Origin of the sequence: Burkholderia thailandensis E264, assembly GCF_000012365.1 — a bacterium.
GTDB classification, from domain to species: domain Bacteria; phylum Pseudomonadota; class Gammaproteobacteria; order Burkholderiales; family Burkholderiaceae; genus Burkholderia; species Burkholderia thailandensis.
The window spans coordinates 2,809,995-2,914,771 of sequence record NC_007650.1; the positions used below are offsets into that span (position 1 = coordinate 2,809,995).

Annotated in this window: 80 protein-coding genes and 3 pseudogenes (1 of these 83 only partly in view); 27 read left to right on the forward strand and 56 right to left on the reverse strand. The window is 68.9% G+C overall.

Features of this window, described 5'->3' with window-relative positions:
- From BTH_RS11765 to BTH_RS11795, 7 genes are all read right to left on the reverse strand, one after another.
- Positions 1 to 95: the start of an NAD(P)-dependent oxidoreductase gene (locus BTH_RS11765; protein WP_009894339.1), read on the reverse strand. Its footprint begins 805 nt before the window's first position; the window shows 95 of its 900 coding nt (coding positions 1-95); its start codon is at positions 93 to 95; its stop codon lies off the left edge, out of view.
- A gap of 118 nt (positions 96 to 213) precedes the next feature.
- Positions 214 to 1,563: an LLM class flavin-dependent oxidoreductase gene (locus tag BTH_RS11770; protein WP_009894341.1), complete on the reverse strand. Its 1,350-nt coding sequence runs from the start codon at positions 1,561 to 1,563 to the stop codon at positions 214 to 216.
- 262 nt (positions 1,564 to 1,825) lie between these two features.
- Positions 1,826 to 2,641 carry a 4'-phosphopantetheinyl transferase family protein gene (locus tag BTH_RS11775; protein ID WP_009894343.1) on the reverse strand — a complete coding sequence of 272 codons (816 nt, stop codon included), beginning with the start codon at positions 2,639 to 2,641 and terminating at the stop codon, positions 1,826 to 1,828.
- Positions 2,642 to 2,766: 125 nt separating this feature from the next.
- Positions 2,767 to 4,020, reverse strand: a complete 1,254-nt coding sequence (locus tag BTH_RS11780; protein ID WP_025370015.1) for an MFS transporter — start codon at positions 4,018 to 4,020, stop codon at positions 2,767 to 2,769.
- 363 nt (positions 4,021 to 4,383) lie between these two features.
- A complete protein-coding gene (locus tag BTH_RS11785; protein ID WP_009894345.1) occupies positions 4,384 to 5,064 on the reverse strand; it encodes a flavin reductase family protein in 681 nt (226 codons plus the stop codon).
- Entirely contained in the window at positions 5,064 to 5,339 is a 276-nt protein-coding gene (locus BTH_RS11790) for a hypothetical protein (RefSeq protein WP_165981730.1), read from the reverse strand. Before BTH_RS11790 ends, BTH_RS11785 begins: the two co-directional genes overlap by 1 nt.
- A 433-nt stretch (positions 5,340 to 5,772) precedes the next feature.
- The gene (locus tag BTH_RS11795; RefSeq protein ID WP_009894347.1) at positions 5,773 to 6,924 is read right to left on the reverse strand and encodes an autoinducer binding domain-containing protein; all 1,152 of its coding nucleotides are present in this window, start codon (positions 6,922 to 6,924) and stop codon (positions 5,773 to 5,775) included.
- 179 nt (positions 6,925 to 7,103) lie between these two features.
- On the opposite strand from BTH_RS11795, the gene BTH_RS35650 reads away from it, so the two are divergent.
- Positions 7,104 to 7,499 carry a hypothetical protein gene (locus BTH_RS35650; protein ID WP_009908194.1) on the forward strand — a complete coding sequence of 132 codons (396 nt, stop codon included), beginning with the start codon at positions 7,104 to 7,106 and terminating at the stop codon, positions 7,497 to 7,499.
- An 81-nt stretch (positions 7,500 to 7,580) separates the two neighbouring features.
- Here the strand turns inward: BTH_RS35650 and lpdA are convergent, their stop codons facing one another.
- From lpdA to BTH_RS11815, 4 genes are read right to left on the reverse strand one after another with little or no spacing between them, the layout of a single operon-like run.
- The gene (lpdA, locus tag BTH_RS11800; RefSeq protein ID WP_009894349.1) at positions 7,581 to 8,981 is read right to left on the reverse strand and encodes a dihydrolipoyl dehydrogenase; all 1,401 of its coding nucleotides are present in this window, start codon (positions 8,979 to 8,981) and stop codon (positions 7,581 to 7,583) included.
- Between the two features lie 4 nt (positions 8,982 to 8,985).
- On the reverse strand, positions 8,986 to 10,437 hold the full coding sequence (locus tag BTH_RS11805; protein WP_009894350.1) for a dihydrolipoamide acetyltransferase family protein: 1,452 nt from the start codon (positions 10,435 to 10,437) through the stop codon (positions 8,986 to 8,988).
- A 1-nt stretch (position 10,438) separates the two neighbouring features.
- Positions 10,439 to 11,482, reverse strand: coding sequence for an alpha-ketoacid dehydrogenase subunit beta (locus BTH_RS11810; RefSeq protein ID WP_009894351.1), 1,044 nt, complete (start codon positions 11,480 to 11,482; stop codon positions 10,439 to 10,441).
- 5 nt (positions 11,483 to 11,487) lie between these two features.
- Positions 11,488 to 12,720 carry a 3-methyl-2-oxobutanoate dehydrogenase (2-methylpropanoyl-transferring) subunit alpha gene (locus tag BTH_RS11815; protein ID WP_009901586.1) on the reverse strand — a complete coding sequence of 411 codons (1,233 nt, stop codon included), beginning with the start codon at positions 12,718 to 12,720 and terminating at the stop codon, positions 11,488 to 11,490.
- Positions 12,721 to 13,358: 638 nt separating this feature from the next.
- Between BTH_RS11815 and BTH_RS11825 the strand changes: the two genes are divergently transcribed.
- Together BTH_RS11825 and BTH_RS11830 are read left to right on the forward strand one after the other, a co-directional pair.
- Positions 13,359 to 14,486 carry a DUF6670 family protein gene (locus tag BTH_RS11825; RefSeq protein ID WP_009894354.1) on the forward strand — a complete coding sequence of 376 codons (1,128 nt, stop codon included), beginning with the start codon at positions 13,359 to 13,361 and terminating at the stop codon, positions 14,484 to 14,486.
- 450 nt (positions 14,487 to 14,936) lie between these two features.
- Complete coding sequence (locus BTH_RS11830; RefSeq protein ID WP_009894360.1) at positions 14,937 to 15,377, forward strand: SRPBCC family protein; 441 nt, start codon at positions 14,937 to 14,939, stop codon at positions 15,375 to 15,377.
- A 250-nt stretch (positions 15,378 to 15,627) separates the two neighbouring features.
- Here the strand turns inward: BTH_RS11830 and BTH_RS11835 are convergent, their stop codons facing one another.
- On the reverse strand, positions 15,628 to 16,743 hold the full coding sequence (locus tag BTH_RS11835) for an SRPBCC family protein (protein ID WP_009894361.1): 1,116 nt from the start codon (positions 16,741 to 16,743) through the stop codon (positions 15,628 to 15,630).
- 303 nt (positions 16,744 to 17,046) lie between these two features.
- Between BTH_RS11835 and BTH_RS11840 the strand changes: the two genes are divergently transcribed.
- Both BTH_RS11840 and BTH_RS11850 read left to right on the forward strand, forming a co-directional pair.
- A complete protein-coding gene (locus BTH_RS11840) occupies positions 17,047 to 17,982 on the forward strand; it encodes a LysR family transcriptional regulator BsrA (protein WP_009901598.1) in 936 nt (311 codons plus the stop codon).
- 862 nt (positions 17,983 to 18,844) lie between these two features.
- Complete coding sequence (locus BTH_RS11850) at positions 18,845 to 20,503, forward strand: GMC oxidoreductase (RefSeq protein ID WP_009894364.1); 1,659 nt, start codon at positions 18,845 to 18,847, stop codon at positions 20,501 to 20,503.
- Positions 20,504 to 20,716: 213 nt separating this feature from the next.
- On the opposite strand, the gene BTH_RS11855 is transcribed toward BTH_RS11850, so the two are convergent.
- The 3 genes from BTH_RS11855 to BTH_RS34460 all read right to left on the reverse strand — a co-directional run bounded on the left by BTH_RS11855 (position 20,717) and on the right by BTH_RS34460 (position 24,085).
- Positions 20,717 to 22,990: an FAD-dependent oxidoreductase gene (locus BTH_RS11855; protein ID WP_009894365.1), complete on the reverse strand. Its 2,274-nt coding sequence runs from the start codon at positions 22,988 to 22,990 to the stop codon at positions 20,717 to 20,719.
- A 51-nt stretch (positions 22,991 to 23,041) separates the two neighbouring features.
- Positions 23,042 to 23,437 (reverse strand): TraR/DksA family transcriptional regulator, encoded by a 396-nt coding sequence (locus BTH_RS11860; RefSeq protein WP_009894367.1) that lies wholly within the window; start codon positions 23,435 to 23,437, stop codon positions 23,042 to 23,044.
- A 498-nt stretch (positions 23,438 to 23,935) separates the two neighbouring features.
- Positions 23,936 to 24,085: a hypothetical protein gene (locus BTH_RS34460; RefSeq protein WP_009894369.1), complete on the reverse strand. Its 150-nt coding sequence runs from the start codon at positions 24,083 to 24,085 to the stop codon at positions 23,936 to 23,938.
- Between the two features lie 294 nt (positions 24,086 to 24,379).
- On the opposite strand from BTH_RS34460, the gene phaZ reads away from it, so the two are divergent.
- The 5 genes from phaZ to BTH_RS11890 all read left to right on the forward strand — a co-directional run bounded on the left by phaZ (position 24,380) and on the right by BTH_RS11890 (position 32,591).
- Positions 24,380 to 25,651 (forward strand): polyhydroxyalkanoate depolymerase, encoded by a 1,272-nt coding sequence (gene phaZ, locus BTH_RS11870; RefSeq protein ID WP_009894372.1) that lies wholly within the window; start codon positions 24,380 to 24,382, stop codon positions 25,649 to 25,651.
- Positions 25,652 to 25,705: 54 nt separating this feature from the next.
- The gene (locus BTH_RS11875) at positions 25,706 to 27,553 is read left to right on the forward strand and encodes a ribonucleotide reductase (RefSeq protein ID WP_009908202.1); all 1,848 of its coding nucleotides are present in this window, start codon (positions 25,706 to 25,708) and stop codon (positions 27,551 to 27,553) included.
- Positions 27,554 to 27,623: 70 nt separating this feature from the next.
- Positions 27,624 to 29,432: a bifunctional aminoglycoside phosphotransferase/ATP-binding protein gene (locus tag BTH_RS11880; RefSeq protein ID WP_025370019.1), complete on the forward strand. Its 1,809-nt coding sequence runs from the start codon at positions 27,624 to 27,626 to the stop codon at positions 29,430 to 29,432.
- A gap of 313 nt (positions 29,433 to 29,745) precedes the next feature.
- Entirely contained in the window at positions 29,746 to 30,777 is a 1,032-nt protein-coding gene (locus BTH_RS11885) for an Acg family FMN-binding oxidoreductase (RefSeq protein ID WP_009894379.1), read from the forward strand.
- On the forward strand, positions 30,774 to 32,591 hold the full coding sequence (locus BTH_RS11890) for a SulP family inorganic anion transporter (protein ID WP_009894381.1): 1,818 nt from the start codon (positions 30,774 to 30,776) through the stop codon (positions 32,589 to 32,591). Before BTH_RS11885 ends, BTH_RS11890 begins: the two co-directional genes overlap by 4 nt.
- A gap of 31 nt (positions 32,592 to 32,622) precedes the next feature.
- Here BTH_RS11890 and BTH_RS11895 read toward each other — a convergent pair whose 3' ends face one another.
- Positions 32,623 to 33,072 carry a CBS domain-containing protein gene (locus BTH_RS11895; RefSeq protein ID WP_009894382.1) on the reverse strand — a complete coding sequence of 150 codons (450 nt, stop codon included), beginning with the start codon at positions 33,070 to 33,072 and terminating at the stop codon, positions 32,623 to 32,625.
- A gap of 324 nt (positions 33,073 to 33,396) precedes the next feature.
- On the opposite strand from BTH_RS11895, the gene BTH_RS11900 reads away from it, so the two are divergent.
- A complete protein-coding gene (locus BTH_RS11900; protein ID WP_009894384.1) occupies positions 33,397 to 34,050 on the forward strand; it encodes a nitroreductase family protein in 654 nt (217 codons plus the stop codon).
- A 478-nt stretch (positions 34,051 to 34,528) separates the two neighbouring features.
- On the opposite strand, the gene BTH_RS11915 is transcribed toward BTH_RS11900, so the two are convergent.
- Positions 34,529 to 34,963: an Hsp20/alpha crystallin family protein gene (locus BTH_RS11915; RefSeq protein WP_009894387.1), complete on the reverse strand. Its 435-nt coding sequence runs from the start codon at positions 34,961 to 34,963 to the stop codon at positions 34,529 to 34,531.
- A gap of 297 nt (positions 34,964 to 35,260) precedes the next feature.
- Between BTH_RS11915 and BTH_RS33530 the strand changes: the two are divergent.
- The 3 genes and pseudogenes from BTH_RS33530 to BTH_RS11935 all read left to right on the forward strand — a co-directional run.
- A pseudogene (locus tag BTH_RS33530) lies at positions 35,261 to 35,386 on the forward strand (DMSO reductase); the annotation flags it as partial.
- 777 nt (positions 35,387 to 36,163) lie between these two features.
- Entirely contained in the window at positions 36,164 to 37,096 is a 933-nt protein-coding gene (locus tag BTH_RS11925; protein WP_009894392.1) for a polysaccharide deacetylase family protein, read from the forward strand.
- A gap of 313 nt (positions 37,097 to 37,409) precedes the next feature.
- The gene (locus BTH_RS11935; protein WP_009894396.1) at positions 37,410 to 38,795 is read left to right on the forward strand and encodes a putative glycoside hydrolase; all 1,386 of its coding nucleotides are present in this window, start codon (positions 37,410 to 37,412) and stop codon (positions 38,793 to 38,795) included.
- 21 nt (positions 38,796 to 38,816) lie between these two features.
- Here BTH_RS11935 and BTH_RS11940 read toward each other — a convergent pair whose 3' ends face one another.
- The 7 genes and pseudogenes from BTH_RS11940 to BTH_RS11965 all read right to left on the reverse strand — a co-directional run bounded on the left by BTH_RS11940 (position 38,817) and on the right by BTH_RS11965 (position 44,754).
- On the reverse strand, positions 38,817 to 41,339 hold the full coding sequence (locus BTH_RS11940) for a penicillin-binding protein 1A (RefSeq protein ID WP_025370024.1): 2,523 nt from the start codon (positions 41,337 to 41,339) through the stop codon (positions 38,817 to 38,819).
- 258 nt (positions 41,340 to 41,597) lie between these two features.
- Positions 41,598 to 42,032, reverse strand: a pseudogene (locus BTH_RS11945) (thioredoxin family protein); the annotation flags it as partial.
- Positions 42,033 to 42,174: 142 nt separating this feature from the next.
- Entirely contained in the window at positions 42,175 to 42,876 is a 702-nt protein-coding gene (locus BTH_RS34465) for an immunity 52 family protein (protein WP_009894402.1), read from the reverse strand.
- A gap of 2 nt (positions 42,877 to 42,878) precedes the next feature.
- Positions 42,879 to 43,472 carry a restriction endonuclease fold toxin 5 domain-containing protein gene (locus tag BTH_RS30750; RefSeq protein WP_223297149.1) on the reverse strand — a complete coding sequence of 198 codons (594 nt, stop codon included), beginning with the start codon at positions 43,470 to 43,472 and terminating at the stop codon, positions 42,879 to 42,881.
- Positions 43,357 to 43,830: a hypothetical protein gene (locus BTH_RS11955; protein WP_009894404.1), complete on the reverse strand. Its 474-nt coding sequence runs from the start codon at positions 43,828 to 43,830 to the stop codon at positions 43,357 to 43,359. Before BTH_RS11955 ends, BTH_RS30750 begins: the two co-directional genes overlap by 116 nt.
- Positions 43,823 to 44,329: a DUF4123 domain-containing protein gene (locus tag BTH_RS11960; RefSeq protein WP_025404210.1), complete on the reverse strand. Its 507-nt coding sequence runs from the start codon at positions 44,327 to 44,329 to the stop codon at positions 43,823 to 43,825. Before BTH_RS11960 ends, BTH_RS11955 begins: the two co-directional genes overlap by 8 nt.
- Positions 44,329 to 44,754 (reverse strand): PAAR domain-containing protein, encoded by a 426-nt coding sequence (locus tag BTH_RS11965; RefSeq protein ID WP_009894408.1) that lies wholly within the window; start codon positions 44,752 to 44,754, stop codon positions 44,329 to 44,331. The genes BTH_RS11960 and BTH_RS11965 overlap by 1 nt, the downstream gene beginning before the upstream one ends.
- 376 nt (positions 44,755 to 45,130) lie before the next feature.
- Between BTH_RS11965 and BTH_RS11970 the strand changes: the two genes are divergently transcribed.
- The gene (locus tag BTH_RS11970) at positions 45,131 to 45,397 is read left to right on the forward strand and encodes a hypothetical protein (protein WP_009894409.1); all 267 of its coding nucleotides are present in this window, start codon (positions 45,131 to 45,133) and stop codon (positions 45,395 to 45,397) included.
- 33 nt (positions 45,398 to 45,430) lie between these two features.
- Here BTH_RS11970 and BTH_RS11975 read toward each other — a convergent pair whose 3' ends face one another.
- Positions 45,431 to 46,996, reverse strand: a complete 1,566-nt coding sequence (locus BTH_RS11975; protein WP_009894415.1) for an amidase — start codon at positions 46,994 to 46,996, stop codon at positions 45,431 to 45,433.
- A 487-nt stretch (positions 46,997 to 47,483) separates the two neighbouring features.
- Between BTH_RS11975 and BTH_RS35130 the strand changes: the two genes are divergently transcribed.
- The gene (locus BTH_RS35130; protein ID WP_009894416.1) at positions 47,484 to 47,807 is read left to right on the forward strand and encodes a hypothetical protein; all 324 of its coding nucleotides are present in this window, start codon (positions 47,484 to 47,486) and stop codon (positions 47,805 to 47,807) included.
- A gap of 40 nt (positions 47,808 to 47,847) precedes the next feature.
- Here the strand turns inward: BTH_RS35130 and BTH_RS11985 are convergent.
- Positions 47,848 to 48,132 (reverse strand): annotated as a pseudogene (locus tag BTH_RS11985) (efflux RND transporter permease subunit); the annotation flags it as partial.
- Between the two features lie 233 nt (positions 48,133 to 48,365).
- On the opposite strand from BTH_RS11985, the gene BTH_RS11990 reads away from it, so the two are divergent.
- A complete protein-coding gene (locus BTH_RS11990) occupies positions 48,366 to 49,766 on the forward strand; it encodes a cache domain-containing protein (protein WP_009894419.1) in 1,401 nt (466 codons plus the stop codon).
- Positions 49,763 to 50,410 carry a response regulator gene (locus tag BTH_RS11995; protein WP_009894420.1) on the forward strand — a complete coding sequence of 216 codons (648 nt, stop codon included), beginning with the start codon at positions 49,763 to 49,765 and terminating at the stop codon, positions 50,408 to 50,410. Before BTH_RS11990 ends, BTH_RS11995 begins: the two co-directional genes overlap by 4 nt.
- Before the next feature lie 137 nt (positions 50,411 to 50,547).
- Here the strand turns inward: BTH_RS11995 and BTH_RS12000 are convergent, their stop codons facing one another.
- From BTH_RS12000 to BTH_RS12065, 14 genes are all read right to left on the reverse strand, one after another.
- Positions 50,548 to 51,144 carry an MlaC/ttg2D family ABC transporter substrate-binding protein gene (locus BTH_RS12000; protein ID WP_009894421.1) on the reverse strand — a complete coding sequence of 199 codons (597 nt, stop codon included), beginning with the start codon at positions 51,142 to 51,144 and terminating at the stop codon, positions 50,548 to 50,550.
- Between the two features lie 290 nt (positions 51,145 to 51,434).
- Positions 51,435 to 52,175 carry a TenA family transcriptional regulator gene (locus tag BTH_RS12005; protein ID WP_009894422.1) on the reverse strand — a complete coding sequence of 247 codons (741 nt, stop codon included), beginning with the start codon at positions 52,173 to 52,175 and terminating at the stop codon, positions 51,435 to 51,437.
- Positions 52,176 to 52,207: 32 nt separating this feature from the next.
- Complete coding sequence (locus BTH_RS12010) at positions 52,208 to 54,826, reverse strand: putative bifunctional diguanylate cyclase/phosphodiesterase (protein WP_009894424.1); 2,619 nt, start codon at positions 54,824 to 54,826, stop codon at positions 52,208 to 52,210.
- Positions 54,827 to 54,965: 139 nt separating this feature from the next.
- Positions 54,966 to 56,069, reverse strand: a complete 1,104-nt coding sequence (locus BTH_RS12015) for a triacylglycerol lipase (protein ID WP_009894426.1) — start codon at positions 56,067 to 56,069, stop codon at positions 54,966 to 54,968.
- An 87-nt stretch (positions 56,070 to 56,156) separates the two neighbouring features.
- A complete protein-coding gene (locus BTH_RS12020; RefSeq protein ID WP_009894427.1) occupies positions 56,157 to 56,921 on the reverse strand; it encodes a 4'-phosphopantetheinyl transferase family protein in 765 nt (254 codons plus the stop codon).
- 71 nt (positions 56,922 to 56,992) lie between these two features.
- On the reverse strand, positions 56,993 to 57,391 hold the full coding sequence (locus BTH_RS12025) for a DUF4345 domain-containing protein (protein WP_009894428.1): 399 nt from the start codon (positions 57,389 to 57,391) through the stop codon (positions 56,993 to 56,995).
- Between the two features lie 38 nt (positions 57,392 to 57,429).
- The gene (locus BTH_RS12030) at positions 57,430 to 58,728 is read right to left on the reverse strand and encodes a hypothetical protein (protein WP_011401603.1); all 1,299 of its coding nucleotides are present in this window, start codon (positions 58,726 to 58,728) and stop codon (positions 57,430 to 57,432) included.
- The gene (locus BTH_RS12035; protein ID WP_009894432.1) at positions 58,725 to 59,507 is read right to left on the reverse strand and encodes an outer membrane lipoprotein-sorting protein; all 783 of its coding nucleotides are present in this window, start codon (positions 59,505 to 59,507) and stop codon (positions 58,725 to 58,727) included. The genes BTH_RS12030 and BTH_RS12035 overlap by 4 nt, the downstream gene beginning before the upstream one ends.
- A gap of 56 nt (positions 59,508 to 59,563) precedes the next feature.
- The gene (locus BTH_RS12040) at positions 59,564 to 60,997 is read right to left on the reverse strand and encodes an ABC transporter permease (RefSeq protein WP_009894434.1); all 1,434 of its coding nucleotides are present in this window, start codon (positions 60,995 to 60,997) and stop codon (positions 59,564 to 59,566) included.
- Positions 60,997 to 61,698, reverse strand: coding sequence for an ABC transporter ATP-binding protein (locus BTH_RS12045; RefSeq protein ID WP_009894436.1), 702 nt, complete (start codon positions 61,696 to 61,698; stop codon positions 60,997 to 60,999). Before BTH_RS12045 ends, BTH_RS12040 begins: the two co-directional genes overlap by 1 nt.
- Positions 61,698 to 63,146, reverse strand: a complete 1,449-nt coding sequence (locus BTH_RS12050; protein WP_009894438.1) for a flavin-containing monooxygenase — start codon at positions 63,144 to 63,146, stop codon at positions 61,698 to 61,700. The genes BTH_RS12045 and BTH_RS12050 overlap by 1 nt, the downstream gene beginning before the upstream one ends.
- Before the next feature lie 32 nt (positions 63,147 to 63,178).
- On the reverse strand, positions 63,179 to 67,321 hold the full coding sequence (locus tag BTH_RS12055; RefSeq protein ID WP_009894439.1) for a cytochrome P450: 4,143 nt from the start codon (positions 67,319 to 67,321) through the stop codon (positions 63,179 to 63,181).
- Entirely contained in the window at positions 67,318 to 73,731 is a 6,414-nt protein-coding gene (locus BTH_RS12060) for an SDR family oxidoreductase (protein ID WP_011401604.1), read from the reverse strand. Before BTH_RS12060 ends, BTH_RS12055 begins: the two co-directional genes overlap by 4 nt.
- Before the next feature lie 101 nt (positions 73,732 to 73,832).
- A complete protein-coding gene (locus tag BTH_RS12065; protein ID WP_161654621.1) occupies positions 73,833 to 75,452 on the reverse strand; it encodes an acyltransferase domain-containing protein in 1,620 nt (539 codons plus the stop codon).
- A 582-nt stretch (positions 75,453 to 76,034) separates the two neighbouring features.
- On the opposite strand from BTH_RS12065, the gene BTH_RS12070 reads away from it, so the two are divergent.
- Entirely contained in the window at positions 76,035 to 78,668 is a 2,634-nt protein-coding gene (locus BTH_RS12070) for an MMPL family transporter (protein WP_009894444.1), read from the forward strand.
- 1 nt (position 78,669) lies between these two features.
- Positions 78,670 to 79,635 (forward strand): MlaA family lipoprotein, encoded by a 966-nt coding sequence (locus BTH_RS12075; RefSeq protein ID WP_009894446.1) that lies wholly within the window; start codon positions 78,670 to 78,672, stop codon positions 79,633 to 79,635.
- Between the two features lie 124 nt (positions 79,636 to 79,759).
- On the opposite strand, the gene BTH_RS12080 is transcribed toward BTH_RS12075, so the two are convergent.
- The 6 genes from BTH_RS12080 to glnH form a co-directional block, all read right to left on the reverse strand.
- Positions 79,760 to 80,323 carry a carboxymuconolactone decarboxylase family protein gene (locus tag BTH_RS12080; RefSeq protein WP_009894448.1) on the reverse strand — a complete coding sequence of 188 codons (564 nt, stop codon included), beginning with the start codon at positions 80,321 to 80,323 and terminating at the stop codon, positions 79,760 to 79,762.
- A 36-nt stretch (positions 80,324 to 80,359) separates the two neighbouring features.
- Positions 80,360 to 81,706 carry an aspartate aminotransferase family protein gene (locus tag BTH_RS12085; protein WP_009894451.1) on the reverse strand — a complete coding sequence of 449 codons (1,347 nt, stop codon included), beginning with the start codon at positions 81,704 to 81,706 and terminating at the stop codon, positions 80,360 to 80,362.
- A complete protein-coding gene (locus BTH_RS12090; RefSeq protein ID WP_009894453.1) occupies positions 81,703 to 82,773 on the reverse strand; it encodes a C45 family autoproteolytic acyltransferase/hydolase in 1,071 nt (356 codons plus the stop codon). The genes BTH_RS12085 and BTH_RS12090 overlap by 4 nt, the downstream gene beginning before the upstream one ends.
- A 12-nt stretch (positions 82,774 to 82,785) precedes the next feature.
- Positions 82,786 to 83,514 carry a glutamine ABC transporter ATP-binding protein GlnQ gene (gene glnQ / locus BTH_RS12095; RefSeq protein WP_009894455.1) on the reverse strand — a complete coding sequence of 243 codons (729 nt, stop codon included), beginning with the start codon at positions 83,512 to 83,514 and terminating at the stop codon, positions 82,786 to 82,788.
- The gene (glnP, locus tag BTH_RS12100) at positions 83,511 to 84,167 is read right to left on the reverse strand and encodes a glutamine ABC transporter permease GlnP (protein ID WP_009894457.1); all 657 of its coding nucleotides are present in this window, start codon (positions 84,165 to 84,167) and stop codon (positions 83,511 to 83,513) included. Before glnP ends, glnQ begins: the two co-directional genes overlap by 4 nt.
- Before the next feature lie 64 nt (positions 84,168 to 84,231).
- Positions 84,232 to 84,993: a glutamine ABC transporter substrate-binding protein GlnH gene (glnH, locus tag BTH_RS12105; protein ID WP_009894458.1), complete on the reverse strand. Its 762-nt coding sequence runs from the start codon at positions 84,991 to 84,993 to the stop codon at positions 84,232 to 84,234.
- Here glnH and BTH_RS34475 point away from each other — a divergent pair.
- A complete protein-coding gene (locus BTH_RS34475; protein WP_165981735.1) occupies positions 84,992 to 85,357 on the forward strand; it encodes a hypothetical protein in 366 nt (121 codons plus the stop codon). The two genes, glnH and BTH_RS34475, sit on opposite strands and share 2 nt — an antisense overlap.
- Positions 85,358 to 85,434: 77 nt before the next feature.
- Here the strand turns inward: BTH_RS34475 and BTH_RS12115 are convergent, their stop codons facing one another.
- From BTH_RS12115 to hpnD, 4 genes are read right to left on the reverse strand one after another with little or no spacing between them, the layout of a single operon-like run.
- Positions 85,435 to 86,142 (reverse strand): phosphorylase, encoded by a 708-nt coding sequence (locus tag BTH_RS12115; protein WP_011401607.1) that lies wholly within the window; start codon positions 86,140 to 86,142, stop codon positions 85,435 to 85,437.
- A gap of 6 nt (positions 86,143 to 86,148) precedes the next feature.
- Positions 86,149 to 88,140 carry a squalene--hopene cyclase gene (shc, locus tag BTH_RS12120; RefSeq protein WP_009894463.1) on the reverse strand — a complete coding sequence of 664 codons (1,992 nt, stop codon included), beginning with the start codon at positions 88,138 to 88,140 and terminating at the stop codon, positions 86,149 to 86,151.
- Between the two features lie 11 nt (positions 88,141 to 88,151).
- The gene (locus BTH_RS35660; RefSeq protein ID WP_009894465.1) at positions 88,152 to 88,484 is read right to left on the reverse strand and encodes a hypothetical protein; all 333 of its coding nucleotides are present in this window, start codon (positions 88,482 to 88,484) and stop codon (positions 88,152 to 88,154) included.
- A gap of 4 nt (positions 88,485 to 88,488) precedes the next feature.
- Positions 88,489 to 89,337, reverse strand: coding sequence for a presqualene diphosphate synthase HpnD (gene hpnD / locus BTH_RS12130; RefSeq protein WP_019255161.1), 849 nt, complete (start codon positions 89,335 to 89,337; stop codon positions 88,489 to 88,491).
- Between the two features lie 536 nt (positions 89,338 to 89,873).
- On the opposite strand from hpnD, the gene BTH_RS12135 reads away from it, so the two are divergent.
- Entirely contained in the window at positions 89,874 to 90,779 is a 906-nt protein-coding gene (locus tag BTH_RS12135; protein WP_009894469.1) for an alpha/beta fold hydrolase, read from the forward strand.
- 45 nt (positions 90,780 to 90,824) lie between these two features.
- Here the strand turns inward: BTH_RS12135 and BTH_RS12140 are convergent, their stop codons facing one another.
- The 3 genes from BTH_RS12140 to BTH_RS12150 are packed head-to-tail and all read right to left on the reverse strand — an operon-like array spanning position 90,825 to position 92,741.
- Positions 90,825 to 91,760 (reverse strand): sensor domain-containing diguanylate cyclase, encoded by a 936-nt coding sequence (locus tag BTH_RS12140; protein ID WP_009894471.1) that lies wholly within the window; start codon positions 91,758 to 91,760, stop codon positions 90,825 to 90,827.
- Positions 91,757 to 92,380, reverse strand: coding sequence for a chemotaxis protein CheC (locus BTH_RS12145; protein ID WP_009894473.1), 624 nt, complete (start codon positions 92,378 to 92,380; stop codon positions 91,757 to 91,759). The genes BTH_RS12140 and BTH_RS12145 overlap by 4 nt, the downstream gene beginning before the upstream one ends.
- Complete coding sequence (locus tag BTH_RS12150; RefSeq protein ID WP_009894474.1) at positions 92,373 to 92,741, reverse strand: response regulator; 369 nt, start codon at positions 92,739 to 92,741, stop codon at positions 92,373 to 92,375. Before BTH_RS12150 ends, BTH_RS12145 begins: the two co-directional genes overlap by 8 nt.
- A 505-nt stretch (positions 92,742 to 93,246) precedes the next feature.
- Between BTH_RS12150 and BTH_RS12155 the strand changes: the two genes are divergently transcribed.
- Positions 93,247 to 95,514: a hybrid sensor histidine kinase/response regulator gene (locus tag BTH_RS12155; protein WP_009908240.1), complete on the forward strand. Its 2,268-nt coding sequence runs from the start codon at positions 93,247 to 93,249 to the stop codon at positions 95,512 to 95,514.
- A gap of 129 nt (positions 95,515 to 95,643) precedes the next feature.
- On the opposite strand, the gene BTH_RS12160 is transcribed toward BTH_RS12155, so the two are convergent.
- Positions 95,644 to 96,201 (reverse strand): NADPH-dependent FMN reductase, encoded by a 558-nt coding sequence (locus BTH_RS12160; RefSeq protein ID WP_009901851.1) that lies wholly within the window; start codon positions 96,199 to 96,201, stop codon positions 95,644 to 95,646.
- A 364-nt stretch (positions 96,202 to 96,565) separates the two neighbouring features.
- On the opposite strand from BTH_RS12160, the gene BTH_RS12165 reads away from it, so the two are divergent.
- Positions 96,566 to 97,171 (forward strand): RNA polymerase factor sigma-70, encoded by a 606-nt coding sequence (locus BTH_RS12165; RefSeq protein WP_009908241.1) that lies wholly within the window; start codon positions 96,566 to 96,568, stop codon positions 97,169 to 97,171.
- The gene (locus BTH_RS12170) at positions 97,152 to 97,349 is read left to right on the forward strand and encodes a zf-HC2 domain-containing protein (RefSeq protein ID WP_009894477.1); all 198 of its coding nucleotides are present in this window, start codon (positions 97,152 to 97,154) and stop codon (positions 97,347 to 97,349) included. Before BTH_RS12165 ends, BTH_RS12170 begins: the two co-directional genes overlap by 20 nt.
- 294 nt (positions 97,350 to 97,643) lie before the next feature.
- On the opposite strand, the gene arsC is transcribed toward BTH_RS12170, so the two are convergent.
- Entirely contained in the window at positions 97,644 to 98,000 is a 357-nt protein-coding gene (gene arsC / locus BTH_RS12175) for an arsenate reductase (glutaredoxin) (protein WP_009894478.1), read from the reverse strand.
- Between the two features lie 518 nt (positions 98,001 to 98,518).
- Here arsC and parA point away from each other — a divergent pair.
- The gene (gene parA / locus BTH_RS12180) at positions 98,519 to 99,181 is read left to right on the forward strand and encodes a ParA family partition ATPase (RefSeq protein ID WP_009894479.1); all 663 of its coding nucleotides are present in this window, start codon (positions 98,519 to 98,521) and stop codon (positions 99,179 to 99,181) included.
- A gap of 24 nt (positions 99,182 to 99,205) precedes the next feature.
- The gene (locus BTH_RS12185) at positions 99,206 to 100,273 is read left to right on the forward strand and encodes a ParB/RepB/Spo0J family partition protein (RefSeq protein WP_009894481.1); all 1,068 of its coding nucleotides are present in this window, start codon (positions 99,206 to 99,208) and stop codon (positions 100,271 to 100,273) included.
- A 93-nt stretch (positions 100,274 to 100,366) separates the two neighbouring features.
- On the opposite strand, the gene BTH_RS12190 is transcribed toward BTH_RS12185, so the two are convergent.
- Positions 100,367 to 101,746, reverse strand: a complete 1,380-nt coding sequence (locus BTH_RS12190) for a replication initiation protein (RefSeq protein WP_009894483.1) — start codon at positions 101,744 to 101,746, stop codon at positions 100,367 to 100,369.
- Between the last annotated feature and the right edge of the window lie 3,031 nt (positions 101,747 to 104,777).

Sequence of the window (104,777 nt, forward strand, 5' to 3'; positions counted from 1 at the left end):
ACGACGAGCTCGGTTCCGGCTCGCGCGAGATTGAGCGCCATCGGCTGCCCCATCACGCCGATGCCGACGAAGCCTACTTTCATGATCGCCTCCATGAGTTCGCCGCCGCCCGCGGGCGGCGGCGCATCGACAGGTTGCGGGCGATCGGAGCGCTACAGTCGGCCGCGCGCCCGGCTTGGCGTGGCATGCGGGCCGCGCCGGCGGCCAGTTTAGCTAAATTGCCGCAACCTGTGCGTCGTGCGCGTAGCGACTCTCCTTGTAAGGCAACCCGAGATGGTCGCGCAGCGTCGCGCCGCGCCGCACCGGATCGAAGTAGCCGCGCGCGGTCAGCACGGGCAGCACGCGGTCGACGAAATCGTCGAGCCCGAAGCCCGTCACCGGCAGGCCGAGCATGAAGCCGTCGGCCGCGCCCTCGTCGACCCACCGGATCATCTCGTCCGCGACCCTGGCCGGCGTGCCGATGAACGCCTCCGACGTGCCGATGTTCGAGCGCCGCGTCGACACTTCGTACGCGACCTCGCGCAGCGTCAGCTTGCGCTCGCGCGCGAGACGCTTGATGTTGTCGGTCGTCGACTGGAAGCCGTCGTTGCCGAGATCGCCGATGTCGGGGAACGGGCCGTCGAGCGGATACACGCTGAAGTCGTGCTGCTGGAAGAAGTGACTGAGATACGCAAGCGCCTCGCGCGGCGACAGCAGGTCGCGCACCTGCCGATACTTGCCGTCCGCGTCTTCCTGCGTCTCGCCGACGATCGGGCCGATGCCCGGAAACACCTTCACGTGATCGGGATCGCGGCCGGCGGCGGCCGCCGCCGCCTTCACGCGGCGATAGAACACGCGCGCTTCGTCGAACGTGCTGCCGTTCGAGAACACCGCGTCCGCGCAGCGGCCCGCGAAAGCGATTCCGTCATCCGACGAGCCGGCCTGGAAGATCACCGGCTGCCCTTGCGGCGAGCGCCGGATGTTCAACGGCCCCTCGACCGAGAAGAAGCGCCCGCGATGATCGAGACGATGCAGCTTGTCCGGATCGAAGAATTGGCCCGTCGCGCGATCGCGAACGAGCGCGTCGTCGTCCCAGCTGTCCCACAGGCCCTGGACGACGTCGAGATGCTCCTCGGCGATCGCGTAGCGCTGCGCGTGGTCCGGATGCGGGCGGCCGTAGTTCTTGCCCGTGCCCTCGATCGACGACGTCACGACATTCCAGCCCGCGCGCCCGCCACTGATCAGGTCGAGCGACGCGAACTGCCGCGCGACGTTGTACGGCTCGCTGTACGACGACGACATCGTGCCGACGAGACCGATCTTCGACGTGAGCGCCGCGAGCGCGGACAGCAGCGAGATCGGCTCGAAGCGGTTCAGGAAGTGCGGCGCCGATTTCGGCGTCACGTACGCCGAATCCGCGATGAACGCGAAGGCGATGCCGGCGTTTTCCGCGCGGCGCGCGCGATCGACGTAGAAATCGAAGTTGATGCTCGCGTCCGGGGGCACGCTCGGGTGTTTCCATGCGTTCATGTTCGCACCCGCCCCTTGAATCAGGACGCCGAAATGGATGTGTTTTCTGGTCATGGGAAGGCTCTATCGAAACGTTCAAACAGCGCGCGCGAACGCGGCGGCGGAACACGCCGCTCGGGCCGCGCGCCCAGGAAGGCCGCGCGCCACGTCGCGGCCTCGCGGCGCCGCCGCGCGACGAACCCGGACTTCGTCGCGCGGCGGCGCCTGTCTCGAACGGCGGGCGGACGTCGCCCATCAGTTCGCGATACTAAATAAATTCCATCGACCGAGCCATGCGCGGCTCGGTCGTTCTGCTTTCGGTGCGCGCGCTGCGCGCTCAGTTCGGCGTGGCGGCGTGGCGCGCGTTCGCGGCCGGATCTGGCACGATCTCGCGCATGCGGATCTCGAACGGGCGCGCCGCCGCGTGCGCGTCGCGAATCCCGAGCGCCATCTGATGCTCGGCGCCGACGTCGAGCAACGCGAATTGCCAGTGGCTCGAGTCGTCGTCGACGTGTGGATCGAATGCGATGCGAACGGGCTGCGCGGGCAGCGCGAACGAGAACTCGCCGAGATCGATCGACAGCCCGACGCCGAGCGCCTTGATGTACGCCTCCTTCAGCGTCCACAGCTCGAAAAAGCGCGTGCGCCGCGCGTCGGGCGGCAGCGCGAAGAACGCCGCGCGCTCGCTCGCCGAGAAATGCGACGCGGCGATGCCGTCGAGATCGTTGCTGCGCGCGCGCTCCTCGACGTCGATGCCCGCATCGGCCGTTCGCGTGACGACGCACGCGACGATGCTGCGTGCGTTCGACAGATTGAAGCGCAGCGGCGGCCGCGCATCGCCCGCGTCGATTTCCGGCCGGCCATGCGCGTTCGCACGGAACCGCCATTGCGCGGGCGCGACGCCGTCGACGTACGCGGACAGCACGGTGCGGCACAACGCGCGCGTCACGAGGTACTCGAGCTTGAGGTGATCGAATGCGAAGCGTCCGAGGCGTTCGCGCTCTTCGGCGCTCAGCAGCGCGCGATAGCGCTCGCGCAACGCGGGCGTGTCGCACGCGGCGGTGCGCGCGTACCACACGTGCGCGTCGCGATCGCCAAGCGGCAGCGCGAGGGATGCGTTCATCGTCGGGAAGGTCGTCGAGGCGTTCGTCATTCCGGTTGTCGTATCGTGCGCGAGCAGTTCGCGCGGGTAATCAGGCCCATGTCCACGCCGGCGGTCGCAATTGCAATCGCAATCGCGTTCGCGACGCCGCACCCGCGCCGGATCGGCGCGCCGCGTCACGCGCGCGCGACCGCCGCGCCGCCGTGCGCGGGCGCGTCGTTGATCGGGAAATGCAGCAGCGCCGCGAACAGCCCGGCGAGCGCCGTCGCGCCCCAGATCAGCGAGTAAGATCCCGTCGCGTCGAACACGTAGCCGCCGAGCCACGAGCCGAGAAACGAGCCGATCTGATGGCTCAGGAAACACACGCCGAACAGCGTGCCCAGATGGCGCGTGCCGAACACCTTCGCGACGAGCCCGCTCGTGAGCGGCACGGTGCCGAGCCACGTAAGCCCCATGATCGCCGCGAAGGCGACGACCGACGCATCCGACTTCGGCCCGAGGAAGAACAGCGCGATCGCCGCGCCGCGAATCAGGTACAGCCAGCCGAGCACGTGATGCTGCCGGTAGCGGCCGCCGAGCCAGCCGCACGCCCAGCTGCCCGCCATGTTGAACAGGCCGATCAGCGCGAGCGCGGTCGCGCCGAGTCCGACCGGCATATGGCACAGCAGCAGGTAGTTCGGCAAATGCGTGGCGATGAACGCGAGCTGGAATCCGCACGTGAAGAAGCCGATGGTCAGCAGGCAATAGCCGCGATGCCGCATCGCGCGCGACAGCGCCTCCTTCAGCGACACGGCCGCCGTCTCGTGCACGGCCGCGTGGCTGCCGCGCGTGTTCCGGTCGAGCAGCACGCCGAGCGGCGCGATCGCGATCAGGCAGCCGGCGAGCACGAACAGCGACACCATCGTGCCCGAATGCGACGTGAACCACTGCGCGACCGGCACGAGCGCGACCTGGCCGAGCGAGCCGCCCGCGCTCGCGATGCCCATCGCCATGCTGCGCTTGTCCGGCGGCGCGCCGCGGCCCACCGCGGTCAGCACCACGCCGAAGCTCGTGCAACTGATCCCGATGCCGACGAGCACGCCCATCCCGAGCACGAGCATCGCACCGGACGGCACGACTGCGGCGATCGCGAGGCCGAGCGCGAACACAACCGCGCCGAGCGCGACGAGCGGCCCGGAGCCGTAGCGATCCGCGGCCGCGCCCGCGAACGGCTGCGCGACGCCCCAGACGAGGTTGTGCAGTGCGATCGCGAACGCGATCGTCGTCACGGGCAAGCCGTGGTCGAACGAGAACGGCCCGATGAAAAGTCCGAAGGTTTGCCGCACGCCCATCGCCGCGCTCATCACGAGCGCGCCGGCGATCACGGCGATCATCATCGGGTTGAACAAACGTGGGGATCCGTCGCGTCGATGCGTTTCGGGTGCAAACATGTCCGCTCCTGTTATGGCGGCCATCCGCGGCGCGAGCGCGGCGCGGACGAGCGCGATTCGTTTTAGTCGATACGGCGTCGCATCCTCGATCGCACGGCGCACGCGGGCGTGCGGGCGTGCGCCATCGCGAACGCAATGGCGCGTCGCGCGGCAAGCGGCATGCCGCCGGCCCTCGGATTCGCGCGACGATTTCGCTTGGCGCTCGCACGGCACGCGAGCGTCTGAGCGATCGAAGACTTTGCAGCGCAACAATCCGGCGCGTGTCGGCGCGCCGCGCTGCGGCCAAGGAACCATCAGATGATTCGCTTTGCAGTCTATATGAGCGTTTCGCATTTGTGCAGGAATTCCGTCGGCCGCGCGGCGTCATTGCGCATCGTGCGCGCACGGGGTCAGGGCGCGCGCCGCGCACGGCGCGCCGTCCTGCCACAGCAGCGGCGCGACGGGCCCGGCAACCGACACCGACTCGATCCGCCCGATCACGATCGTATGGCTGCCGTAGCTGAAATCGCCGTCGACCGCGCACCACAGCGTCGCCTGCGCGCCGGCGAGCGTCGGCACGCCGTGCGCATCGCGCCAATCGCCGTGCGCGAAGCGCGCGTCGTGATCGAGCTTGCCGCTGAACGGCCCGATCAGATCGAGCTGGCGTTCGTGCAGCAGGTTCAGCGAGAAGCGGCGCGCGCGCATCAGCGGCGCATGCAGCGTCGCCGCGCGATTGATGCACACGAGGATCGCGGGCGGCTCGGTGCTGAGCGCGCTCACCGCGGTCGCCGCCATCCCGTAGCGCGCGGATGCGTCGCGCGTCGCGACGATCGACACCGTCGACGTCAGCCGGCGCATCGCGGCCTTGAAATGCTGCGCGAGCGCGTCCGCCGCGGGCGATGCCGCGCGGTTCGATGCCGATGCCGATGCGTGTGCGTTCGGCGTCGATGCGCGAAGCTCGGCGCGCGGGGCGTCGCGCCGCTCCCGCTCGGGCGTCGGCCGCTCGAATGCGGCGTGGGCGTCGCTTGCGGCGCGCGCTGCGCGCTCGGTCCAGGGGCTCGCCATTATGTCTCCTCCTTCTGATATCGGGCGGTCGTTGCGAAATGGTCGTCGAACGGCGGGGCGTCGAACAATGCGAATTCGGATGCGCCGTGGCGCGCGGCGATGCCGCCGATCAGGAACCAGCCGCCGCCGATGTACAACGGCCCGGCCGACGCGATGCGCGCGTCGACCGAATAGCCCGCGCGGCCCGCTTCCGCCGCCGCGCTCGACAGCGCGCGCCGTCCCGCGCCGCGCGCCGCGCGCGCCAACCGCCGCGCCCATCCGATGCCTATCGCCATCTGCTCGAATCCTCGCTGCGAAGCGTCGTCGCGCGAGGGTGCGCGGCCGCCGCGACTCAGCGGCGTCGCGCGGCGGCGCAGGCGAACGACGGATCGCGCATCCATGCGCCGATGCGCGCGATCGTTCGCCGACGACTACCGGCCCCTCGTCGTCCGATTGCCTCTCGTTCGTCTCTGCTCGTTTCGGTTTCTCGGCGTCCGGCGCGGTTCATGCCCGCATCGGACGCGCTTCGTCATGCATTCAACTTGAATCGTGAATCGATGGATGCAGCGGCAAACCCGACAGCGCATCCGCACGAAGCACCGCGTGCGTGTGCGGCGTATCGTCCGGCGACGCCTCGCGCGTGACGGCCGATGCATGCGATACAGGCTAACGGAAAACGCCTGCGTAATGACTTAGATCGTTTACGGCATATGCCGCGCGCGCTTGCATTCATTTCGAGATATAGCCTTCGGCAAGCAAGCCCAGGCGCCTCGCCTTCGTCGCGCTGCTCTTGATGTGCTTGCTGTCCATCTTGCGGTTGATCGCGGTGAAGAGCTGATAGACGGCGCGCTCGTCGAGCTGCAATTCCTCGGCGACGTGGCGCGCGCCGCCGCCGCGCGCGACGAGCCGCAGCGCGAGCACGTCCTGCGCGGCAAGCGAGAACTCCTGCGCGAGCTCGCGACGCCGCCGCACGACGCGCCATTCGAGCATCTCGTTCGCGAGCCCGCGCAGCACGCGCCGGTTGCGCCACAGCGCATCCTCGCCATGCGGCGACGGCTGCGGCGTCGCGACGTGCAGCAGGCCGAACGTCGACACGTCGCGGCGATGCGCGGGAAAGAACACGTTGCTGCCGAGCCCCTGCATTCGCGCGTAGTGGTTCAGCCAGTGATCGGGCCGCAATCCGGCGAGCGCCGAACCGCGCAACGGTTGCGTGTTGTCGCGCGCGTGCGCGACGGCCGGATCGTTCAGATGCCAGTGCTGATGCACGTAGCGCTGCGCCCATGCGGGCGCGCCGCCGATCAGCAGATCGTGCGTCGTGAACTCGCCCGCGTCCTCGTCGACGACGAACCAGTGATAGAAGCATTGCGTCGCGCCGCACGACATGCAGATCCGCCGCATCAGCGCGAGCAGCGCGCCGTCGTGCTCGCATTCGACTGCGAATTCCGGCTGCGCGCATGGCGCAATCGACGCGGCCGATGCGGCATGCGCGGCGGCCGCGCGCTCCGTTGTGCTGCCTGCGCCGGACACATCGTTCGCGGCGTACGCGTGGCGTGCATCGTGCGCTGCAAGCGCGCCGAGCAGGTTCGCATCGTCCGCGGCGCGATGCACGTCGAGCAACGCACGGTAGTCGATCCCGAGCTGCGCGGCATAAGGGTCGTGCTCGACGAACGCCGCGACGGCCGCCGGGTCGCGCAGGCCGACGCGCTGCGTCGACACCGGCCCGCCGGGGCTCTTGCAGCGCCGCTCGAGCACGAAGCCGCGCAACGCGTCGCCCTGCACGCCGAGCGAGATGCGCTTGCCGTCGACGATGCCGACGCGCGTGCGCGCGAGATCGGAAGAAGAGGAAGGTTCGAAAGGAATAGAGGTGGATTGTCGAGCCATGACGCCGATCCAATGGTTGGGGTGGGAAGGCGATGGCGGTTCGGCCCGACAGCCGCAAAGCGCACGACGACCGGGCGGCTCACGGCGACAGGTCAAATTGCGAACGGTGACGTGAACGCGTCGTGCGGAGTCGGGAAAGAAAAGAGTTGCTCCTGCATCACGGCTACCGGCGGCCATCGGTGGTGATCAGTCGCGCGGCAGCGGCGCTGCCGCCGTCAAGCGGAGTCGAGCAAAGGGAAAAGGAAGGGCACGCCCGCGCGATGCGCGGGCGAGTCGGACGCCGGCGTGCCCGGCGGGCCTCGTTATCTGGGCTGGAACCGGTACGCCGGCACGGCGCACCGAAGGCGAAAACGCGCGCGACGCGCGCGGCAGAGGCTGCGTTCGCTCAAGCGGCGCGCCGCCGGCGCGAGGCGCAAAGCCGCGCACCGGCGGCGCGCGCCGGAATGGCGAACGAAACGCGTCGGCCGGCGCAGCCCGCGACGCGCGAACGCGTCCGGCACGTCGCCGTACCGCTTAGTTTTCGTCGTAATGGATGTTGGAGATCGCCATTCGCCCTCGCTCGCCTCTGTGCCTGATGGCCGGGATCGCGACGCGTCCCGGCGTCGTTGATGTCGGACGCGATCCGCGCTGTGCGCGCGTGATCGCGAATGCGTGCTTCAGATGTGCAACGCGTGGCCGAGCGCGCGGAGCGCGGCTTCCATCACCGCTTCTCCGAGCGTCGGGTGCGCATGAATCGTACCACCGACGTCCTCGAGGCGCGCGCCCATTTCGAGCGATTGCGAGAACGCGGCCGCGAGCTCGGACACGCCGACGCCCACCGCCTGCCAGCCGACGATCAGGTGATCGTCGCGGCGCGCGACGACGCGTACGAAGCCGTCCGCGCCTTCGAGCGTCAACGCGCGGCCGTTCGCGGCGAACGGAAACGACGCGCTCAGGCATTCTCCGAACGCGCGCTCGGCTTCGTCGGGCGCGAGCCCGGCCGACACGACCTCGGGATCGGTGAAGCAGATCGCGGCGATCGCGGCGGGCACGAAATGGCGCTTCTTGCCGGCCACGATCTCGGCGACCATCTCGCCTTGCGCCATCGCGCGATGCGCGAGCATCGGCTCGCCCGTCAGATCGCCGATCGCCCATACGTTGCGCATCGACGTGCGGCACGCGTCGTCGATTTTCAGCGCGGCGCCCGCGCGGTCGAGCTGCAGCGTCTCGAGCCCCCAGCCCTGCGTGCGCGGACGGCGGCCGACCGTCACGAGCACCTGGTCGGCGGCGAGTTCGGTCTGCTCGTGCCTGTCGTCCCGCACGCGCACCGCATCGCCGCGCGCGTTCAGCCCGAGCACCTCGTGGCCGAGATGCACGCGCACGCCGAGGCGCTTGAGCGAAGCGGCAACGGGCTTCGTCAGCTCCGCGTCGTAGATCGGCAGGATGCGCTCGCGCGCCTCGACGACGGTCACGTCGACGCCGAGCTTGCGGTACGCGATGCCGAGCTCGAGCCCGATGTAGCCGGCCCCGACGACGACGAGCCGCTTGGGCAGCACGCGCGGCGACAGTGCCTCGGTCGACGAAATCACATTGCCGCCGAACGGCATCGCCGGCAGCTCGACGGGCTCGGAGCCCGCGGCAAGCAGCAGATGCTCGCATTCGATCCGCATGCGCGCGCCGTCGCCCATGTCGACCTCGACGGTCTTGCCGTCGACGACGCGCGCGTCGCCGTGCACGACCTCGACGCCGTTCTTCTTGAGCAGCGCGCCGACGCCGCCCGTCAGCTTCTTCACGATGCCGTCCTTCCACGCCACCGTGCGCGCGATGTCGATCGCGGGCGCCTCGGTGCGGATGCCGAGCGGCGAATCGCCGGCGAAGCCGCGCACCTTGTCGAATTCACCCGCCGCGTGAATCAGCGCCTTCGACGGAATGCAGCCGATGTTCAGGCACGTGCCGCCCAGTCTGTCGCGCTCGACGAGAATCGTGCGCACGCCGAGCTGCCCCGCGCGAATCGCGGCGACATAGCCGCCCGGCCCGCCGCCGATCACGAGCAGGGTTGTTGTCTTGGTGTCGCTCATCGAATCATTCCACGAAAAGAAGGGCGGGTTGCTCGAGCAGCGCGCGCACGGCCTGGATGAACTCGGCCGCGTCCATGCCGTCGATCACGCGATGATCGAACGACGAAGACAGGTTCATCAACTTGCGCGCGACGACCGCGCCCGCGCGGAACATCGGCCGCTCGACGATCCGGTTCACGCCGACGATGCCGACCTCCGGCGAATTGATGACGGGCGTCGACGCGATGCCGCCGAGCGCGCCCAGGCTCGTGATCGTGATCGTCGAGCCCGACAGCTCGTCGCGCTCCGCGCGGCCCGCGCGCACCGCGTCCGCGAGCCGCGCGATCTCGGCGGCGATCGCCCACGGATCGCGCGCCTCCGCGTGGCGCACGACGGGCACCATCAGGCCGGCCTTGCTCTGCGTCGCGACGCCGAGATGCACCGCGCCGTGACGCGTGACGACGCCGGCTTCGTCGTCGTAGCGCGCGTTGATCTGCGGAAAGTCGCGCAGCGCGATCACCATCGCGCGCGCGAGGAACGGCAGCACCGTCAGGCGGCCGCGCATGTCGCCGTACTTGCGGTTCAGCTCGGCGCGCAGCGCTTCGAGTTCGGTGACATCGATCTCCTCGACGTAGCTGAAATGCGGAATGCGGCGCTTCGCGTCCTGCATCCGCTGCGCGATCTTGCGGCGCAGGCCGATCACGGGCACCGCCTCCTCGTCGTGGCGCTCGACGTACGCGGCGTGGCCGCCGCGCGCGCGCGGCTCGGCCGCGCCGCGGCCTTGCAGGTACGCGTCGAGATCCTCGTGCAGAATCCGGCCCGCCTCGCCCGTGCCGTGCACGTAGCGCAACTCGACGCCGAGATCCCATGCGCGCTTGCGCACCGCGGGCGATGCGAGCGGACGCTCGCCCGGCCGCCGCGCGGGCGGCGGCGATGCGCTCTCGCGCGCGGCCGGCCGCGCGTCGGCGAACGCGCCGCGCGATGCGTTTCGCGCTTCGCGCTCGTCGCTGTGTTCGCGATCCGCGCGATCGTGATCGCGCTCGTCTTTCGCGTTCGGCGCGTCGCTCGATGCGGCGCGCGGCGCGTCGAAATCGCGCTCGCCGCGCACGGATGCCGCGCCCGCATGCGCATGCGCGGCGTCGGCGATGCGCTCCCGCGCCGCGGCCTCGCCGCGCGCGTCGCCGTTCGCCGCCGCGCCGGCGAGCGCGCCATCGCCGCCCTTGTGATTGCCGTCGCCTTCGACTTCGAGCCGCACGAGCTCGCTGCCCACCGCGAGCACGTCGCCCTCCTTGCCGCCCAACGCGACGACGACGCCCGTGACGGGCGACGGAATCTCGACCGACGCCTTGTCGGTCATCACGTCGGCGATCGCCTGGTCTTCCTTCACGCGATCGCCGATCTTCACGTGCCACAGCCCGAGCTCGACCTCCGCGATCCCTTCGCCGATATCCGGCATCTTGATGACGTGGATGCCCATGTCAATTCTCCATCGCGCGCCGCAGCGCGTCGCCGACCCGGTTCGGGCCCGGGAAATACGCCCATTCCTGCGCATGCGGATACGGCGTGTCCCAGCCGGTCACGCGCTCGACGGGCGCTTCGAGCCAATGGAAGCAGTGCTCCTGCACGAGCGCGACGAGTTCCGCGCCGAAGCCGCAGGTGCGCGTCGCCTCGTGCACGACGACGCAGCGCCCCGTCTTGCGCACCGATTCGACGATCGTGTCGAGATCGAGCGGCCACAGGCTGCGCAGGTCGATCACCTCGGCGTCGATGCCGGTTTCCTCGGCGGCCGCGAGCGACACGTGCACGGTCGTCCCATACGTGAGCACCGTCACCTCGCCGCCGGCGCGCACGATCGCCGCCGAATCGAGCGGCACCGTGTAGTAGCCGTCGGGCACGCGGCTCGCCGGATGCTTGCTCCAAGGCGTCACCGGCCGCTCGTGATGGCCGTCGAACGGGCCGTTGTAGAGCCGCTTCGGCTCGAGGAAGATCACCGGATCGTCGCTCTCGATCGCCGAGATCAGCAGCCCCTTCGCGTCGTACGGATTCGACGGCATCACGGTGCGCAGCCCGCACACCTGCGTGAACATCGCCTCGGGGCTCTGGCTGTGCGTCTGGCCGCCGTAGATGCCGCCGCCGCACGGCATGCGGATCGTCAGCGGCGCGATGAACTCGGCCGCCGACCGGTAGCGCAGCCGCGCGGCCTCCGACACGATCTGGTCGGACGCCGGATAGAAATAATCGGCGAACTGGATCTCGCAGACGGGGCGCAGCCCGTACGCGCCCATGCCGACCGCCGCGCCGACGATGCCGCCTTCGTTGATCGGCGCGTCGAACACGCGCGACTTGCCGTACTTGTTCTGCAGTCCTTCCGTGCAGCGGAACACGCCGCCGAAATAGCCGACGTCCTGCCCGAACACCACCACGTTGTCGTCGCGCTCGAGCATCACGTCCATCGCCGAGCGCAAAGCCTGGATCATGGTCATCGGCGAATTCGCCGGACCTTCTTTGCCTGCTGTCGTCATCGCTGTCAAACCCCGAGCTGTTGGCGCTGCCGGCGCAGGTGCGCGGGCATCTCCTTGTAGACGTCCTCGAAAATGCTCGCGACGTTCGGCACGCGCTCGTCGGCAAGCGTGCCGTAGCGCTCCGCTTCCTTCTGCGCGGCGAGCACCTCGGCCTCGAACGCGGCCTTCGTATCCTCGTGCTCCTGCTCGGACCACACGCCGATGTCGATCATGTGGCGCTTCAGGCGCTCGAGCGGATCGCCGAGCGGGAAGTGCGTCCAGTCGTCGCCGGGGCGGTACTTGGTCGGATCGTCTGACGTCGAGTGCGGGCCCGCGCGATACGTGACCCATTCGATCAGCGTCGGCCCGAGGTTGCGGCGCGCGCGTTCGGCCGCCCAGCGGGACGCGGCGTAGACCGCGAGGAAATCGTTGCCGTCCACGCGCAGCGAAGCGATGCCGCAGCCGACGCCGCGCCCGGCGAAGGTCGCGCCCTCGCCGCCCGCGATCGCCTGGAACGTCGAGATCGCCCACTGGTTGTTGACCACGTTCAGGATCACGGGCGCGCGGTACACGTGTGCGAACGTGAGCGCGGTATGGAAATCGGCTTCGGCCGTCGCGCCGTCGCCGATCCACGCGGAAGCGATGCGCGTGTCGCCCTTGATCGCCGAGGCCATCGCCCAGCCGACCGCCTGGATGAACTGCGTCGCGAGATTGCCCGAGATCGAGAAGAAACCCGCTTCGCGCGTCGAATACATCACCGGCAGCTGGCGGCCCTTCAGCGGATCGCGCTCGTTCGACATCAGTTGGCACATCATGTCGACGAGCGGATAGTCGCGCACCATCAGGATTCCCTGCTGCCGATACGTCGGAAAGCACATGTCGCCGCGCTCGAGCGCGAGCGTGTGCGCGACCGCGATCGCTTCCTCGCCGAGGCACTGCATGTAGAACGAGATCTTCTTCTGGCGCTGCGCGATCTGCATGCGCGCGTCGAAGATGCGCGTCTTCAGCATCGCGCGGATGCCTTTGCGCAAGATGTCGGGGTCGATGTCGGGCGCCCAGGGCCCGACGGCGCGTCCGTGCTCGTCGAGCACGCGCACGAGGCCATAGGCCAAGTCGCTCGTGTCGGCGGGGGCGACGTCGATGGGGGGTTTGCGCACCTTGCCGGCTGGCGACAGGCGCAGGTAAGAAAAATCGGTCTTGCATCCCGGACGCCCTGTAGGCTCCGGCACATGCAATCGCAATGGCCCGTACTGGCTCATTCAATTGTCTCCACGTTTGATTTTGTCGCACGCTTCGTCGCAGAGCGTAACAAAGTTATCGCGCGTGGTGAAAGCTTCTTCGGACTCGGAGTCGCCCCGATTTTCAAACGGTCGCCGGAATGTTATGACACCGCTTAGCACGCTCGTTCGCACGGCGTCGATCGCGCGCGCCGCATGCTGCGGATGCGACAGCGCGCGGCATGTTGCCGTGCATGCGGCGCGCGCGTTCGCCGAGTTCGTTTTTGTGCGGCGCGCAAGCGCGTTCGCGCGTTCGGCCCCGTCCGGCGTTCGCGTATCGCGCGGCCGGCACGCGCCGCGCGCGATTCCCCCACTCGCGTGACGACTTATGCGCGTGCGTGCGCGCGCCGATGCGGAGAACGGCCGCGCATCGCGATCCGAATATCGCTTATCACCATCATCAATTTCCGCGGTTTCGCGTTTCGTCCTAGACTCCCCAAAACGCGACATCGATCGATGTGAATATCGACGAGCCGGCGCGCACCCGCCTCGACCGTTCTCGCATCGCCCGCGCGGCCTGCGCGGGCGCGCGAGATCCGCTCATTCACGACAGGGAAACCGCCCGCGCGCGACATCGCCCGGATTCCCAATCATCGCCACGCCGCCGCCTGCTTTCGCCCATGAACTCGCCCCCCGCCCCGGACAACGCCCCGCCCGCCGCCGCCACGCGCACGAGCCCGCTGATGTCGGCGCTCGCGCGCATCGTCGTCACCGCGCTGCTGCCGAGAATCGATCGCGCGGCCGAGGCGTCGACGCGCCCGTTCGTCACGCCCGACATGCTCGTGCCACACGTGCGCGACAAGCGCCACGGGCTCACGCATTACGGCATCTTCTTTCCGGAACTGCCGCAACCGCATCGATACTGCAACGTGATGACGCTGCTCGGCGCAACGGGCAGCGTCGCGTTCGACAACGACTACCTGGTCGACGGCGATCCGCGCGACGTCGCGACGGTGCTGTCGTCGACGGCCGCCGACGGCGCGCATCACTATCGCGCGTACTCGATCGCGCGCGACTGCGCGGTGCGGCGTGCGAGCACGGTCGTCGCGTTCGGCGACGACCTGACGATCGCGGGCGCGTACCCGCGCTACACGGTGCGGGCCGATTACGCACACTTCGGCCTCGACGTCGGGATCGACTGCACCGATATCGCGTCGTGGTTCGTCCGCAACGTCGCATACGACCATCTGAGCCTGCTCGCGACGTGCTCGGGCACGATCCGCCACGATGGCCGCACGATGCCGCTCGATACGCTATGCACGTTCGAATACGCGCGGACGACGACGCCGCAAGCGTGGTTTGCAAAGCCGATCGGCGAGCGCTGGAAACTGCCGCTCGATTTCTTCACGTATCAGATCGTGAACCTCGGCGATGGCATCCAGTTGCTGCTGACCGAAGTGCGCGTGCTCGGCGAGAATGCGTTCAGGGGCATCCATCTGCGCGCGCTCGACGGCACGGCCGAGATTCACGAGCGCGGCGTCGCGTTCGCCGTCGACGAATACCGGCCGGAGCCCGCGAGCGCGCCGGACGGCCGGCGCATGCGGCTGCCGCACCGGCTGTCGTGGGCCGCGCGCGACGGCGCGGGCCGGCCGTGGCTCGAACTGCGCGCCACGATCGACTGCCCCTGGCGCTTCGGCCACGGGCGCGGCTATGTCTCGAGCTATCGCTTCGACGGCTTCGTCAAGGGCCGCGCGTGCAGCGGCCGGGGGTACATCGAGTACGTCGATTGCGACGCGTCGCAGCGCTGACGCCTCGCTTCTCGCCGGTTCCGTCGCACGCCGCCAGCATCTCGAGCGCGCTCGCCGGCGCGTTCGGCCGATGGGTGCGCGATGCTCGGCCCGGCGGCGGCGTCGCGAACTGAGCGCCGGCCGAGTACCGCGTGAACGCCGCCTTTGCGAACCGCCGCCGCGAATCGCCGCGCGCACGCGATTTGCGCCGTTCCGGCCCCGGCTTTCGCGCGGCGCAGCCATTCGACCGCACCAACGCCGAAGCCCGCGCGGACGCTGTCTGCGCCGTTCGCGCTGCATCCGCACGGCATTCGTCCCGATTGACGATGACATTGATCAATGTCATCGTCATCACGTGTGCGACGAAACCCGCTGCCGTGGCGCACCGCAGCATCAGCCGGCGTGCAATCGAGCGACGCACCGCTCGATTGCACGCCGGCCGCCCCTCAACCCTCGAAACGCGACCTTCATATGAAACAGCAACGCATAGAAATCGCAGAAGAGTTCGACGCCCCGGTTCAGCAGGTCTTCCGCTTCTTCAGCGAGCACGAGAATCTCAAGTCGATCTTCTCGCCCGCGAGAATCCGCCGGATCAGCGACGGCGAGCCCGCGCGCAATGGCGTCGGCTCGGCGCGCGAGATGCGCGTGCCGGGCGCGCCGCCGTTCGTCGAGACGGTGACTGCTTATCAGGAAAACGAACGCATCGAATACCGGATCACGCGCGGCAGCCCGCTGCGCGACCATCTCGGCGTGATGCGCTTCGTTCCGATCGACGAGCGCCGCACGTATTTCCATTACGTGATCACGTTCGAGGGCAAGGTGCCGTTCGTCGCGCCGATCGTTCGGCACGTGCTGGAGGGCAGCATTCGCCGCGGGATCGGGAAAGTGGCGACGCGGCGGCTCTGGGCGTGAGCGCGCACGAAGCGACGACAGGCCCGGTGCGCGCGGCACGCGCGATGGACTCCGGCGCGCGTGACATGCGTGACATGCGCGCCGCGCGCCGTCCAAGCGATTCGGCCGGCGTGACGAACGACGCGCCGCACGACCTGCGCCGCGCGGCGGACCATCGGGCGCGCCCGGCATGCGCCGCGCGCGCGTCCACGCGACGGCGCTCGCCAAGCAGGCGAGCCGGCCGGCAAACGGCTACCGCATGCGCGCGCCGTCATTCGTCGCACGCGGCTTCGAGCCGCCGCTTCAGCAGCGTCAGCGAATGCGCGGATTCGCGTTCGACACGCCGGCGCATCACGAGCGCGTTCGCGAGCCGCAGCAGCGGGTTCGGCGAATGATAGTGCAGCGTGCGGGCAAAACGCGTGCCGTGCGCGCTGCGCCGGCACTCGTAGGTCAGCAGGATGCGCAGGCTGCCGGCCTCGTTCGAGGCGCGCGCCTGCCAGAGCGCGCCGGGTTCGGTGCGCACGACATCCCAGTGCAGATGGTCGACGCGCCCTGCCGCGCGCACGTCCTCGTCGAAACGGCTGCCGGCCGCGAGCGGGCCCGCCGGGCCGTCGACGTGCAGCGACGACGGATGCCACTGCGGCCAGCGCGACGCATCGCTCGCATACGCGAGCACGTCCGCGCGATCGCGCGCGATGTCGATCTCGTGCCGCATCCGCGTCGACATGTCGGCGCCGGGCTCCGCGCGCCATCGGAGCGTGCCGTGCAGCCAGTCCATCAGCGGCCAGATGACGTCGAAGTTGCATGCGCGCATCAGATCGTCGCGATGATGAACCCGGTGCAGCGCGCGCATCTGCCGAATCCACGGCCACTTCGACAGCGGATGCGCGTCGGGCAGATGCTCGCACGCATGCATGCATTCGTACAGCAGATAGCCGCCGAGCATCGTGCTCGCGACAAGCCCCGCGACGTTCGCGTCGAAACGGCTCAGCGCGGCGTGCAACGCGAACAGACCGACGCTGAACACGACGATCAACCACGCCGGAAACAGGATCACGCGCCAGTCGCGCGCATCGCGGTACGCGATCTGCCCGTGCGCGAAGAAGCTGTGATGGTCGCCCGTGTGCCGGCGGTAGAACATCGCGCCGAAGCGGCGCTTGACATGGCCGACGTGCCGGTGAATCGTGAATTCGAGCCAGTTGAACAGCAGGAACGCGGCGGGCACGCTCGCCCATTGAACGGCGCTCACGCGCGCGACGTCTTTCAGGAAGAACGCGATCGCCGCGCATCCGTACGCGAGAACGAAGCCGCCGTGCAGCCATGCGTTGTAGCGCGGGTGAACGTTCGCGCGATAGCGCGCGCGGAATACGGTCACGTCCTGGGTCATCTTCGTCTCCTGGCTGTGCGGCATGCGCGGCGCGCCGACGCGCGCCGGCTTGACCGCAGATTAGAGTAGCCCCGATGATTTCTCCAATCGAGCATCGTGATTTGACTTATTCACCGAACTGAATTCGATCATGCGCCGCGCCGATATGTCGAACGATCCAGCCGATTGCGAACGCCGCGCGCGCATGTCGCGCATGTCGCGCATGTCGCGCATGTCGGCACAACGGCGCGCGGCGCGTACGCGCGCTCGCGCGTGCCGAGCGGATGCCGCGCGCGGCATGCACCCCTCCCGGAGCGCCGCCGAATGATCCAGAATCTGCGTCAGCTCGACCTGAACCTGCTGCTCGTGTTCGACGCGCTGATGCAGGAGCAGAACCTGTCGCGCGCCGCGGTGCGGCTGCACATGAGCCAGCCGGCCGTCAGCAATGCGCTGACGCGGCTGCGCCAGCAACTGGGCGAGTCGCTCTTCACGCGCACCGCGCGCGGCATGACGCCGACCGCGCAGGCGCGCGCGCTGTACGAGCCGGTTCGTCAAGCGCTGTATCTGCTGCAGATCGGGCTCGGCCCGCAAACCGATTTCGAACTCGACACGCATCATCTTTTCAAGCTGTCGATGAACGATTACGGGCAAACGGTGCTGCTGCCCGATCTGCTCGCGCACATCAAGTCGCGCGCGCCGAACGTGATGCTCTCGGTGCAGAGCGACGACGCCGGCTCGATTCCCGCGCAGCTGACGACGGGCACGCTCGATCTCGCGATCGACTATCTGCATTTCGACAATCCGGAGCTCTGCTACGAGCCGCTGCACGAAGAGCATCTCGTCGTGATCGGGCGCGCCGGCCATCCTGCGTTCGCCGGCGGGCTCGCGCTGCGCGGCTATGAGGAGAGCGGGCACGTATCGATCCAGCCGCGCGACAGGCGCGGCTCGCCGCTCGAGATCGTGCTCGGCTCCGCGCGCGTGCGGCGCGTCGTGCATCTGCAGGTGCCGCACTATCTGACGATCCCCGCGCTCGTCGCGAAATCGGACCTGCTCGGCACGATCCCGCGCCGGCTCGCCGAGCGGTTCGCCGATGTCTATGCGCTGCAGATCGCGCCGCTGCCGATCGACATCGCGCCGATCCAGGTGAGCCTCATCTGGCATCGGCAGCAGGATGCGCAGCCCGGCCTGCGCTGGCTGCGCGAGCAGATCGTCGTCACGCACCGCGCGATCGTCGAGCGCGCCGAGCACGCGCCGGCGTGACGCATGCCGTGTCCGCCGCCATGCGCGCGGCATTGCAGCCGCGCCGTAGCCGATCGCGAACGCCGCGATCGGCGCGAGGCCGGGGATGTCGCCCGCACGCAGGCTGCGCGTCTCCGGCATCGGCCGGTTCGCGGCCGCGCGCGCGCGTTCGTAACGCATCAGGAACGGCGAAAACGCAACGCTGATCGCCACGGCGGCGCTCAGTGCGATGTAGATCCACGCGCCGCGCATCGCGAGGCCCCGCGCTTCGAGCGCGAACCGGAGGAACAGCGCGGCCCGAGCAGCAAGATGTCGACCGTGATCGGCCGGCTCGCGGGATTCGCGAGCGCGTCGAGCAGGAAGCGCGGCCCGACGGCCGCCGCGCCGAGCAGCAGATATTGCGGGTTGTTGGCCCGGACGCCGCTCGGTGCGGCGAGCGCGATCAGGCCATATGCGACGCGAAGCAGTTTTCTCGGGATCGACGTGGCGCCCGTGCATCGTTCGGTTCAGGGGCAGAGACCCTGGATCAGCGCGGCGCGGCCGGCAAGCGCGCGGCGCCGGCCCCGCGCATCGCTTCGTCGGCGTCCGTTTGAATCGCCGCGCAAAAGAGCGGGAAATCAACGCGCTAACGCGCACGCTGCGTTTCGAATTGATGCTCGGCGCAACGCGCTCGACACTACGGGGTTCGCGCGGGAATGCGCGGCCCCGAGCGGCGCGCGCGAGAGCCGCCGGGGCGGAGAGGATATGCGGCGATAAGCAGCGTAAGCCGCGAGACGCGGGGATGCGCGTCGCACGCCGTGCACCGCATCGCGCGGCAGCGGGAAAACAGGGAGACGAACCGTCCGCGCGCCGGCGGGTTCGAACAATCAAAAAGGTGAACCGAATGAAGCAGCAGTCCTACGATTACGACTACGTCGTGGTCGGCTCCGGCTTCGGCGGCAGCGTCGCGGCGCTGCGTCTGTCCGAGAAAGGCTATCGCGTGCTCGTGATCGAGCAGGGCCGTCGCTGGACGCCCGAGAACCTGCCGGAAAGCACGTGGAATCTGTCGCGCTGGCAATGGCGCCCCGCGCTCGGGCTGCGCGGCTTCTTCAGCATGCGCTTTTTCAAGCACGTCGTCGTGCTGCACGGCAATGCGGTCGGCGGCGGCTCGATCACGTATGCGAACACGCTGCTCGTGCCGCCCGACAAGGTGTGGCGCGAAGGCACGTGGGCCGGCCTCGAGGACTGGGAGCGCGTGATGCCCGAACACTACGCCACCGCGAAGCGCATGCTCGGCGTCGTCACGAACCGGCGGATGGACGCGGCCGATTTCCGCTTGAAGGAGATGGCGAAGCTGATCGGCGTGGAGAAGAGCTTTTATCCGACCGAGGTCGGCGTGTTCTTCGGCGGCGACGCCGACGCGCCCGGCACCCGCTACGCCGATCCGTACTTCGGCGGCGCGGGCCCCGAGCGCACGTCGTGCATCGGCTGCGGCGGCTGCATGGTCGGCTGCCGCCACGGCGCGAAGAACACGCTCGACCGCAATTACCTGTACCTCGCCGAGCGCCTCGGCGCGCAGGTGCGCGAGCAAACGAAGGTCGTCGACGTGCGCCCGCTGGACGCGCGCGACGACGGCGCGGCGGGCTACGCGGTCGACGCGGTGTCGCTCGCGGCCGGCGCGCGCGGCGCGAAAAGCCGCGTCACGTGCCGCGGGGTCGTGTTCGCCGCATCGTCGCTCGGCACGCAGGATCTGCTGATGCGTCTGAAGGAAAAGCGCTCGCTCCCGCGTCTGTCGGACGCGCTCGGCAAGCGCGTGCGCACGAACGCCGAATCGCTGATCGGCGTGCGCTTTCCGAAATCGCGCGTCGATCTGTCGAAGGGCGTCGCCATCGGCTCGGGCATCTACATCGACGAGCACACGCACATCGAGGCCACCCGCTATCCGTCGGGCTCCGACACGATGGGACTGCTCACGACCGTGCTCACGCGCGGCGCGCCGGGCGGCCTGCGTCCGCTCGTATGGCTCGGCGCGCTCGCGAAGCTCGTCCTCACGCGGCCGCTGACCGCATGGCGGATGATCGATCCGCGCGGCTTCGCGCGCGAGACGATGATCTTCCTCTGCATGCAGACGCTCGAAGGACACCTGACGATGCGGCTGAAGCGCCGCTGGTTCTGGCCGTTCTCGAAGCAGCTCGCGACGTCCGGCGCGAAGATTCCCGCCTACATCCCGGCCGCGAACGACTTCGCGCAAAAGGCCGCGCGCGCGCTCGGCGGCGTGCCGATGACCTCGCTCACCGAGATCCTGCTGAACGTGCCGATGACCGCGCATTGCATGGGCGGCGCGGCGATGGCGCGCGACGCGCGCGACGGCGTGTGCGACGGCCGCGGCCGCGTGTTCGGCTACCGGAACATGTACATCTGCGACGGCTCGGTGCTCGGCGCGAATCTCGGCGTCAACCCGAGTCTCACGATCACCGCGCTCGCCGAGCATGCGATGAACCACGTGCCCGCGGCGGGCGAGCAGCAGTGGAACAGCGCCGGGGAGGAACGCGTCGCGGCATGAGTCCGCGCACGGGCGGGACGTGAGCGGGACGAATGCGGGACGAATGCGGGCGCGGCGGGCGCGAATGCAGCGCATTCGCCCATGCGAGCGAGGCCCGCCGCGCATCGCATCGCGCCGTGCCGGGCGCGATTCGTCCGCGCCAAGCATCCGCGGCGCAACGCGCGAACGGCCGCCCGCCGCGCCACGCCGCGCGCGCCGGGCGGCCCATGCGCGTCACGCGGCACGGCGCCCGCGCCGGCGCAGCGCGCGGTCGTTCGCGAGCGCGGCGAGCGCCGCGTCATAGCCCTGCGTCTGCAGCTGCGCGATCGCGTCCGACGAAAAATCGTAATCCTCGATGAACGACAGCCGCCCGTCCCGGTTCAGCGTGATCCGCGCGATATCGAGCGCCGCGCGATTGCCCATCAGCCGGATGTACAGCGGCTGCTGGCGGATCTCGTTCGCGGTCGGCGCATCGACGTGAGCAAGGATGCCGTCGACGAGATCGCGGAAATCGCTCGCGTACTCCTCGAGGCGCAGATCGTTGCGCACGCGGTCCATGTACGCGATTTCCTCGCGGCGCAGCATCACTTCGACGATGTTCGTCGGCAGCGTCTTCGAGCCCGAGAACAGATCGACGATGAACACGCGCCCGCCAATCTGGCCGCACCGCGCGATCACGAGATCGAGCGGCGAGTTGCTGACGACGCCGCCGTCCCAGTACGGCCGGCCGTCGACGACGGTCCACGGCATTCCCGGCGGCAGGCTGCCGCTCGCGAGCACATGCGCGGGGCTCAGGCGATCGACGTAGCTGTCGAAGATGCGCGGCTCGCCCGTCTCGACGTCGACCGCGCCGATCAGCAGGCGCGTCGGGCTCATGCCGAGCGAATCGAAATCGACGTAGCGCGCGATCAGCTTCTCGATCGACGATGCGTCGAAGAAGCTCGTCCATTTCGCGCGCAGTTGATCGGCGCCGAAGCCGAGCTGCGACCATTGCGGCTTCAGGAAATTCGGCACGCCGCACGACAGCACGTACGACGACAGCCACGCCTGATGCCACTGCGAGCCGTGCGGCAGCGGCAGCGAGATCGACAGCTCGCGCCAGAACGCCTCGAGCGCCTTCGACGCGCCCTTCGGATGGCTCGCGACGATCGCGCCGTTGAACGCGCCGATCGACACCGCGGAGATCACGTCGGGCCGCACGCCGTGCTGCTCCAGCGCCTTGATCGCGCCGCACTCGAACGCGCCGAGCGCGCCGCCGCCCTGCAGGATCAGGATCGTCTGCACCGGCAGCTTGTCGAGCGCGAAGTTCGGATCGCTCAGTTTCGATTTCTGCTCGGCGACGTTCACGTGCAGCCGGACCGCATCGTTCATCGCGGCGATCTCGACGGCCGGCCGGTCGATCGTGAACGCGGCGCGCAGCACGTCGTCGGCGAGATAGAGCAGCGTGTACGACGCATCGTCGAACGAGCCGCGCTCGATCGTCTCCGTCGCGCCGACCGGATAGCCGAGCAGGTTGTACGACAGCCCGAACACGCTGCCGTAGAAGATCGACACGTCGCGATACGGCAGCCGGTAGCCGAGCATGTTGCGCGCGACGATCCGGCCCTGCCGCACCGCGTTGTCCCAGTGCTCGATCCGCCGCCGCACGCCGAAGATCGGATCGTCGAAATGCGCGACGTCGCCCGCCGCGAACACGTCCGGATCGGCCGTCTGAAGGAACGCGTCCACTTCGATCCCGTCGCCGAGCGCGAGGCCGCTGCCGTCGAGCCAGCCGCAGTTCGGCGTGACGCCGACCGCCGCGACGAACAGGTCGCACGGATGCGTGCCGCCGTCGCTCGTCTCGACCGCCTCGACGCGCTGCGCGCCGAGCACGCGGCGCACCTCGCGGCTCGTCAGCACGTCGATGCCGCGCGCCTTGCAGAGCGCCTCGAAACGGCTCGCGAGCGCCGGCGCGCGCAGCGTCGGCATCACATCGGGCGCGCGCTCGATGAGCGTCACCTGCAGGCCGAGCGCCCGCAGCGTCGCGGCGATCTCGACGCCGAGAAAGCCGCCGCCCAGCACCGTCGCGCGGCGCGCGTGCGCGGTCGCGTCCTTCAGCGCCTGCGCCTGCGCGACCGTGTGCAGCACGTGCACGCCGTCGAGCCCGATGCCGGGCAGCGCCGGCACCTTCGCGCTCGCGCCCGTCGCGATCAGCAGCTTGCGGTAGCGGAACGCGCCGCCGTTCGACGCGCGCACGATCCGTTTCGCGAGATCGAGATGCTCGGCGCGCGCGCCGAGCACGACGTCGATGCGCTGCGACGCATAGAACGCCGCGTCGTGCAGCGCGATGCTCGCGGGCTGCGCGGCGCCCATCAGGAATTCCTGGCTGAGCGGCGGGCGCTGATACGGCAGCACGGGCTCGCCGCAGAGGATCGCGATGCTCGCCGGCGCGTTCTCGCCGCGCAGCGTCCTGGCGGCGGTGACGCTCGCGATGCCGCCGCCGACGAGCAGATAGTCGAACTCACGCATCGGCGCCTCCCATCGCCGCGCGGCGCGCGGCGTGCAAACGGCCGGCGCCGTTCACAGCGACGGCCTCGGCTGCGTCGCGAACCGCCGCTCGTGCGCACGCTGGCACGGCGCGCAGCGCAGCGCGGTCGGGCGCGCGAGCAGGCGCTCATAGGCGATCGGCTGCCCGCAGTCCGCGCAAAAGCCGTAATCGCGCCGCGCGATCCGTTGCAGCGCCGCGTCGACTTCGCGCAACTCGGCAAGCTTCATGCCGATCAGTGCGTGGTCGACGTCGACGAACAAGTCCGCGTTCGCCTCATCGCCTTCGTCGGGCGCGGGGCCCGCGAGGTCCGCATACGGCTCGTCGGCGCGCTGCCGCTCGCCGGCGCGCACGTCCGCCTGAAGCGCCTGCCGGCATGCGCGCAGCAAAGCGCCCAGAACCTGGAGTTGATGCTCGTCGAACGCTGCCATCATGTCCTCCGCGTTTCGCGTTGCCGCATCGGTCCGTCGCGCGCTGCGCGGCGGCGGCCAGCCAATGCGTGCCGTGCTGCCTGCCGGATCTTGCCGTGAAGCCTCGATTCCCCGCTTCGCCGCGCGCGGCGCTCCGCGAACGGGCGAACGAACGGGCGCGTGAACGGGCGAGCGGCAGCGCTCCGGTTTCGCGCGCCGCCGCAGCGCGGCTCGCGCGGCCCGGCCGAATGCTCGATAGCGTATGCCCGGCCGGACGGCTGGCGTTGACGCGCATCAATCGCGCATGTCGCTGCAACCGCGCGGCGCTCGCGCGCGAATCCGGTCACGCCACGATGCCACCGCGCCCGCGCCGCCGCAACGTCCCGCGCCGAACGATCGCGCGACGGCGACCGCCGCTGTCATCGCGGCCCGCCGCCGGGATGACGGCGGAGCGCCTAAATGCCCGGCCACGCGCCCCCGGGCGGCGCGAATCCCGCCGACCGCCGCGTCACGTCCGCGTCACGGCCGCATCACGGCCGCAGCGACCGCAGCGGCCGTCCATTCACCGGAGCCGGCGCGCACCGGCACCTGCCCCCATTTCAGCGCCCGTGCGGCGATCGCCCGCCCCATGCGCCGGCGCCTGGCCGCGATCTGCTTGACGATCGTCAATGGTCCGCCGCGCCCGGCTTTTAATCTGGCCATGCGGCGTTCGCCGGCCTATGCTGTCCGAATCCGATCGGCGTCGAACGCGCTGCGTCGCGGCATGCGAATCCGCGCGCGGCCGCCGTCTCCGGCACGCTTCGCGACGTCGGGCGCCTCGGCGCCGCAAGCGCCCGGCGGCCGCCCGCCGTTCGGCCGCGCGCGCCGCTGGCCGGCCCGTCGCCGCGCGTTGCCCTTCCCGCGGCCCGCGCGCGCCGCTGCGGCAGCGGCAGTGTGTTCCCGTACCGCCAGCAAGGAGATCCGATGCTGTACGCGTGGCTCGAAGCGCAACGTGAGTTCTTCCGCGCATGCCAGCCGTGGACGGGCGCCGCGCAGCGCGCGAACGCGAGCGCGCGCTCGGCCGGCTGGCCGACATGGGGCCCGATGGCGCACGCGGCCGATGCGATCCCCAAGCCGCCGCCGTTCGCGATCGCGTCGGTCATGATCGACGGCGCGGCCGTCCCGGTCGACGAACGGGTCGTCGACGACACGCCGTTCTGCGCGCTGCGCAAGTTCTCCCGCCGGCTCGACGGCGGCGCGGCCGCGCGCCCAGCGGTCTTTCTGTGCACGCCGCTCGCCGGCCACCATGCGGTGATGCTGCGCGAGACCGTCGAGACGATGCTCGCGACGCGCGACGTCTACGTGACCGACTGGCGCAACGCGCGCGACGTCCCGCCCGACGCGGGCGCGTTCGGCCTCGACGACTACGTGTGCACGCTCGAACGCTTCATCGCCGGCGCGGCCGAAAGCGGGCTGCACGTGATGGCGGTCTGCCAGGCGACGGTGCCCGCGCTCGCGGCCGCCGCGCTGCTTGCGGCGCGCGGCGTCCACGTCGCGAGCGTCGCGCTGCTCGGCGGCCCGATCGACACGCGCTCGCACCCGACGCTCGTCGACCGCTTCGCGCTCGAACACGACCTCGACTGGTTCCGCTGCGCGGCGATCGACGTCGTGCCGCCGCCGTATGCGGGCGCGGGGCGGCGCGTCTATCCGGGCTTCATCCAGCACGCGGCGATCGTCGTCGCACATCCGCAGCGGCGCGTGTCGCTCGAGAGCCGCTACTGGGCCGCGTGGATGACGGGCGATCTCGCGTGCGCCGCGCGCTGCATGCGCGAGATGAACGAATACGGCGCGGTGCTCGACATGACCGAGCGCTATTTCCTCGACACGATTCGCGTGATCTTCCACGAGCGGCTGCTCGCGCAAGGCCGCTGGTCGATCGGCAGCCGCCGCGTCGCGCCGGAGCAACTCACGCGCACCGCGCTCTGCACGATCGAAGGCGGCCGCGACGACATTGCCGGCGCCGGCCAGACGCACGCGGCGCACGCACTATGCAACGCGGTGCCCGACGCCGGGCGCGAGCGCATCACCGAGCCGGACTGCGATCACTACGACCTCTTTCTCGGCCCGCGCTGGCGGCACTCGATCCATCCGGCGCTCGACGCGTTCTGGACGCGCGCGGAAGCGGCGCGGCGCGCGGCCGGCGAGCCGCCTCGCGCCGCGCCGAGCGCCGAGCCCGAGCACCGAATCGCGCATTGAGCCCCGCACAGCGCCGCGCGACGAACTACCGCGCGCGGCGCGCGCGCATGCCGCTTGCGGACGATCAACAAACGCACACGCGCCGCTCGCCACGCCGATTCGTTCGTCCGCATGATCGGCGTCATGGACGACCAACCGATCTGCGACACCGTATTCGCCGACCGCTACGCGCTGCCGGGCGAGCACTCGCGCGCCCAGGCGTGCGCGCGGGTCGCTCGCGCGCTCGCGCTCGCGGAGCCGGTGGCGACGCGCTCGGGCGCCGCGCGGCGCTTCTACCGCAACCTGCTGAACGGCGCGCTCGGCGCGAGCCGCGTGATGGCGCGCGCCGGCGCCGCGCCGGATCAGACGATGGCGAGCTGCTTCGTGCATCCGATCCGCGCGCCCGCCGCGCTCACGCGCTTTCATCCGAACCTCGACGAGGCGCTCGACGAAGCGCGCCTCGCGCTCGCGATGGGCGCCGACATCGGCTACGACTTCTCGGACATCCCGCCCGCGAGCGCGCGGCCCGACTCGGGCCAGCCGGCGTCGCCCGGCGTGTGCGCGGCGCTCGAGCGCTTCGAGCGCATCGGCGCGCAGGCGGGTGAGCGCGACGGCCGCCGCCGCGCGCAGCTCGCGGTGCTGCGCTGCGATCATCCGGATCTGCCCGCATTCGCCGCCGCGAAGTGCGGGCCCAAGCGCGGGCATGCGCGCTGGACGACGCTCGGGCTTGCGGTGGCCGTCACGGACGCGTTCATGCGGGCGGTCGAGCAGGATCTGCCGTGGGCGCTGCGGCATCCGGCGCCGCCGCGCGACGCGCCGAGCGGCGCGCTGCCCGCCGAGGACGGCGCATGGACGTATGCGAGCGTGCCCGCGCGCCATTTGTGGCGCGAGATCGTGTCGGCCGCGCGCGACGGCGCGGGGCCCGGCCTCGTGTTCGTCGACGCGATCGCGGCCGCCGATCCGCTGCGCGGCCACGAGCGCATCGGCGCGATGAGCCCGTGCGGCGCGCAGCCGCTGCCGCCGTACGGCAGCGCGATGCTGGGCGCGATCGATCTGTCGCGCTTCGTGCGCAATCCGTTCGGCGCCGGCGGCGAGCCGCGCTTCGATTTCGCCGCGTTCGACACGGCGGTGCGCGTCGAGGTGCGCCTGCTCGACAACGCGCTCGACGTCACGCGCTGGCCGCTCGCCGCGCACGCGCGCGAGTCGTATCAGAAGCGGCGGATCGGCGTCGGCGTGACGGGGCTCGCGGACATGCTCGCGATGATGCGGCTGCGCTACGATTCGCCGGCCGCGCGCGAGATGGCGCGCTACGTCGCGTCCGACCTGCGCAACCACGCGTATGCGGCGTCGGCCGAACTCGCCGCCGAGCGCGGCGCGTATCCGCTGTGCGACCGCCAAGCGCATCTCGACGCGCTGCGCGCGGGGCCGCCCCTGCCGCACGCGGTCTGCCACGCCGTCGAGCGCGACGGGCTGCGCAACAGCCATCTGACGTCGTTCGCGCCCGTCGCCGGCGTGAGCCTCGCGTTCGGCGACAACTGCTCGCCCGGCATCGAGCCGGCGCGCGCGTGGATCGAGCACCGGACGGTGCGCGCGGGCGCGGGCACTTCCGGCGCGCCGGGGATGCGCGCGGAGAATCATGCGCACCGGCTGTTCCGGTCGCTGCGCGGCGAGCGCGCCGCGCTGCCGGACTACTTCGCGACCGACGCGGACGTCTCGCCGAGCGAGCGCCTCGCGATGCGCGCGGCGCTGCAGCCGTATGTCGACGCGGGAATCGAGAACACGCTGACCTTGGCGAGCCATTACTCGCTCGAGGAGGTCAACGCGTTGCTGTTTGCCGCGTGGCGCGCGAAGCTGAAGAGCGTCGCGATACGGCGCACGGATCTTGCGCGCGACGCGCGATCGGGCGACGGCGGCGGCGCGTAGCGGCCCGGAGAAGCGGCGGCGCGCGGGCGCTTGACCCATGTCAAGCCGGCGCGCGGCGCAATCGGGTCGAATGACGACGGGCGCGATGGCCGCGCGGCGGTTTCGACGCCACGGCAGCCGCGTGGCAGGCCGCGCCCCATCCCGCGCGACCACGATCCACGGAGGTGACGAGATGCGCCGCTCGCGTTCGCCGAAGCCCGCGAAATACGCCTACGCCGACGTGCCGCGCCGCCCGCGCGGCTTCGCGCGCACGACCGCCATGCGCGGCGACGGCCTGCGGCGGCGTGCCGTGCGCGAACGCGCGGCGCGCCGCCTGTCGCGCGAACTCGACGCGACGCTGCGCCGCGCGTCCACCTACCCGCATCCGGCCGGCCGCATCGTGCGCATCGAGACGCACATCTCCGTCGTCTATCTCGTCGGGCGTTTCGCCTACAAGCGCCTGAAGCCATTCGACTTCGGGTTCGCGAACTTCGGCGGTCTCGCCGCGCGCCGCCGAGCGTGCGAAGCGGAGCTCGCGCTGAACCGCCCGCTCGCCGCGCCGATCTATCTCGCGACGGGCCCCGTCGTGCGCCGCGCGCACGGCTTACGCCTGTTCGGCGCGGGCGCGGCCGTCGATCACGTCGTCCGGATGCGCCGCTTCGACGAACGGATGCTGTTCTCACGGTTGCTCGCGCGCGGCGCGCTCGGCGCGGCGGACATCGACGCCGCCGCGGCACGCCTTGCCGCCTACCATCTGCATGCGCCGCGCGACGTCCCGCGGCGCGCGTACGGCAGCGCACGCGAGTTGCGCAAGCAGATCGACGACGTGCTCGCGCCGCTCGAGCGCGCGCTCGGCCCGGCGCTGCCGCCTGCGCTGCGCGCGTGGTGCGCGCGGCGATGCGACGAACTCGCCGCGCATCTCGACGCACGGCGGGCCGACGGCTACGTCCGCGCGTGCCACGGCGACCTGCATCTGGACAACGTCGTGAAGCACGGCCGCGACGCGCTGATGTTCGACTGCATCGATTTCGACGACGCGCTGCGCTGGATCGACGTCATCAACGATCTGTCGTTCCTGCTGATGGATCTGCACGCGCACGATCGCGCCGATCTCGCGCACCGGCTGCTGAACCGCTGGCTCGACGAGACGGGCGATTTCGCCGGTCTCGCCGCATTGCCGCTGTATGTCGCGTATCGCGCGCTCGTGCGGGCGCTGGTCGCGACGATGCGCGCGGGAGACGATGCGGCCGCGCGCGCCGAGCGCGCACGCAGGTACGTCGACGCCGCCGCGCACGCGGCCCGCGCGCGCCGCCCGTGCCTGCTGCTGTGCCACGGCTATTCGGGCTCGGGCAAATCGGTGGCGAGCCGCGCGCTCGCCGACGTATCCGGCGCGATCCGGCTGTCGAGCGACAGCGAGCGCAAGCGCGCGCGGCCGTTCGCGGCGGTCGACGCGCGGCCGCTTGCCGCGAGCGCGTACACGGCGCAGCAGATCGACGCGCAATACGAGCGCCTGCGCGCGCTCGCGCGCGACGTGCTGCGCGCCGGCTACACGGCGCTCGTCGATGCGACGTTTCTGTCGCATGCGCGCCGTGCGCGTTTCGCCGCGCTCGCGCGCGAGACCGGCGTGCCCATGTTCATTCTCGATTTCCATGCGAGCCGCGCGTGCCTCGAGCGGCGCGTCGACGCGCGCGCCGCCGCGCGGAACGACCGTTCGGACGCGGGCGCGGCCGTGCTCGCGACGCAACTCGCGACCGCCGATCCGCTCGACGCCGGCGAACGCGCATGCACGATCGGCTTCGATACCGACGTGCCGCTCGCGACGATCCGGTCGGCCGGATATTGGCGGCCGGCGCTCGACGCGCTCGATGCCGCCGATGCGAACGCGCCCGCAACGTGCTGACGCCGCTGCGCGCCGCCCGGCCCTCGCGCAGCGGCCCGCGGTGCATCGCAACAGCGACTGCGGCGACGGCCCGGCCATACGCGCGGCGCATCGCTTGCGCGAACGCATCGCGCCGCCACGCCGAAGAACGCTCCGCCCCCAAAACCGAATGCCGGCTCGACTCACCGCCCCTGCGCCGTTGATCTGGGTCAAGCCCCGCCCGACGGCCGCTCCATAGACTGAATTCGACGCTGCGCAGCCCGCATCGCCCACGCATTCCGGCGCGTCGTCCCCGTCCGCACGCGGCCGCGCCTCCCGACAGGAGACCCGCAACATGGAAACATCCACGCTCCAGACGACGCCGCACGAAGCCATTCCGCCGTTCGATCCGTCGGCGAGCGTCGAGGACAAGCTGCGCCTCGCGATCCATTACGCGATCCTCGCGCCGTCGAGCCACAACACGCAGCCGTGGCGCTTCATTCTCGGCGACGGGTCGGTGATGCTGTGCGCGGACCGGCTGCGCGCGCTGTCCGTCGTCGATCCGTACGATCGCGAGCTGCTCATCAGTTGCGGCGCGGCGCTCTTGAACCTGCGCGTCGCGCTGAGCCGCTTCGGGTTCGCATACGTGATCGACATGTTCCCGTCGACGTCCGACCCCGACGTGATCGCGCTGGTGCGGCTCGACCCGCACGGCTACCACGACGAGCGCCTCGCGCCGCTGTTCGATGCGATCGTCGAGCGCGTGACCACCCGCACGCCGTATGCGAACGAAGCCGTGCCGTGCGAAGTGCAGCGCGCGCTCGTCGACGCCGGCGCGGCCGAGGGCGCGGAGATCGCATGCGTCGACGCGCCCGATGCGCTCGACGAGATCGCCGAGCTGATCGCCGACGCCGACCGCCTGCAGTTCGCCGATCCGCGCTTTCGCCGCGAACTCGCGAACTGGGTGCATCCGCGCCGCCGTGACGACGGAATGCCCGCGTTCGCGGCCGGCGTGCCCGCGCTGCTCGACTTCGCGACGCCCCTCGTCGCATCGGCGATCCGCACGTTCGATCTCGGCGGCGGCCTGGCGGCGATGCATCACAAGCTCGTCGACGGCTCGCCGCTCGTCGTCGGCATCTCGACCGCGAGCGACGACCGCGACGCATGGGTCGCGGCCGGCCAGGCGCTCGAGCGCGTGCTGCTCGTCGCGACGGCCGCCGGGCTCACCGCGTCGTATCTGAATCAGCCGATCGAGATCGACGCGCTGCGCGAAAGGCTGCGCCCGCTGCTGCACGTCGACGCGCACCCGCAACTGCTGCTGCGCGTCGGACGCGGCCCGATCGTCGCGCACGCGCCGCGGCGTCCGCTGATGGACGTCGTGTCTTGATCGAACGGGGGCGCGCCGCGCGCGGGCGCAACGCCGCGCGGCGCGGCGGCGGCGGCGAAGCGTGGCGCCGCTGGCTGCCGGGCGTCGCGACGCTGCGCGCGTACCCGCGCGCATGGCTCGCGCGGGACCTGTACGCGGGCGTCGCGCTGACCGCGGTGCTCGTGCCCGTCGGCATGAGCTACGCACAGGCGGCCGGCCTGCCCGTCATCGCCGGCCTGAATGCGACGATCGCCGCGCTGCTCGGCTACGCGATCTTCGGGCCGAGCCGGATTCTGGTGCTCGGCCCCGATTCGGCGCTCACCGCGCTGATCGCCGGCGCGATCGCGCCGCTCGCGCACGGCGAGCCCGCGCACGCGGTCGCGCTCGCGGCCGCGCTCGCGCTGATGTCCGGCGGCTTCTGCGTGCTCGCCGGCCTGCTGAAGCTCGGCTTCGTCACCGATCTGCTGTCCAAGCCGATTCAGTACGGCTATCTGAACGGGCTCGCGCTGACGCTGATCGCGAGCCAGCTCCCCGGCCTGCTCGGCGCGACGCCGCCCGGCGGCGCGTTCGTCGACGAAGTCGCCGGCATCGCCGCAACCATCGCGCATGGCCGGATCGACTTCGCGTCGCTCGCGCTCGGCGGCGGCTGCCTCGCCGGCATCGTGCTGCTGCGGCGCGTCGCGCCCGCGTGGCCCGGCATGCTGATCGCGGTCGCCGGCGCGTCGATTGTCGCCGCGTGGCTCGGCGCGGCGCCGGACGCGGCCGGAGCGAACGCGCACGTCGCGAACGCGCACGTCGCGAACGCGCACATCGCGCTGGTCGGCTCGCTCGCCGGAACGCTGCCGCCGTTCGGCCTGCCGCCGATCTCGCTCGCCGACGCGAGCCGGCTCGTTGCCGGCGCGCTCGCGATCGCGCTGGTGTCGGTCGCCGACATCAGCGTGCTGTCTCGCGTGTTCGCGCAAAACGACGGCAGCGAAACCGATCGCAATCAGGAACTGATCGCGCTCGGCGCGGCGAACCTGCTCGCCGGCGCACTGCGCGGCTGCGCGGTCACCAGCAGTTCGTCGCGCACGCCGGTCGCGCTCGCGGCCGGCGCGCGCACGCAGTTGACGAGCGTCGTCGCCGCCGCCTGCATCGCGCTGCTGCTCGTCGCGCCGACGCTGCTCGCCCGCGTGCCGCTCGCGGCGCTCGCGGCCGTCGTCGTCTATTCGGCGCACGCGCTCGTCGACGTGCGCGCGATCGTCCGGCTCTATCGCGTGCGCCGCGGCGAATGCGCGGTGTCGGTGCTGTGCTTCGCGGGCGTCGTGCTGCTCGGCGTCGTGCCGGGCATCCTGCTCGCGGTCGGGCTGTCGCTGCTGTCGTTCGTCTGGCGCGCGTGGCATCCGTATGACGCCGTGCTCGGCCGCGTCGAGGGGATGCACGGCTATCACGACGTGTCGCGCCATCCGGAAGCGCGCCGAACGCCGGGCCTCGTCGCGTTCCGCTGGGACGCGCCGCTGTTCCATGCGAACGCGACGATCTTTCGCGATCACGTCCGCGACGCGATCGCCGGCGCCGAAGCGCCGGTGCGCTGCGTCGTGATCGCCGCCGAGCCGATCACCGATGTCGACGTCACCGCCGCCGACATGCTCGCGACGCTGCGCGACGAACTCGCCGAACGGCGAATCGCGCTGGTTTTCGCGGAGATGAAGGGGCCGGTCAAGGACCGGCTGCGCACATACGGCCTCTTCGACAAGATCGGCGCCGACCACTTTTTCCCGACGGTGACGGACGCGATCGCGCACTTCGCGCAGGCGCGCAAGGACGCGGCGGCGGTGCGGCGGGCGCGGCGTTAGCGACGTCCCGCCCTCGCCGCGACGCCCCCCGTCAATCCCGCGCCTTCTCCTCGAAATGAACCTGGCGCCGCGAAATCGACGCGATCTCGTCGAACAGCGCCGCCGCGCTCGCCAACAGGTCGTCGACGGACACCATCCCGACGAGCGCGCCGACGCCGTTCACGACCGGCATCCGGCGCGCGCCCGTCAGCCGCATCCGTTGCGCGATCGCCCACAGGCTGTCGTGCTCGTGGACGACGGCGACCGGCGCGGACATGATTTCGCCGACGAACAGCGCGGCGGGATCGACTTCCTTCGCGATCAGCGACAGCACGATGTCGCGATCGGTCAGCATGCCGACCGGCTCGTGCGCCTGCCCCACGTCGTCGACGACGATCAGGTCGCCCACATGGCGGTCGCGCATCAGGTGCGCGGCGTCGAACACGGTGTCGGTGCGGCGGCACACGACGACGTCGCGGGTACAGATCTCGGCAGCATTCACGATCGGCCTCCGTTCGTAGGCTGGACGGGCGCGCGCCGGCTATGCGGCGCACGGCGCGCGCGACGGGAACAACGAGCGCGGCAAGGCGGATCGAAGCGGACCGAAAGCCGGACGGCGACCCAAGCCAAGGCGCGCGAGCAGGCACCCAGCGTCGCACGCGCATTCCCCGGCCGTTCTGATGTACGTCAACGCAGCCGGCTCGCGCGCGCCGGCGCGCGACGCTTGATCGGGATCAGACCGGCGCGCCGCGCGCTCGCTATCGTGGACGAACGCATGCGCTCGCGCGCGGGTGCGGCGCGCCATTCCACTGCCCAGGAGACGGACATGAGCGACCCCGAACTGCTGACCTATCAACCGATCGCCGTGGCATTGCCCGCGCCCGCCGAAGAGGAGGCGCCGGCGATCATCGATCTGCCGCAACCCGATCTCGGCGCGGGCCTGCCGCTGATGGCCGCGCTGTCGCTGCGGGCGAGCACGCGCGAGTTCTCGTCTGCCGCGCTCGCGCCGACGACGCTCGGCGAGCTGCTGTGGGCCGCCGACGGCGTCAACCGCCCGGCGACGGGCGGCCGCACCGCGCCGTCCGCGCATGCGTTCAACGAGATCGACATCTATGTCGCGCTGCCGGACGGCGTCTATCGCTACGACGCAGCGCCGCACCGGCTGCTGTTGAAGCGCTCGATCGATGCGCGCAACCTCACCGGCTACCAGGATTTCGTCGGCTCGGCGCCGCTCGATCTCGTCTACGTCGTGCGGACGTCGCGGCTGCTGTCGATGCCCAAGCCGCTGCGCGAGACGTTCTCGGCGGTGGCCGCGGGCGCGATCGCGCAGAACGTCGCGCTGTATTGCGCGTCGACGGGGCTCGGCTGCGTGGTGCGCGGCTGGATCAACCATCGGCTGCTCGCCGACGCGCTCAGCCTGAACGAGGACGAATTGCCGATTCTCGCGCAGACGGTCGGCAAGCCCGTCGCGCATGCGTGACGGTGCGGGCATTCCGAGGAGATCGAGCGAGAACGGATCGGCGCGCGGGCGATGAACGCCCGGAATAGCGATGCGCCGGACGCCGGGCGTGCGCATCGTGCTCGGCGGCACGGCGATTCACGCGCGGTGCTTCGTGCGGCGTGCTTCGTGCTTCGTGCTTCGTCCGGCGTCCGGCGCGCAATGTAAGCATGCGGGATTGCGCGACCGTCCGCAGCGAGCATGCGAATGCGTCGTCGCGCAAACATGGGACGGCGAACGTTTCGGATGACATAGCGTCGCGCCGTACGTGGCGTCATGCATGACGCCACGGCAAGCGGCAAGCGGCGCGCGCAAGACCGCAAGCGCGTGCCGGCGTTCGATCGCGCTCGAGCGCCGCCCCGGTCGATCGGCTCGGACAAAAGCATGACAGGCGCGCGACCGAACGCACGCCTGCCCGCTTCGCCGCGCGCCGCCTCGCGCGGCGGCGCACACGCGAATTTCAGCTGATCGTCAGCTTCTTCTTTTCCGACGTCGCCTTCTTCGGCAGCGTCAGCGACAGCACGCCGTCCTGATACTGCGCGCTCGCCGCGTCGCGGTCGAGATCGGTCGCGAGCGAGAACGTCCGCGCGAACTCGCCCGAATAGCGCTCGCGCCGGATCACACGCTCGCCTTCCTTCAGTTCCTTGTTCCGCTCGACCTTCGCGGCGATCGACACGGTGTTGCCGTCGATCTGCACGTTGATGTCGTTCTTGTCGACGCCCGGCAACTCGGCCTTGACGACGTAGGCCTGGTCGTTCTCGGTCACGTCGATCTTCATCGAAGCGAGCTTCTCTTCTTCGACGTCGGCGATGCCGCGCAGCGGGCGGAACAAGCCCTGGAACAGATCGGACACTGGCTCCAGCGAAAACGGGTCGTAACGCGTCAAATTGCTCATTGCTCTCTCCTGGAATTCGCGGCCGCGCACGATGCACGGCCAACGCCACGGACGGCATCCGGCGCGCGGCCGGAAGCCCGTCGATCGATGATGCCGGTCCGGCTCGACACCGGCAGCTTTCAGCGTAGCGACGCGAACCGGCCGGGCATTGACGTGAGTCAATCGGCGGCGACGCGTCCGAGACGGCGCGCAGTTCGAGCCGGCATCGTGGGACATCGTGGGGCGTCGCGTTCTCCGTGCTCGAAAAGCGGCTCGCGCGGCCGTGCAAAACGCAACGGGCATCCGCGCGCAGCAAGTCGTGCATCGTTCGCGCTCGCGTGCGGCGCGTTCGCGATCCAGTATGCGGGGCTCGTCGCCGAGCGCTGGTGCTTCTTCGCCGAAGCGCGGCAGCCGCAGAACGTCCATGACCAAAGCGCCGCGTGAGCGGCGGCGCTTGCCGCGCGTGAGGGAGCCGACGGAGGCCGGCATCGCGGACGGCGCGATCGCGCGGCGCGTTTGTCGGGCATGACGCCCGGGCACGCGCCGCCCGCCGTCGCGCACTTGCGCGCGCTTGCCCTCCGATGCGCCGATGGCGCATGCGGCGCTCCGCTTTCCGTACACGCTCCGCGCCGTTGGCGTTCCCCATCCTTCCAGCCGACACCGGGCCATTTTTTCCTCGCCGCCGGCTGTGCGGCGCACGCCCGGCGACTTCGCTGCGTCGCGGCAGGCGTTCTTGACTACGATCAACCGCTGCCCGTCAAACCGTAGCAGCATGATCGACGCGAGGCTGATCCGGTGCGAGCCGCTCCGCGCCCGTGCAAGGCGGCCGATGCGGCCGCTGTCGCGCCGGCGCTCGGCTCCGCAAAGGTGAAGCTTTACGGGAGATGACGTGAGCTTTTGCAGGAGCCGATGACGGCCGGCTTTGCGCAGTCTGCAAGCTTCGGTGGCGGGCACCGTCGGCGGCGCGCGAAACGGGACGCGAATCGGCGCGCGAATCGGCACGCGAAACGGCTTCGCCGCGTTGTCGCTCGCCGACGGAAACCGCGCGCCGCGCATTCGTGCCTGGCGCGCGAGCGTGACGAGCGTGACGTATGGGGCGCGTGCGGTGCCGGGGTACGCGGGGCGCATGAGCGCCGCGCCGGGCACGGAAACACCGCGTGCCGCCCGCGCTTTCGCGACCGGTCCGCCTGAACACGTTTCGAATAACCGAAGGAATGGCCCGTGCGATTCTCAGGCTCCTGGCTCATCCGATTCCGGCTTGCGGCGGCGGCCTGGTGGCTCGCATGGGCGAGCGTCGCGCCGCCCGCACTCGCCGACGCAAACGCCGCCGCCGACGCGTCGGGCCCCGCGATCCTCGTCTATCACCGCTTCTCGACATCCGCGCCGCCCGATTCGATGACCGTGCGCGTCAGCACGTTCGACGCGCAGCTCGCGTTCCTGCGCGCGCATGGCTACACGATCGTGCCGCTGCGCGACGTCGTCGCGTGGGTGGCGTCGCCGTCCGCGCCGCTGCCGGAAAAGGCGGTCGCGATCACCGTCGACGACGGCCACCGCTCGGTGTACGAACTGCTGCGCCCGCTCGTGCTGCGCGAGCGATTGCCCGTCACGCTGTTCATCTATCCGTCCGCGATCTCGAACGCGCCGTATGCGATGACGTGGGACGAACTGCGAGCGTTGCGCGATACCGGCCGCTTCGACATCGAATCGCACACGTGGTGGCATCCGAACTTCCGCACGGAGCGGCGACGCCTCGCGCCCGACGCGTTCCGCCGCTTCGCCGCAACCCAGTTCGCGCACGCGCGCGCGCTGCTCGAACGTGAAGTCGGCGGCCCGGTCGATCTGCTCGCGTGGCCGTTCGGCATCTATGACGACGAGCTGACGTCGCTCGCCGTGCAGGCCGGCTATGTCGCGGGCTTCACGCTCGACGCGCGCAAGGTCCGCCGCGGCGACGCGCCGCTCGCGCTGCCGCGCTTTCTGATCGTCGACGGCTGCACGCCGGCCGTGCTCGCGCGAATGCTCGACGAGCGCGGCGATTCGCGTTCCGATGCGCGTGCCGATCCGCGTGCCGATTCGAGTGCCGATCCGCGCGCCGATTCGAGTGCCGATCCGCGCGCCGATTCGAGTGCCGATCCGCGCGCGGGGGAATCACGATGAGCGCGCTCGGCGGCCGTTTGCCAACGCGCGCGCGCCGTGTGCCGTCCGCGCGCCGACGCGAGCCGCGACGCACGCGAAAGATCGGCCGCGACCGCGGCCGCCCGCCCGCCGCCGGCCGGCGCGCTTGGATGTGCATTCGCCACGGTCGCCGTCGCGTTGCTCACCGACGCGATCGCCGCCGCGCATGCGAAGCGCGGGGCACAGATGCGATCGACCGCTCGCTGCACGCCGGCGGCGGCACGGCCGCGCACTCGACGACTGCCGCAGCGACGCCCGCGAACGCGCGCGCGGCCACGCCCACGGAGAAATATCGATGACGAACCCGTTCGTGCAGTGGTTGAGAGCGAGCGCGCCCGCGTGCGCGCTCGCAATCGCCTGCGTCGCGCAGACCGGCGCCGCGTTCGCCGCTCGCGCAACGGCCAATGTCGCGGCCAATGTCGCGGCCGCCGTCACCGCGCCCCCCTCGGTGGCGCTGCCCGACGCGCCGGCCGGCGCCACGTCGTCCGGCACGTCCGCCGCGATCCGCGGCACGGTCGTCGACGCGCAGACCGGCAAGCCGATCGCCGCCGCGATCGTGACGATAGACGGTCATCCGATCCGCGCGGACGACCAGGGCGCATTCTCGGCCGACACTGCGGCAACCGACATCGCCGCCCGCGCGCCCGGCTATCTGGCGGCGCGCGCACCCATCGAAGCGGGCCGGCCCGTCACCGTCGCGCTCGCGCCGTTCCGGCCGAAAGCCGTCTATCTGTCCGCGTTCGGAATCACAAGCAAGACGCTGCGCGACGCCGCCGTCAACCTCAAGGACACAACCGCGATCAACGCGCTCGTCATCGACATGAAGGGCGACCGCGGCGTCACGCCGTATCCGAGCGCGGCGCGGCGCGCGTCGGGCGCGGCCGCGCAGGCGCCGAACGCGCCCGTCGTGCGCGACTTCGCGGCGCTCGTCGCCGATCTGCACCGGCGCGGGCTGTATCTGATCGCGCGGATCGTCGTGTTCAAGGACGATCCGCTCGCCGCCGCGCATCCGGACTGGACAGTGCGCGACGCAGGCGGCGACATCTGGCACGACCGCGAAGAGCTGCGCTGGATCGATCCGTCGCTGCGCGAAGCGTGGACGCACAATCTCGACGTCGCCGAGGAAGCGGCGAAGCTCGGCTTCGACGAAATCCAGTTCGACTACGTGCGCTTTCCGGACGCGCGCGGGCTGCGCTTCAGCGTGCCGAACACGCGCGCGAACCGCACCGCGGCGATCTCCGGCTTCCTGCAGGCGGCGCGCGAGCGGCTTGCGCCGTACAACGTGTTCATCGCCGCCGACATCTTCGGCTACGTCTGCTGGAACGAGGACGACACCGCGATCGGCCAGCAGATCGAGATGCTCGGCGGCCCGCTCGACTACATCTCGCCGATGCTCTATCCGTCCGGCTTCACGTGGGGGTTGCCGGGCTGCACGCAGCCGACCGCCGATCCGGGGCAGATCGTGCGCCGCTCGCTCGCCGAGGCGCGCTCGCGCACGAAGCTGCCGGGCGTGCGCTTCAGGCCGTGGCTGCAGGCGTTCCGCGACTACGCATTCGATCACCGCGATTTCGCGGCGGCGGAGATCCGCGCGCAGGTGGACGCCGCCGAGGCCGCCGACACGGACGGATGGATGCTGTGGAACGCGCGCAATCGCTACGATCCGCAGCAGTTGCCGAAGTAGGCGCGCGGCGGCGCGCCGCCGCTAGTTGCCGCCGCCCGCGCCGGGCGCGCCGGGCGCATCGGGTGTCGGCGTCGGGGACATCGGCGCGTTGTCGTTCGGCAAGCCGTTGTCCGGCTGCGCGGCGGGCGGCGGCGAAGGCGGCAACAGCGGCGGCATCGCCGGCGCGGACGCACCGCCCGGCGCAAACGGCGCGCCGCTTGCCGCCGATGCGGCGAGGGCGGCGGATGCCGCCGCTTCGGACGCGGCGCGCGCCGCCGCGGCCGCCGCCTCCGACGCCGCCTCGACCTCCGAGGCCGGCATCACCTCCTCGACCGGCGCGCGCGGGGCCTTCGGCGGCGGCGCGGCCTTCTGCGGCTCAGGCTTCTCGAACAGATAGCGATACCAGTCATTGAGCTTGCCGCGCAACGTATCGAACGCGCTCGGCGGCGCTTCGGTCGCGAAGCGCGCGCGCGTATCGACGAGCCGCGCGCGTATCGCCCGCTGATAGAAATCGCCGACGATCGGCAGCGCGCTCCTCGCGCCCTGCCCCCAGTCGCTGCCGAGCGTCACGCGGCCGTCGTCGAAGCCGACCCACGCGCCCGCGACGAGCTCGGGCTGCATCAGGATGAACCAGCCGTCGGTGTCGCCCTGCGTCGTGCCCGTCTTGCCGGCGACGTCCGCGCGAATGCCGTAGCGCGAGCGGATCGCCGCGCCGGTGCCGCGCTCGACGACGCCGCGCATCACGTCGATCAGCGTGCGCGCGGCCGGCGCGGCGAGCGCGCGCTCGGGCGACGCGCTCGCGAACTCGGCGAGCACGTCGCCGTTATGGTCCTCGATGCGCGTGACCATCCGCGGCTCGACGTATTCGCCGACGTTCGCGATCGTCGCGTACGCGGACACCATCTCCTTGAGCGTCACGGGGCTCGTGCCGAGCGCGAGCGACGGCACCGCGTCGAGCTCGCTGTCGCGCACGCCCATCGCGCGCGCGAGCCGCGCGACCTTCTGCGGGCCGACCTTCATCATCAGTTGCGCGGTGATCCGGTTGCGCGAATACGCGATCGCGTCGCGCAGCGTCATCGGCTTGCCCGTGGGCGGCACGTCGTCGTCGGGCCGCCAGATCTCGCCGCCCTTGAGCGCAATCTCCACAGGCTGATCGACGAACGTATCGTCGGGCGTCGCGCCCGCCGCGAACGCCGCGCCGTAGACGAACGGCTTGAACGTCGAGCCCGGCTGGCGGCGCGCCTGCTGCACGTGATCGAACGGCTCGGTCGTGAAATCGCGGCTGCCGACCCACGCCTTGATCTGCCCGTTGCGCGGATCGATCGCGAGAAAGCCCGCCTGCACATCGGCCTTCGCCTTGCACAGCGCGCGCGTGAAGGCGCGATCGGCGAGCAGGCGCTTGAGCGCCGCATCCTCGGCCGCGCCGCCGTCGAGCGCCGCGCGGAACTCCGGCGTCTCGCGCACGAACGCGCGGAACACCGGATTGCCCGGCGCGCAGCCGCTGCCCGCGTTCCACATCCCGTTCGCGATGCCCTGCAACTGATTCGTCTGACGCGCGAGCGCCTGCGTCGCGTACGTCTGCAGCCGCGAATCGATCGTCGTGCGCACGACGAGGCCGTCCGAGTAAATGTTGTAGTCGTTGCGATCGGCCCACGCGATCAGCCACTTGCGCAGTTGCTGCGCGAAATGCGGCGCGGGGCCGGGCGGCTCCTTCTGCCGCTCGAAGTCGATGCGCAGCGGCTTCTTCTGCAGCAGCGCATACGCGGCCGGCGACAGCTTGCCGTACTTCACCATCTGCGCGAGCACCGTGTTGCGGCGCGCGAGCGCGCGCTCGGGGTTCAGCACCGGGTTGTAGTAGCTGTTGCCCTTGAGCATGCCGACGAGCGTCGCCGCGTCGAGCGCGTCGAGCTGATCGGCCGATTTGTCGAAGTACGTGCGCGCCGCCATCTCGACGCCGTACGCGTTGTACAGGAACGGCACCGTGTTCAGATACGTCTCGAGGATCTGCGCCTTGCTGTAGACCGCCTCGATCTTCAGCGCGGTGATCGCTTCCTTCAGCTTGCGCGTGAGCGTCGGCGCGCGGCCGATCTCGTCCGGATACAGGTTGCGCGCGAGCTGCTGCGTGATCGTCGAGCCGCCCTGCCTGTCGCCCGAGAACGTGCGCAGCGCGGCGCCCGCGGTGCGCCGCCAGTCGAGGCCGTGGTGCTCGTAGAAGCGATGATCCTCGGTCGAGATCAGCGCGTCGACCATCTTCGGCGAGATGTCGGCGAGCGGCACCCATTCGCGGTTCGACGGCTTGAACTCGGCAAGCAGCTTGCCGTCGGCGGACAGGATCTGCGCGGGCGCGTCGACGCGCGCCTTGCGGATGTCGCCGATGCTCGGCGTGAACGGAATCAGCGCGAGCACGTAGAGCACGCCCAGCGCGGGGACGGCGGCGACGGCGAGCAGCGCGCCGCGCCGCGTCGGATGGCGCAGGCGGCGAAGGACGGCGGCGGCGTGCGGCTTCGCGGCGGCGAGCCAGGCCGCGCAACGGTCGAGGATTGACGACACGATTCTGCGATTCACGCGGTGACGCGAGTGGGTAGGAAAGCGTGAATCGTACCAAACGCGGGAGGGTGGGCGGCCCAGGACGAGCGGAGGCGGCCGGTGGCGAGGCGACGAGGCCGGTGCGCCTCGGACGGCCGGCGCGGCGGCGCGCCGCCGAATCGGGGAATCGGGGAATCGGGGAATCGGCGGGCCGGCCGATCGGTCGGCGGGCGGGCCGGCGGGGCGGGGCGGCGGCGGGCCGGCGGCATGATCGCCGTCGCGCCGTCGCGCCCGGCATCAGGCCTTCGCCGTCCGGATCAAGCCCTCGCAGGTTCCGACCTGCGGATCGCCTGCCGGCAGCTTCCCGCACAGGCCCTCGAACTGCCTGACGACCGCCTGCGCCGCCGCATCGCGCGCGCCGCCCCGCCGCCAGTGCGCGAGCTGCGTGACGACGCGCGCGAGCGCCCGCCGGTTCGCGCCGTAGAACGCGTTGCGCGTCTGGCTCGCCTGCGTCAGCACGTCGTTCGCGATCCGGCGAATCCGCTCGGCGTCGTCCGGCGCGAGATCAACCGCGTTCGCGAAGTACGCCGCGCCCCAGCGCAGCCGCGTCGCCGGGCCGCTCGCCGCTTCGTACGCCTTCCTGTACCAGTCGAGCGCCGCCGCCCGATCGCCGCGCGCCTTCGCGTTCGCGGCGAGCCCCGACATCAAGTAGTACGGCGTCGGCCCACTAATTCTGCGATGGATATGATGCGCGAATGCGCGGCGCGGGCGGGTGCCCGGAGGGGACGCTGTGCGGCGGGGCCTTGGCCACCGGATTGATCGCGGGCCGGATTGCGCCGGCTATTCGCCGGCGCCGCGGCTTGCATCGCGTGATTCAGATATCGACGTAGGCGGGGAGCAGGTCTTGATCGACGAGCCGGACCTCGATGCGGTTCGCTATCGCGACGTGCTCGGGATTGTCGACCGAGAACGGGGCGTCCGTCACGCTGACGATGATCGTGCCGGTCTGTTTGCCTTTGGCGGGTACGGGAATCAGCGCTCGGGCCTCCGGAACCTGCTGCTGCGTAATGACCTTCGGCAAGTAGAGCATCCAGCCGACGCCGGGCTTGTCGTCGAACACCTGTTTGTCGAAGTAGCCATACGGCTGAACGGTCAGATATGACGGCGACGTGAGTTGAATCAGAGTCGAGGCGATCGCGAGCGCCGGATCCATCGCGAACAACTGATCGTTGACGAAGTCGGCCTCGATCTCTTTCGCATTGTCCTTCGGCGTAATCACGCAGCTCAGGGATGCGGATTCCTCTTCCTCGTCACCGCCATCCCACAGCGAGATGGATGCGTAGTCGTTACTGCCTCGCTCGGTGCGCACCACCGCGAGTGCCGCCGTCGTCGGCTTCCAGTGTTCGAATGCGCTGTAAAGCAATGCATCCTCTTTTGTCTCGCCGGTCAGATACCAACGATCGAGCTTTGGAGCGTGTTCGTGGATTACCTCGGCGAGCCTCCCCAGATCGTCAAAGTACTCAGCGACGTTGGACGCATCGCGCGATTTATCGATGAAGCGTGAGAAGAATTTCATGTTTAACCTGTCACGACGTAGGCAATGCCGTTGCGGGCGAGACGCTCGCGGAAATACGATGCCGTCAGTGGTGTTTGAAAGTAATACCTGAGCTTCGTTGGAGGGTTGGCTCGTACGACATTGGCGCGAGCCTCGATCTGTAGATCGATTTTGCGGAAACCCGAAAACCACTTCATCGGCCGCCGTGTTTTGCGGCTGAAGAACTGATCGAAGTTGCCCTTCGCCTCTTGGAGCAGACATTCACTCGCTTGGAACCCATCATAGTCCAAGCCGAGCCAACTCCATTCTTCGCTCCATCCTTCTTCGACGCTATACGGGCGGCCGGTAACTCGCCCCTGATATTCTCGAGGCTCGCGGTTCATGCGGTAATGCCTCCGCACGGGGATGCCGGTCTGCTCTGGCGGACATTGCTTGCACTTCTCGCCGGTGCGCGGCAGTGCGCGCACATCCGGCGTCGCCTTGCTGTCCTCCTTCGGCGTGTCACCCGACAGGCTCGCCGTTCCCGCCACCGTCGCCCCGCCCAACAAGGCGACGCCAACGCGCGCCAAGATCGGACCAAGCTCCACCGCCGCCGCTTCTATCACCGGAAACACCAATCCCGCCATGTTCCAGCCCTCCGTCCGGATGTTCGATGCGCCATTGGATGACGCGTAGATAATCGTGGAAACGCGCGTCGGCCGAGCGGCCGGGGCGCGTGAGCCATGCCTTTGTCGCGGGCTTCTCGTAGAAGCCCGGCGCGAATGCCTCAAGCCGCAGGAACGCGACGACGTTCTCGTCCCGCTCGATGCCGAATGCGCGCGCGGCGCGATATGCTGCCCAGAGCCGCGACGACAAGCCGCCGTCGTCGGCAAACGCGGGATTCTCCTTCACGAGATCTTGCCGAACGCGTTCGACGAAGCCGCGCTCGTCGATCTGCGCCAGTCCGGCGACCTGTTCTGCGCTCAGTTCAAGCATGCGGATGCACTCCGGTCAGCCGCCCGTCGATCTCGACGAGCCAGTCGTACGTCGCGACGAAGAAATGCGTGCGCTGCGCGTTGCTCATCACGCGCGCGATGTCGGGCAGGATGCGCGCGTCGTAGAAGCGGAACAGCGCCGTGCGGCCGTCCGGGAGCCGCACGTCGAGGCGCTCGCGCAATTCGGCGGCCAGCCGCTCGAACGGATACGCGCTGACGAGCCACGACAGGCCGACCGGCCCGGCCGCCAGCTCGGCGAGCACGCGCCGGATCGGCCCCGGCGCGAGCGCGTAATCGATCAGCCACGGGCCGTGATCGGCGAGCGACGCGTCGGGCGTGCCGTCGAAAAGCGCGATCGAGTAGTTCGCGCGGCGCAGCGGCGGGGCGTCCGACGCTTCGGCGAAGAGCAGCGCGTCGACCACCGCGAAGAGCCGCGCGGGCAACGTGATCTGCTCGCGGCGCATCTCGAAATGCGCTTCGATATTCGGCGGCGTCATCATCATCCGCGCGCGACCATCGTCGCGGCGTTCTTGGCCGCCGCCTTCAGGCATTCGAGGCAGAGCGTGGGGGAAGGGGCAACCGCGGCCGCCGCTGCGGCCGCCGATCCGCCGGGCGAGCCGCCGTCCCCGCGCTCTCCCGCGCCGACGTCGTCGATCGTTCCGGTTCCCTGCGATGCGATCAGCTCCGCGCCGCAGGCCGTGCGCATGCCCTCGACGGCGGTGTCGCGGTCGGCAATGGTATGCGGGTAGCGGCGGCCGAGCAGATCGGGAAGGATCGGGAAAATGCCTTTGCAGCGCGGGCAAAGTACCTTGTGGCCGACGCCGGCCACATTGCGCCCGTTGAGCGTGAAGGTCGGCGAGCCTTCGAGCACCTTGCCGCCATGCGTTGTCGTGTCGCCGACGCAGATGATCGCGCGCTTGACCACTGGGCCCTCTCATGGAAATTTGCGTGCAAATTTACCATCGAGCAAGCGCGGCTTGCCACCCTGGGTTGTGTTGTCGCCACGCCTATCAGGGCTGACAGTTGTATCACGTCGTATGGTGACACATTCAAGCCGAACGACAAACCAAACGACAAGTCTCGACATACCGCGCTCAATGTCGCGAAGCCGATCGGCATCAATGTGCAAGGACCGCCATCGCCGGCGCGATTCGGCTTCCGCCACACTCGTGAAACGGCGATGCCGACTCAAGCGCGAACCGCTGTCTTGCCGGCCCGAGTCGCAAAAAGGAAGGCGGCGATCCGGTCGCGCATCGCACCGGACGCTCAAGCCGGCCGATCGCCCCGCTTCGCCCCCCGGCATGTTCGCCGTCTCGCCGCGCGATGCGACAGGCTCGCCGACGCCTGCCCCGCGCCTGCATCGTCCGGCGCGGCGCGCGAACGCCGCGACCATCGATGACGGACATCGGCGATCTCGACGCGTTCCTCCGAAAAAAACGCGCCGTGCGCCGTTCGTGCCGCCACGACCGCTACGCGTCCCGCCGCTGCATGAGCGCACGATGATGCGGCGACGCATCGCCGACACGCGTCGCGCGACGAAAACGCGCGACACGGCCGGCGCGCAGTGAACGCGATCGCCTCGCGCGTCGTCCTGCAGAACGTTACCCGTCGGCCGCCGGCACGTTCGATCGCTCGACGAACCGCGGCTCGCGCCGCCACTGCGTCGCCTGCTCGAACGCGTAGCCGAGCGCGAGCAGCCGTGCCTCGCTCCACGGCGCGCCGACGAACGACACGCCAACCGGCAAGCCGCGCACAAGGCCGGCCGGCACGGTCAGATGCGGGAAGCCGGCGACCGCGGCGGGCGTCGAGAAGCCTTCGCCGCCGCAGTCGCCATTGATCAGATCGATCAGCCACGCGGTGCCCTCGGTCGGCGCGACGAGCGCGTCGAGCCGCTGCTCGCGCAGCACGTGCGCGAGGCCCTCGTCGCGAGCGCGGCGGCCGCAGCGCGCAAGCGCTTCACGATAGGCGGCGGCGTCGAGCCCGCCCGCCTCCTGCGCGCGCAGCAGCAACTCCTGCCCGAAATACGGCATCTCCCGCACGCGCTGCGCATCGTTGAACGCGATCACGTCCGCGAGCGTGCGCACGCGCGCGTGCGGCGCGAACGCACGCAGCCACTGCGGCAAGCCGTGCTTGAATTCGTGCAGCAGCACGGTTTTCTCGTCGCCCTCGTAGTCGGGCTTCGGCAGATCGACCGGGTCGATCACGATCGCGCCGAGCCGCTGCATCTGGGCGATCGCGCGCTCGATCTGCGCGTCGACCTCGTCATGCCCGGTGAAGTATGCACGCGCGATGCCGATGCGCGCGCCGCGCAGCGCGTTCGCGTCGAGCGCGGCGACGTAGTCCGCGGGCGCGGGCGCGCTCGCCGCCGCGGGATCGTTCGCGTCGCCGCCCGCGAGCGCGCCGAGCAGCCGCGCCGCGTCGAGAACCGTGCGCGCGATCGGCCCCGCCGTGTCCTGCGTGTGCGACAGCGGCACGATCCCGTCGCGGCTCACGCGCCCGACCGTCGGCTTCAGGCCGACGCAACCGTTGAGCGCGGCGGGCGACACGATCGAACCGTCGGTCTCGGTGCCGACCGCCATCGCGACGAGCCCCGCCGCCACCGCAACCGCCGAGCCGGAACTCGACCCGCTCGTCGTCCGGTCGAGCGCGTACGGGTTGCGCGACAGCCCGCCGCGCGCGCTCCAGCCGCTCGTCGAGCGCGTCGAGCGGAAGTTCGCCCATTCGCTCAAGTTGGTCTTCGCGACGATCACCGCGCCCGCGCGCCGCAGCTGCGCGACGAGATGCGCATCGCGCGTCGCGCGCACGCCGTCGAGCGCGAGCGAGCCGGCCGTCGTCGACATCCGGTCGCCCGTCGCGATGTTGTCCTTCAGCGCGACGGTCACGCCGTGCAGCGGGCCGCGCGCGGCGCCCGCCGCCTGCTCGGCGTCGAGCGCCTGCGCGATCACTTCGGCATCCGGATTCAATTCGATGATCGCGTTCAGGCGCGGGCCGTCGCGATCGATCCGCGCGATGCGATCGAGCGCCTCGCGCACCGCCTGCGATGCGCGCGCCGATGCGCCGCCGCGGCCGTCGTGCGCCGTCGGCCCAGCCGATGCGGGCGCGCTCGCGAGCATGGCCTGCGTCGAGCTCAGCGCGCCGAGCGTGTGAAGAAATCGACGTCGTTTCATTCTTGTACGTCCTGTAGTCGTGAAGCGGCCGCGCGGCCGGAAGCCCGCGACGCGCACGTCGCGCGCCGCCGAACGCACGCGCCGGTGAAGTGTAGGCGAACGATCGATGCGCGCGCAACGACCGTTCGCCGGGCAAGGCGATCTCCAGCCGTGCCGCCGCGCGCTCGCATTGAACTTCCATGACGAATCGCGATCCCTTTATCGCGTGTCGTCGCGTGTCGTCGCGTGTCGTCGCGTGTCGTCGCGTGTCGTCGCGTGTCGTCGCGTGTCGTCGCGTGTCGTCGCGTGTCGTCGCGTGTCGTCGCGTGTCGTCGCGTGTCGTCGCGTGTCGTCGCGTGTCGTCGCGTGTCGTCGCGTGTCGTCGCGTGTCGTCGCGTGTCGTCGCGTGTGCGCGAACCCTGTTCGACGGTCGGCTATCACGGCGACAACGAGCGCATTCGCGCGCCACGCGCCCGACCCTCGAAGCCATTGTTTTTTGAAGGACTCAATGAAGAAGATTCTCGCCGTCACCGCTTTTCTCGCCGCCGCCGGCTGGCTCGCCGCCACGACGGCCGTTTGGTCCGCGCCGACCGCGCAGCCATGCACCGACGCATGGTTCGACACGATCGACAAGCAGTTCAACGTCACCGACGACGAAGGGCACGGCCCCGATCCCGGCAGCGCCGAATGGCTGGGCGCCGTCGAGCGCAAGGCGAAGCTGCCCGAGAACGCCCCGCTCGCCGAGCAGCAGCGCTGCGAGGCGATCCAGCGCGAGCTTTCGCACCGCACGTACATCGTCAATCGGCATCTCGGCCTGAGATTCGCGCTCTGACGCCCACACGCCGGCGCGCGCGCCCGCGCCGCCGGCGCAAGCGCGCAAGCGCATCGCCGATACGCGCGTGCCGATCGAGCGGCACCACGGTCGGCACCGACAGCGGAATCGTCCAGCTCTCGTACAGCGCGGCGCGCGCCATGAACGCCGCGAGCGCCGACCGCCCGATCAGCAGCGGCGTCTGCCGCGCGGCGACGGTCTCCTCGCGCGCCGCGTCGCCCCAGCCGTAGCCGATGCCCGTCGGCAGGCTCGCGGCAAGCCGCTCCATGTCGGCCATCGCCGCGCCCAGGCTGTCGCCGTTCGCCGGGCGGCCGACGACGTCGAGCTTCACAGCTAGAATGCGCTTGGCGATACGCGCGGCGCGCCCAACGACAACCACAAGCCGCACGCCGACATGAGCCAAGCCAACAATCCCGGCGATGGATACCTGATGAGACTCGCGCGCGACATCATTGCAGGCGGTGCGCCGCCAACCGGACAGACAATCTGCGCCGCGCACGCGCGCACGCGCCGTCGCGCCCGTGCGGCGCGCGCATCCACGAACGAATGCCCGGCACGATGAGACTGAAACTCAAGATCTTCCTGCTTGCGATCGTGCCCTTTCTCGTGACGATCGCGGCAATCGGCCTCGGCGTGCGGCAGCAGGCAACCGTGCTCGCGCGCACGCAGCACGCGACGATCGAAGCCGCCTATCTGTCGAGCAAGGAAATCGAGCTGAAGCATTACGTCGACCTCGCGACGAGCGCTGTCGCGCCGCTGTACGAAGCGGGCCGCACCAACGCACGCGACGACGCGCTGCTGCGCCAGCAAGCGCTCGCGATGCTGCAGAAAATGGAATTCGGCCCCGACGGCTACTTCTTCGTCTACGACCTGCACGGCAATTCGCTGATGCATCCGCGCGAGCCCGAGCGCGTCGGACACAATTATTGGACGCTGCGCGACCCGAACGGCTCGCCGACGATTCAGCAGCTGATTGCGGCCGCATCGCGCGGCGGCGGCTACGTGCGCTACGTCTGGCAGCGGCCGTCGACGGGCAAGCTCGCGCCGAAGCTCGGCTACGTCGTCTCGCTGCCGCGCTGGGGCTGGATGGTCGGCACCGGCATCTATCTCGACGACGTCGACACCGCGCTCGCGCGGATCGACGCGCGCGCGTCGGCGAACATCGATCGCACGATGACGTGGCTGAGCGCGATCGCGCTCGCGGGCGCCGCGGTCATCGCGCTGTGCGCGCTCGTGCTGAACGTCAGCGAATCGCGCAGCGCGGACGCGAAGCTCAAGCGCCTCGCTCAGCAGGTGGTCGAATCGCAGGAGCAGGAGCGCGCGCGTCTAGCGCGCGAGCTGCACGACGGGATCAGCCAGATGATGGTGTCGGCGAAACTGATGTTCGAATCCGCGCTCGAGCGCTTCGCGCGCCTGCCGACGCGCGAGAACGCGGCGGAAGCCGCACTGTCGAAAGGCATTGCGCGGCTCGGCGACACGCTGCGCGAAGTGCGCCGCATCTCGCACGCATTGCGTCCGACGATGCTCGACGATCTCGGCCTCGCGGCCGCGCTCGATCAACTGGTGCGCGAGCTCGGCGCGGAAACGGGCGTCGAGCTCGGCTTCACGCAGGTCGACCACAGCGGCGCGCCGCCGCTGCCCGCGCCCGTGAAAACCGCGCTTTTCCGCATCGCGCAGGAAGCGCTGACGAACATCCTGCGCCACGCGCACGCAACGCGCGCGGCCGTCACGCTCGAACTTTCGTCGCACGAAGTCGCGCTGACGATCGCCGACAACGGCCGCGGCTTCGACGCCGAGCGCGCGCAAGCGGACGCGCGCGGCGGCATCGGCCTGCGCAACATGCGCGAGCGGCTCGACGCGCTCGGCGGCACGCTTGCAATCGGCTCGCAGGTCGGCCATACCGTCGTCGCCGCGCGCGTGCCGCTGCCCGGCGCGGACTCAACAGGAACCCCGCGATGACCACCGTTTCTTCCACGCCCCGCGCCGCGCGCCTCCTGCTCGTCGACGATCATCCGCTCGTGCGCGATGGCCTGAAGATGCGCCTCGAAGCGGCGCCCGGCCTCGCCGTCGTCGGCGAGGCCGGCAATGCGGACGAAGCGCTCGCGCTCGCCGGATCGCTCGCGCCCGATCTCGCGCTGATGGATATCGGCATGCAGGGCATGAACGGAATCGCGCTCGCGGGCGTCTTTCACGAGCGCTTTCCGGCGATCCGCGTGCTGATGCTGTCGATGCACGACAATGTCGAATATGTGACGCAGGCGGTGCGCGCGGGCGCGAGCGGCTATCTGCTGAAGGATTCGCCCGCCACCGAGATCGTGCGCGCGATCGGCGCGGTGCTCGGCGGGCAGACGTTCTTCAGCGAGGGAATCGCCGCCCGGATGATTCAAGCGAGCGCGGAAGCGTCGCCGCTCGATCGGCTCACGCCGCGCGAGCGCGACATCCTCGATGCGCTCGCGCAAGGGCTGTCGAGCAAGCAGATCGCGCAGCGCAACGGCCTGTCGGTGCGCACGGTCGAGACGCATCGGCTGAACCTGAAGCGCAAGCTCGACATCGACGGGCAGGCGGAACTGATCAAGTTCGCGGTGGAGCATCGCAGGCGGTAGGCGCGGCAAGCCGCGCAGCGGCAGCAGGCGCGCCGAGCGCGCGCCTGCGGCGAACCGGGCCGCTCGCGCCGCGCCACAACGAAAAAGGGCGCCAACGCGCCCTTTCCTCATGACAAACGCGGAGCCCGCCGGCGCGCTCAGTTCGCGCGCGCGTTGTGCTTCGTCAGGAATGCGATCAGGCCGTCGATGCCGCCCTGCGCGAGCTGCGCCTTGAACTGCCCCTGATAGACCTGGATCAGCCACGCGCCCGACATGTCGATATCGTAGATCTTCCAGTCGCTGCCGATCTTGCCGAGCCGGTAGCCGACCGACTGGCTGTCGCCCGGCGTCGTCACCGTCGAGCGCACCAGCGCGTCGGTGCCGCCCGCGCCCGCCGCCTTGAACGTGAACTTCGCGTCCTGGCTGCCGAGCTGCGCGAGCGACGCCGCATACGTGCGCGTCATCAGAATCCGGAATTGCTTGTAAAGCTCCTGCTGTTGCTGCGGGCTCGCCTGCTTCCACGCGTCGCCGACCGCGATGCGCGTCGTGCGCTCGAAATTCGTCGCGGGCAGGAAGCGCGCCTCGACGATCTGCGTGATCTTCGCCATATCGCCGGCGCGCGCGGCCGGGTCCGCCTTCATCGCGCCGACGGTGCCCTCGACGGCGTTCTTGACCACCTCGACGGGTGCGGCTTGGGCGAATGCCGAAACGGACACGACGGCCGCGGCCACAAAAGCAAACAGATGACGTTTCATGCGTGTATCGAACCAGGGAGAGAACAAGCCGGACGCGTCAAGGCGCCGGCGCAGACGAGACAGTATACCGAGCTTGGCGCGCTCGCGCGGCGCCGTGACGGTCTGTTACCGAATAGTCGGAATATTGACGATGCAACTGGCGAAGCGGGGCGCATCGCCATTGCCGGCACGTACGAACGCGTGCGCGGCCGATCGACGCATGCGGTCGCGAACGGACCGCGACGCGCTCTCGCCTCGCCGTCGCCGGCCGGGCACCGCTGCGCCCTTCGCCAGACGACGACGCGCGAGACTCACGCGTCGAGGCAGCAGGACAGGCTCATCTCGAAGTAGCGGAAGCTGCGCTCGATGCCGGCCGCGATGTCGCGCACCTGTTCGGTGCTCGGCGATTGGCCGAGAATCGTCGCGACGATGTCGAGCGCTTCCCACGGATGCTTGTCGTCGTAGCTCGAATGCAGTTTCAGCCAGCGCATCGCGCGGCCGCGCACCGCCTCGGGAAAGCCCATCTCGTAGACGTCGGAGCGGCACAGGTCGGCGCTCCATTCGCCCGTCACGCCTTCGATCGCATAGTTGGTCGCCGCGATGCTCGCCGCGAGCGAATCCGCGCTGCTGCTCTTCCAGCACCAGTGGCTGAGCGCGAGCGCGGCGGGCGGGCTGTCGCCGTCGATCAACTGCCGGCGCGGCACGCCGCTCGCTTCCGCCCAGTTCACCCAGTGCTCGACATGGTTCAGCTCGACGCGGATGTTGCGGATCAGATAGCGGCGCGCCTTCTCTTCGCCGGACGAATTCGTGCCGTCCGCCTTCAGCAGGTTCATCGACATGTACTTCGGAAACTGCTCGACGACGGGCCAGCCGTTCACGAAGAACGCGGCGAGCTGCCGCGGCGCGAGGCGGCCGTCGCGCATCAGCGAGAACACTTCGTGGAAACGCACGCGGTCGCGCGCCGCGCGCACCGCGCCGACCACGTCCTGCAGCCAGTGTGGATAGCTCCCGATATCCATCAAGTCGCCGTCGCGTTCAAAAGGGATATGCAATTTCCTCTCCTTAGTAAAGTCATCGAACCACGTCAATAGCCGCCCTCGCGCCACGGCGAAGGCTGAGCAAAGAAATATCCCTGGCAGAAATCGATGCCGAGCTCGCGCAACATCCCGAGCTCGACCTCGGACTCGACATGCTCGGCGACGGTGCTGCAACGCATCGAATGCGCGACTTCGTTGATCGCGCTGACGACGCCATAGCTCACCCGGTCCGACATCATGTTCGACACGAACTCGCCGTCGATCTTCAGATAATCGATCGGCAAGCTGCGCAGATAGCGAAACGACGACATGCCCGCGCCGAAATCGTCGAGCGCGAAGCGGCAACCGATCGCGCGCAACTCGCCCATGAAGCGCGATGCGAGCTCGAGATTCTTCACGGCGATCGTTTCGGTGATCTCGAAACAGATCACCGAAGGTTCGAGACCGGAGCTCAGCAGCTCGGCGATCACGAATTCGAGAAAGCGTTCGTCGGAGATCGACGCGCCCGACAGGTTCACGTTGTACTCGTGGTACTCGCGCGCGGGCAGCGCGCTCAGCTTGCGGAACACCGTGCGGATCACCCAGCGGTCGATGAGCCCCATCAGCCCGTAGCGCTCGGCGGCCGGCAGGAACGCGGCGGGCGAGATGTCGCGGCCCGCGCTGTCCGTCATCCGCAGCAGCACCTCCGCGCGCTCGGGCGTGCGCGAATCCGGGCGCGTGTGGACGATCGGCTGCACGTACAGGCGAAAGCCGTCTGTTTCGAGCGCGGTCTTGATCCGGCGGCTCCACTGCACGTCGCCGACGTGGCGCGCCTGCTGCAGGTCGCTCGGGTCCGCGAGCTGGATGCGGTTGCGCCCGCGCTCCTTCGCGATGTAGCACGCGATGTCGGCGAGCTTGACGGCCATCTCGAGATTGCGCGGCGCCTTGCAAAGCTCGAGCACGCCAATACTGACGCTGACCGTGAAGCGCTCGCCTTCCCACAGGAACACGAAATCCTCGAGGCTGCGGCGCAGCCGTTCCGCCTTGTTCTTCGAAGGCCACGAGCCCGCGCCGTGCGGCAGCAGCACGCCGAACTCGTCGCCGCCAAGCCGCGCGAGCACGTCGTCGTCGTCGAGGCAGCTCTGAAAGCGCTGCGTGACTTCGCGCAGCATCGCGTCGCCCGCCGCGTGGCCGCAGGTGTCGTTGATCTCCTTGAAGCGGTCGAGATCGAGCATCAGCAGCATCGAATCCGCGCGATCCTTGCTGGAGGTCGTATCGGCGAGCGCGATCTCGAGGCGGCGCTCGAACTCGACGCGATTCACGAGCCCCGTCAGCACGTCGTGCGTCGCCTGCCACGCGAGGCTTTCGAGAAATTGCTGCTCGCGCGTCATGTTGCGCAGGATCAGCACGTAGCCGATGTGGCCGTGCACGCGGTCGCCCATCTCCGAAATCGTTGTCTGCACAACGATCTTCGAATGATCGCGGCGCAGCAAATGCACTTCGCGCTTGATCGGCGTGCGCTCGTCGCGCGCCCAGAATTCGTCGACGATGTCGACCGCGTGCCCGGTCTCCTTGTCGAGCAGCATCAGCACGCTCGACACCGGCGCGCCGACGCACGCGGCGGCCGAATAGCCGAGCAGCTGCTCGGCCGCGTTATTGATGAAGTCGACGTTCTTCGCGAGCCCGACCGTGATCACCGCCTCCGCGACCGAGCTCAGCGCCGCCTCGGCGAACGCCTCGCTGCGATCGAGCGCGTACTGGATCGACAGCCGTTGCAGCGCGGCCCTGCGCGCCCAGACGAGCGCGAGGTACATCAGGAACATCGACGCGACGAAGTAGCAGACGAGCAGCAGCGCGACGCTCGAGCGGAATTCGTCGCTGAACGCCTTCGAGAAGCGATCGGGCAGGCCGGACACGCGCTCGTTGATTTCCCACGCGCGGTTTTCAAGCGCCGTCACGCGCGGATCGTCGCGCCGGCCGCTGCTGACGAGCGCGTGCAGCTGGCTCGCGACGTTGCGGAACTCGGCGAGCTCGACATCCGCCTGCATCCAGCACCGCAGCGCATAGTTGATCTTCGCGACCCAGCTGAGGGCGGGCAGCAGCAGCGCGGCCGCCGTCGCGTCGGTCGGATCGATGCCGCTCGCGATGATCGCCTCGCGCGCGGTCGCGCGATCGGGTGGCTGGCGCTGCAACGCGGTGCGCGCGAGGCTCAGGCGATACGGCTTGTCGATCGCGGCCTCATAGAGCTTGTACGCGCGCTCGTCGCCCGTCTCCGCGTAGCGGATCAGGTAGATGACCGCATCCTTCTGCGATTTCGACCACGTGCTCTCGCCGCCGATGTAGACCCTGAGGAACGACACCACGGCAAGACTCACGATCACGACGCACACGAGCACCGACACCATCAGCAGGATCGGCCAGACGTCGAGCGCCGGCCTCAGTTCGGCCGCCTTGCCGCCCCTGTCGTTCAAGCCGAGCGCCTGTTCGCGCATGCTGGAAGTCCCGTTCATCGTCCACCTTGCCTGAGCCCCGCCGCCGCGCCGCTTCGTCGCGGCGGTCTCGTATTTTCCCGGCGCGCGCAAACGCCGGAAACGAACCGGCGGCGGCCCGTTGCCGGTCCGCCGCCAGATGCTCGAAGCGTGGCCTGTCGCGCTGTCTCTCGTATAGAGCGTGCGTAGACTGGCCATCTTGCGCGCATTCGTCTGCTCGTCGCGTTACATATGAAGCGTCTGCTGCATGAATGCGCGTGCGCCGCCGCCCGCGCAAGCGGCGGCGCAATCGTCGGACAATCATACGACGCGCGGCGCGCCGCCGCCCAACCTTCTTTCAAACACCCTGCAATTTCAGCCGGTTCGCGTGCGTGCGCAGCACCGCGACCGGATCGGCCGCATATGCGCCCCGCACGCCGAGCAGCTGATTGATCTCGTCGAAGTGGTTCCATTTGTAGCCGGTCGAGATCACCGCGCCGTACATCGAACTGCAGGTCGAAGTGAAGCCGTCGTTCAGCCCCGCCTGCTTGAGCGCCATGATGTTGCCGGCCGTCAGGAACACGAGCGTCGACGGGTCGATCACGTTCGCCGGATCGATGAGCGGGATCGTGCTCTTGTCGACCGCGCCCGTCGTCAGGCCGAGCACCGTGATCGGCTGGTACGCGCTGCCGCTCCACGAATACAGCAGATGCACGTTGCCGCCGACCGTCTCGCTCGGCGCGCCCGTCGCGCACTTGCCCGGCGCGCCGAGGCCCGCGCTCGGGAACTGCGCGTTGAACTGCGTCGCGTATTGCGTGCTGAGCGCGTTCAGCGCGGCGATCGCGTCCTGATTCGTGTTGTGCGTGTGGCTCGTCAGGACCCCGAATAGATTCAGCAGCGAGCCGAAGATCGGCGTCGACAGGCCGGTCGGGTCGAGACTCAGCGCGCCGAGCACGAAATCGGCGAACGGCGAGCCGCGATGCGGCGTGGCGATCGACGTCACCGAGGCGACGAGATCCGGCGCGACCGCCGCGACGTAGCGCGACGTCAGTCCGCCCTGGCTGTGGCCGATCAGGTTCACCTTCTGCGCGCCGGTGACGGCGAGCACCTGCTTCACGTATGCAAGCAGCTGCTCGCCGCGCCCGTTCGGGCCGAGGTCGCTCTGGAACCCCGACAGATCGGCGACGAACACGGTCGCGCCGTGCTGCTGCAAATCGGACTGCATTCCGTACCAGTACGGGATGACGCCGAAGTAGTCGTCGGTGCCCGTCAGCCCGTGGACGAGGATGATCGGGTAGCGCGTCGCCGCGTAGTCGTCGACCGCACCCGTCGCGGCATCCGCGCGCGCCGCGGGCGCGGCGAATGCGCACATCGCGGCGACGATCGCGGCCGCCCATGCATTTGCCAGTGTTCTTCTCGCGACCCGCGCCGTTGCGGCGGCGCATCTCAACATCGACTGCATATCGCTTCCCCCTGTGTATTGCGTTACTCGAACGATGCCGCCCGCCCGTGCGCGGCGATCTCCGCGATCGCGACGCCGAACGGCGGCTCACCACCCCAGACAGAATCCGTGCACTTTCGCGCACCGATCCTCCATCGCGACCGCCGCGCGCCATCCCGCGCCGAGCGCGATGTCCTCGACCGCCCAGCGCACGCCGTCGCTCATGCATTCGTCGCGCGCGGCGAGCCGTGCGGGCCAAGGCATCTCCAGTTCCCGCGGATCGCGCCGCAGGCCCGCGCCGTGCGCTTTGAGCAGCGCCTCCTTGCGCGTCCAGAGCTGCAGCAGCAAACGCGCTTGCGCGCGCTTCGGCGTTTGCACGAACACGTCGCGCTCGCGCTCGCCGAGGCTGGCCGCCGCGAGCGCGTCGATATCGAGCTTCCGGCCGAGCGATTCGAGATCGCAGCCGACCCGCTTCCTCGCGACCGCCATCAGCACCGCGCCGCTCGCGTGGCTCACGCTGAATTCGAGATCGCGGCCGAACAGCACCGGCTTGCCGCCCGGCTCGACGTCGAACACGAGCCGCGCCGGATCGGCGTTCAGGTATTCGCCGAGCACGACCCGCAGCATCGCGCGCGCGAACACGAACAGCTCGCGGTGCGCGCCGTACTTGAGCCTCGCCGCACGCTCGCGTTCGCTGAGCGACAGGCAATCGCGCTTCAGGTACGACCCCGCTTCGTCCGAGCGGGCGCGCCACACGTGCACCTCGCCGCGCATCAGCCGCTCCGTGAGCGCCGCCGACGGGCGCGCGACGCTGAACCGCAGCGCCGCCGTATCGTCACGCGGCATCGCATGCGGCAATCCTTCCACCATCATTTGTCAGTCAACCTAAGTGTTTCAAACGTTCGCCGGCCGCTCCGGCCGCGCGTGCCGCCCGCGTCGGCCCGTCAGCCCGCCGTTGCCGCGACGCGGCTTTGCCACCAGACGAACAGCGGCGCGCCGACGATCTCGAGTACGGTAAAGCCGATGAACGGAGCAAACGGTGCGCCGAGCGACACGAGTGAGATCAGACGCCCGATTCCGCCGACGAAGATCATCGTCCACAGCGCGCGGAACGGCACGCCGTTGCGCTCGATGTTCGGAATCGTCCAGAACGCGCCGAGGCCGAGGCCGAACCAGACGCCTGCGTAGAAGCGCAGGTTGCCGTCGAGCGTCGCGTCGGCGGGCAGCGCGACGCCGAGCGAGGCGTACAGCGGATCGTGGATGCCCATCATGCCGAGCGCGCCGGTTGCGACCGGCACAGCCGCGAGAATCGCGGTGGCGATTTGCAGGATGCGTTTGCTCATCGTAGGGTGGCCCTTGTTATTGGACGTTCGGCGACGTCCTACTGATAAAAAATGCCCAGCACCTGAACGCTGCTCGCCTCGGGCATCGCGCCGAAGCGGCTCCACGCAGGCCCTGTCTGCCGCAGGAACTGCACCGCGACGTCGAACGTGTCGAAGCGCCGCCGCAACTCCAGCCAGTACTGCCGCCCGGCGCCCAGATCGAGCTGCGCGAAGCCCGTCAGGTCCAGACGCCGCACGAACACGTTGCGCCACGCGGCCATCAGGAACAGCCCGTGCCGCGACGGCAGCTCCTGCGCGGCGATCGACGCGCGCACCGCCCGCCCCCACGCATACGGATCGCTCGCCTGCAGCGCGCGCCACTGCGAAGCGGATGCGCCGCCGCTGTTGCCCTGCAGTTCCGCCGTCAGCGACAGGTCGACCGGCAGCGTCCACGTGAAGCCCACCGCCGAGCGCGTGCGAAACGCGCGATCGCCGTTGCCGCCGCCCGTCGCCGAACCGATCAGCGACGGCCGCCAGCCGCCCGTCCACTCCGCGTATGCGACGACCGCGTTGCCGAGCAGCACGCTCAGATTCTGCCCGAACTGCGGCGATTGCCCGCTCTCGCCATACAGCACCCATTGCGGCTGGATCGCCGGCGCGATCCGCTGGCTGCCGACGAGCATCCAGCGATCGACGCCGTTCGTGCGCTGCAAATCCGACGACGCGAACGGATCGCCCGGCATGCTGCGGCTCGCGAGCCGAGGCGACAGCATCAGCGCGATCGAGCCGGAATCCCACACGCGCTGCGCGCGCACGGCGACGCTGCCGAGCCGGTTCGCATGCCGGCTGTCCGGATCGGGCGGCACGTCGAGGCTCACCGCACCCGCCTTGAAGAAATCGGTCGGGTTGTAGCCGATCGCCGCGCCGATGCGCTCGTTGATCCGGCCCGCGTCGATCGCCAGCAGCGGCGACGGCTTCCAGCTCGCATACGCCTCCTTCACGAGCGTCACGTCGCGGTGCGACGCCGCGCCGGGCGACAGCGGATCGAACCGGTCGAACCGCATCGCGAAATTCACGCCCAGTGTCGGCGTCAGCGCGCGCTCGAACTGGAATTCCAGCACCAACTGATTGCGCCACGATGACGCAGCATCGCGAACGTCGCTCCAGCGAACGGCGTTCTGCACGCTGAACTTCCACGGGCGCGCCGTTTCCGGCGCCGCGACGGGCGTCGCGTCCGCGAGATCGAGCGCCGCGTTCGTCGCGTCGCTCGCCGCATCCGCGTCGCCCGCGGCCGCGGCGCGCAGCGGCATCGCCGCCGCGGCCGCGCAAATCAGAACTGCCAACGATCGGCGAGTCATTGCGCCTGGAAGCGGGGCAGGTAGTCGCGCTGCAACCATGCGTCCGGAATGTCGCGCCACACGTAGCCGGAAAAGCGCATCACCGTGACCCAGTTCGGATCGAGGCCGTCGATGATCACGGTCTCGGTCGGCCGCTCGACGCCGAGCTCCGCCGTATAGCGCCGATAGAACGCGCTCTTGAGCAGCCGATCGCTTTCCGAATAGAACTTCGCCTTCACCGGCCGGCTGTTCGATGCCTCGAGCCACATCTCGATCCGATGGTACGTGAGGCCCTGCGCATTGCCGGTCAGCGAAAGCTTGTAGCAATGCCGCGTCTGGCGATCGCCGTCCATCACGTCCTCGGCGCCCTTGAGCTCCGCCCGATAGTCGTGCGCGAGGTTCACGGTCACGACGTCGCCGTTCGCGGCCTGCCCGAGCAGGCGCTGGTCCGGCGAGATGCGGATGCTCGCCTGGTTCGCCGGATCGTAGAACCACAGGTCGTTGCCGTTCTTCAGCATCAGCTTGCCCGTGTCGCGCGCGGGCGCGACGAAGCGCACCAGCGTGCGGAACGCGCCGCCCGGCGCATCGGGTTTCGAATAGATCGACAGCGTGTTGCCGTCGACCTGCTTGCCGGACCGGTATTCGGTCAGCGTCGCGGTCAGCACGAACGACTTCGTCGGCGTGCGGATCGCGTCGCTTTGCGCGAGCAGCTGCTGCGGATCGGGCGCGGCCTGCGCGTGCGCGAGCGCCGCCGCGCAAAGACTCAGGCCGACCCAACATTGACGAAACAAGCGACGCACGCTTCACCTCCCGATCGATTCGATCTTTCGTTGTTCAAACTGAAAACTTCCGCCGCTCATGCGTAACGCAGCGCGTCGACGATCGACAGCCGCGCCGCGTGGCGCGCGGGCAACCACGCGGACAATCCGGCGACGAATGCGAGCCCGGCGAACGTCAGCGCGATAAGGCGCCATTCGCCCCACACGCGCACCGTCAGCGCGACCGAATCGATCCGCGCGGGCGGCGTCCATGCGAGGCCGCTGTGATTGACCGCGAATGCGAGCGCGAGCGCGACGAGCACGCCGATCGACGCGCCGACGACGCCGAGCAGCGCGCCTTCGCAGACGAACAGCGCCTGGATGCCGCCGCGACGCACGCCCATCGAGCGCAGCGTGCCGATCTCGACGGTCCGCTCGAGAATCGCCGCGCTCATCGTGTTGCTGACGACGAACAGCACGATCGCGCCGATCAGCACGAACACGAAGCCGAAGATCATCGAGAACATGCGGTTCGTCTGGTCGTAGAACGGATTCAGCGCGGCGAAGTCGAGCACGTCGAGCGGCTGGCCTTCGAAGCTGCCGCCGAACAGCTCGCCGATTCGCGCGCGCGCGGCGGGCAACTGCGCGGTGTGCTTGAGCTGGATCTCGATCGCCGTCACGCGCGGCGCATCGCCGCCGTACACGAGCCGCTGCGCGCGCGACAGATGCATCGCAAGGTAGACGTCGTCGAACTCCTTCACGCCCTGCTGCTCGGCCTTCGCGACCGTGAAGCCGCCCACGTTCGGCGCGCCGTACGCGTTCGCCGCGAGCACCTCGATGTGCGTCGCGCCCGCGCGCTCGCCGCCATGCTCATCGCCGCGCTCGCCCTTTCGCGCGTCCGCTTCGGCGGCGGCAAGCGCAAGCACGTCGGCCGGCGCGTCCGCGGCCGACGCGGCCGACGCCACGGCGTCCTTCGCGATGTCGCCGTCGGCACAATCGGGCACGTGCAGCGGCCCGCACAGATGCAACACGCGCGCGACGCCGTTGCCCACGATCGCCGCATCCGGCGCGGTGCCGACGAGCGGATACGGCTTCGGCGTCAGCGGAAAGCCGTAGTCGTTCCATTGCTGCATCCGGTCCTGCTCGTCGGCGACCGCGCCTTGAGCGAGCACCGTGCGCGACACGCCCGCTTCGAAATTGCCCGCGATCCCGCCGAACTGCAGCGTCGGCGTGATCACCGCGATCATCGGCGCGAGCACCGGATCGTCGCGCAGCCGCGCGATCAGCCGCTCGTAGCCGCCGATCCCGTATGCGACCGGATTGCCGCTGCCGTACTGGTAGTAGCCGTGACGCTGGATCTGCAAATGGCCGCTGCGCCGCACGAAATCGGTCTGCAATCCGAACGTGATGTCCTTGCTGAAGCCGCCGAACAGCAACACCGCGCAGACGCCGACGATCATCGCGAGCAGCGTCGTGATCGAGCGCCGCCGGTTTCGCTGCAGGTTGCGCAGCGCCAACATGAACGTATGCATCAGCTTTGCGCCTCCTGCGCGATGCGGCGGCGCTCGACGATGCGCCCGTCGCGGATCTGCACGACGTCGTCGGCCGCTTCCAACACTTGCGGGTCGTGCGACGACACGATGAACGACACGCCGCTCTCACGCTGCATCTCGCGCATCAGCGCGATGATCGCGCGGCCGGTGACGCTGTCGAGGTTCGCGGTCGGCTCGTCGGCAAGCACGAGCGACGGCCCCGCCGCGAGCGCGCGCGCGATCGCGACGCGCTGGCGCTGGCCGCCCGACAGCTGGCTCGGCCGGTGCGCGCCCTTGCCGGCAAGGCCCACCGCATCGAGCAGATACGCGACGCGCCGCGCGCGCTCGCGCGCCGGCTTGCGCGCCATCAGCAGCGGATATTCGACGTTCTCGTAAGCGGACAGCACGGGCAGCAGGTTGAACGACTGGAACACATGTCCGACCTCGCGCGCGCGAAAGTCGGATAGCGCATCGTCGGACAGCGTCGCGGTATCCTGGCCGGCGACGACGACGCGCCCGGCGTCCGGCCGATCGATGCAGCCGATCATGTTGAGCAGCGTCGTCTTGCCGCTGCCGGACGGGCCGCTCAGCACGGTGAAACGGTTCGCGTCGATGTCGACCGACACGCCGGCAAGGCCGGTCACTTTCACGCTGTCGAGCAGATAGGTCTTGCTCACGCTCTCCACGGAGACGATCGCCATCATGCGTCTCCCGTCCGCACGCGCGCGCCCGACGCCGCCGCTTGCGCCGCCGACGCGACGGCCACGGGCCGCGCCTGCCGCGGCGCGACGCGCGAATCGGGCAGCGCGCGAATCAGCCGCTTCAGTTGCAGCCGGTACGCGAAGTGCTCGACTTCGATCACGTGCCGCTGCGTGTCGCTGAAATGAATCCCGCCGTTCCAGTTCGAGCGGTCGCGGCCGATCCGCCGGTCGAGCCGCGCGGCCTTGCGCGGCGCGGCGTCGCGCGCGCGCAGGTAGCGCGCGACGAGCTGCGCCTGATAGTCCATCAGCGGCCAGTTGCCGGTCGACGTCTGGAACAGGCCGATGAAGAACAGGTTCGGATGCGCGCGGTCGAACACGTTCAGGTACAGGCGCGGCTGCATCTTGTCCCATTGCAGATACGACTGGTCGAGAAACGGGAAGCTCAGCTGGAAACCGGTCGCGTAGACGATCGCGTCGATCTGCTCCTCGCTGCCGTCCGAGAATGCGACACGATCGCCCTTGAGCTCGACGACATCCGGCTTCGCGACGAGATCGCCATGCCCGAGGTGATAGAACAGCGTCGAATTGATGATGAAGTGCGCCTCGAACAGCTTGTGATCCGGCTTCGGCAGCCCGTAGTCCTCCGGCTGGCCGGCCGTCGTGAGGCGCAGCAGGCGCTCGCCGAAGAAGCGCCGCGCCCACAGCGGCATGCGCAGCTTCAGCGGCCATTCGGCCCAGCGGTCGGCGGGAATCCCGAACAGGAACTTCGGCCAGTAGAAGTAGCCGCGCCGCGTGCTGTGAAACACCGCGCTCGCATGATGAACCGCCTCGACCGCGATGTCGCAGCCCGAATTGCCCGCGCCGACGACGAGCACGCGCTTGCCCTTCAGCACGTCGGGGGTCTTGTACAGCGCCGAATGCAGTTGCAGCCCGTCGAAGCGGCCCGGGTAGTCGGGCACCTGCGGCTTCGACAGATGGCCGTTGCAAACGAACACGCCCTTGTAATGCCGCACCTCGCCGCCGTCGAGCTCGACGCGCCACGCGCCGCCCTGCGCGAGCGGCGCGACTTCGAGCACGGTCCGGTTGAACTCGGCGTGCTCGTACACGCCGAAGCGGCGCGCATAGTCGCGCAGGTACGCGAGCGCCTGATCGCCGCGCGCGTAGGTCGGGTAATCGGCGGGCATCGGGTAGTCCGTGTATTCGGAGAACTCGCGCGAGCTGATCATGTGCACCGATTTGTAGATCGCGCTGCACGGCTTGCCGTAATACCAGGTGCCGCCGATGTCGTCCTCGCGCTCGATCAGATCGAATGCGATGCCGTGCTCGCGCAGGTTCTTCGCGGTCGCGATGCCGGCCGCGCCGCCGCCGATGATGCAGTAGCGATCGCCGCAATCGCGGATCGCCGGCGTCGCGGCTGCCGCCGGCGTCGTCGTGTTCGTCGTCGTCATCGTTATCGTTCCTCCACTTGTGCGCTCGCGCGTCATGCCGTCAGCGGATCGGCGAGCGCGACCGTTTCGGCCGGCGCGGCATGCGCGGCGTCGCTGTCGACGCGCGTGTCGTCGACACGCAGCAGCACGTAGCCGCGTGCGTCGAGCACCGCGAAGCGGCCGGTCGCGTATTCGACGACGCCGTCGGCCGACGCCGCCGGCAGGCGCGCGAGCTTCGCGGCGCCGATTCGCCACACGGACGGCGCGTCGGTTTGCGCGGCGCCCCATTCGGCGAGCAGCACGCGCAGCACGTGCTCGACATGATTGACGGGCAGGCGCAGCTCGAGCGGGAACGGCAGCGTCCACAGGCTCAGCACTGCGGCGGGCGGCACGCGGCCGATCCGCACGATGCCGGCCGACGCGTCGTCCGGCACGCTCCAGTCGCCCGCCGGCAGCAGCTCGCCGTCCCACGCGGCATGCGGCGCGCTCGTGAGCGGCGCCGGCTCGGGCTTCGTGTCGGGCGCGCGCGCATACGCGGCGCCGATCTGCTCCGGCTGCGGCCGATAGACGAGCGTCATGCTGAGCAGCTCGGCCTGCGTGCGCGCATCGCTGCAACGCACGTCGACGCACCAGACGTCGCCGATCATGTAGCCGGCCGCCTCGCTCGCGATCTCGACGGGCGCATCGCCCGCCGGCACGTCCGGCAGCGCGTCGAGCCGCAGCACGACGTTCGTCATCTCGCTCAGCTCGCGCGGCTCGCCCGTCGGCGGCATGACCCAGTCGCCGACCGCGCACGCATGCTCGAGCACGAGCGACGCGGGCAGCACCGCGCGGCCGTTGAAGCGGAACGCGCGCGCGTACGGCGCGACGGCGGGATCGATCGCATAGCGGCCCTCGAAGCGTTTGAACGGCCGAAACCGCACCGGCTCGCCGACGTGATGCCGGCGCGTGACGAGCTCGCCGATGTTCGGCAGCTCGCGGATCGGCTGGAAGCCCTTGATCTGCACGGGCGTCGGCGCGCGGCCCACCGCGCCCATGAACATCACCTCGCCGCCGCCCGGCGAGGCGAGCTCGCGCAGCCAGTGCCGCACGCCCTCTTCGACGTTCATCGGGCTCACGTAGCGCTGCGTGACCGCGAAGTTCGTGATCATCCCGACGCCTTCCCACGTCGGCCACACGAGCGTCTTCACGCCGCATGCGGGTGGCAGGGCGTGCTTCGCGGCCCAGAGGCCGAGGCGCGCGAGCGCCTCGTTCGCGGCCGCGTAGTCGGTCTCGCCCGTCATCCCGCCCCAGCGGCCCGTCAGCGAGCCGACGTTGCAGAACTGAGCGAGCCGCGGCCGCGCGCGCACCGCATCGCACAGGTTCGCGAAGCCCAGCACCTTCGTGCGCACCGTATGCGCGAAATCGTCGGCGCGCTTCTGGATCAGGCGCACCGGCTGATCGACGCCCGCGTTGTGGATCACGATCCGCAGCGAATCGCCCAGCTCGTCGCACAGCGCGCGCACGGCCGCACGATCGGTCACGTCGCACACGCGGTAATGGACCGGCAGGCCGAGCGCGGCCATCTCGTCGAGCGCCGCCTTCAGCTCGCGCCGGTGCTTCAGCCGCTGCAGCGACGCGCGGATCGCCTTCGGCGGACGTTCGGGCGTCGCCGCGCGCAGCTGTTCGAGCCCATAGCGCTTGAAGCCGGCTTCGTCGAGCGCCATCCACGGCTCGCCGCCGTCAGGCGGCGTCTCGCGCCCGGTGACGAGCACCGTGCAGCCGTGGCGCTCGGCGAGCGCGCGCGCGCACAACAGGCCGATCCCGCGCGCGCCGCCCGAGAACAGCACGGTGTCGCCCGGGCCGAGCGCCGCGCGCGCGTCGACCGCGAGCGGCGGCAGTTCGTCGCGCTTCGCGTGCAGCGTGTAGCGCACGCCGTTGCGATAACCGACCTCGAACAGGCCCCAGCGATACAGTTCGTTGACGACGAGCCGGTCGACGCGGCCGGTCTCGTCCGGCGCGATGTCGAGCACGCGCACGTTGCAGTTCGGCAGCTCCTGCGGCAGAGTCTTCGCGAGTCCGGCCCACAGGCCGCCGAGCGGCTGCGCGCCGGCGTCGTCGCCGTAACCCATCTGCCCGTCCATCCACGTGAGCGCGACATAGAAGAGCCGCGACGTGTCGTCCTCCGCCGCCCAGTCGCCATAGCACGCCTTCAGCAGCTCGACCGTGCGCCGCATCGGCGCTTCCCATGCGCTCGCGTCGTCGAGCGCGAACGGCGCTTCGAGCCCGAGATCGACGATGCCGTCGAGCGGCCCCGCTTCATTGACGAATGCCCGCGCCGCTTCCGCGTGGTCGGCGTTCGCGGCGGGCGCGAACACCGACACCTTCGCGCACGTCCGCGCCAGCGCCGCCGCGACGCGCTCGATCGTGCCGCCGCGTCCGTTGACGAGCGCGATGCGCTTGCCGCTCAACGCGGGCGACGGCTCGTCCGGCACCGGATCGACGGGCACGGGCCGCCACGTGAAGCGCCACGCGGGCACGCTGCGGGCGCTCGCGCCAGCGGCGGCGGCCGCGACGGGCGACGCCGCGGGGGGCGCCCCCGTGGCGGCCGACGTCGCGAACGGCAGCGGCGCGGCGGCGGCCGGTTCGTGTTGCCGGGCCGCCGCGCGCTCGACGGCGGCGGCCGCGCCGCCCGCATTCGCGTCGCCGGGCGCGCCGGCCTCCACCATCGCGGCGTCGGCGCTCACGCAAATCTCGTGCGCCGCATCCGTCATCGGACACACGGCGCCCGCCGCTTCGGCCGTATCGCCGAGCGGACGCAGCGCGCGCGCCGATTCGTGCTCGCGCACGCGCGCGAGATGGCTCTGCTGCCGCTCGCGCGGCTTCACGATCAGACGGATGCCGTGCACCGGCCGCAGCGAGATCGCCGCGCCGAGCTCGATCGGATGGCCGGGCAACGCATTCAGATCGAAATGCTGCGCGACCACCGCGACGAGCACGCGCATCTGCAGGAGCGCGGTCTGGAAGCCTATGCACTTGCGCATCCCGCCGCCGAACGGGAAGTAGACGAAGCGATGGCGAGCCGGCGCATCGCTCGCGAAGTTCTCCGGATCGAACGCGTCCGGATTGCGCCAGAACGCCGGATGGCGATGCGTGACGTACGGCGACATGAAGACCGACGAGCGCGCGGGAATCCGGTAGCCGCCGATCTCGTCGTCTTCGACGAGATCGCGCGTGAAGCCCCAGATCGGCGGGTAGACGCGCAGCACCTCGTCGACGACCTGCGACAGATACGGCAGTTGTTCGAAGTCCTGCACGGTCGGCGCACGGCCGCCGAGGCGCGCGTCGAGCTCGTCGCGCAACTGGCGCAGCACGGCCGGATGCTGCGCGAGCGCGTACAGCGCCCACGCAAGGCCCGCGCCCGTCGTCTCGTGGCCCGCGAGGAACACGGTCATCACTTCGTCGTGCACTTCCTGCTGCGTCATCGGCGCGCCGGTGTCCGGATCGCGCGCGTTCAGGAGCAGCGAGATCACGTCGCTCGGCTCGCAGCGCGCTTCGCGGTGATCGGCGATGATCTTCGCGATGATCGTGTCGATCGCGCGGCGCGCGTGCGCGATCCGGCGGTTGAAGCGCGTCGGCGCCCAGCGCGGGATGAAGTCGTTCATGTTGCCTTGCGGCATCATCGCTTCGATCCCGAAGCGCACCGCCGGGCCGACCGCCTCCGCGTGCGACGACACGTCGGTGTTGAACACCATCAGCCCGAGCATCCGGAGGCTCAGATGCATCATCTCCTCGACGACGTCCACCGCCTTGCCGGGCGGCAGCGCGCTCCAGCGATGCGCGAGCGCGAGCGCCGCGTCGCCGACCGCCGCCGTGTGCGCATCGACCTGCTTCTTGTGGAAGAGCGGCTGCACCGCGCGCCGGTGACGCCGCCAGAATTCGCCGTCGGTCGTGAGCAGGCCGTCGCCGAAGAACATCTTGAAGTTGTCGTAGAACCGCCCGCGCACGTAGTTGCGGTGATTCTCCTGCAGCACGTACTGGATGTGGTCCGGATGCGCGAGCGCATGCGTGACGAACGGGCCGAGCCGGTTGCGCGCGACGTCGCCGTATTGCTGGTGCAGCCGCAGCAGCATCGTGATCGGATTGCGCTTGTACGCGGCGAGGTTGCCCATCACGAGGCTGCCGCGCGGCCCCGGCGCCTGGCGGTGCTTGCTCATGCCGTCTCCCGCTCGGTTGCGAGGCGCGCGGCGAGCGCGTCCACCTCGGCCTTCGTCGCGTACGCGAGCGTCGTCCGGTGCACGTAGCCGATCACGACGCCCGACACGTCGCTCATCTCCATCAGCATCCTGCCGTCGGGGCGCACCGCCGCGAAGCGGTTGCCGCCGTGCGCGCCTTCGAGCGCGAACGCGCGGGGCGTCGCGTACAGGTCGATCCGGTCGTAGCGGCGCGCAAGCTCGCAGTCGTTGCCGCCTTCGTACAGATCGATCCGGCCGATCGAGACCGGCGCGGCGAGCGGGATGTAGTCGTTCGCGACGTAGTTCAGCACGGCGACGCGCGCGAGGCCGTCGAGCATGATGCTCGGGATGACGAAACGCGAGAACACGGCGTCGTCGGGGGCGACATTCAGCCGGTAGCGCGCGACCTTGCCCATCGCGGTGACGCCCGTGTCCACGGTCGACACGAACATGCCCGTCAGCCGCACGGGCGCCGATTCGAAGTGGTACGGATCGGCAACCGGCGTGCGCGGCTCGTCCGGGCGCATCGGCCAGAGGGGCGCACTCGGATGGCGCGGCGCGACGAGCGCCTTGATCTCGAAATGCAGCTTGTCCTGGACGAGCATCTGCCCGTTCGGCGCGAGCACGTCGCCGGTGATGCGCACCTGCACGACCGCCGCATCGCCCTCGCGGCCGACGACCTGCGCATGGATGCGCTTCGTGCTTGGCCGCTGCGCGTCGTACACGCGCAGGAAGTGGCGGAACGCGGCGTCTCGGAAGCCGACGACGCGCAAGCCCGGCAGCAGCTTCATCGCCGCCTCGGCCGCGAGCTCGGGCACGAACGTGCCGGGCAGCGTCGCGAAACGGTTCACGACGTGGTGTTGAAGATACGCGTCGGTGCGCAGATCGAAGATGCGCTCGAACGTCACGCTGTCGCTCGTGCGGCGCACTTCGCGGCCGAGATAGAAGTCGTGGCTCGGCGGCCGTGCGACGCGCTCGCGCGGCGGCTGTGGCGCACGCCCGTCGGGCGCATCGAGCACGGCCTGCCCGATCGGCGCGGGCTGCGCGCCGATCGGCGGCGGCACGGACTGCTCCGTTCGCGCGTGCGGCGCGCGCGCGGAGGCGGATGTGTGCTCGGCTACCTGCGCGTCGAAGAACGTCGGCAGATGCGTCTCGATCGCGCGCCGCTCGGCCGCGCCCAGATGCACGGAGCTCGCCGCGCGCTCGGACAGGTTGATCTCGCGCAGGAAGTGATGAATGCCTTCGTTGGTCCGCATGCTCGTGAAGAGCCCGCTCTTCTCGAGGAACGCGCGCGTGACGGGATTCGCGCCGAGCCCGACCGAGCGCCACAGCGTCCAGCCGATCGTGAACTCGTCGCGCGCGAGCGCCGCGCGATGGTAGGCGGCCTGCGTGTTGAGGAAATCGTTGCCCGATGCGTAGTCGGTCTCGCCCGCCTGCCCGGTGAGGCCGATGAACGAGCCGAAGTTGCACCACGCGCGCGGCTGCGCGGCGCCGAATGCGTCGCGCACGTTCCAGTAGCCGCGAATCTTGATGTCGCGCACCGCGACAAAATCGTCGAACGACTTCACGTTGACCGACGCGGAGCGATTCAGGCCCGCCGCGTTGACGACGAGATCGATCGGCTGGCCGGCCGCGGCGATCCGCTCGACCGCCGCGCGCACGCTGTTCGCGTCGAGCACGTCGGCGCGCAGATAGAACACCTTGTTCGGCCCGCAATACGACTTCATCACGTCGATGTTGCGACGCGCGGCGCGCGCGTCCACCTGGCGCTCGAACGCCTTGATGATCGCGGGCAGCGGCAGGCCCGGATTGAGCGCCTTCTGCTCGCGGATGTAATCGGGGCGACGGCGCGCGAACGCTTCGTCGCTGCCGGCGAACACGTCGGGGCCGTATGTGTCGAGCGCGCTGCTGCCGATCAGATAGATCGTCGGCTGGAAGTGCTCGGCGACGGCCTTCATCAGTTCCGCGGTGATCCCGCGCGCGCCGCCGAACGCGACCACGACCGAATCGGGCCCGAGCCGCGCGAGGCCGTCGGCGGGCAGCTCGCCCGCGTCGCGCGTCACGCGCGGCGTGAGGCGCCGGCCGCCGCACAGTGCGACGACGGGCAGCAGATGCTGCGCGCCGCTCTCACGCTCGGCCCGCGCGACGCCGTGCCGGATGTCCGCATCGTCCGTCAGCACCGCGAGCGCGCGCGCGTTCGGCAGCTCGATCGCGAGCGCCTTCACGAGGCCCGTGAACATCCCCGCGTCCGGATGCAGCACGTCGTCCTTCACCGCGTCGAGCAGCAGCGCGATGAACGAGCCCTGCTGCGCGACGCTGTCGTAGCACTGCTTGAGCGCGAGGAATGCGAGATCGTGCAGCCGGAGCCGCTCCGGCGACGGCGCCGACAGGCGATCCGGCGCGAGCGCGCTCGCGTGCAGCGACGTCAGCAGCCGCACGTGACGCGTGCCCGACGGAATCAGCCCTTGCAGCGCGCCTTCGTCGAGCGTGTCGACGACTACGAGCCGCGCGCGCGCGAACGCCGCCGCACGCGTCGACAGCACGAGCAGATCGGCGGGCAGCATGCCGATGCCGTCGAGCAGCTCGGGCGCATCGGTCACGACGACGCTGCCCGCAGGCAGATACGCGATCGCGCCCGCGCCCGCATGCCACGGCGTTTCCTGCAGGTCGATCCGATAGCGGGCGACGCCGAGCGGCTCGCCATCGGCGGCCACGTCGGTCGCTTTCAGCGTTGCGGGAATCGGCACGCGCTTGTCGGCCGAAGCGGCGGTAGCCGGTGCGGCCGTCGCGGCCGACGCCGGCGGCTCCGCGTGCACGGCCGTCGCGAGCGGTGCGACGGGATGCGCCGACAGCGCCGATGCGGCGGCGGATGCCGGCAACGGCTCGGAAAGGTGAGAAGAAACGGGAGCCGGCGACGCCGTTGCCGAAGCCGTCCCGCCGCGCGCGCTGTCCGCGCATGCCGGCGGCGCGCGGCGCGCGACGCGCAAGCCGAAGCGCACCCGATCGCGATCGTTGCCGAGCGCGACCGACACGGCGTCCGCATCGCCGACGAGCGCGCGCAGCACCGCGAGCGCGCCGTCGGCGCCCGCGTACGTGACTTCGCTGCCTTGCGCGTCGCGCAACGCGTGCGGCGACGTGGCGGCGACGGAGTCCGCGAACTCGCGGCCGCTCTCGACCCACGCGAGCACCTGCAGCCCGGCCGCGTCGGCCTGCGCCTTCGTCGTCACCGCGAACAGCACGATCCCTTCCGCGAGCGGCCGGCCGAACGCCGGCTGCACTTCGTCGGCCGAATTGCCGTTGATGCCGCCGACGATCACCATGTCGAGCTCGCCGCTTCTCAGGAAGCGCGACGCGACTTCGAACGCGGCGAGCGTCGACGCATGCCCGGCGTCGACCGTCATGTTCATCCCGTGCAGGTCGTGATAGTTCGCGACGCGCGCCGGAATCACGTTCGGCATCATGCCGGGGAACGAATTCTCGGTTGTCGGCGGCACGAGGCGCTTGACCTTTTCCGCGACGCGCGCGAGCGCGTCGTCGAGCGGCGCGCGCGATGCATCGTCGAAGCACGCGCGCACCGCGGTCGCGATGTCGTCGACATAGCAGCGGCTCGCGTACAGCGCGGCGTTGCGCGTCGGGCCCATGTGTCCCATCACGACGCCGATCGCGTCCGCATGCGCGCTCCAGTAGTCGCGCAACTGCTCGCGCATGTCGTGCGCGGCGTCGAGCGCCATCAGCTGGCAGCGGTCGAGCGCGCGCAGCACCGCGGGCGGCATCCGCACGCGATCGAAGCTCGGCAGCGGATACGCGAGGCCGAAGCTCGCGCCGGGCGCTGCGCCCGCGCCGTTCAGCCATGCGGCGATCGCGTCGCGGCCGTCGAGCCCCGGGAATTTCGCGGACCAGCCGACGATCGCGAGCGGCTCGCGGCTCACGCGCGCGGCGGGCTTCGATGCGCCCAGGTCCGGCCGATACTCGCCGACGATCAGATGGCCGTTCGTGCCGCCGAAGCCGAAGCCCGACACCGCGGCGACGCGCGCCGCATCGGCCTTGCGCGGCCAGTCGACCGCCTGCGTCGGGATCGTGAAGCCGCTCGATTCGATGTCGAACTCCCGCGGCGGCTCGGAGAACCGGTGCTGCGGCGGAATGCGGCCGTGCTCGAGCGCGAGCAGCACCTGGATCAGCGAGACGACGCCCGCCGCCCATCCGGTATGGCCGACGAGCGACTTGTTCGACGTCACGTACACCGGCCGGTCGCGCTTGAGCTTCTCGCGCAGGCTCTGGAACTCGGCGAGGTCGCCCGCGGGCGTGCCGGTCGCGTGCGCGACCACCCAGTCGACCGATTCCTTGCGCACGTCGGTCTGCCGATACGCGCGCTCGATCGCGATGCTCTGGCCCGCCGAATTCGGCGCGTAGATCGCCTTGCCCTTGCCGTCCGACGACGAGCCGAACGCCTTCAGCACCCCGAGCACGCGGTCGCCGTCGGCGAGCGCGCGCTTCAGGCGCTTCAGGATCACGACGCCCGCGCCGTCGGCGAACAGCACGCCGTCGCACGCCTTGTCGAGCGGCCGCACTTCGCCGCTCTTCGAAAGCCCGTGCAGCTTCGAGAACAGGATCGAGCCGCGCGGCGCGAGCGCGAACGCGCCGCCGCACGCGACGACGTCGTGCTTGCCGGCGAGCAGGCTCTTGATGCCGAGGTCGACCGAATAGAGCGACGACGAGCACGCGGTGTCGACCATCATGTATTCGGCGTCGTCGGGCAGCACGCCGCGCATCGCGTTCAGGCCGACGCGATGCGGGAAATACTCGGACAGCTCGCCCGTGCCGCGCGCATAGCGCGCGCGCAGCACCGCATCGATCTGCGCGATGCGGCGCTCGCGCTCGTCCGGCGGTGCGCCGGCTTCGTCGAGCGCCTCGCGCAACCGCGCGCGCATCGCCGCGAGCACCATCCCTTCTTCCAGATGCTGGCTGCCGTCCGCCGTGTAGCCGACGAGGAACGACGTGCGATCGCCCGCGCGCACGCGCACGCCGTCGAGCGCCTGGCGCAGCGAATGGCGCAGCCACAGGGTCGTCAGCTCGTCCGGCGCGGCGGCCGCCTCGATCTCGGCGCGCAGCCGCGCGTCGGGCTCGAAATGCTCGATGAACACCGAGCGCGATTGGTAGCTCTTGTCTTCCGCCGACGTGTCTGGCGAATAGAACGATCGGTAATCCCAACGATCGGGCGGCACGTTGCCGAACAGCTCGGGGCCGTTCAGCAGCGCGCGCCAGAACGCCTCCGGATCGCTCGCGCCGGGCAGCGCGACGCCCATGCCGACGACGGCGATTTCATCGGCTTCGTCGCCTGCGTCGGCGGCAGCGGGTGCCGCCGGCGATGCGCCGATTGCGGCGCAAGGCGTCGACGCATGCACGTCATGCGACGCGGATGCGCTTGCATCGGCGGGCACGCGCGGAGTCGACGCAGGCGCCGACTCCCCCGACTCCGACGAGGCAACCGCGTCCGGCGCGACCGAGGCCGCGCCCGCGCTCGGGCGGCTCGGAAACGCCGCGGGCCCCGCCGGCGTGTCCGGCAGCGACGCGCCGTCGCCGCCCGCCGCCGGCCGCACACCGCGCCACTCGCGCCGCGGCGACAGCGCCTCGCTGCACAGCGACAGCCCGCCGTCCGCGACAATCACCTGCCCGGTGATCCAGCGCGCCGCATCGGATGCGAGGAACAGCACGACGTCCGCGAGATCCTCGGCGGTCGCGAGGCGGCCGAGCGGCGTCGCCGCGATGCTCGAGCGCTTGGTGTTCTCGGGATCGGGAAACTGCGCGGCGACGTCGCCGTCGATCAGCGTCGACGACGCGCCGTTCACGCGAATGCCGAGGCTCGCGTACTCGACGGCCAGGTAGCGTGTCAGCGATTCGAGCGCGGCCTTCGCGGTGCCGACGACGAGATAGTTCGCCGGCACGAGCGTCGAGCCCACCGACGAAACGTTGACGATCGCGCCACCGCCCGCGCGCGCCATCAGCCGCGCGGCGCGGCGCGCGCACCAGAACGCGCCCTTCAGATTCGTGTCGAGCGCGCGGTCGAAGTGCGCGGCCTCGATGTCGTCCACGGGCAGCAACGCGCCCGAGGCCGCGTTGTTCACGAGAATGTCGAGCTTGCCGTACTTCGCTTCGATTTCGTCGAACATCCGCTCGACCTGCGCGGGCTGCGCAACCGACGCGCGCACGACGTCGACCGTCGCGCCGAGCGCGCGCAGCTCGGCCGCGGTCTCTTTCGACGCGTCGAGCGAATGAAAGAAATTGACGATGACGTGCGCGCCCTCTTCGGCAAAGCGGCGGCAGATCGCCTTTCCGACGTTCTTTGCCCCGCCCGTCACCAACACACGCTTCCCCAACAAATAGGAATTCGACATAAATCGCAGTGGTCAGGATTACCAAACATTCGGACGAGACTCTCCGTCTGATCCGGCCCTCTCCTCTCGTTATTCTCGTGGCGCGCGGTGCGCGCGGCGCTTCAGTTCGTGACGAGCGCCGCCGCCTGGCCTTGATGCTCGTAGACGAAGTCGACGATCTGTCCCATCGCCTTGAAGTCGCCGGCGCGGAAGTTCGCCGGCAGCGGCGGCAGCCCGTAACGCGCGCTGATCCGCTGGATGATTTCCGTCTGCTTGACCGAATCGATGCCGAGCTCCGCTTCGAGCTCGACCGTTTCGGTGAACACCTCTTCCGGGTATTCCATCGCCTCCGCGTAAATCGCGACGAGCTCGGCGAAGAGCCGATCGCGCGGCACCCGCGCCAAGGCGGCGGCCGCAACGGGCGCGGCCGCTGCCTGCGCGACCGGCGCTGCGGGCGCGACCGGCGCGGCAGATGCGACCGGTGCGGCAGGCGCGACAGCCTGGGCCGCGGCCGGCGGGACGCCGGTCGCGCCGGACGGCGCGTAACCGGACACGAAGCCGCGATCGGTCACGATTTGCGGCGCGGGCGTCGCTTGCAGCCCGCGCGCGTCGAAGAACCGCTTGAGCTCGCCCTTGATCTTGTCGACGATCCCCGGACCACTGTTGCGCCAGAACTCGTCGAAATCGAGTTGCAGATTGCTTGCGCGAATGTCGTCGTTCATGACACTACCCCCATTGAAATATGCGAGAACGTTCTCCAGGCCGGCGAGTTCGCCTCCCGCGCTCGACGCGCCCGGAAAAGTCTTGGCGGCGCCGGGCCCCAGCGCGCGCACCGAGATCCTGCTGAGCGCGTTCAGCGCCCCGCACTCGACGAACGCGCCAATGCCGGCGGCTTTGAGTCTTGCGACCCCATCTCCGAACCGGACCGGCAACACGAGATGGCGCGCGAGACACGCGCCGAGATCGTCGGCAGCCGCGTAATAGCGATTCAATATCGGCGAATAAACCGGATATTCGAGCGCTTTATTTTTATAAGCTTTCAAACGTCGTCCAAATTCGATTCGCGCATTTTCCAGATCGTCATGATGAAATGCATAAGGCGAATTCAATATTTGCGCGGAGATATTGTTTCGAGCGCAGTGGGCGGAAAATTCGTCGACGTATTCGCGCGCGCCGGACACGACGGTCTGCGACGCGTGATTCTCGACCGCGATCCGCACGCGCCCCGCGCGGCCGTCGGGCGCGCCGCGAAAGCATGCGGCCAGATGCGCGCGCACCGCGTCGGGCGACGCGGACACGGCCGCCATCCGGCCGTCGGCGGGCGCGGCTTCGCGCAACGCGTCGATCCGGTCGCAGACGATATCCGCGCCTTCCTCGATCGAGAACGCACCGGCGCACGTGAGCGCGGCGATCTCGCCGAAGCTGTGGCCGACGAGCACGTCGGGCCGCACGCCGCGCGCGCGCAGCGCCTCGAAACACGAGATGGACGTTGCATAAATCGCGAGCTGCAACAGATCCGGCGCGTATTGCAGCAGATCCTCGACACCGATGTGCTCGTCCCATATAGTCGCGAGCAACGGGCGGCGCAATCGCCGCACCGAAACGGCGTCGATCGCCTGCATGGCCCGCTGCACCACGGGATACGCGCCGCTCAATGCCCGCGTCGCGCCCGCATAGAATGCGCCTTGCCCGGGAAACAGAAATGCCACTTGCGCCATGAAATTGCCTTTGCCCACCACCAATGCCGAACGGCCCGATGTCGATCGGTCGAGAGCCTCCCCAGCCTCCAGGTGAATATTTATTCGATTACGCATCGCGGCGGCGATATGCAACCCTTAATCCATTAATGCATTGGCGTAAAGTAACATACGCGCTTACACACCTATGTTCGCCAAACTACACATCTTCTGTGCGCATTTACGCACCGAATACGCATGACATCGCGCCGCGGACTCGAACCAAAAGTCAAAGTCGCGACAATATTTGTTAAATATCTTGAATTAAACGACTGAAAATCGATATTCGCGCGCGGCACTTCGGATTGGCGGCCGTCGCGAACGAATCCGCGCGAATCGCGGGGGCCGCGCCGCGCCCGTTTTCGTGCGCGGCCTGCGCGCCGGACTTCGCGGCCCCGCGAGCGCCGCGACCGCGTCGCGGCAATGCCTCACGCCCCGTTTTTCGCACGCGAACCCGCTCCCGCATTCCCGCCCTATTTCGCAACAATCCGGCGGGATTCACCCGCGCCGGAACCCAGCCGACTCTGAAACCCGCGCGCCGGTATACTTGGATACTTTGCCTTTCCGCAGCCCCCAACCCGCCGCCTCATGCTGACTTCCGTCCTCGTCCGACTCGTCGCCTGGTCGGTGCGGCGCCCTATCTGGGTCGTCGTGCTGTCGCTCGTCGCCGCCGCGCTCAGCGGCGTCTACGTCGCGCACCATTTCAAGATCAACACCGACATCAGCAAGCTCGTCGAGAACGACCCGAAATGGGCCGCGCTCGGCCATGCGATCGACGACGCGTTCCCGCAGCGCAGCCAGACGATCCTCGCCGTCGTCGAAGCGCCCGCGCCCGAATTCGCCGCCGCGGCGGCCAACGCCCTCGCCGACGGCTTGCGCCGCGAAGCCGAAGCGGGGCGCATCGGCCAGGTGTCGGAGCCGGGAGGCGGCCCGCTCTTCGAGCACGACGGGCTGCTGTTCCTGCCCGAGCAGGATGTCGCGACGACCACCGCGCAGCTCGCAAGCGCGCGGCCGCTTATCAACGTGCTCGCGAAAGACCCGAGCATCGCCGGCCTCGCGACGACGCTGTCGACGACGCTCGGCGTGCCGTTGCAGTCGGGCCAGGTGAAGCTTTCGGGCATGGCGAAGCTGCTGTCGCGCAGCGCGGCGACCGTCGACGACGTGCTGGCCGGCAAGCCGGCCGCGTTCTCGTGGCGCGCGCTCGTCGACGCCGACGCCGCCCGCGAGCCCGCACGCGCGTTCGTGACCGTGCAGCCCGTCGTCAACTACGGCGCGCTGCAGGCGGGCGAGCAGGCGTCGCGCACGATCCGCGCGACCGCGCAGGCGCTCAAGCTCGACGAGCGCTTCGGCGCCGCCGTGCGGCTGACGGGCGAGCAGCCGCTCGCGGACGAGGAGTTCGCGTCGGTGCAGGACGGCGCGCTCGTCAACGGCATCGCGACGCTCGCGATCGTGCTCGTGATCCTGTGGATCGCGCTGCGCTCGAAGCGGATGATTGCGGCGGTGTTCGTCACGCTGTTCGTCGGCCTCGTCGTCACGGCCGCGCTCGGGCTGATGATGGTCGGCTCGCTGAACATGATCTCGGTCGCGTTCATGGTGCTGTTCGTCGGTCTCGGCGTCGATTTCGCGATCCAGTACGGCGTCAAGTATCGCGAGGAACGGCATCGCGATCCGAATCTCGAGCACGCGCTCGTCGGCGCCGCGCACGCGATGGGCATGCCGCTCACGCTCGCGACGGCGGCCGTCGCCGCGAGCTTCTTCTCGTTTCTGCCGACCGCGTACCGCGGCGTGTCCGAGCTTGGCCTGATCGCGGGCGTCGGGATGTTCGTCGCGCTCTTCACGACGCTCACGCTGCTGCCCGCGCTGCTCAGGCTGCTCGCGCCGCCCGGCGAGCGCAAGCCACCCGGCTTTCCGCGCCTCGCGCCCGTCGACGATTATCTGGACCGCCATCGCAAGCCGATCCTGATCGGCACGCTCGCCGTCGTGATCGGCGCGCTGCCGCTCCTCGCGCATCTGCGCTTCGATTTCAATCCGCTGCATCTGAAGGACCCGCACAGCGAATCGATGGCGACGCTGCTCGCGCTGAAGGATTCGCCGGAAGCGTCGGTCAACGACGTGTCGCTGCTCGCGCCGTCGCTCGCGGCCGCGAACGCCGCCGCGCAGCGCCTCGGCGCGCTGCCCGAAGTCGGCCGCACGACGACGCTGTCGACCTTCATTCCCGATGCGCAGCCGCAAAAGCTCGCGACGATCGCGGCGGCCGCGCGCGAGCTGCTGCCCGCGCTCACGCAGCCGGCCGCCGCGCCCGTGTCCGACGCGCAGCGCGTCGCGGCGCTCAAGCGCGCGTCGAACCTGCTCGAATACGCGGCCGAGGACTATCCGGGCCCGGGCGCGGCCGCGGCCAAGCACCTGTCCGAATCGCTCGCGAAACTCGCCGCCGCCGACGCGGCGACGCGCGAGCGCGCGGAGCACGCGTTCTCCGCGCCGTTGAAGATCGCGCTGAACCAGCTCGCGATGCTGCTGCAGCCGTCGGAAATCACGCGCAAGAACCTGCCGCCGCAGATCGTGCGCGACTGGGTCGCGCCGGACGGCCGCGCGCTCGTGCAGATCTCGCCGAAGGTGCCCAAGGGCGCCGATCCCGGCGACGACGCGATGCTGCGCCGTTTCGCGAAGGCCGTGAAGGCGGCCGAGCCGGGTACGATCGGCGGCCCGATCTCGATCCTGCATTCGGCGGACACGATCATCCGCGCGTTCCTGCAGGCGGCCGCGCTGTCGGTCGTGTCGATCACGGTGCTGCTGTGGATCACGCTGCGCCGCTTCGGCGACGTGCTGCGCACGCTCGTGCCGCTTCTCGTGTCGGGCGTCGTGACGCTCGAGCTGTGCGTGCTGCTCGGGATGCCGCTCAATTTCGCGAACATCATCGCGCTGCCGCTGATGCTCGGCGTCGGCGTCGCGTTCAAGGTGTATTTCGTGATGGCGTGGCGCGCGGGCCAGACGGGCCTGCTGCAGTCGAGCCTCACGCACGCGGTGCTGTTCAGCGCCGCGACGACGGCCACCGCGTTCGGCAGCCTGTGGCTGTCGCATCATCCGGGCACGGCGAGCATGGGGCGGCTGCTCGCGCTCGCGCTGTCGTGCACGCTGATCGGCGCCGTCGTGTTCCAGCCCGTGCTGATGGGCAAGCCGCGCACGAAGCGCGTGACGAATCAATCGCAAGGAATCGATGAATAAGATGCGAACCACCGCGTCGGCGCTCGCCGTCTGCCTGCTTGCAAGCGGCTGCGCGACCGGCCCCAACCGGCACCCGGGCGATCCGCTCGAGCCGATGAACCGCGCCGTTTTCAAGTTCAACGACGCGGTCGACTCGACGATCGCGGTGCCGATCGCGAAGGGCTATCAAAAAGTAACGCCCACGCCGTTGCGCACGGCGATCAGCAACTTCTTCTCGAACCTCGGCGATCTCGGCAACATCGCGAACAACCTGCTGCAACTCCGGATCACCGACGCGACGCAGGACGTGATGCGCGTCGCGATGAACTCGGTGTTCGGCGTCGCCGGGCTGATCGACGTCGCGTCGCTCGCCGGGCTGCCGAAGCACCACCAGGATTTCGGCCTCACGCTCGCGCGCTGGGGCGTGCCGGCCGGCCCGTATCTGGTGCTGCCGGTCTTCGGGCCGAGCTCGATTCGCGACGGCGTCGGCCGCGCGGTCGACGTCCGCTTCAATCTGCTGAACTACATCGAGCCCGCCGCGCGCAATCCGATGTACATCGCGCAGTTCATCAGCGCGCGCTCGGATCTGCTCGGCGCGACCGATCTGCTGCAACAGGCGGCGCTCGACAAATACTCGTTCGTGCGCGACGCGTACGTGCAGCAGCGCCGCTCGCTCACGTATCACGGCGGCGGCGGCGAAGAATCGCTGCCGAACTACAACGAGCCCGGCGGCGAGCCGGCGAACGGCAACGGCGGCTTGCCGCAATACGAGGACCCGGGCGAGGGCGCGAGCGGCGCGCCGGGCAGCAGGCCCGAGCCGGCCGGGCTGCCGCAATATCAGGACCCGGGCGATGCCGGCGCGAGCGGCGAAGCAGCGGCGCCGGCTGCGGCCTCCGCCGCGGCGCCCGCGCCCGCCTCGGCGGCTTCGCCTTCGCCCGGTGCGCCGGCTTCCGCGCCGGCGGCGAATGCTCCGTCGAAGACGAACTGACGTTCGCCCCGCTCAACGACGCGGCGGCCGTTTCGGATGCGAAACGGCCGCCGTCGTCTTTTGCGGGTCGGGCGCGCACGCGCCGCGCGCGGCCTCATCGGCGCATCGTCCGTCGTTCGTCCGGTCACTCCGCGAACGGCAATGCCGTCTGCCCGTCGGCGCGCATGTCGAACACGTTCAGCGTCATCGCGACGAGCGCGTAATAGCCGAGCAGCGCGACGAGATTCACGACGACCTGATGCCCAAAACGCGCGAGCGCCGCGTCGTAGGTCGCATCCGACACGCGCTTCGTCTCGTGCAGCTCGGTCGCGAACCGGAAGATCAGCGCATCGTCGGCGTCGTCGAACGCCGGCGCCGTGCCAGCCCGGATCGCCTCGGCGACCGCCGCGGGCACGCCCGCGTCGAGCGCGATCGGATGATGGATGTGCCATTCCGCCTGCGAACGCCAGCGCGCCGCCGTCACGAGGATCGCCAGCTCCGACAGCCGCAGCGGCAGCCCCGTCCGATACCGGCAGAACGCGCCGAGCCGCTGCGCATGCCGCGCGAGCTCGGGGCTCGCGATCCAGCCGAGAAACGGCCCGTTCAGGTTGCCGCGCGGCCCGCTCAGGATCTCGTCGAGCACGGCCTTCTGCTCGTCGGTCGCGGTGTCGCGATTGAATTCAGGAAGCCTCATCTTCGTCTTCTTCATGTCGGTTCGACGGAACAAGGATAGCGCGGCCGCGCGTCAGCGCGACGCCGCCGCGCCGATCGACGCGAGCGCCGCATCGATCGCGTCGCCGAGCCGCTCGGCGATCGCGTCGATCTGCGGCGCGGTGCAGATGAACGGCGGCGCGAGCAGGACATGATCGCCGAGCTGGCCGTCGACGGTGCCCCCCATCGGATACACCATCAACCCGCGCTGCATCGCCTCACGCTTGACGATCGCGTTCAGCTTCAGCTTCGGATCGAACGGCGCTTTCGTCACGCGATCGCGCACGAGCTCGACGCCGACGAAGAGCCCGCGGCCGCGCACGTCGCCGATGTGCGGGTGCTCGGCCGAGCGCGCGGCGAGCGATGCGCGCAACTGCTCGCCGCGCGCCTTCACGTTCTCGAGCAGCCGATCCTCGTCGATCACGCGCTGCACTTCGAGCGCCGCCGCGCACGCGATTGCGTGGCCGATGTACGTGTGGCCGTGCTGAAAGAAGCCCGAGCCGCCGACGATCGTCCGGTAGATCGCATCGCTGACCAGCGTCGCGCCGATCGGCTGATAGCCGGCGCCGAGCCCCTTCGCGATCGTCAGGATGTCGGGCGCGACGCCGTCCTCCTCGCACGCGAACAGATAGCCGGTGCGGCCCATCCCCGACATGATCTCGTCGAGGATCAGCAGCACGCCGTACTTGTCGCACACCGTGCGGATCTTGCGGAAATACTCGCGCACGGGCGGCACCGCGCCCGCCGTTGCGCCGACGACCGTCTCCGCGACGAACGCCGCGACCGTGTCCGGCCCGAGTTCGAGAATCCTGCTTTCGAGCTCGTCGGCGAGGCGCTGCGCGAACGCCTCTTCGGTTTCGTCCGCGCGCTGCTCGCGGTAGGCATAGCACGGGCTTACGTGATGCGCTTCGATCAGCAGCGGCAGGAACGGCTCGCGCCGCCACGCGTTGCCGCCGATCGCGAGCGCGCCGAGCGTGTTGCCGTGATAGCTCTGCCGGCGCGCGATGAAATGCCTGCGCGCGGGCTCGCCCTTCTCGACGAAGTACTGGCGCGCGAGCTTCAGCGCGGCTTCGACCGCCTCCGACCCGCCCGACACGAAATACACGTGCTCGAGCCCCGCAGGCGCGGCGGCGACGAGCCGGTCCGCCAGTTCCTCGGCCGGCTGCGTCGTGAAGAACGATGTGTGCGCGTACGGCAGTTGCTGCGCCTGCCGCTTGATCGCGTCGATCACGCGCGGGTTGCTGTGCCCGAGGCACGACACGGCGGCGCCGCCGCATGCGTCGATGTAGCGTTTGCCCGTCGAATCGATGATCTCGATGCCGTCGCCCGCGACCGCGACCGGCAGGCTCGCGCGCGGCGCGCGGTGAAATACGGTGGTCATGCATGCCCCTGTTCGTGTCGAAGCGCCGAAGGGCGCTGCGCGTCCCGCGGCACGAATTGCTGAAAGCGCACCGCGCCCCGCTCGCGCACCTCGAACGCGACGCCGTCGTCGCCGATCGAAAACAGCGCGGTCGCGAGCGTGTTCTCGTCGTCCGGATCGCGCGGATCGTCGCGATAGATCGGCAGACCGTCGCCCGCGCGATCGGCGAGCACGCGCCAGAGCGCGGACGCGTCGGCCGCGCCGCGAAGCGGCGGCAGCAGTTGCGCGAGCCGCGCCTGCCGATCGGCCGACGACGCGGTCACGATCTGCGCATCGGCATCGCAGCCCGGATGAACCAGATGGTTCGCGTGGCCGTACACGCCTTCGACGTCGAGCACCGACGCGCGCGCGACGCTCGCCTCGACGCTGACGACGCGCGCGTCGCCCGCGCAGCCGAGCGTGTGATGAAAGCCGCTCGCGCGCGTCGCGTCGAGCAGCACGCGCAGCGCAGCGTCGAGCGATGCGGCGTCGAGCACCGCGCGCGCGAGGATCATCCGCGGCACGCCCGCCGCCGGCCGGCGAATCCGCACGTTGTTGATCGTCTGCACGAGCCCCGCGCGGTTCACCGCGAACGTATGACCCGGCAGCGAGCCCGGATAGTAGAAGCTCACGAAGCCCGGCTTGCCGTCGGGCCGCACGTCGACGAGCATGCACTTGCCGCGCAGATGCGGATCGCCGTCTTCGTTGTGCGCGATCATCCGCTCGCGCGGCGTGCGCACCGCGAGCGTCGTGCAACCGTCCGGCGCGTTGTGGATCAGCTCGCCGCGGCAGTTCCAGACGAACACGTCCTCCGCGCGCCAGCCGAGGCCGGCGGCGATCCCATCGAGCTCGGCGACGAGCGCCGGAAAAGCCGCCTCGGCCGCGCGGCGCAACTCGGCGACGAACGGATGGCCGCGCCAGCGCGCGACCGCGCGCCACGCGCCGCTCTGCGCGACGTACGCGTCCATCGCCGGCCGCGCCAGCTCGCCGAGCCGGCGGCCGATGTCATGCGGCGCCCCCGTCACGACGACGGGCATGAGAAACTTCATCGGTTGTCCTGATCACGAAACGTGTTTGAGAAAGTCCCGCAGGCGCGGCGTCGGCGGACGATCGATCAGCGTCTTCGGATCGCCGTCCTCGGCGATGCCGCCCTGATCCATGAACAGCAGGCGCGTGCCGACCTGCTTCGCAAAACCGATCTCATGCGTGACGACGATCATCGTCATCCCTTCGTTCGCGAGATCGCGCATCACCTTCAGCACCTCGTGGCGCAACTCGGGATCGAGCGCCGACGTCGGCTCGTCGAACAGCATCAGCTTCGGCCTGATCGCGAGCGCGCGCGCGATCGCGACGCGCTGCTGCTGGCCGCCCGACAGCTCGGACGGATAGTGGTTCGCGCGCGCCCCGAGGCCGACTTTCGCGAGCAACGCCGTCGCCTGATCGCGCGCCTGCGCGCGCGACGCGCCGCGCACCTGGATCGGCCCGAACATCACGTTCTCGAGCGCGGTCATCTGCGGGAACAGATTGAATTGCTGGAACACCATGCCCGCTTCGAGCCGGATGTTGTGGATCACCGCGGCCTTGCCCTTCACGCTCTGCCCGTCGACGAGCAGATCGCCGCCCGTGATCTTCTCGAGCGCGTTGATGCAGCGGAGCATCGTCGATTTTCCCGAACCCGAAGGGCCGACCACGACCACCACCTCGCCCGCGTCGATGCGCAGGTTGATGTCCTTCAGCACCGGCACGTGGCCGAAGCTTTTCGACACGTTGCGGAATTCGACCATGCTCATAGGATGCGCATCCTTTTCTCGACGAAGCGAAGCGTGAGCGTCATCACGCCGGTGAGCGCGAGATAGATCGCGGCGACCGCGGTCCAGATCTCGACCGCCTGGAAATTGCCGGCGATGATCTCCTGGCCCTTGCGCGTCAGTTCGCCCACGCCGATCACGATGAACAGCGACGTATCCTTCAGGCTGACGATGCATTGGTTGCCGAGCGGCGCAATGAGCCGCCGGAACGCGAGCGGCCCGACGATCTTCACGAGCACGCGCGGCATCGACAGCCCCATCGCGAGCCCGGCTTCCGTCACCCCCTTGGGAATCGAGAGCAGCGCGCCGCGCACGACCTCGGCGAGATACGCGCCCGAGTTCAGCGTGATCGCGACGATCGCGGCCGTCAGCCCGTCGATCCGGATGTGCGCGAGCATCGGCAGCGCGAAATAGAGGAACATCACCTGCACGACGATCGGCGTGCCGCGGATCAGTTCGATGTAGACCTGCGTGAGCACGTTCAGCGCGGCGGGGCCGTACGCGCGAAACATGCCCGCGATCATGCCGACGAGAAAACCGCCCGCCAGCCCGAAGAATGCGATGAAAACGGTGAGCCGCACGCCGTCCGTCAAGTCCGGCAGCGCAGCCCATATCGCTGACCAATCGAATTGCACATTCAGCTCCCGATAGCGTTCCGATCGACGCGGCATCGCGCGCCGCGCCTCCCCGATGCGTCGCTCAAGACTTCGGCGGCTCGGAGCCGAACCATTTCTTGTAGATCTTCGCGTAGCGGCCGTCGGCCTTCATCTTCGCGAGCTCCGCATTGACCTTCGCGACGAGCGGGCTGCCCTTCGGGAAGCCGATGCCGTACTTGTCGCCGCTCACCGGCGTGCCCGCCACCTTCACGCGCCCCTTGCCCTCGTTGTTCACGAAGAACAGCACGTTCGGCGTGTCGTGCATCGCGGCGTCGACGCGGCCCGCCTCGAGCGCGAGATACGCCTGATCGATGTTCGGGAACTGGCGGATCTCCTTGGGCTTCAGGTGCGCCTTGATCCAGTCGATCGTCGCGGTGCCCGTCTTCGCGGCGATCACCTTGCCGTTCAGATCGTCGATCGACTTGATCGTCGCGTCGTTCGTCTGGACCATCGCGGCGAGGCCGCTGTCGTAGTACGGATCGGAGAAATCGATCGCCTTCTTGCGCTCCTCCTTGATCGTCATGCCCGACAGCGCGACGTCGATGTTCTGCGTCTGCAGCGCCGGAATCAGGCCGGCGAAATCCATCGGCTGGATCTTGTAGGTCCAGCCGGCGTCCTTCGCGATCTCGGCCCACAGGTCGAGATCGAAGCCGACGTACTTGTCGCCCTGCTTGAACTCGAACGGCATGAACGACGTGTCGGTGCCGACGATGAGCTCCTTCGCATGCGCACTCGCGAGGCTCGCGAAGCTCGCGCCGGCGAGCGCGACCGCCACGAATGTCTTGATGAACGAACGGCGTCCCATGAATTCTCTTCTCCGCAGTGAATGGCGATGCCCCGATCCGACGGGGGTTGGCGACGAACACCGGCCACACCGCAACATGCGATGTAACAATTTTACTTTACGCAACATGTGTTGTCACAACGGATGCTATGCCGCCAAAAAAGAAAGCAACAGGAATTCGCGTCGCGAAAAACCCCTAGTGGGCGGCGCGGCGAAAAAGGGGAAGGAGGAGAAGGCGGGCGGAGCGGGCGCGCTCGCCGGGCGCGGCGGCGTCGACGCCGGAACCTCGACCGTGGGCCGAAGCGGAGATGAAGCGGGCAAGCGGTCCGGCGATTGCTTCGAATGGCGAAACGACTTGCACGATGCGGTGCTGCCGCAGCCGTAACCGCAGGCGATCGCGCCGCGCGCCCCGCGCCGGCGAAACGGGACCGGCAATGCCGGTCGCTGAGCGCCGGCCCGCGCTCAGCCGATCCGCCACGCCCCCGCGCGCTCGAACGCCTGCCGCGCCTGCACGAGCGTCGCGCGGGCGGCGCGCGCGTCGCCCGCGACTTGCAGCAGCGCGCCGAGTTGCGACGGCGCTTTCGCGAGCTCGCGCAGGATCGGCAGGATCGCCGTGCTGCCGTCGTCTCGCAAGCCGGCCGTCGCGGCTTTGGGCAGCGTGCGCCACGCCGGATCGACGATCGCGCGGCACACCGCGAACGGCACGCCGCGCGCCGCCGCGAACGCGCCGGCGATATGCGATTCCATGTCGACCGCGAGCGCGCCCTTCGATCGATGCAGCGCGTCCTTCTCGCGCGAGCCGACGACGGGCGCGCCGACCACCGCGACCGTGCCGCGCCGCGCGCGCGACGCAACCGGCGTGCCGGCGAGCGCGGCGACGATGCGCGTGCTCCATGCGTCATCGGTATCGAGCACGCCGAACGGCCCGTCCACGGAATCGGCGACGATCAACGCGCCCGGCGCGAGATCGGGCGCAAGCCCGCCCGCCGTGCCGAAACTGACGACGCCCGCGCAGCCGTGCGCATCGGCCGCTTCGGCGAGCGCGCGCTCGAGCCGGTCCGCGCGCGCCGCATAGACAGCCTCGACGCCCGCGCCGCGCGCGATGCGCGCTTCGAACGCCATGCCGGCGACGGCGATCACGGGGGCGGCCGAGCGGCCGGAGCCAGCCATCGGCCGTTACATCCCGACCGTCACGCGCGTCGCGTTCGCGCGCTTCAGGTTGCGATAGCGGGCGAGCGCCCACAGCGGGAAGAACTTGCGGTAGCCGTGATAGCGCAGATAGAACACGCGCGGGAAGCCCGTCGCGGTAAAGCGCGTCTCGTCCCACAGGCCGTGCTCGCGCTGCGTGCCGAGCAGATGATCGATGCCGCGCGCGACGGCCGGATGATCGACCTCGCCCGCCGCCATCAGGCCGAGCAGCGCCCACGCGGTCTGCGACGACGTGCTCGGCGCGCGCTCGTAGCCGCGGTAGTCGAGCTTGTAGCTGTCGCCGTCCTCGCCCCAGCCGCCGTCGGGGTTCTGGATCGACAGCAGCCACTGCGCGGCGCGCTTCACGCGCGGATCGTCGTGGCCGAGGCCGGCGGCGTTCAACGAGCACAGCGCGGTCCACGTGCCGTAGATGTAGTTCATCCCCCAGCGGCCATACCAGCTGCCGTCCGGCTCCTGCTCTTTCAGCATGTAATCGAGCGCGCGGCGCGCGGGCTCGCTCGACGCGCTCGTCTCGCCGAACTGCGCGAGCATCGACAGGCAGCGGCCCGACACGTCGGCCGTCGGCGGATCGAGCAGCGCGCCGTGATCGGAGAACGGGATGTTGTTCAGGTAGTACTGCGTGTTTTCCGGCTCGAACGCGCCCCAGCCGCCGTCGCTGCTCTGCATGCCGACCACCCACTCGCGCGCGCGTGCGATCGACTCGCGGTACGCGTCCGTCCGATCGAGCTTCGCGACGCGATCCATCGCCATCGCGACGACCGCCGTATCGTCGACGTCCGGATAGTGCGCATTCGCGTACTGGAACGCCCAGCCGCCCGGGCGCACGTGCGGACGGCGCGAGATCCAGTCGCCGCGCACGTCGAGGATCTGCCGCGGCACGAGCCAGTCGAGGCCGCGCACGGCTGCTTCGCGCGCGCGCTCGTCGCCCGTTTCGAGCAGCGCATGCGCGGCGAGCGACGTATCCCACACCGGCGACAGGCACGGCTGGCAATACGCCTCGTCCTCGCCGACGACGAGCAGCTTCTCGATCGACTGCCGCGCGATCGCGCGGTTCGGATGATCCTCGGGATAGCCGAGCGCCGCGTACATCATCACCGCGTTCGCCATGGCGGGATAGATCGCGCCGAGCCCGTCCTCGCCGTTCAGGCGCTCGTCGACGAACGCAACCGCCTGGCGGATCGCACGCTCGCGCGTATAGCGAGGGAACAGGCCGTCGGTGAGGCGCAGCACGCCGTCCACCGCGCGGAAGAACGCAAACCAGCCGGCGCTCTGGTGCGGCTGCTTCGGCAGCAGACCGGTGTTGACGGGCGCGCTCTTGAACAGCTCGTCGATGCGCACGCCGCGCGGATTCTTCGCGACCGGGCGCTTCGCGTTCAGCACGAGGAGCGGCACGATCACGGTGCGCGCCCAGTACGACACTTTCGACAGATGGAACGGGAACCACTGCGGCAGCAGCATGATCTCGACCGGCATCATCGGCACCGCGTACCACGGCACGACGCCGTACAGCGCGAGCTGGATTCGCGTGAACACGTTCGACATTTCCGCGCCGCCCATCGCGTGGATCGCGCGGCGCGCGCGCTGCATGTGCTCGGCGTTCTCGTCGTCGCCGATCACCTTCAGCGCGAAGTACGCCTTCACGCTCGCGCTGATGTTCGGCGCGCCGTCGGTGAAGAGCGGCCAGCCGCCGTCCGGCAGCTGGATGCGGCGCAGATAGCGCGCGATCTTCCGTTCGAGCTCGACGTTCGGCGCCTCGCCGAGATAGTGGACGAGCAGCACGTATTCGGCGGGAATCGTCGAATCGGCTTCGAGCTCGTAGACCCAGTGGCCGTCCGCGTTCTGCGCGGCGAGCAGCGCGTCGGTCGCGCGCGCGACGGCGGCGTCGAGGCCGGTCGCCACGGTGGGCGCGGCGGGCGCAGCGGTTGCGTCGAGCGTGTGCATTTCGGTCATGTCGTTCATCGGTCCCTCTCTTATTGCCGGCGCGCGCGCCCGGCGATCTCGCCGGGCCGGAGCGCGCGCCCGTTCGTCGCGGGCCGGCCTGCGGCCGTCCTAGCGCCCGCGAGCACCTGGATCGGCACGCGCACGCGCGTGCCGCGGGGTTGCATGCGCCGCGCGAGTGCCGCGCGGCGGGCCGCCGCGCCGCGAACGCCGCATCCGGTCATCGTCATGCGTCGCATGCGATCGGACGGGCGCCGCCCGCGCGCGGCGGCGGATAGCGATGCGATGCGCGGCGCGCGCCGCATCTCGGGCGCCGCGGCGCGGTTCGACCGGCGCGCGCTGCCCGCATCGGCGGTCTCCCGCATCGAATCAGAACAGCGCGTAACGCGCCGCAAGCAGCAGCATCCGCGCGCGCGGCTTGCGAAGCGGCGCGCGCGGCGGTGCGAAGCCGCGTGCGACCGCGGCTTCGAGAATCAGGCGATACGCGCCCGACATGATGCGCGGCGCGCGCACCTGCGTGCGCCGCGCCCCGTCCATCACCGCGTCGGCCTGCGCAAAATGCTGCTGCGCGCGCTCGACGAGCGTCGCGCACACGCGCGGCAGCTTCGGATCGCGCGCAATCGTCTGCGGATCGGTGATCGCGATCCCTTCGCGCGCGAGCAGCTCGCGCGGCAGGTAGCAACGGTTGATCATCGCGTCGTCGTCGATGTCGCGCAGGATGTTCGTCAGTTGCAGCGCGCGGCCGAGGTGATGCGACAGCACGCGGCCGGGCTCGTCCGGCATCCCGAAAATCCTCACCGATAGCCGGCCGGCCGAGCTTGCGACGCGGTCGCAGTACAGATCGAGCGTCGCTTCGTCGGGCGCGCAGATGTCCTCGGCGGCGTCCATCGCCATGCCGTCGATCATCGCGTGAAAGTCCTCGCGATGCAGGCCGAACTTGCCGATCTCGCGCGCGAGCGGCACGAGCGACGCGCGCGGCTTGCCCGCGTAGCAATCGTCGATGTCGGCGCGCCAGCGGTCGAGCTGCGCCGCGCGCTCAGCGCGCGGGCCGCCTTCGTCGGCAATGTCGTCGACCGCGCGGCAAAACGCATAGACATGGAACATCGCATCGCGCTGCTCCGCGGGCAGGATGCGCATCGCCAGATAGAAAGAGCTGCCCGATGTGACGGCAGCGGCGTCGGTTTCGTTATCGTCCACGACGGGATTGGAAACGGCCAAGACGAGCTCCGCTAAGGCGCCCTCGCGGGCGATTGAAGAAGCCATGCCCGGCTGGGGATGGTAAATGCGTGCGAGATGCGCGAACGATCGGCGCAGACAGGCACAAATTACCGGCGGGAAACCGGAATTGGGCGTGAGTATAGCAATCTTTAAGGGCCGCTGCCGCGCGGTTCGGCTGTCGAATTCCGGGCGGGCGGCGAAGCGTGGCGCGGTCGTGGCGGATTTCCGGCGACGGTGTGGCGAGCGGTCCGGCGTTGCGGGCGGAGCCCGGCCGAGCGGCCGGTGGAATAGGGGACACAAGCATGGCGACGATCGGCGTCGAAGGCGAACTCCACTCCAAAACAATCGCAATTCGCCAATTTCAACTTGATTGAGAACTTTTTGGATTCAATCAATGCCCGACGGCGCCGAACACACGGCTCCGCGGCAAAGTGCATTCCTGGGGCAGGATCAAACGCCACAGCCCGCCGATTCCTCACTAAGATGGCGCAGGCTCGCAATCAGCCGCTCGCCCCCCCTATAGAAAGGAGACACACTTGCCGACCGAACCGCGCGATACCCCCGCCGACCGCCGCGCCCCCGCGGCCCCGTCCCCGTTGCCCTTCGTGCTGGTGCACGGCGCGTGGCACGGCGCATGGGCCTACGAGCGGGTGATCCCCGCGCTCGCCGCGCACGGCCACGCGGCCGTCGCACGCGATCTGCCCGCGCACGGCATCAACGCCCGCTTCCCCGCGTCGTTCTTCGAGCGGCCGCTCGACGCCGCCGCCTTCGCGAGCGAGCCGTCGCCCGTCGCGGGCACGACGCTCGACGATTACGTCGATCACGTGCTGCACACCATCGATCAGGCGCGCGCGCTCGGTCACGAGCGCGTCGTGCTGGTCGGCCACAGCATGGGCGGCCTCGCGATCACGATGGCCGCCGAGCGCGCGCCCGAGAAGATCGCGAAAATCGTCTATCTGGCCGCATTCATGCCGACCGCCGGCACGAAGGGGCTTGACTATGTGCGCGCGCCGGAGAACCAGGGCGAAATGCTCGCGCCGCTGATGATGGCGAGCCCGAAGGCGACGGGCGCGCTGCGGATGGACCCGCGCAGCGAAGATCCGGCGTACCGCGCGGCGGCCAAACGCGCGCTCTGCGACGATGCGAACGACGCCGATCACGCGGCCGTCGGCCATCTGCTCAGTTGCGACACGCCCGCGGCGCCGTTCGCGGCGCGCATCGAGACGACGGCCGCGCGCTGGGGCGCGATCGAGCGTCATTACATCAAGTGCCTGCGCGACCGCGTGCTGCTGCCCGCGCTGCAGCAGCGCTTCATCGACGAGGCCGACGCGCTCGCCCCCGGCAACCGCACGCACGTGCATACGCTCGACAGCAGCCACTCGCCGTTCATCGCTCAACCGGGCGCGCTCGCCGACACGCTCGCCGCGATCGCGCGCGGCTGACGCCCGTCATCCGACGAAGCGAGGCGGCGCCCGAACCCCGCCGCCTCAGCCGAACGCGACCGAGCAGTTCCGCCCCTGCCGCTTCGCGCGATAAAGCGCGGCATCGGCTTCGTTGACGAGCGTCTCGTGCGTGAGCGCGCCGACGTGCGCGGCCGCGCCGCCGACGCTCGCCGTCACCGGCACCCGCACGCCTTCCGCTTCGATCGGCGTGTTGCCGATCGTCTGCCTGATCTTCTCGGCGACGTGCATCGCCTCGTCGAGCGACGTGCACGGCAGCAGCAGCGCGAATTCCTCGCCGCCGAAGCGGCCGAACGTGTCCTGCGTGCGCACGACGTCCGCGACGCGCTGCGCCATCACGCGCAGCACGTTGTCTCCGACGACATGGCCGAAGCGATCGTTGATCGCCTTGAAGTGGTCGAGATCGAACAGCAGCACCGACAGATTGCCGCCGTAGCGCTGCCAGCGGGAGAATTCATCGCGCAGCCGCGCCTCGAAGAAGCGCCGGTTCGCGATGCCCGTCAGGCCGTCGCGGTTCGCGTATTCCTGCAGTTTCGCCACGGCCTCCTCGCGCTCGCGCTGCATCACGCTCACGTGCGTGACATCGGAGATCGTCACGCAGACGGCCTCCACTTCGCGTGCCCGCGCGATCGGCACGAACGTGCAGTCCTGCTGCATGAAGTCAACGCCGCCCGTGATCGGCCGGTCATGATCGAAGCGGAACAGATACGGGCGCTGCTCCCACGAGCTGAACGCGAAGCCGCCGAGCTGGAACACGCTCTCGATCTTGCGCGACAGCCAAGCGCGCGGCAGATCCGGAAAACTGTCGAACAGATTGCGGCCGATCACGTCGGCGGCCGCAACGCCGCTGTGGTCTTGCATGAACCGGTTCCACATGAGTACCCTCATCTCGCGGTCGAGCACGAAAATGCCGAAGCTGACCCGTTCGATGACGAGATCGCTCAGCGAGGAAAGCAGGTTCATAAGCTGGACAGCAACAAATCGAGCGCGTCGCTCATGTGGCGAATCGAATCTTCCGCGAGCAGCATCACGAAATGCGTGCGCGCACCGTCGTCCGCGACGCCGAAATTCACTTCGAGAAGGAGTGTCTCGCTCCACGCGAGCACGTCGGGCTGGAACACGTCGTCGAGCGCGATGTCTTCGCCGAGCAGCCCCGGCGGCGAAAACACCGGCGTGCGCCCGAGCTCGTCGAGGATCGACGATACGCACGCGCCCATCAGCACGTTCGCCATGTCGAACACGAGCTCGGCCTGCGTGACGGTGCCGAATTCGTCATCCGCGTACGCGTCGTCGACGAGCGACACGAGCTGGCCGACGCCCGCGCTGCGGCACAGCATCAGCGCCTCGCCCTTGATGTCCGAGCGAAAGCCCTGGCGCACCGCAGTCACGTTGTCGTGGATGCCCGTCATGTCGCGCAGCACGCGGCCGACGTCGGCCGCGCGCACGACGCGCACGCGCGGCACCGACAGCTCGATGAAGGTGCCGAGGAGAAGCGCGAGCCGCGCCGCCGCGCGTCCCATCGCGAGGTTGGCGATCTCCTGCAGGGCGTCACGTTGCTCCGCCGTCAACACCGTCTCAGACATACAACCCATACTCCTTGAGAATGGGCAGCAATGCTTCCGAGGTGACGGGCTTGGCGACGAAAGCCACCGCGCCCAGCTCGCGCACGCGTGCCTGCGCCATCGGTTGGATATCGGCTGACACGACGATCACGAACGTGTTCAGATCCTCGCCGCGCAACGTCTCGAGCACTTCGTAGCCGTTCATGTCCGGCATCGTCAGATCGAGAAACATCACCGATGCCTTGCCGTCGCGATACAGCGCCAGCGCCTCGCAACCGTTCGACGCATAGTGCACATCGACGTCCCAGTCCGCCGGCAGCGCCTTCGTCAGCAGCTTGCGGGCAAGCAAGGAATCGTCGGCGATCACAATCGGCAGGGGCATGGCTGTCGTAGCGGTAAACGGAGTCGTGTGTCTCGCGTTAACGACGGTTCGCCGCGCTTCTTTAGGCAAGGTGCAACTGACGCCGCGAGGGACGAACCATGCGCGAACCGCTCGGCTCGCAAGACCCGGCTCGACGCGCCGGACACACCCGCCCGCGGATGAGCCTCGTCGAGGCCGCGCCCGGGCATCGCGGGCGTTTTCCGCATAGGAAAGCGATGCGCGATTCTGGGAGTAAACCCGGTGCGTTGCAACTCGCCATTTTGGGCGGTTCGAACAGAATTGATTAGCGCGAAATCGAATCCGGGAATAGCTCGAATTGTTTTCGCGATAAGCACGCAAATTATTCCTTTGCTTACGTTTGCGCTTTTGAATTCGTCGCTGTTTGCGCGCAGCGGCCGGAACCGCCGGAAATCCAGGCTTGCTCAACCTCCGTGCCGCATACGGATCGCACACGCGCGACTCGTTTATGATGCCGATCAATCCCTTCCGCATTCGTTCACCCACCATGACGCCCGAACGGCCCGACGCCTCACGCCCGACATCGACCGACAACGATTGGGAGGACGATGCGTCGTTCGCGCCGGGCGCGCCGGAACACGATTTCGCGGTGCGGCGCGTGACGCTCATCGTGATGCTCATCGCCGCGATCGTGCTGCCTTGCGTATACGTCGCGGTGATGGCGTACAACGACATGCGCACGCGCGAGGCGACCGCGCGCGACGTGACGATGCGCACCGTGCGCGTCGCCGAGGAGCATGCGCTGAAGGTGTTCGATTTGTCGGAGACGCTCGATGCACGAATCGTCGATCTCGTGCAGGATCTCGACGACGCCGCGGTGCGCAACGCCGAAGCCGACATCCACGACGCGCTCAACACGATCGGCGGCGGCTATCCGCAGGTCGCATCGGTGTCGATCTTCGGCGCGAGCGGGATGCTGCTCGCGAACAGTCTCTATTACCCGGCGCCGCATGCGTCGATCGCGAACCGCGACGATTTCGTCGGCATCCGCGACGGCAAGGTGATCGAGCACATCTCGCGCGTGATGCCGGGGCCGCTGAAGGCGGCGAATCCGGGGCCCGTGTTCAACACGGGCGTCGCGCGCCGCCATAGCGACGGAACGTTCGCGGGGATGGTGTCGATCGCGCTGAAGTCGTCGTATTTCAACGCGTTCTACCGGGATCTGCTCGGCGGCGCCGACACGCCGATGTCGATGGCGCTCACGCGCACCGACGGCGCCGTGCTCGCATCGTATCCGCCCGCGTCGAGCGACGCCGCCGCGCAGGCCGACAGCGCGAGCCCGTTCGGCGGCGCGCAAGGCGATCAGCACGCGGGCATCGTGCGCGTGAAGCGCGACGGCGACAGCGAAATCGTCGCGTACCGGCAGGTCGGCAGCTATCCGGTGTTCGTGTCCTGCGCGTACCGCACGTCGGCGATCCGCCACGCGTGGTACGAGCACCTGAGCGTGCTGTTCATCTCGATGTTCGCGCCGTCCGCCGCGCTGTGGGGCGTGATCTGGCTGTCGCTCAAGCGGCTGCGCGCGGAGGAGCAGGCGTGGGAGCGCTGGCAGGCGGAGGCGTCGATGCGGCGCTCGATCGAATCCGCGTACCGACAGTCGCGCAAGATGGAGGCGCTCGGCAATCTGGTCGGCAGCGTCGCGCACGACTTCAACAATCTGCTGATGATCATCTCGAGCAACGTGCAGATTGCGCGGCGGCGCGGCGTCCAGCATCTGGACACCGAGCTCGCCGCGATCGAACGCGCGCTGAAGAACGGCCAGTCGCTGACGCGCCAGTTGCTCGGCGTCGCGCGCAAGCAGCCGCTGCGCAACGAGACGATCGACATCGCGCAGTGGCTCGCGTCGTGCCGCGAACTGCTGAAGACGTCGCTCGGCTCGAAGTCGACGCTCGCCGTCGACACGCAGCTCGATGTGTGGCCCGTGCGCGTCGACGTCGCGGAGCTGGAGCTCGCGGTGATCAACCTCGCGGTCAATGCCCGCGACGCGATGCCGCATGGCGGCCGCTTCAAGATCAGCGCGCACAACATGACGTTCCGCCGCGAGGACGGTTTTCCGCTGACGGGCGACTTCGTGCAGATCTCGGTCGAGGACACGGGCCTCGGCATGGCGCCCGACGTGCTCGCGCGCGCGTTCGAGCCGCTCTTCACGACGAAGGCGAAGGGGATGGGCACGGGCCTCGGGCTGCCGCAGGTGTTCGCGTTCTGCGAGCGCTCGGGCGGCCTCGCGACGATCGACAGCGAAGTCGGCGCCGGCACGTCGGTGCGGATGTACCTGCCGCGCACGGCCGACGCGGTGCCGCCCGTCGACGCGCCGAACGCCGTCGGCGAGCCCGCCGCATCGACGCCTGCGGGGCTGCGCATCCTGCTCGTCGAGGACAATAGCGAAGTCGCGGCGGGCACCGAGGCGCTGCTCGAGCTGCTCGGCCATCAGGTCACGCATGCGCCGAACGCGGACGACGCGCTGCGCATGCTCGACGACGCGGGCGCCGCGCCGGGCGCGCCCGGCGCATTCGACCTCGTCATCTCGGACATTCACATGCCGGGCACGATCAACGGGATCGACCTCGCGGAGGCGATCGAGCGCGGCGACATGAAGCTGCCGGTGATTCTCGTTACCGGTTACGCGGAAGAGTTCGATCGGACGCGCCGCGTGCACGCGCGACTGCTGTCGAAACCGTTCGACATCGCGCTGCTCGACGAGTTGTTGCAGCAGATCCAGCACGAGCGCGATGCGCGGCTCGCGGGGCATGCGGATTGAGGGAGGCGGATGGGTGGATGCCGGGGCTCGGGCGGCGGATTGCGGGCGGCCATATCGACCGACGCCGGGACGCGCGCATCGAAAGCGCGCGTCCCGGCAATGTGCATCCGCCCGCTCGAACGCCGTTGCTCAGGCCGACTTCGCGTGCCGGCGCACCCAGTCCGCGTAGCGATCGACGAAACCTTGCAGGAACTTGCGCGTATCGTCGTTGACGACGTTGCCCTGCGCGTCGATCTTCGATCCGTCGTGCTTGATGAATATCTCGGGCTGGCCGAGCGTCGGCACGTCGAGATACGCGAGCACGTTGCGCAGGTGCTGCTGCGCGAGCGCGGTGCCGGTCGCGCCCGGCGACGTGCCGAGCACGGCAGCCGGCTTGCCCGCCCACGAGTTGCTGCCCCACGGGCGCGAACCCCAGTCGAGCGCGTTCTTCAGCACACCGGGCATCGAGCGGTTGTACTCCGGCGTGACGAACAGCAAGCCCTGTGCGGCCTCGATCGTCTGCTTGAAACGCTTCGCGGCGTCGGGAAAATCGGCGTCGTAGTCCTGGCTGTAGAGCGGCAGCGAGCCGATGTCGACCGATTCGAACGACAGTTCGGCCGGCGCGAGCGAAATCACGGCGTTGGCGAGCGCGCGATTGAACGACTCGCGCCGTAGGCTGCCGACAATCACTGCAATGCGATAAGCCATCTGAATCTCCTTCCAATGAGTAGGTAATCGACCGACTTCGTTTCAGATTGCGCACCAACCGGCCCTTTTATGTGCAAGCCAGCTTGAGTCCCGGCGCATCGGGGCTTCGAACCAGATTTCCACAAAGTTCCCCACAGAAATTGTGGATAACTTGATGGATATGTCTGCCGGTTACATTGATGCCGGCGGCATGCATTTCACGTCTCCGATATCGATCGCCGGCGCGCCCTGCGATGTCAGCATAGCGCGCGACGACGGCACGCGCCGCTTGCAAGGCCCTTGCAACGACGCGCATCACATGGATAATCTTGCGCTGCCGCCCGCGCGTGCCGCATGCGCGCGGGCACGAACCGGAAGCCATCCCATGCAGCACGCGCGCGCCGCGCACGACGATCCCGCCTATCTCGCGCAATTGCGCCATGACTTACTTCGTTTCGCGCGTCTGCAATTGCGCGACGCCGACGCTGCCGAAGACGCCGTCCAGGAAGCGCTCGCGGCGGCGTGGGCACAGGCCCACCGCTTCGACGGGCAGTCGAGCCACAAGACCTGGGTATTCGGCATCCTGCGCAACAAGCTGATCGACACGATTCGGGCGCGGCGAAGGACGATCAACGCGTCGGCGCTCGACGCCGAGCTCGACGGCGAAGCGCTTCTCGACCGCGAGCTGTTCGCGGACAATGGCCACTGGGCGCCGCACGCGAAGCCGCGTCCGTGGCCGAAGCCGGAAACGATCCTGCAGCAGCGGCAGTTCTGGATGCTGTTCGAGGCGTGTCTCGATCACCTGCCGGAGCAGATCGGCCGCGTGTTCATGATGCGCGAGTTCCTCGATTTCGCAATCGACGACATCTGCACGGAACTCGAGCTGAAGGCGAACCATTGCAGCGTGCTGCTATACCGCGCACGGACTCGATTGCGCACCTGTCTCACCGAAAAAGGCCTGACGACCGAAGATGCTACTGGGGAAATGTAAGGACATCACGCGGCTATTGTCGGACGAACTCGATCGGCCGCTATCGCTCGACGAGCGGCTCCGCATACGCGTGCATCTGCCGGCTTGCACCGGTTGCCGCAATTACCGGATGCAGATTCGCGTGCTGCGGGAAGCGGCTCGCATCGCGGGCGGGAACGACACGCAACGCAGCGAGTGAGCAACGTCGCGCGCCCGGCCGACGTAATGCGCAGGGGCCGCGACGGCGGCCGACGGTGAATCGGCGCTCGTTCGATCTGAAGTCGTCCGCATTCGACGACGCGGCGGGGCGGGACCGGGCAGCGCGTGAAATCGCTCACATCTCGATGAGCGATGGTCGACCCGTGGGTTTTTTGGATGGCGCGGCCGTTAGGGCGACACGCGCCGGATGGCATGCGGCCCGGCGCGTATCGTGTCTACCGCGCGAAGCGCTGCCGACACCGACATTTTCTTCGAATTATTACTTATCTAATTATTATTCGAACAATGACTTCACCGCCTCGGGTGGACGCCCGATCACTGCCTTGTCGCCATGGACAACGATCGGCCGCTGCAACAGGATCGGGTGCTCCGCGACCGCGTCATACAGTTGCGCATCGGACAAGGCGGGGTCGGCAAGATTGAGGTCTTTATATGGCGCCTCGTTTTCACGGATCATGTCGCGCACGGGCCGGCCGAACTGGCGGTGCAGCGCCTTCAGTTGCGCCACGGTCAGCGGCTGCTTCAAGTATTCGACGACGTTGATTGCCTCCCGGGTCTGGTTGAGCGTTTCGAGCAATGCCAGCGTTTCGCGCGATTTGGAGCAGCGGGGGTTGTGATAGATCGTGATCATCTGCCTGCAGAGGAGAGTGGGTCAAAGACGCGGGTATTGTAGCGGCCCGGTAACAGGGTAGCTCGTTGCCAAGTGCTCGGAGATCTCGGGTGAATCAGTGACGCGGTCTCGAATCGTTGTCCAGAGATCGGCGGGGCAGGCACACTTGACGCGCTACGGCGCAGGCGGCTGATACGGCCGTTCGCCGCTTTATGCGCATAAAGCGTTGGCGTTGGCGTTGGCATTGGCGTTGGCGTTGGCGTTGGCGTTGGCGTCATCAGCATAGACGCAAAACCGTTCGCTCCTTCGCGGGCGTACCCGACCAAGTTCAGTGCACGATCGCTTCGCCCGCACGAAGCGGAAATTGCGCCACGCGAGTTCCGCCCATCCTCGTCGTCCGCTGGATCGAGCCGAGCCTCCCTCGGCTTTATGCGCATAAACCATCAGCCGGATGGCTAGTGCGTCGTTCGCTCACAACAAATTCATTGAAATAAAAAAAACGTCCGGTAAAATTCTCCAGATCAAAATAGGAGTGAAAATTGGCAGCTGAAATCATTGCAGTCACTCAACAAAAGGGCGGTGTCGGCAAGAGCACCATTGCGATGCACCTCGGCGCCGCATTCCACGAAAAAGGGCGGCGCGTTCTGGTCATCGACGCCGACGGCCAAAACACCCTCGTCCACTGGTCCAGTTCCTCGGCGGATAGCGAGACCGGCATCCCGTTCCCCGTCGTCAACCTTGCCGAAGCCGGCGGCCAAATTCATCGAGAGATCAAGAAGTTCATCAACGACTACGACATCATCATCGTCGACTGTCCGCCGTCGATTACGGAGAAAGTGTCGGGCGTTGTATTGCTTGCCGCGACGATCGCGGTGATCCCCACGTCGTCGTCACCGGCTGATTACTGGTCGAGCGTCGGTCTCGTCAAACTGATTCAGCAAGCGCAGGTGATGAACGAGGATCTTCGCGCCGTGTTCCTGCTGAACAAAACTGAAGAGAAGCGGATGCTCACGCGTGAATTGAAGCGCGCACTCGAAGAACTCGGCTTCCCGCTTCTCAAGACGCAAATCCCCACGCGTGAAGCCTACAAGCAAGCAATGGCGCTAGGCCAAACCGTCTTGCAGATGAACGACCGCGGCGCAAAGCTCGCAGCGGCAGAAATTCGTGCATGTGCCGACGAGATCGTCGCGATGCTGCCCTGACTTTATGCGCATAAAGGACCCTGAATGAAACCCTCCCAATTCGCCAAAGGCTTCCAAGCGCGCCCCGACATCACGACCAGCGAAAAACGCACGGCGCTCGATCGACTCAATGCGATCGAAGGCCTCGTCAAATCCGAAGCCTCGACACCCGCGGTTCCCGCCAGCAAATCGTCGAAGAAGAACATCCCGGTCACAATCGTCGAAACGCCGCCCACCACGGACCCGATCGACGAATCGAGCCAATATCGCACCTGGCGAATCGAGAATCGCTATCAGCCCGGCCAGGTGATCGAACTCCCGCTCAAGGCGATCAAACCGAGCCCCTTCAACCCGCGGCACTTCTATTTGAAGTCGTCGATCGCGGAACTGGCAGTCAATCTGGCGAAGCAGGGTCAGCAACAAGCGATCCACGTCATCCCCGATTACGACAACCCCGGCTCGTACTTCGTCAGCGACGGCGGCCGCCGCGTCCGTGCACTGAAGGAAGCGAACAAGGAATCGGTCAAGGCGATCGTCATCGACCTGCCGATCGGCATTCAAAGCTACAAGCTCGGCTACGACCTCAACGTCCAACGTGATTCACAAACGGTCTTCGATAACGCAATCGTCTGGAAGCGCTTTCTCGAGGAAAAGTATTTCCAGAGCCAGAAGGAATTGGCCGAGCATCTCGGGCTCGACGAATCGACGGTCGCCGTTGCGCTCTCAATCGGCAAGTTGCCCGAAGCCGTGATGCAGGAAATGGTTGCGCGCCCGGATCGCTTCGGCTCGAACATGGCGTATCAGGTCGGCCGTTACCACACCGCGCGCGGCACCGACTCGACACTGCGTCTCATCAACAAGATCCTGTCCGACGATCTCAGCACTCGTCAGGTCGCCGATATCGTGAAGGGAAGGGCGAGCGCGCAAGAAAGCCCGAAGCCCGCGAGTCGACAGCGGTATGCGCAGCGACATGAGATCAAGCTGAACGGCATGTCGGTCGGCGATCTGAAGTCGTACGGCGAAGATCGTCTGGAGTTGCGGCTGCGCGGCCTGACGCGAGAAAAGCGGGATGAAATCCTGCAGCAGCTCGAACGGATGCTGTTGTCGAATTGAACGAGCGAGTCGAAAAGGAACGGGGCCCAGCGGGCCCCGTTTTTCATTACTCGCCGCGAAAAGCGAGACAAGTCCGGTGAATCGGGCAATCGCTCAAGCCGCACGAGACTGGCTGAGCGTGAAGGCGAGCAGATCGCCGTCGGTCGGTTCGCCCCAGGTCTTTTGCGCGAGCCAATCGAAGAAAGCCGTTTCGACAAGCTTCGAGTCGAGCCCGCGCCGTCGCCAATCGTCTCGCAGATGCGGCCCCAGCGCCGGCAGCACGTCGGACTCGAACGACGCGCGTGCGACCTCCCGCTCCGCGTCGCCTTGTTCCTCGTACAACTGTTTCGCTTCCTTGCGCCGGTAAGCATCGTACTCGCTGCGCAGACGCGCTTTCGGGTCGTCCGCCTGTCCAGCGTTGGCCGCCGCTGCGGCAGCCAACTTGGCACTGCCGCCGGGCGGCGGCGTTTCGACCGTGTCGACGGGCGGCGCATATCCCTTCTTCAGCGCATCCTTGAACAACGCGGGAGCGCTGCGCACGGGCGGCAGCGTCGTGCTGCGCACCCGCTGCTCGGTCAGCTGGAGCGCGGCGCGAATCCGGTTTTCCTCGTTGTCTGCGTAGAGCGTCTGCGCTTCTTTCAGCGGAATGCCGATCTTCACCATCCGGTCGACAAGCGTGCTGTCGAACACGTTCGGATGCTCGTCGAGCGCGAGCATCGGCTGCTTGCGCTCCGATACGCGAAACTGGATCTCGGCGACCCGGCGTCCTTCGCGATGCTCGACCAACTCGACGAAGATATTCGTCACCGCGTTCACCTCGGCGATCGCCGGACGCAGGTAGTCGCGCTTGAAGTACTTGTACTCGCGCTTCGCCTCGTCGCCGGCCTCGGTATCGGGCGTGCCGGACAGAATCGGGCGCCACCATTCCCACGGCTCGCGCATCGTCAGGTGGCTTGGGTTCGTCAGGTAGCGCACGCAGATTTCATACAAAGCGAGCCCCGCGCTGCTGCGAAGCTGGCTCTGGAACTGCAGGCTCAGGCGTGCGTACTGCACCGGATCGAGCAGTTTCTTCTTGATCTTCGGTGCAAACGAGAATTCGACCCACACGCGCCGCGTCGCCGGATCTTCGAGAATTTCGGCGTCAGCGATCAGCGTGGAGATCCCCCACTTCCGGCCGGGCTTCTGGCTCGACGTGCCGGTGCTCCACTCGACCTGCACCGACACCATCCGCCGCAAGTGCTCCTTGACGAGCGCGGTATCGTTGGAATCGAAAGCCGAGTTCGCGACGATATCCGACAACAACGCGCGATACGTGTCGCCGGAATCGTCCGCTTGTTGGGCGACCGCAAGCAGCACGTTGAACAGCTTGCGAGTCAGGAGGGTGATCTTGCCGTTTTTCGGCTGAATTGCAATTGCCTCGACGGCCTTACGCAATTCGGCGGAACTAGCACTCACCACGTCCACATCGGTTTTCTTGGCGCGCTTTGTGGCCATGCGTCGGGTCGGAGGAGAAGTTTCCGGAAGGATAGCGTCTGTGGTGATGTGCGTCCAGATCGGCATGCTCACCATATGCGGTGAAGCTCGGCGATTTACCGCCACTCACCCGATCGGCCTCCCGTAAACGCTCACCCGTCCAAAATCCGGCCATCGCCAACTCACCTTTGCCGGCAATGGCACGCGCGGCGAATGCCGGCTTTCCAGCATTCTCATTCCGCGACGCACCGGCTCCCGTATCGCCTCACCTCCAATCCTGTCGCAAAATTGCTACGACCAATTCATGTCATGGGCCTGCCCGGGATCGGCTTGCGACGCCGCCCTGAAAGGCGGCGCACCGCAAGCCAACGCCACATCGGAACCCCTCGGCCCGCTTGGTGCCGGGAGACTGTCGGTAAGCGCGAGTCGGCGCAACCATACGGGATGAGCGCCCATGCATATGACCCGGCCGAACGTCTGCCTCAGATCGTTAGGCGTTGATGTGCGGCTGACGTCGACAGCCCTGGCTCGCCCGTCCGGCCGTCCCCCGCGAGAAGAAATGTCGACTGCCCACGTAATGGGCACGCGCCGATCGCCGACCGCTGACGCGAATCGGCCATACGTGAGCCGCCGCAATCGATCGGGCTCACCAGTACCGCCGTCAAGGGGTCGTGGAGCGGCTACGTCACGCGTCGCGCGGCCTTGAGCACGGCCGCGCCATGCCTCTCGTCGTCATTCGATACGACGCGCGTCTGGGTCGAACCGAGTCCGGATGCCGTTCGGCGACGTGAGCGAGCGCACCCTCGTTTGCTTCACCGGACGTGAGCTCATCCATGGACATGAAAGGACGCTTGCGCCCCGTAATGCGCCTCCCGGCCGCAGCGTGCGCTGGCGGGTCCCGGCACTCAGCCCGGCGACCGGCCTAGAGCCGTGAGCGTGAGTGCCTGCTGGCCGAATCGGCTCACCCAAGCCACCCGAGCCCGCGGCAACCCGGCTAGCGTGAGCAGGCCCGACGCATCCGGCCAGCCGGGCGCCCAGCACAAAAGTAAGGTAAGCCGCTGTGTAGCGTTTCGCCTATCCGAAAAGGTAAGTTGGGTCACTGTCGCAGAAATAGCCGGCTGCATGCGCCGATACACGCCCCGGCCAGCTCTCCCCAGCGATGCATATGGAGTGGAGAGGCAGTCGCCGCGCCACGCGACTTGCCTTAGCCGATCAACGGTCCAGGATCGCCCGCTCGATATATCGACAGCAGCCGCGCGCCGAACAAAGCCGGACAATACAAGCAGTCTGTTCGCCATCCAGCTTCCTTTCACGCCGACGTGAGTTTCCCTTTGCGCCAATGACTCACCGTGCTCGATAAGCTCGCCCGTATGCGCCGAGCAAAAGCCCGCCCAAGCCCGGCTGCATCAAGGCGGCCCCGAGCCACGCTAAAGAGGCTGACGTGAACGACCGGCCTCCATTCCCACTCACCCGATTTCGATCTTCCCGCGCCCCGCTGACAACCTTCCCCTCCTCTCCGTCAGATGGACAGGGCAAACCGTCTCGCAAGCCCAAACGCGTCGCCCCCCGGCCCGATGGCGAAAGAGCGAGTCCTGCCCGCCGCACCGCCATCCGGACCGCGGCGCACATCATCGCACCGCCGGCAGGACTATTCCGCGCCCACGGCAAATCCGTCGAAGCACTTTGTCCAAGCTCTGTCCCGGCAATCCACACCCGTTCCCGAAAAACCTCACCATTCGAATCTCGTCAGCCAACGCGCAACTCCGTCCACAGGTCCGACATATAGGCGATCGCTGGCCATCAGCTCCCGTAAAACCTCACCTCAAGTCGATTTTCGCTTCGTGCCGCGACATATTCGTCGCCCCCGAAAAAGCTCACCTTTCTGTCTCGGCCGATAAAATCACATACATATCAACCACTTACGAAACATAGCTAACGCGTTGGTCTAAATTTTCGTCTCCCGTATGCCCTCACCTTTCACAAGCGACTCGATGTCGTTCGCCGCGACGCTACATCCCGGAAAATCTCACCTTTGGAGAAAGCCAAGTGACGCAACGGCACTCACGGCCCAGCATCCACGGGCCTTTGCGGCCAGATGAGTATCGCAAGGCCCCGAAAAACCTCACCTTTCGTGAATTTCCGCTGCACACAAGCCTCCCGAAAAACCTCACCTCAAGCGCGATCGGTGAGCACCGGTCATGCTCCCGAATTCCCTCACCTTATGTGAGAACCTCGTTCCGGCACTGAAGAAGGTCTCCCGAAAAACCTCACCTTTAGGCTATTTCGAGCGGCGAAACCCTGTCGGACGGGCTTTTGCGGGCGTTCCTTCCCGGAAACGCTCACATCAAAACAGGCTGCAGCCCCGAGAAATCTCACCTATGCCCCCAATTTGCCTAAAAGAAGGGCAGAATCCCCGCTCCACAGCCCTCCTGAAAAGCCTCACCTATACCTGTGTGGCTGTGGATGGATCGACTCAGGCCGCGCATGGCTTCACCTTTGACGCTCCCCCGAAAAATCTCACCTTTGGCAATTTCATCTGTGGGAAAGCATCCTGAATCCGCTCACGATCTTTCCTGCATCGGCTCACGCTGATCCCCGAACCCCATCACGTCGAATCCCGGAAAATCTCACCTCATATCCCGTAAAATTTCACCTCATCGGCCGCAATCCCTTACTGGACAAGGCTTTCCGGTGGCGTTAACGTTTTTAACGAAGGTTCAAGGGTGTTTACTTCTAATACTCTCAAGCGACGCCCCCGACGAGTTTTCCACAGAACCCCGATTCCGCCTCCAGACATGTCCCGAGAACCACAGCGTCCGGCATGTGAAACATTCGCCGTTATTCCGCCCCCATTCGATAACCGTTTAAAAACATAGGCTTAAGTCGAAATCTTCGCTTTGTTTCACGGATATCCAAGGCCTGTGTGAGCAAAATCGTTCGAGATCCACCTAAATGTCCTGCCGGGTAGCAAAAGTACAACAATCACGCCAGATTCGTATTTAATGAAACGTGTTTTGTTATGATTGATACGTTTCAATCTGATGCGATGATC

What these genes read in the sequence shown, in the direction of transcription:
- BTH_RS12000 (WP_009894421.1), bottom strand. Translation starts at nt 51,144, where the DNA reads ATGAAACGTCATCTGTTTGCTTTTGTGGCCGCGGCCGTCGTGTCCGTT.
- glnH (WP_009894458.1), bottom strand. Translation starts at nt 84,993, where the DNA reads ATGGGACGCCGTTCGTTCATCAAGACATTCGTGGCGGTCGCGCTCGCC.
- glnQ (WP_009894455.1), bottom strand. Translation starts at nt 83,514, where the DNA reads ATGAGCATGGTCGAATTCCGCAACGTGTCGAAAAGCTTCGGCCACGTG.
- BTH_RS11790 (WP_165981730.1), bottom strand. Translation starts at nt 5,339, where the DNA reads ATGGCGATAGGCATCGGATGGGCGCGGCGGTTGGCGCGCGCGGCGCGC.
- BTH_RS11990 (WP_009894419.1), top strand. Translation starts at nt 48,366, where the DNA reads ATGAGACTGAAACTCAAGATCTTCCTGCTTGCGATCGTGCCCTTTCTC.
- shc (WP_009894463.1), bottom strand. Translation starts at nt 88,140, where the DNA reads ATGAACGACATGACCGAAATGCACACGCTCGACGCAACCGCTGCGCCC.
- BTH_RS11780 (WP_025370015.1), bottom strand. Translation starts at nt 4,020, where the DNA reads ATGTTTGCACCCGAAACGCATCGACGCGACGGATCCCCACGTTTGTTC.
- BTH_RS11960 (WP_025404210.1), bottom strand. Translation starts at nt 44,329, where the DNA reads ATGATGACGCCGCCGAATATCGAAGCGCATTTCGAGATGCGCCGCGAG.
- BTH_RS12090 (WP_009894453.1), bottom strand. Translation starts at nt 82,773, where the DNA reads ATGAAGTTTCTCATGCCCGTCGTCGTGACGGGGGCGCCGCATGACATC.
- BTH_RS11860 (WP_009894367.1), bottom strand. Translation starts at nt 23,437, where the DNA reads ATGGCAGCGTTCGACGAGCATCAACTCCAGGTTCTGGGCGCTTTGCTG.
- BTH_RS12040 (WP_009894434.1), bottom strand. Translation starts at nt 60,997, where the DNA reads ATGCATACGTTCATGTTGGCGCTGCGCAACCTGCAGCGAAACCGGCGG.
- BTH_RS11795 (WP_009894347.1), bottom strand. Translation starts at nt 6,924, where the DNA reads ATGGCTCGACAATCCACCTCTATTCCTTTCGAACCTTCCTCTTCTTCC.
- BTH_RS12185 (WP_009894481.1), top strand. Translation starts at nt 99,206, where the DNA reads ATGAAACCCTCCCAATTCGCCAAAGGCTTCCAAGCGCGCCCCGACATC.
- BTH_RS11900 (WP_009894384.1), top strand. Translation starts at nt 33,397, where the DNA reads ATGAGCGACCCCGAACTGCTGACCTATCAACCGATCGCCGTGGCATTG.
- BTH_RS11955 (WP_009894404.1), bottom strand. Translation starts at nt 43,830, where the DNA reads ATGCTTGAACTGAGCGCAGAACAGGTCGCCGGACTGGCGCAGATCGAC.
- BTH_RS11810 (WP_009894351.1), bottom strand. Translation starts at nt 11,482, where the DNA reads ATGACGACAGCAGGCAAAGAAGGTCCGGCGAATTCGCCGATGACCATG.
- phaZ (WP_009894372.1), top strand. Translation starts at nt 24,380, where the DNA reads ATGCTGTACGCGTGGCTCGAAGCGCAACGTGAGTTCTTCCGCGCATGC.
- BTH_RS11835 (WP_009894361.1), bottom strand. Translation starts at nt 16,743, where the DNA reads ATGACCCAGGACGTGACCGTATTCCGCGCGCGCTATCGCGCGAACGTT.
- BTH_RS12150 (WP_009894474.1), bottom strand. Translation starts at nt 92,741, where the DNA reads ATGCCCCTGCCGATTGTGATCGCCGACGATTCCTTGCTTGCCCGCAAG.
- BTH_RS12190 (WP_009894483.1), bottom strand. Translation starts at nt 101,746, where the DNA reads ATGGCCACAAAGCGCGCCAAGAAAACCGATGTGGACGTGGTGAGTGCT.
- BTH_RS12145 (WP_009894473.1), bottom strand. Translation starts at nt 92,380, where the DNA reads ATGTCTGAGACGGTGTTGACGGCGGAGCAACGTGACGCCCTGCAGGAG.
- BTH_RS12055 (WP_009894439.1), bottom strand. Translation starts at nt 67,321, where the DNA reads ATGAGCAAGCACCGCCAGGCGCCGGGGCCGCGCGGCAGCCTCGTGATG.
- BTH_RS12165 (WP_009908241.1), top strand. Translation starts at nt 96,566, where the DNA reads ATGCAGCACGCGCGCGCCGCGCACGACGATCCCGCCTATCTCGCGCAA.
- BTH_RS11775 (WP_009894343.1), bottom strand. Translation starts at nt 2,641, where the DNA reads ATGACGAACGCCTCGACGACCTTCCCGACGATGAACGCATCCCTCGCG.
- BTH_RS34465 (WP_009894402.1), bottom strand. Translation starts at nt 42,876, where the DNA reads ATGAAATTCTTCTCACGCTTCATCGATAAATCGCGCGATGCGTCCAAC.
- BTH_RS11840 (WP_009901598.1), top strand. Translation starts at nt 17,047, where the DNA reads ATGATCCAGAATCTGCGTCAGCTCGACCTGAACCTGCTGCTCGTGTTC.
- BTH_RS12140 (WP_009894471.1), bottom strand. Translation starts at nt 91,760, where the DNA reads ATGAACCTGCTTTCCTCGCTGAGCGATCTCGTCATCGAACGGGTCAGC.
- BTH_RS12115 (WP_011401607.1), bottom strand. Translation starts at nt 86,142, where the DNA reads ATGGCTGGCTCCGGCCGCTCGGCCGCCCCCGTGATCGCCGTCGCCGGC.
- BTH_RS11970 (WP_009894409.1), top strand. Translation starts at nt 45,131, where the DNA reads ATGTTCGCCGTCTCGCCGCGCGATGCGACAGGCTCGCCGACGCCTGCC.
- BTH_RS35660 (WP_009894465.1), bottom strand. Translation starts at nt 88,484, where the DNA reads ATGCGGGAGACCGCCGATGCGGGCAGCGCGCGCCGGTCGAACCGCGCC.
- lpdA (WP_009894349.1), bottom strand. Translation starts at nt 8,981, where the DNA reads ATGAGCGACACCAAGACAACAACCCTGCTCGTGATCGGCGGCGGGCCG.
- BTH_RS11815 (WP_009901586.1), bottom strand. Translation starts at nt 12,720, where the DNA reads ATGAGCCAGTACGGGCCATTGCGATTGCATGTGCCGGAGCCTACAGGG.
- BTH_RS11850 (WP_009894364.1), top strand. Translation starts at nt 18,845, where the DNA reads ATGAAGCAGCAGTCCTACGATTACGACTACGTCGTGGTCGGCTCCGGC.
- BTH_RS11995 (WP_009894420.1), top strand. Translation starts at nt 49,763, where the DNA reads ATGACCACCGTTTCTTCCACGCCCCGCGCCGCGCGCCTCCTGCTCGTC.
- BTH_RS12085 (WP_009894451.1), bottom strand. Translation starts at nt 81,706, where the DNA reads ATGACCACCGTATTTCACCGCGCGCCGCGCGCGAGCCTGCCGGTCGCG.
- BTH_RS11915 (WP_009894387.1), bottom strand. Translation starts at nt 34,963, where the DNA reads ATGAGCAATTTGACGCGTTACGACCCGTTTTCGCTGGAGCCAGTGTCC.
- BTH_RS12045 (WP_009894436.1), bottom strand. Translation starts at nt 61,698, where the DNA reads ATGGCGATCGTCTCCGTGGAGAGCGTGAGCAAGACCTATCTGCTCGAC.
- BTH_RS12050 (WP_009894438.1), bottom strand. Translation starts at nt 63,146, where the DNA reads ATGACGACGACGAACACGACGACGCCGGCGGCAGCCGCGACGCCGGCG.
- BTH_RS12020 (WP_009894427.1), bottom strand. Translation starts at nt 56,921, where the DNA reads ATGATGGTGGAAGGATTGCCGCATGCGATGCCGCGTGACGATACGGCG.
- arsC (WP_009894478.1), bottom strand. Translation starts at nt 98,000, where the DNA reads ATGATCACGATCTATCACAACCCCCGCTGCTCCAAATCGCGCGAAACG.
- BTH_RS12160 (WP_009901851.1), bottom strand. Translation starts at nt 96,201, where the DNA reads ATGGCTTATCGCATTGCAGTGATTGTCGGCAGCCTACGGCGCGAGTCG.
- BTH_RS34475 (WP_165981735.1), top strand. Translation starts at nt 84,992, where the DNA reads ATGAATTCTCTTCTCCGCAGTGAATGGCGATGCCCCGATCCGACGGGG.
- BTH_RS11855 (WP_009894365.1), bottom strand. Translation starts at nt 22,990, where the DNA reads ATGCGTGAGTTCGACTATCTGCTCGTCGGCGGCGGCATCGCGAGCGTC.
- BTH_RS12080 (WP_009894448.1), bottom strand. Translation starts at nt 80,323, where the DNA reads ATGAAGAAGACGAAGATGAGGCTTCCTGAATTCAATCGCGACACCGCG.
- BTH_RS12070 (WP_009894444.1), top strand. Translation starts at nt 76,035, where the DNA reads ATGCTGACTTCCGTCCTCGTCCGACTCGTCGCCTGGTCGGTGCGGCGC.
- BTH_RS11825 (WP_009894354.1), top strand. Translation starts at nt 13,359, where the DNA reads ATGAACTCGCCCCCCGCCCCGGACAACGCCCCGCCCGCCGCCGCCACG.
- BTH_RS12060 (WP_011401604.1), bottom strand. Translation starts at nt 73,731, where the DNA reads ATGTCGAATTCCTATTTGTTGGGGAAGCGTGTGTTGGTGACGGGCGGG.
- BTH_RS12030 (WP_011401603.1), bottom strand. Translation starts at nt 58,728, where the DNA reads ATGACTCGCCGATCGTTGGCAGTTCTGATTTGCGCGGCCGCGGCGGCG.
- BTH_RS11935 (WP_009894396.1), top strand. Translation starts at nt 37,410, where the DNA reads ATGACGAACCCGTTCGTGCAGTGGTTGAGAGCGAGCGCGCCCGCGTGC.
- BTH_RS12010 (WP_009894424.1), bottom strand. Translation starts at nt 54,826, where the DNA reads ATGGCCAGTCTACGCACGCTCTATACGAGAGACAGCGCGACAGGCCAC.
- BTH_RS11830 (WP_009894360.1), top strand. Translation starts at nt 14,937, where the DNA reads ATGAAACAGCAACGCATAGAAATCGCAGAAGAGTTCGACGCCCCGGTT.
- BTH_RS11880 (WP_025370019.1), top strand. Translation starts at nt 27,624, where the DNA reads ATGACGACGGGCGCGATGGCCGCGCGGCGGTTTCGACGCCACGGCAGC.
- BTH_RS11975 (WP_009894415.1), bottom strand. Translation starts at nt 46,996, where the DNA reads ATGAAACGACGTCGATTTCTTCACACGCTCGGCGCGCTGAGCTCGACG.
- BTH_RS12075 (WP_009894446.1), top strand. Translation starts at nt 78,670, where the DNA reads ATGCGAACCACCGCGTCGGCGCTCGCCGTCTGCCTGCTTGCAAGCGGC.
- BTH_RS12170 (WP_009894477.1), top strand. Translation starts at nt 97,152, where the DNA reads ATGCTACTGGGGAAATGTAAGGACATCACGCGGCTATTGTCGGACGAA.
- BTH_RS11805 (WP_009894350.1), bottom strand. Translation starts at nt 10,437, where the DNA reads ATGGGCATCCACGTCATCAAGATGCCGGATATCGGCGAAGGGATCGCG.
- BTH_RS35130 (WP_009894416.1), top strand. Translation starts at nt 47,484, where the DNA reads ATGAAGAAGATTCTCGCCGTCACCGCTTTTCTCGCCGCCGCCGGCTGG.
- BTH_RS12155 (WP_009908240.1), top strand. Translation starts at nt 93,247, where the DNA reads ATGACGCCCGAACGGCCCGACGCCTCACGCCCGACATCGACCGACAAC.
- BTH_RS12015 (WP_009894426.1), bottom strand. Translation starts at nt 56,069, where the DNA reads ATGCAGTCGATGTTGAGATGCGCCGCCGCAACGGCGCGGGTCGCGAGA.
- BTH_RS12025 (WP_009894428.1), bottom strand. Translation starts at nt 57,391, where the DNA reads ATGAGCAAACGCATCCTGCAAATCGCCACCGCGATTCTCGCGGCTGTG.
- BTH_RS11885 (WP_009894379.1), top strand. Translation starts at nt 29,746, where the DNA reads ATGGAAACATCCACGCTCCAGACGACGCCGCACGAAGCCATTCCGCCG.
- BTH_RS11770 (WP_009894341.1), bottom strand. Translation starts at nt 1,563, where the DNA reads ATGACCAGAAAACACATCCATTTCGGCGTCCTGATTCAAGGGGCGGGT.
- BTH_RS11785 (WP_009894345.1), bottom strand. Translation starts at nt 5,064, where the DNA reads ATGGCGAGCCCCTGGACCGAGCGCGCAGCGCGCGCCGCAAGCGACGCC.